The following is a 113965-nucleotide window of genomic DNA, read 5'->3' as shown; positions in this document are numbered from 1 at the left end:
ACCAGGTCGGCCTGCCCGGAGAGCACGGTGGCCGCGGCGAAGTGCAGGGCCTGCTGGCTGGAGCCGCACTGGCGGTCCAGAGTGGTACCGGGGACGGTCTCGGGCCAGCCGGCGGCGAGGACGCCGTTGCGGGCGATGTTCCAGGACTGCTCACCGACCTGCGACACGCAGCCCCAGAAGACGTCGTCGACGAGCGCCGGGTCGACGCCGGCGCGCTCGGCCAGGGCCCGCAGCACGTGGGCCGACAGGTCGACCGGGTGCACGCCGGCCAGGCTGCCCTTGCGCCGCCCGACTGGGGTACGTACCGCGCCGACGATGACCGCGTCACTCATGACTACTCCCCGGTAACTTGGCTGCCCCGATCCTACGTCCTCCACCGCCCCCACGTCCCGGGCCGGGTCGTCGGGTCCCGGCGCTCCGGCGGGGCGTACGGCCGGGCGCGCCGATCTCCGCGAGCGGGACGACGGGCGGTGCCACCGGCCGGGGCCCGCTGGCATGCTGGACGGGTGGAGGAGACATTCCCGGTACGACAGTGGCGGGTGCCGGCGAGCCTGCCCGCCGCGAAGGTGGCCGGCGCCGTCCTGTTGATCTCGCTCGGCCTGCTCTTCGCCGACGGCGACCCGGTACGCCTCGCACTGGCCGGGCTGGTCTCCGCCGCGCTGCTGGGGTGGGCGGCGCGCGACCTCGTGGCGCCGGTGCGGCTGGCGGTGGACGCCGCGGGGCTCACCGTGGTGCACGGGTTCGCGAGCCGTCGGGAGCTGCCGTGGGCGACGATCGAGGCGATCAGCGTGGACCGGCGACCCCGGCTGGGCCTGGCCACCGAGATCCTGGAGATCGACGCCGGGCAGGCGCTGCACCTCTTCGGCCGGTACGACCTCGGCGACTCTCCCGGCGACGTGGCCCGGGTGCTGCACACGGCCCGTACGGCCGCCGGCGCGTGACCCGACCGGACGCGCGGTCGCGGGACCGCGCGGGCCGGGCAGCGCCGAGCCGCCGGTCAGCCGGCCAGGAGTTGGGCGCTACGGATCAGGACCAGGCCGATCAGCGCCAGCACGATGATCGCGCCGCCGACGACCTGCACCAGCGTCCGACGCCCACGCGGGGCGTACGCCAGCACCAGCCCCATCAGCGCGCCGATGACCAGGCCGCCGAGGTGCCCGGCCTTGGAGATGCCCGGCACGGCGAACGTGAAGACCAGGTTGACCACGAGCACCGGCAGGATCGCCGAGGTGTCCCGGCCGAGCCGGCGCATGATCACGAAGATCGCCGCGAACAACCCGAAGATCGCCGTCGACGCGCCGGCGGTGGCCGAGTTCTGGGCGCTGAACAGGTACGCGGCGACGTTTCCGCCGAACCCGGCGATCAGGTAGAGCCCCAGGAAGCGCAGCGGGCCGAGGTTGGCCTCCAGCGAGCGGCCGAGCACCCAGAGCGCCCACATGTTCAGCAGCAGGTGGAGCAGGCCGTAGTGCAGGAACATCGCGGTGATCAGCCGGTACCACTCGCCGTCGGCGATGCCGCCGACGCTGCCGTCGGGGAAGACCGCCAGCCCCAGCACCGCGCCCCAGTCGGTGAGCGGCGTGTTGCCGCCGAGCAGCCCGGCGAAGCCGGAGCCGCCCACCGCCGCGTCGCCGCCCCGGTCGGAGGCGATGGAGAGCAGCATCAGCAGCACGTTGACCGCGATCAACGCCTTGGTGACGTAGCCGTGCCGGCCGGCGGCACCGCCGCCGAAGGCGGTACGCGCCGGCCGGACGCTACGACGCCCCTCACTGGTGCACTCCGGGCACTGGTGCCCGACCGACGCCTCGCGCATGCAGTCCGGGCAGATCGGCCGATCGCAGCGGGTGCAGCGGACATACGTCTCCCGGCCGGGGTGCCGGTAGCAGACCGGGGTGGTCGGCGGCGACTCGCTCACCGCTGCCACCCTCCGGAGCGCTCAGTCATGCGAGCAAAGGTACCTCGCGCGCGCCTCAGGCGGCGGAGCGCTCGATCTCGACCCGCTCGATGACGACGTCCTGGAGCGGACGGTCGCTCGGGCCGGTCGGGGTGTTGGCGATCGAGTCGACGACCTTCGCCGACTGCTCGTCCGCCACCTGACCGAAGATGGTGTGCCGGTTGTTCAGGTGCGGCGTCGCGCCGACGGTGATGAAGAACTGCGAGCCGTTGGTGCCCGGCCCGGCGTTCGCCATGGCGAGCAGGTAGGGCCGGTCGAAGCGCAGCTCCGGGTGGAACTCGTCGGCGAACTTGTAGCCCGGGCCACCACGCCCGGTGCCGGTCGGGTCACCCATCTGGATCATGAAGCCGGAGATGACCCGGTGCGAGATGGTGCCGTCGTAGTACGGCCCCTTGCCGGGCTGACCGGTGCGGGGGTCGACGTACTCGCGCGTCCCCTCCGCCAGCTCGATGAAGTTGTTGACGGTCTTCGGCGCGTGGTTCGGGAAGAGCTCCAGCCGGATCGGGCCGGCGTTGGTGTGCAAGGTGGCGTAGATGGCCTCGGCCACGGGTACTCCTCACTCGTTGGTCAGTTCCATGCGGATCCTCCCATGTGCCCGATCTGGCATCGCGGAGGCATCCGAAGGTGGAGGATGACGAAGGAACAACTCCCAGGAGGTGGGACCGTGTTTGGAAGGGGACGGCGTAAGTCCCAGGGGCAGCTGGCAAAGGCCGAGTTGAATCAGGGCATCGGTCACCTGCTGCAGGCAGCCACGTATGCCGCGAGGGGCGCGGGCGCGACGGTCGGTCCGCGTGTCCAGGCCGCTCGGGACCACGTAGGACCGACGGCGACGATGCTGCGCGATCGCGCCGCGACCGGCTGGGACACGACCCTCACCTCGCTCGCCCCGCTCGCTGCGGCCGCCCGCGACGGTGCCGCGCAGGCGGGTTCGATGACCAGGAAGGCGAAGTCGAGGAACATGCGGATCAGCGGGAAGAAGCAACAGCCGCGCCGTCGCCGCCGGATGATGACCGGCCTGCTGGCCGCGGGCGCGATCGCCGGCGTGGCCGGGATGATGGCCGTACGGCGTCGGCGGGAGCAGCAGGAGTGGGCCGAGTACGACCCCACCCGCACCCTGGAGCCGATGCACGACGAGATGGACACGATCGAGGTCCGGACCCGGTCGACGCCGGCCGGCGCGAAGATGGCCGAGGCGTCCACGCCCCGGACGTCCGGTGGCTCGACGGGCGCCGGCAGCTCGGCCGTGGCGGGCGGCGACAGCGCCACCACCATCCCGGCGAGCGGCGGGTCGAAGATCCAGCCGACCGACAAGGTCCCCTCGGTCGCCGAGGGCGCGACGGACGCGTCCGGCCGTCCGGCCGACGACGTGAGCAAGGCGACGAGCAAGGCCCGCACCAACGGGCGCCGCTGACCGACCGCTCATATCTCGCGGACAGCGCCGGCACGGCGGGAACCGACCCGCGTTCGCCGGCGCTTCCGCATGTCCACGGCCGGGCCCGAGCCGTGCGGCCGGCGGCAGCGGGCGGTGGCTCCGGTCATCGCGGCCGAGGCGACCGCCGCCGGTCACCCGGCCGAGGCGACCGCCGCCGCGGGATGCCGGTGGGCGTCAGAGCCAGCCGTTGCGGCGGAACCAGCGGTAGAGCAGCCACGAGCAGCCGAGCATCAGCGCCCAGATGACCGGGTAGCCGTACTTCCAGTCCAGCTCCGGCATGTATTTGAAGTTCATGCCGTAGATGCCGGCGATGGCCGTCCAGACCGCGGCGATCGCCGCCCACGCCGCGATCTTGCGCATGTCGTTGTTCTGGTCGACGGTGACCTGGGCGAGCCTCGCCTGGAGGATCGAGTTCAACAGGTCGTCGTACGAGTTCACCTGCTCGACGGTGCGGCTGAGGTGGTCCTGCACGTCGCGGAAGTAGCGCCGGATCTCCTTCGGCACCTCCCGGTTGACCTGCGAGGTCAGGTTCAGCAGCGGGCGTTGCAGCGGCACGACGGCCCGCTTGAACTCCACCAACTCCCGCTTCATCTGGTAGATCCGCTGGATCCGCCCGCTGCCGTTGCGGTCGAAGACCTGGGCCTCCAGGGTGTCCAGGTCGTCCTCGATCTTGTCGGCGACCTCCAGGTACAGGTCGACCACCCGGTCCGTGATCGAGTACGCGACCGCCCACGGGCCGTGCAGCAGCAGCTCCTGCTTGCTCTCCAGGTCGGCCCGGATCGGCGAGAGCCGGCCGGCGTCCCCGTGACGGACGCTGATCAGGAAGTTCGGCCCGATGAAGAGCATCACCTGCCCGGTCTCCACGACCTCGGAGTGCTCGGTCAGCTCCGCGTGCTCGCAGTAGCGGGCGGTACGCAGCACCAGGAAGCTGACGTCACCGAACCGCTCCAGCTTCGGGCGCTGCGCGGCCTTGACCGCGTCCTCCACGGCGAGTTCGTGCAGCCCGTAGGTGGCCGCGATGGCGCTCATCTGCTCCAGCCCCGGCTGGTGCAGCCCGAGCCAGACGAAGCCGTCCTCGTTCCGGGCGGCGGCCAGGGCATCGGCGTAGTTCCACTCCCCGGGCTGTCGTTTCCCGTCGACGTAGAGCGCGCAGTCGACGACCGCGTCGTGCCCCGCCTCGACCGGCTCCGGGGGGCGCTGCGCGCCGTCGGTGCTGAGGATCCGGGTCATCGCCCGTACCGGCGCCGCCCAGGATCGAGGCATCGGCAGCCGGCCGCCGTGCTGCGGGGTCGTCCGGCCCCGCTGGTCACGACCTGTCATCGCACACCCCCTCACCACGGTGAGCCGCGCTCGTCGCGCCGGCTCCGCACCCGCACGGCCCAGAGACGGTCGGGAAACCCCGGGGCCGGCGAGGCGGAGCCGCCGCCGCCGCAGGGTTTCCCGACCGTCTCGCGAGCCGGATTGCAGGGTACGCCGAACCGGACCGTCACGCCCTGTGACGAAGGAGTCTGGGCGGCGCCGGGCGGGCCGGGTCGCATCGGGGGGTGAGGGGGACGACACGGCCCACCCGGCGCCCTGTGGGGGCGAGGGTTCTGCTGGCCGCGTCACTCGTCACGGGTGCGACCTGGTCGATGCGAGCCCCCGGTGCCGGCTCGGCCGGGTCAGGAGGCGGGCCGACGGCCGCCACGCGACGTGAGTGACGCTCGCAGCATTGTGGGCCGCCGGCCGCCCGGGCGGGAGCCCCGGAGCGGCCGGTCGAAGCCTTCTGTCAGGAATCCGACAGAATTCACCCACGGACCGTCTTCACGGCCTCCGCCAGCCGGCGTACGCCCTCATCGATCTTGTCGACGGTGACCGCCGAGTACGCCAGCCGCAGCGCGTGCCGGCCGCCGTCGAGAACGAAGTCACTGCCCTTGACCACCGCCACGCCACGCTCCGCGGCGGCCGGGGCGACGCGCTCGACCAGGACGTCCTCGGGCAGCTCCACCCAGAGGAAGTAGCCGCCGTCCGGCTCCACGAACCGCGCCTCGGGCAGGTGGCGACGCAGCGACTCGGCGAGCACCCGGGCCCGCTCGCCCAGGGCGGCCCGGACCGTCTCGATCGAGCGGTCGATCTCGCCGGAGACGCAGAACTGGTAGACGATCGCCTCGGAGACCATGCCGGGCGAGATGTAGAGGCTGGTCGCCTTCTTCGCGATGTCCGCGATCAGGTCCGTCGGTCCGACCAGGTAGCCGACCCGGACGCCGGGGCAGACCGTCTTGGTGAAGCTCGACGCATGCACCACCACGTCGCGGGTGTCCAGCGAGAGCATCGACGGCAGCGCCTCGCCCCGGAACCGGATGTCCGCGTACGGGTCGTCCTCGAAGATCGTGAAGCCGTACTCGGCCGCCAGGTCGAGCAGCTCGTGCCGCTTCTCCAGGGAGAGCGTCACGCCGGCCGGGTTCTGGTAGTTCGGGATGATGTGCGCCAGTCGGGGACGCACCCCGGACTCCAGCAGCTTGCGCAGCTCGGCGGTGTCGACGCCGTCCGGCTGGATGGTGACGCCGTGCAGCTCGCCGCCCATCTGCTTCAGGTTGAGCAGCGTCCGGTCGTAGGTGGGCCGCTCGACCACCACCGCGTCACCCGGGCGGACCAGGTGGTCAAAGAGGAACGCGTCGGCCTGCAACGAGCCGTTGGTGATCAGCACCTGCTCCGGCGTCACCCCGTGCTTCTCGGCGATCCACCGGCGCAGGGGCGGGTACCCGACGGAGGTGCCGTACGCCGTGACCCCGGCGGGGTCGGCGTCGAACGCGCGGACGGCGGCGGCCTTGAGCCCCTCGACATCGACGATGTCCAGCGAGGGAGCTCCGCGGGCAAAGGAGATCAGCTGCTCGGCGGTCATGGCTGTTGAGCGTACGGGCGGCCACCACGGCCGCGCCGACGGCACGGCGATGTCCGTATCCTGAGCCACCGGGTCGGGTGACCTGGGCCGGACCGGCGGCGGAACAAGTCGGGCCGGAAGGGCGAGCGGGTCGTGCTGCACCAGACCGACCCGTTGTGCCCGCCCCGAGCTGATCTGCCCGGTTCGACTCAGCCCGTCGACACCATCCGACCGGCGGCCCAGACCCGCATGATGTCCCGTACCGAGATCACCCCGGCCACCTCGCGGCCGTCGAGCACCACCAGGTGCCGGAACCCGCCCCGGGCCATCGCCACCGCCGCCTCCTCCAGCGTCCACTCCGGTACGGCGTAGACCACCTCCCAGGTGAGGTGCGCGGCGGCGCGCTCCACGTCACAGTCGAGACCGGCGCCGATGGCGTTGAGCACGTCCCGTTCGGTCATGATCCCGATGCCCTCGGAGTCCGGGTCGATCACCACCGCCGAGCCGACCCCACGAGCCGACATCATCCGGGCCGCCTGCCGCAGCGTGTGCTCCGGACCGACCACGAGGACCTCGCTCGTCATCGCTTCCCGTACCTGCATCACGCATCACTCCTTTTCGGGACGGTGACCTCCGGTACGGACATAGTGGTTCGTCGATGTCGCCGGAACAAGACCTCGGCATCGCCGAGACGTCGGTCGGCTCGCTACTGTCGGGGCGTGTCCACCGAGCCCCTGCGCTGCGCCGGCGCCCTGATCGTCGACGACGACGGCCGGCTGTTCTTCCAGCGCCGATCCCCGCACCGGCGCCTCTTTCCCAACTGCTGGGACGTGGTCGGCGGCCACCTGGAGTCCGGCGAGGACGTCGAGACGGCGCTGCGCCGGGAGGTGACCGAGGAGACCGGCTGGACCGTCGCGCGGCTGATCCGCCCGGTCAGCGAGTACCGCTACGTCGGCGACGACGGGCTGGAACGGATCGAGAACGACTGGCTGGTCCAGGTCGAGGGGGACCTCGACCGGCCCCGGCTGGAGGCGGGCAAGCACACCGAGTACCGGTGGCTCACCGAGGAGGACCTCCCCCTGCTGGACGAGCACCGGGACGTCAACGACGGCCTGATCCGCCGGATCGCGGAGGAAGCCTTCGCCGCCCTGCGTGCCATGGGTCGGTGAGCCACGCCGTCGAGCTGGCGCCGCACCGGTACGCCGGGCTGGTCGCACCCGCGGTCGACCGGACCTTTCTCGCCGGGATGGCCGCCGGCCAGGAACGCGGCACCGAGCTGAGCCGTCGGTACGGCGGACCGGCCGCGACCGGCTTCCTGGTGGAGCTCCGCACCCGGCTGGCCGAGCCCGGCGGCGTGGTCGACGACCCCGGGTTCACCGCGGTGACCCGCTACCGGGACGCGGCCGAGTGCCGGCGGGCGCTGGACAAACAGGTCGCGTACGGGATGCTGCACCGCCGACCGGACGGCGGGCTGGCCGCCACCGAACGCGGGCTGGCGTTCCTCGCCGAACTCTGGCGGCTGCACGCCGACGTCACCGGCGAACTGTGGACCGGGCACGAGGAGCGGGTGGTCCGCCTGGTCGAGGCGCTCGGCCGGCTCCTGACGTACGCGCTGGTGCTCGCGGCCGAGGAGCCGGACCCGGCGGGCGCCGCATTCGCCGCGGTCGCCCCGCCCTACGAGCCGGACGGCACCCCGCCCGGCGTCCTGCTGCTCAACCGGCTCGGCACGCTGCGCCACCACCGCTCCGACGCGCACGCCGCCGCCTGGGCCGTCGCCGGGCACACCGCGCTCAGCGTGACCGCCCTGCCGGCGGGGCCCGAGCGGCTGGCGATCGAGCAGGAGACCGACCGCCGGGCCGCCGGCCCGTACGAGGCGCTGACGGCGCAGGAGCGGTTGAGCGTCCTCGCCGATCTGGCCGCGCTCCCCGGCTGAACAGCCGATCCGTCCGCGCTCCCCGGGTGAACAGCGGGCGAAGCCCGGTTGACGGGAGACGGTCTCGGACACGGCGCTATCCTCCAGCGGTGACCGGAGTCGTACGAGGGAGGTTGCCGGCATGATCGGGATGGTGCTCGCCGCCGGGGCGGGGCGCCGGCTGCGCCCCTACACCGACACACTGCCCAAGGCGCTCGTGCCGGTCGACGGGGAGATCACCATCCTCGACATCGCGCTGCGCAACCTCGCCGAGGTGGGGCTCACCGACATCGTGATCGTGGTCGGCTACGCGGCCGACGCGGTCCGGGAGCGGCAGGCCGACCTCGAGAAGCGGTACGGCGTCAACCTCACCCTCGTGCACAACGACAAGGCCGAGGAGTGGAACAACGCCTACTCGCTCTGGCTGGCCCGCGAGTACTTCCGGCAGGGTGTGCTGCTGGTCAACGGCGACACCGTGCACCCGGTGAGCGTCGAGAAGACGCTGCTGGCCGAGCGCGGGGCGGGGATCCTGCTCGCCGTGGACACCCTCAAGGCGCTCGCCGACGAGGAGATGAAGACCACCTTCGACGCCGCCGGCCAGCTCACCCGGATCACCAAGCTGATGGACCCGGGCGAGGCGTACGGGGAGTACATCGGCGCGACCCTCATCGAGCCGCAGGTCGCCGACGCCCTCGCCGACGCGCTGGAGGCGACCTGGCGGCGTGATCCGAACCTCTACTACGAGGACGGCTACCAGGAGTTCGCCGACCGGGGCGGCGAGGTTCGGGCGGCGCCGATCGGGGACGTCTCCTGGGTCGAGGTCGACAACCACGCCGACCTGTCCCGCGCCCGGGAGATCGCGTGCCTCTACTAGCCCGGTCCGTACTGACTCCACTGCACATCGACGTACGGCACGGGGCGGTGGCCGACCTGGCCACGATCCTGGCCGACGGACGGATCTCCGCCGGCGGTGACGTGGCGGTGGTGGTCGGCCCCGGCCAGGGCGAGCGGATCGCCGAGCTGATCCGGCCCACGCTCGGGTCGGCCGACGTGTTCACGGTGACGGGCGGCACCCTGCAGGCGGCCGACGACCTGGAGGGCAAGCTCCGCACCCGGTCGTACGACGCGGTGGTCGGCATCGGCGGCGGCAAGACCATCGACGTGGCCAAGTACGCGGCGACCCGGCGGGGCCTACCGATGGTCTCGGTCGCCACCAGCCTCGCCAACGACGGGATCGCCTCCCCGGTGGCGAGCCTCGTCACCGACGGGCTCAAGGGCTCCTACGGCGTGCACATCCCGATCGCGGTCGTCGTCGACCTGGACTTCGTGGAGAGCGGTCCGGAGCGGCACAACCGGGCCGGGATCGGCGACGTGGTGAGCAACATCAGCGCACTCGCCGACTGGGAGCTGGCGCGGGTGGTACGCGGCGAGCCGTTCGACGGGCTGGCCGCCTCGCTCTCCCGGGCCGGCGCCGAAGCGGTGATCAACCATCCGGGCGACATGGGCGACGACGCCTTCGTCACCGTCCTCGCCGAAGCGCTGATCTCCAGCGGCCTGGCGATGGCGATCGAGGGCACCAGCCGACCGTGCAGCGGCGGCTGCCACGAGATCATGCACGCGGTCGACGCGCTCTTCCCCGACACCGCCTCGCACGGCGAGCTGGCCGGGCTCGGCGCGCTCTTCTGCACCTGGCTGCGGGGGGACGCGCACCGCTTCGCCCAGATGGTCTCCTGCCTGGCCCGGCACAACCTCCCGGTCACCCCCGCCGAGGTGGGGTTGACCGACGACCAGTTCGTCGACGCGGTGATCTTCGCGCCGCGGACCCGGCCGGACCGGTACACCATCCTCGAACATCTGGCGCTGTCGCCTTCCGACGTCCGAGCCCGGCTGGCAGACTACGCCGGTGCAATCCACGACCACCTTGACTGAGCCGTTTCGTCCCACCGTCGCCGATTTCCACCGGACAAATCGGGGCGGGGGCCTCTTCAGTGAATCGATCAGTCAGTGGCTGGGCGCCACCTTCGCGCTCGCGGCGTACCGGCTGGGCCTGCGCCCGACCGCACTGACCGTCGCGAATCTGGTGCTCGGGCTGGCCACCTCGGTCACCGTGGTCGCGCTCGCCGGTCGGGTGGCGTCCGGCGAGGTGCCGGCCTGGGTGGTGGGGCTGCTGGCGCTGGTCGGCTGGCAGGTGGCGTACGCCCTGGACTGCGCGGACGGCCAGCTCGCGCGGGTCACCGGCACGGGCAGCCCGGCGGGTGCCCGGGTCGACGTGCTCTGTGACGTGGCGGCCCAGATCGCCCTGGTCGCGGCGCTCTCCGCGACCGCCGTGGCGCAGTACCCGTCGACCCCGACCTGGCTGGTCGCGGCGTTCGCCGGCACCTGGATGGTCAACCTGGTCACCTCGGTGATGCAGGCCGGTCCGAACGCGGCGAGCATGGTCACCTCGACCTCGCTGCCGGTACGCCTCGCGAAGCTCGTCCGCGACTACGGCGCGGTGATCTTCGTGGCCGCGCTGGTGCTGCTCCTCGCCCCCGCCGTGACGCTCTGGGTGATGGTGGCGTTCACCCTGGTCAACGGGGGCTTCCTGCTGGCCAGCATCGCCTTCTCCGCCCGCGCCTCCCTCCGCTGACCCACCCACCCCACCCCACCCCGCGCCCCGTCGCGCCGCCCCGCGCCCCGTCGCGCCGCCCGCCCCACCCCGCGAGCTCTTTCACGGAAAGAGTGCCCTCGGGCTCCCGGACAGCCACTCTCTCCGTGAAAGAGCGGCCTCGATGCGGGGTGGGGTGGCGTGGTGGCGTGGGAGGTCGGTGGGGGGGTCAGTGGGTGGGGGTGACGCTGGTGTAGACGTCGATGAGCTGGCCGGTGACCACATCGGGGTGGAAGGTGCGCTCGTAGCGCGAGCGGGCCGCCGACGCGAGCGAGGCGGCACCCGTCCGGGCCAGCGGCAGGGCCGCGGCCAGCGCGGCCGCCTCGGGCGGCACCGCCCAGCCGGCCTCGCCGGTGACGATGCCCGCCGGCACGGCGGACGTCCCGGAGACCGGGCCCGCGAGCGGCACCGAGGTGGCCGAACCGGTCGCGGCCGAGGCCTCCTGCGCCGAGCCGGTTCCGGCCGGTACGCGCGCGGTGTCCGCCCCGACCAGGTACGGGATGCCGCCCAGCGCGGTGCCGAGCACCGGCCGGCCACTCGCCAGCGCCTCGATGATCACGGTGGGCAGCACGTCGTGCCAGGTGGAGGTGGCGAGCACCACCGCGCTCGCCTCCAGCGCGGCGCGCACCCCGGCCCGGTCCAGCGTGCCGAGGTAGGTGACGTCCGACCGTTCGGCGGCCGCCGCCTCGACCAGCGTGCGCAGCTCGCCGTCCCCGGCGATGCGCAGCGGACCGAGCGCGCCGTCCGGGTGCCGGCGCCAGGCGTCGAGCAGCAGGTCCAGCCCCTTCTCCGGGGAGAGCCGGCCGAGGAAGAGGAAACCGTCGCCGAGCGGGGCGGGTTGCCCCGGGTCCGGGATTCCGTTCGGCTTGATCACGATCCGGTCCGCCGGGATGCCGTAGTCGCGCAGGTGCGCGGCGACCGCCGAGGTCAACGCGACGTACCGGTCGACCGACCGCCAGGTCGGCCGGTGCACTGCCAGCGTGGTGGCCATCAGGGCGCTCTGCGCGCGGGAGTTCCGGTAGCAGCGGTGCACGATCGCCGGTACGCCCAGCGCCCGGCCCCGGCAGTCCTGGCAGATCATCCCGTCCCGGAAGTAGAGCCCGGAGGAGCAGACCTGCCGGTAGTTGTGCACCGTCTGCACCACCGGCACCCCGTGCTTGTGAGCGGTGCGGACCACCCAGGGCGAGAGCAGCGGGTACGGGTTGTGCAGGTGCAGGACGTCCGGCCGGTGTTCGGTGAGCAACCGGCTCAGCTCCCGCTGCGCCTGCGGCGCGTAGATCGGTGAGACCGGCAGCAGCGCCTTGGCCGTACGCGGCATGGTGGGGATCTCATCGGAGCTGCGGATGAACGGCAGCACCTCGACGCCGGCCGCGGTGAGCTGGGCGATCTCCGCATCGACGATCGTGTTCTCGCCGGACGGCTGAGCCTGGCGGTACCGGTTGTGCGCCACCACGATCTTCACTGAGCTCGCCCTCTGTTCCCGGTTGCCGGACTCGCGAGCTCATTCCTCGCGCTCACGGGGCCCCCATTGTTCCCGACTGCGGGACTCGCAAGCTCATTCCTCGCGCTCACGGAAAAGAAGGCTACCGTTGTCTGATGCCCGAGCTACCGGAGGTGGAAGCGCTCGCGGGTTACCTGCGCCAGCGCGCCGTGGGGCGGCGGGTCGACCGGCTGGAGGTCGCCGCGATCAGCGCCCTCAAGACGTACGATCCGGCGCCGAGCGCCGTGACCGGCCGTGCCGTGGTCGACGCGCGCCGGCACGGCAAGTTCCTGGACGTGGTCTTCGAGGGCGACCTGCACCTGGTGATCCACCTGGCCCGGGCCGGGTGGCTGCAATACCGGGAGGCCTTCCCCAGCGCCGCCCCGCTGCGCCCCGGCAAGGGTCCGATCGCCCTGCGGGTACGCCTCGACGACGGCTCCGGCTTCGACCTGACCGAGGCCGGCACCCAGAAGAAGCTGGCCGCGTACCTGGTGACCGACCCGGCGACGGTGCCGGGGGTGGCGAAGCTCGGCCCGGACGCGCTCACCGCCGACCTGCCCGTCTTCACCGAGCGGCTGCGCAGCCGGCGGGGCCGGGTCAAGTTGGTGCTGACCGATCAGGCGGTGCTCGCCGGGGTGGGCAACGCGTACTCCGACGAGATCCTGCACGCGGCGAAGCTCTCCCCGTACGCGCTCACCGACCGGCTGACCGACGACCAGTTCGCCGCCCTGCACGCCGCCACCCGGCAGGTGCTCGGCGACGCGGTCGCCCGGTCGCTGGGGCAGCGGGCGGCGGAGTTGAAGGGCGAGAAGCGCTCCGGGTTGAAGGTGCACGCGCGCACCGGGCTGCCCTGCCCGGTCTGTGGCGACACCGTTCGGGAGGTCTCCTTCTCCGACTCGAGCCTCCAGTACTGCCCCACCTGTCAAACCGGCGGCAAGCCGCTCGCTGACCGTCGGCTGTCCCGGCTCGTACGGTGAGTAACGACACGCGGGAGCTACCGAGGGGAATCGTCCGGAGAACGCGGAAGGTCCTGCTCGGCAGTTCTACCAACCGCATCATCCATCGGTATAGTGGCCCGGTCCCCGGCTTCTGATATGGCGTGGAGCCGGCCAGATCCCGCCGGCACCAGCGGGGCGCGATGTCCTTCGGGTCCGGCGCCCGGTCCGGTCCGCCGTGGGAGACTGGGACGGTGGGCGACCCGGGTCCTCACGATGAGTGAGCGGCCCGCGTCATGCGGGAGGACATGGGTGAGGTGACGACAAGCCTCCAGCGCCCGGTAACCAACACAGGCCGGAGCAAACTCGTGCGGCACGTCGACAGCTTCGAGATCCAGCCGCCGACACCGCCGACACACAACGGCGTTCCCCGGTCGGCGTGGGCCCGGGCACGTCGGCGGGTCTCCCGTTGGCACCGTCCCTACATCGCCATTCTCCTGCTGCTCGACTTCGCGGCCGCCGCGTTCGCCAGCTTCACCGCGATCCACACCTTCGACCAGGCCGCCGCGGGTTTCTACAACGCCCAGGAGGACCCGACGTGGTTCTTCACGGTGGCGTTCGTGCTGCTGCCGCTGGGCTGGGTGATCATCCTCTGGGGCAACCGCGCGTACGACCGGCGCTATCTCGGTCTGGGCCCGGACGAGTTCAAGCGGGTGATCCGGGCCGGGGTGGCGGTCGCCGCCACCGTCTCCTTCCTCGCCTTCGCCACCAAGACCGACCTGTCCCGCTACACCGTCGGCACCGCCCTGCTCGGCGCGCTGCTGCTGATCCTGCTCGGCCGCAGCCTCACCCGGTTCGTGCTGCACGTGGTGCGGCGCAACATCGGCCAGGGCGGTCACCGGATGATCCTGGTCGGCACCCTGCCGGAGTGCCTCGAGGTGTACCGCGCGGTCACCCGGAACCCGGCGGCGGGTCTGGTGCCGGTCGCCATCCACCTCACGGACGGCTACGCGGCCGCCCGCGGTCTGGAGACCCCCGTTCCGGTCTACGCGGGCCGCGACGTGCTCGCCCTGGTCCGGGAGGTCGGCGGGGACACCATCGCCGTCTGCGGGTCGGCCAGCGCGGAGCCGGGCGAGCTGCGCCGCCTCGCCTGGCAGCTGGAGGGCTCCGGCGTCGACCTGGTGGTCGCCCCGCAGCTCACCGACATCGCCGGCCCCCGGGTGCACATCCGCCCGATCGAGGGGCTGCCGCTGCTGCACGTCGAGGAGCCGACCCTGTCGGGTCCGGCGCTGCTGGCCAAGAACCTGATGGACCGGGTCGCCGCCGGGCTGGGGCTGCTGGTGCTGATCCCGGTCTTCGTGGCCATCTCGATCGCGATCAAGATCTCCGACGCCGGGCCGGTCTTCTTCCGGCAGCCGCGGGTGGGTCACGAGGGGCGCACGTTCCGGGTGTGGAAGTTCCGCACCATGTACGTCGACGCGGAGGATCGGCTGGCCAGCCTGGTCGACCAGAACGAGACCGACGGCATGCTCTTCAAGATGAAGCAGGATCCCCGGGTCTTCCCGGTGGGCCGCTTCCTGCGCGGCTCCTCGCTGGACGAACTGCCGCAGCTGATCAACGTGCTCTGGGGGGAGATGTCGCTGGTCGGGCCGCGTCCGCTCCCGGCCGACGACGGCGACTTCCTGGGCGACGTCCGCCGGCGCCTGCTGGTGCGCCCCGGCATGACCGGCCTCTGGCAGGTCTCCGGCCGCTCCGACCTCTCCTGGGACGAGGCGGTCCGGCTGGACCTCTACTACGTCGACAACTGGTCGCTCGCATACGACCTGAGCATCCTCTGGCGCACCGTCGGCGTGGTGCTCGCCCGCAAGGGCGCGTACTGACCCCTTGGCTGCGGGGCCCGGAGCCGACAGGATCTGGGCGTGGGTGGCAACCTCTCGGCAGTTCTCGCCGTCGTCTTTCTGGTCAGCGCGCTCGCCGCTGCTCTCTTCGCGGTCGGCCGACTGCGGGCGCGCCGGGGCATCGCCACCGCCACCCAGCGGGCCACCTACGAGGTGCTGCACACCGCCGGGCTGGCCGCTGAGCCGCTGCGCGCGGGGTTGAGCGCGGCGGGCGCCGCGAAGTCCGTACGTCATCTGCGGGCCCTGGTGGGCGCGCCCGGGCTGGCCCTCACCGACCGGGAGAAGCTGCTCGCGCTGGACGGGCGGGGCGGGCACCACGGCGAGCAGCTGCTCGTCGCGGCGCGGCGGGCGGTGACGTCGGCACGGTCGACGGTGCTGGGCGAGGCCGAGCTGCAGTGCGACCGGGTGGACTGCCCGGTACGGGGCGTGGTGGTCGCCCCGCTCACCGTCGCGGACGGGGAGGCCGTGGGCGCCCTGCTGGCGATCTCCGACGGGCCGCCGGCGCCCGGCCTGGTGCAGGCGACCCTGGAGACCGCGCACTGGGCCGGCAACCAGCTCGCCCTCGCCGAGCTGGACTCCTCGCGGGAACGGCTGGCCCGGGCCGAGATCCGTGCGCTGCGGGCCCAGATCAGCCCGCACTTCATCTACAACGCGTTGACCGCTATCGGCTCGTTCGTGCGGACCGACCCGGAGCGGGCGCGCGAGCTGATTCTGGAGTTCGCCGAGTTCACCCGGTACTCGTTCCGGGCGCACGGCGAGTTCACCACGCTGGCCGAGGAGCTGCGCTCGATCGACCGCTACCTGACCATCGAACGCGCCCGGTTCGGCGACCGGCTCCAGGTGCGGTTGCAGATCGCCCCCGAGGTGCTGCCGGTGACCCTGCCGTTCCTCTGCCTGCAGCCGTTGGTCGAGAACGCGGTCCGGCACGGGTTGTCCCGCAAGCCCGGCACGGGCATGGTGAGCATCGAGGCCCGGGACGCCGGCGCCGAGTGCCACATCACGGTGGAGGACGACGGGGTGGGGATGGATCCGGCCACACTGACCACCGGCATCGCCGAGCTGGCCCTGAGCGTCGGCGACCCGGGGGAGGATTCCGGCCAGCACGTCGGCTTCTCCAATGTGGACGAGCGGCTCCGCTCGGTCTTTGGGGACGGCTTCGGGCTGGTCGTCGAGACCGGGCTGGGCTCGGGCACGAGGGTGAGCATGCGGATTCCGAAGTTCCATCCTGGGGTACGGGCGGGCTCGTGAGCGAGCAGGCCGGCCGGGTCGCCCCGGGGAACGCGTCCGGTTTTCTCCGGGTGCTGGCGGTGGACGACGAGCCGCCCGCCCTGGACGAGCTGGCGTACCACCTACGGGCCGACCCGCGGGTGGCTCGGCTGCACACCGCCGCGGACGCGACGGACGCGCTGCGGCTGCTCCGCGACGCAGATGTGGACGTGGTCTTCCTGGACATCCGGATGCCCGGGCTGGACGGGATGGAGCTGGCCCGGGTGCTGCGCCGGTTCGCCCGGCCGCCGGCGATCGTCTTCGTCACCGCGTACGACGACGGCGCGGTCGACGCGTTCGACCTGGGCGCCACGGACTACGTGCGCAAGCCGGTACGCGCCGAGCGGCTGGCCGAGTCGCTGCGCCGGGTGATCGGTTCCCGGGTGGTGCCGTCGCACCCGGCGGCGCTGGCCCGGGCCGAGGAGGATCCGACGATCCCGATCGAGCTGGCCGGCACCACCCGGATGCTGCCGAGGTCGGCGGTGCGCTGGGTGGAGGCGCAGGGGGACTACGCCCGGCTGCACACTGCGGACGGTTCGCACCTGGTCCGCGTCTCGCTGGCCACCCTCGCGGAGCGCTGGGCGGACGCCGGCTTCGTCCGCATCCACCGGTCGTACCTGGTGCAGTTGAAGCTGATCGCCGAGCTGCGGCTGGTGAACTCCGGCTACGTGGTGGTCATCGACGGCACGGAGCTGCCGGTCAGCCGCCGGCACACCCGGGAGCTGAAGGACAAGCTGGTCCGGGCGGCGAAGCAGGACTGGAGCCGCTGACCCCACCGCTGCCCTTGACGCCGGCCGAGCAGGCACGCGCCGCCGAGATCTTCTTCGGAAACCGGGAATGGCCGCCGCTCGTCGTACGCTGTACGGTGGGCTGTACGACTTCGAGGAGGCCGCAGTGACCGACGCCCCGTACGACGCCGCCGCCGAGTTCGACCGTCAGGTGGAGCGCCTGGTGCGGCTCGGCTATCCCGAGCTGGCCGCAACAGCCGAGAAGACCTTCCGGGACCTGGTCGCCCCGCTGCGCGCGGCCGCCGTCAGCGGCGCAGCCGGGCTGCCGGCCCCGACCGCGGCGCGAGTGCCGTTCCTGCTGGTCATCACCCGCGAACTGATTCCGGTGGAGGCGCGCCTGCCGCTCACCACGCTGGCCGGCAAGCGCAAGCCCGGCTTCCTCGACCAGCACTACGCCGACGGCGACCTGGCCCGGTTCGACCCGATCAAGGAGCTGGAGGTGCCGGCCGGGCCGGCGTACCTGCTCTTCGACGTCGACCGCGGCGAGGAGACGCTGAACCTGCCCCCCTCGTCCGCGCTGGAGGTCATCACCGGTCAGGACCGGCTGCCGCTCACCATCGACGAGGGGCTCGCCTTCGTCACCCTGCACCCCGCCGCGCTGGCGAAGAACAAGTGCTTCTCCCTGGTCGGATCGCGCTGCGGGGACAAGCGGGTCCCGGCGCTCTGGATCAGCCAGGGCGCGCCGAAGCTCGGGTGGTGCTGGTACGGCAACCCGCACACCTGGTTGGGCTCCGCCTCCGCCCGCCCGGAGCGCGTCGGCCTGCCCTGACCGCCCGGCTCGACGAGAACAGCCGGCACGACGCGTTCTCCACCGGGTTATCCACAGGAGTGACCCGTAATCCACAGGTTGTGCACAACCCCTTCCTGAGCTCCACGCCGGCGCCCGCACGCCGGCCCGCTGCTGGTCACGGCCGCGGACGACCACCGCGCCCTTGACAAACCGATCGATCGGACAAGACTGCCGGGGATGTCCGCCACCGACGATCACGCGCCGAGGTCCGGGGTCGAGGAGCGAGCAGGGGCACCGGACCAGGTGCGCCGGCCGGTTCCCCAGCCGCGGACCCGGATCGTGCTGGCCGAGGTGTCCCGCCGCGAGGACCGGCACGAACGGACCCGCGCCGAACTCGCCGAGCAGACCCGGGTCGGGGAGGCGCTCGTCCGAGGGCTCGTGCGGGCCCAGCTCGCGCTGGCGCTGCGGCTCTCCCTGGTCGTGCTGATCGGGCTCGGCGGCCTGCCCTGGCTCTTCGCCATCGCGCCCGCGGTGGGTCGGGTCACCGTGCTCGGCGTGAAGCTGCCCTGGCTGCTGCTCGGGGTCGCGAGCTTTCCGTTCCTGATCGGGGTGGGCTGGGCGTACGTGCGGCTCGCCGAACGCAACGAGCAGGACTTCACCGACCTGGTCCAGCGGCCGGAGCGCTGAGGTGGAGAACGGCCTCGTCATCCCGGCGATCGTCGCCGTCACCCTGCTCACCGTCGGCATCGGCTTCTGGGGGCTGCGGCTGGCCCGCACCACCTCCGACTTCCTCGTCGCCTCCCGGGCGGTCAGTCCGACGTGGAACGCGGCCGCGATCGGCGGCGAGTACCTCTCGGCCGCGTCTTTCCTGGGCGTCGCCGGGCTGATCCTCAAGTACGGCGTGGACGTGCTCTGGTACCCGGTCGGCTTCGCCGCCGGCTACCTGGCCCTGCTGCTCTTCGTGGCCGCCCCGCTGCGCCGCTCCGGAGCGTTCACCCTGCCCGACTTCTGCGAGCTGCGGCTGGGCTCCCGCCGACTGCGCATCCTCGCCACCGCCTTCGTGATCTTCATCGGCTGGCTCTACCTGGTGCCGCAGCTCCAGGGCGCGGGCCTCACCCTCGCCACGGTCACCGGCTCCGCGTATCCGGTGGGGGCCGTGCTGGTGGCCGTCGTGGTCACCGCGAACGTGGCGCTGGGCGGCATGCGGGCGATCACCTTCGTCCAGGCGTTCCAGTACTGGCTGAAGCTGACCGCGCTCGCGGTACCCGCGATCTTCCTGGCCCTGCAGTGGCAGGCCGACGCCCGGCCGGCCGTCACCCCGCCGGACGGTCCGACGTTCCGGACCGCGATCAGCGTCGTGGTCGAGCATCCCGCGACCCTCACGTTCCCCGACGGCGAGGTCCGGGGGGTACGCGCCGGCGAGACGGTCGTCTTCCAGGCCGGCGACCCGGTGCCGGAGGTCGCCGGCGTGACCATCGACGCCGCCGACTGGCTGCTGCCGAGCACGGCCGGGGCCGACGACCGGGGCCTGTTCGCCACGTACTCCCTGATCCTCGCCACCTTCCTCGGCACCATGGGGCTGCCGCACGTGCTGGTGCGCTTCTACACGAATCCGGACGGCGCCGCGGCCCGCCGGACGACCCTGGTCGTGCTGGCGCTGGTGGGCGTCTTCTACCTGCTCCCCACCATCTACGGGGTGCTCGGCCGCATCTACACCCCACAGCTGCTCGTCACCGGGCAGACCGACGCGGTGGTGGTGCTGCTGCCGGAGGCGGCCCTCGGCCACGGAACGACCGGCCGGCTGCTCGCGGCGCTCGTCGCGGCCGGCGCGTTCGCCGCCTTCCTCTCCACCTCCTCCGGCCTGCTCACCAGCGTGGCCGGGGTGATCTCGACGGACGTGCTCGGTCGCGGCTCGGTACGCGGCTTCCGACTGGCCACGGTGATCGCCGGCGTGGTGCCCGCGATCCTCGCCCTGAACGTCTCCGGGCTGGACGTCTCGCAGGTGGTGGGGCTCGCCTTCGCCGTCGCCGCGTCCAGCTTCTGCCCGCTGCTGGTGCTCGGCATCTGGTGGCGTGGGCTGACCGACCTCGGCGCCGCCGCCGGGGTGCTCGTCGGCGGCGGCGCCGCGATCGCCGCCGTACTGGTGACAGTGGTCGGTCCGCCGCTGCACGGCTGGCCGGCGACGCTCGTGGCGCAGCCGGCCGCGTGGACGGTACCGCTGGCGTTCGCCGTGACGGTGCTGGTGTCGGCGGCCTCCCGACGTCGGGTCCCCGCCGACGTCGGCGCCACGATGCTCCGGCTGCACGCCCCGGACACCCTGCGGCTGTGACGGTCAGCAGGCGTCGGTACCCGCGCAGAGCCGGTCGGCCACCGGTCGGACGAGCTGGGTGGCCTCCTGTGGCGTGGTGTCCTTGTCCACCCTGAGCTGCGCCACCAGGTCACCCTGCCGGACGAGGATCCACCGTGCCGGCCGCCCCTCCATCACGGAGCCCACCAGCATCGACTCGTCGCCGCCGAACCCCGCGGCCAGGACGGTCAGCGAGTCACCGGACCGGTGGGGGTCACACTCCTCGACCTGCTCGCGCATCGCGTCCAGGTGGGCCGCCGCGGCCTCGCCCGAGTAGCGGGTGACCCGCTGGATCAGCGAGTCCGTGGGCGAGTCGAAGACCCGGAACCGCTCGGCGACCTGGCCCCTAGCCAGTGACGCCGGCTGGTTGCGGCAGTTGGCGAAGACGGACTCCAGGGTCCAGTCCCCGTCCGGTTCGCCGTTCGTCATCGTGAAGCCCTTGGGCAGGTCGGCGAGTTGCATCATGGCTGCGGCCGGGATGCTCGTGTCGCGGCTCGGCGCGTTCGGTCCATCGTCGTTCGCCGGGCTCGACGGCGTCCCACCGGTGGGGCTGCCGCTGTCGTCCGGAGTCGGGTCGGCGCTGTGGCTGGGGCTCGTCGAGGGCGTCGGCGTCCGGTTCGGCGTCGGCGTCGGCGAGCCGGTGGCGGGCACCACCGGCGGCGCGGCATCCGGGTCGGCGCCCAGGGCGACAGCGCCGGCCGCGACCGCCACGACGGTCACCACGCCCGCCAGGCTCGCCGCGACACGGGTACGCCGGCTCCGCTGCCTCCCGCTACGGCGCACCTGCTCCACCGGCGCCCAGGCGAGGTTCTCGGTGTTCCGGTACAGATCGTCGAAGAGCTGGTCAGGCATGAGCGGCCTCCTCCGGCAGAGCGGTGTCGAGCATGGTTGCCAGGGCCTTGCGACCTCGGGCGAGACGGGCCTTCACGGTTCCGCTGGGCGCACCGGTCTGGGTGGCGATCTCGGCGACGGAGAGGTCGGCGAGGTGGTGCAGCACGACGGCCACCCGCTGCTCCTCGGGCAGGCGACGCAGCGCCATCACCAGAGCGACATTGTTCTCGTCGGGCGGCCCGGCGGACGGCTGGACGCCGTGCCTCCGGTAGGCGGTCAGCCCGTTACGGATCTTCCGCCACCGGTTGAGCAGCAGTCGCTGACCGACGGTACGGACCCACGCCTCGGCGTCCTCGTACTCGCTGATCCGGCGCCAGCGTTGCCAGGCGCGGACGTACGCCTCCTGCGCGGCGTCCTGCGCCTCGCCGAGGTCGCCGCTGAGCGCGTACAGCACGGTGACCACCCGATGTCTGGTGGTCCGGTAGAACTCCTCGAACCCCTCGTCCGTCTCCATGACCCTCCCGTCAGGTTCCTGCGTCCATCACCCGTGAGCGAGTGGACCGGTTGCAGGTGACCCGAATCCGTCCGGGGAATGACGGGCGGAGGTCCGGGTCGCCGGGCGGCGGCGTGCCATAGGAGGACCGGTACGTCGCGGGTATGACGGGAGGTCATCCCCCGGCGGGACTACCGGATCGCGGTCAAGGGATAGGTTCTGGTGCATGACCGATGAGCAGACGGCGCTGTGCCTTCGCGGCCTGGCCAAGCGGTTCGACGGCAAGGTGGCGGTGGCCGGCGTCGACCTGGACGTACCGGCCGGCTCCTTCTACGGCCTGCTCGGGCCGAACGGGGCCGGCAAGACCACCACGCTCTCGATGGCCGTCGGCCTGCTCCGGCCGGACGCGGGCCAGGCCCGGGTGCTCGGGCAGGACGTGTGGGCCGACCCGGTCCGCGCCAAGCAGCTGCTCGGCGTGATGCCCGACGGCGTACGCCTCTTCGACCGGCTCAGCGGCGCCGAGCTGCTGGCCTATCACGGTCTGCTGCGCGGAATGGACCCGGCGGTGGTCGACCAGCGGGCCGCGGAGCTGCTCGACGTGCTGGCGCTCACCGAGGCGGGCCGCACCCTGGTCGTCGACTACTCGGCCGGGATGAAGAAGAAGATCGGCCTGGCCTGCGCGCTGCTGCACGGGCCCCGTCTGCTCGTCCTGGACGAGCCGTTCGAGGCGGTCGACCCGGTCTCGGCGGCGCTGATCCGGGACATCCTGACCCGCTACGTCGGCAGCGGCGGGACGGTGGTCTTCTCCAGTCACGTCATGGAGGTCGTGGAGCGGCTCTGCTCACACGTGGCGATCCTCGCCGAGGGTGCGATCAAGCGGGTCGGCGCGATCGACGAGGTACGCGGGAAGCGCTCGCTCGAGGAGGTCTTCGTCGAGGTCGTCGGCGGCCGGACGGCGACCGGTGAGGAGCTGGCGTGGCTGTCGAACTGACCGCGCCGACCGGGCCGGTCCGCCGGGTTTCCGCCCGGCACTTCGTCCGGCTCAAGCTGCGGGTGATGGGCAACAACTTCCGTGGCCAGGGCTGGCGGGTCGCGCTCTTCCTGGGCGGCGCGCTGCTCGGGCTCTGGTTCGCCGGCAGCGGCTTCTTCCTGTTCGCGAGTCCCGGCCTGGCCGACACCGACCGGTACGCGACGATGGTCGCCGCCTTCGGTGGCGGCCTGGTGGTGCTCGGCTGGGTGCTGCTGCCCCTGATCTTCTTCGGCGTGGACGAGACGCTCGACCCGGCCCGCTTCGCGCTGCTGCCGCTGCCGCGCCGGACGCTGGTCACCGGCCTGCTCACGGCCGCCCTGGTCAGCGTGCCGGCGATTGCGGTGCTGCTGGCCCTCCTCGGGCTGGTCTTCACGGCCGGTGTGCTCGGCGGCTGGTCGGCCGCGCTCGTGGCGCTGGTCGGGGTGCTCCTCGGGGTGCTGCTCTGCGTGGCGGCCGCGCGGGCGGTCACCAGCGCCTTCGCCTCCATGCTCCGCTCGCGGCGGGTCCGTGACCTGGCCGCCGTGCTGCTCGCGGTCGCGGCCGCGCTGCTCGGCCCGCTGCAGCTGATCGGTGTCTCGGCGCTGCAGGATACGGAGTGGGAGCGCCTCGACGGGGTCTCGGAGGTGATCGGCTGGACTCCGCTCGGGGCGCCCTGGACGGCCGGTATCGACCTGGCCGAGGGGCGCGGCTGGGCCGCGCCGGTCAAGCTGCTGATCAGCGCGCTCACGGTGCTGGCGCTGCTCGCCTGGTGGTCCCGTTCGCTGGAGTCGGCGATGGTGGGTACGGCGAGCGGTGGGGGCACCCGGGCCAAGGGCGGCCCGGCCGGTGGTGCGGTGAGTCAGCTCTTCCCGCGCGCCGTCGGCTGGGCGCGGCGTGACCAGTTCGGCGCGCTCGTCGCCCGGGAGGCCCGCTACTGGTGGCGGGACGCTCGCCGGCGGGCCAACCTGATCACCATCGGGGTGGTCGGCATCTTCGTCCCGGTGCTGGTCAACCTCGGCGGCTCGGGCTTCGGCACGAACAGCGGGCAGGGCTTCGGCCAGGGCGCCGCGGAGCCGTCTCCGGTGCTGGTCAGCCTCTCGATGCTCTTCGTGGGTGTGGTCGCCGCGGTCACCCTCGCGAACCAGTTCGGCTTCGACGGCAGCGCGTACGCCGCGAACGTGGTGGCCGGGGTACGCGGTCAGCAGGAGCTGCGGGCCCGGATGACCGCGTTCTCGATCTACGTGGTGCCGATGCTCGGGGTGGTCTCGATCGTGATCGCCGTGGTGCTCGGCCGCCCGGGGTGGATCGGGCTGACCGCCGGCAGCCTCGTCGCCAGCTACGGCGCGGGGCTCGCGGTGAACTGCTTCGTCTCGATCCTCGGGGCGTACGCCCTGCCGGAGACGAGCAACCCGTTCGCCATGAACAGCGGCGGCGGAGTGGTCAAGAGCTTCCTCACCCTGCTCGCCATGCTGGTGACGGCGGTGGCGGCCGTGCCGATGGTGGTGGCCGCCGCGCTGCTCGGCGACGTCTGGCACTGGCTCGCGCTGCCGGTCGGCGTGGCGTACGGGCTGGGGGCCGCGCTGCTCGGCGCGTACCTGGCCGGGGACGTGCTGGACCGGCGGCAACCCGAACTGTTGGCCACCGTCACTCCGCGCCGCTGACGGCGACCGCCGACGGTGCCGCCGTGATCCGCACGGCGGCACCCGATCCGGCGGTGTGCCCGGGAATCCCGGCTCCGGTTCACAGCCGGTGGCTACGGTGCGGTGAGCCGTGACGAGGAGCCCCCATGAGCGAGCGCAGCGAGCGAATCATCCGGCACAGTGCACCGGTGCCTCATGACGGCACGCAGCGCAGCGGAGTGCCGGCATGAGCGAGCAGCCCCGCTACCGCACCGTGGTGGTCGACGGGCTCTCCGTCTTCTATCGGGAAGCGGGTCCGGCGGACGCGCCCGTCCTGCTCCTCCTGCACGGCTTCCCGTCCTCGTCCCGGATGTTCGAGCCGCTGTTGGGTCGGCTCGCCGACCGGTTCCGGCTGATCGCGCCGGACTATCCGGGGTTCGGGCACAGCGACGCTCCCGAGCCGGGCGGCTTCGCGTACACCTTCGACCGGATCGCCGAGGTGATGGCCCGGTTCGTGGCCACGATCGGGGTCGAGCGCCATCTGCTGTACGTCCAGGACTACGGCGGTCCGGTGGGCTTCCGGATGGCGCTGGCGGAACCGGGTCGGCTCACCGGCCTCGTGGTGCAGAACGCGGTCGCCCACGAGGTGGGGCTGGGGCCGCTCTGGGACGTCCGCCGGGAGTACTGGCGGGACCGGGCCGGCCATGAGGCGGCCGTGCGGGAGAATTTCCTCTCCCTCGCTGCGGCGCGTACCCGGCACGTGGGCGACGACCCGGATCCGCAGCGGTACGACCCGGACCTCTGGACCGACGAGCACGCCTTCCTCAGCCGCCCGGGTCAGGCCGCGATCCAGCTCGACCTCTTCTACGACTACCGGACGAACGTGGCGTCGTACCCCCGGTGGCAGGAGTGGCTGCGCCGTGAGCGGCCACGGCTGCTCGTCCTCTGGGGCCGCTACGACACCTCGTTCCAGGTGGCCGGGGCGGAGGCGTACCGCTCCGACGTGCCGGACGCCGAGGTGTACGTCCTGGACGGCGGCCACTTCCTGCTGGACACCCGGGCCGACGAGGTGGCCTCGCTGGTGCGGGGCTTCGCGTCCACCGGCCGCTGAACCCGGCCCGCGGGCACAATGTTTCACGTGAATCATGAGCCTGGCGCCGAGATCCACCACACCGATCCGTTCGCCGTACCGGCCGGCCAACGCTCGCCCGTACGCCGGCTGCGCGGCCGCCTGGCCTCACCGGTCACGCTCTGGACCGCGCCCGGGCCGGTCGGGCTGACGGTGTCGTCCACTCTGGTCGCCGAGGGCGAGCCGGATCGGCTGCTCGGACTGATCGACGCGGAGTCGGATCTGTGGGCGGCGGTCGAGTCGGCCGGCCGGTTCGCGGTGGCGCCGCTGGGCCCGGCCCACCGGCAGCTCGCGGACCGTTTCGCCGGCCTCTTCCCGGCCCCGGGCGGCCTCTTCGCCACCGGCGACTGGACCGAGACGCCGTACGGGCCGGTGCCGGCCGATGCCGGCGGATGGGCCGGGTGCCGGCTCGACGCCGCTCGCGAGTACGGCTGGTCACTGCTGGTCGAGGCGACCATCGAGGCGGTGGAGATGGTCGAGGAGGCGCAGCCGCTGCTGCACTACCGGGGCCGCTACCGGGAGCTGACGTGACGAGCACCGACCGCTCAACGGGGTGACCTGCGTCACTCGGCGCAGCCATCCCGCCGTTCGGCGCAGCCGCCGACCGAGGACGATCTCGGCCTTCCGCGCCGGGGAGCGCGCTTTCTAACGTGCGCGAAAATCCCCGACGCCTGTGAAGGTGGTGATCCACAAATGTCCACGGACACACCCGCGCCGGCCGCGTCCACGCCGGACCGGTACCTCGCCGTGCAGCGGTCGGACGAGTTCGCCGGGCTGCGGCGCGCCCTGCGCGGCTTCGTCTTCCCGATGACCGTCGCGTTCTTCCTGTGGTACGCGCTCTACGTCATCCTCTCCGCATACGCACGGGACTTCATGGGCACGAAGCTCTTCGGCAACATCAACGTCGCCCTGATCTTCGGGCTGCTCCAGTTCGTGTCCACGTTCCTGATCGCCTGGCTCTACTCCCGGCACGCCGACCGGAAGATCGATCCGGTCGCCGACCGGATCCGCGACGAGATCGGGGAGGTGACCCATGGATCAGATCCTCGCGGCTGAGGCGGGCAGCACCACCGCTCGCAACCTGACCATCACGCTCTTCCTGATCTTCGTGGCGGTGACCCTGGCGATCACCATCTGGGCCAGCCGGCAGACGAAGACCGCCACCGACTTCTACGCCGGCGGCCGGTCCTTCTCCGGCTTCCAGAACGGCATGGCGATCGGTGGCGACTACATGTCGGCCGCCTCGTTCCTCGGCATCGCCGGTCTCATCGCCCTCTACGGGTACGACGGCTTCCTCTACTCGATCGGGTTCCTGGTCGCCTGGCTGGTGGCGCTGCTGCTCGTCGCGGAACTGCTGCGCAACTCCGGCCGGTACACGATGGCCGACGTGCTGGCCTTCCGGATGCGCCAGCGTCCGGTGCGTACCGCCGCCGCGGTCTCCACCATCACCGTGTCGATCTTCTACCTGCTGGCCCAGATGGTGGGCGCGGGCGCGCTGGTCGCGCTCCTGCTCGGCATCAAGCCGGGCACCACGTTCCTCGGCATGGACGCGGACGCCGCCAAGATCGCCACCATCATCCTGGTCGGCGCCCTGATGATCATCTACGTCACGGTCGGGGGCATGAAGGGCACCACCTACGTGCAGATCGTCAAGGCGTTCCTGCTCATGGGCGGCGCCGTGATCATGACGCTGCTGGTGCTCGCCAAGTACAAGTTCAACCTCTCCTCGCTGCTCGGCGACGCCGCGGCGTCCTCCGGAAAGGGCGCCGCCTTCCTCGAACCCGGCCTGCGCTACGGGGTCGAGGTCGCCGGCAACTCGACGCAGACCTTCTACAACAAGATGGATCTGCTCTCGCTCGGCATCGCGCTGGTGCTCGGCACCGCCGGTCTTCCGCACATCCTGATCCGCTTCTACACCGTTCCGACGGCGAAGGCGGCCCGCAAGAGCGTGCTCTGGGCGATCGGCATCATCGGCACCTTCTACCTGCTCACCCTTGCCCTCGGCTTCGGCGCGGCGGCCCTCGTCGGTGGCGAGGCGATCACCGCCCAGGACCGGGCCGGCAACACGGCGGCCCCACAGCTCGCCCAGGTGCTCGGGGTGGACTTCCTCGGCGGCGACCTGGGCGGGGCGACGCTGCTCGCGATCATCGCCGCGGTCGCGTTCGCCACCATCCTCGCCGTGGTGGCCGGGTTGACCCTGGCCTCCTCGTCGAGCCTCGCGCACGACTTCTACGCCAACGTGCTGAAGAAGGGGGAGGCGTCGGAGCGGCAGGAGGTCCGGGTCGCCCGGATCTCCGCGCTGGTGATCGGCGCGGTGTCGATCGCCCTGTCGATCTTCGCGCAGAACCTGAACGTGGCGTTCCTCGTGGCGCTCGCGTTCGCGGTGGCCGCCTCCGGCAACCTGCCGGCCATCCTCTACAGCCTCTTCTGGAAGCGGTTCAACACCTCGGGCGCGGTCTGGGCCATCTACGGTGGCCTGCTCGCCGCAGTGGTGCTGGTCTTCTTCTCGCCGGTGGTCTCCGGAGCACCGACCGCGATGTTCCCGGACCACGACTGGCAGTGGTTCCCGCTCTCCAACCCGGGCCTGATCTCCATCCCGTTCGGCTTCCTCTGCGGGTGGATCGGCACGCTCATCTCCAAGGAGCGTGACGACGAGAAGTACGCGGAGCTGGAGGTGCGTGCCCTCACCGGGGCCGGCGCCCACTGACCGCGACGAACAGGAAAGGGCCTCCTCCCGAGGGGGCCCTTTCCCATGCCCGCACCGCGCCCGCGAGCGACGGTCGGGGCCGCCAGGCGGGACGCGAGCCGGGTCGACCCGCGTGGCCGGAGGCTGACGAACAGGCGACGCTAAGTAAGCTGGCGGGCATGAAGGTCGCTCCCCGCTTCGGCACCGGTCACCGCATCCTCGTCACCGGCGGCGCCGGCTTCGTGCCGTCACACCTGGTGGACGCCCTGATCGCGCGGGGTTGCACGGTGGTCGCGCTGGACAACTTCGTCACCGGGTCGAAGGAGAACGTCGCGCACCTGCTGGACACGCCGACGTTCACCCTGGTCGAGGCGGACATCTCCGACGGGCTGCCGGCCCACCCGGCCCTGGCCGAGCGGTTCGACGCGATCCTGCACATGGCGTCCCCGGCCAGCCCGACCGACTTCGAGAAGCTGCCCGTGGAGATCCTCCGGGTCGGTTCGGTGGCGACCCTGCACCTGCTGGACCGCGCGCTCGACGACGGCGCCCGGTTCCTGATGGCCTCCACCTCCGAGGCGTACGGGGACCCGAAGGAGCACCCGCAGCGCGAGTCGTACTGGGGCAACGTCAACCCGATCGGGCTCCGCAGCGTCTACGACGAGGCGAAGCGCTTCTCCGAGGCGGCGACGATGGCGTACCACCGCAGCCGGGGGCTCGACACGGCGATCGTGCGGATCTTCAACACGTACGGCCCACGGATGCGGCCGGACGACGGCCGGGCCATCCCCACCTTCATCTCCCAGGCCCTGCGCGGCGAGCCGATCACCGTGCACGGGACCGGCGACCAGACCCGGTCGATCTGCTACGTCGAGGACCTGGTCCGGGGCATCCTGCTGCTGCTCGACTCGACCGAGACCGGCCCGATCAACTGCGGGACCGAGCACGAGATGAGCATGCGGCAGCTCGCCGAGACCATCATCGGGCTCTGCGGCAGCAAGTCCGAGGTGACCTACATCACCCGCAGTGCGGACGACCCGGAGATGCGCCGGCCCGACCTGACCCTCGCCCGGAAGCTGCTCGGCTACGAGCCGACGGTGACGCCCGAGGACGGCCTCCGACGCACGATTGAGCACTTCCGCAGCCGTCTGGGCTGACTCCGGTCGGCACGCCCGAGGCGAACCTGGGCGTCGCCTGAGGGCGGCGGTGGCCGAACGTACGTACGCTGACTTACATGTCAGCCACCTCGTCCGCCGGCGTCCCGCACCCCTACCTGCACCGCAGCTCCGGGCGTGCGCCGGCGCCCGGCTCCGGGCGCGCGTCGGTGCCCGGCAACGCTCGCGGGGCCACCGCGCGCGTCCGGGCCTCCGACGGGTATCCGTCGTACGACGAGGTGCCGCAGGGCGGCGGGCCGGGCGGGCCCACCGGGCCGGGCGGACCGGGCGGACCGGGCGGCCCCGGCGGCGGTCGACCCGGCCGGCGCGGGCCGCGGCCGCGGTGGGGGCGCATCGCGCTCGTGGTCGGCGTGGCCGTGGTGGTGCTCGCGCTGCTCGGCGGCGTCGGCGCCTGGCTCTACGTGCGCAATCTCGACAAGGACCTCGCCCGGACCGACGCGTTCTCGGGGATCACCGAGGGGCGGCCGAGCAAGCAGGTGGAGGGGGCGCTCAACATCCTGCTGGTCGGCAGCGACTCCCGGGACCCGGACGCCCCGGTGGACCAGGCGGGCAAGTGGCGGGCCGACACGATCATCGTGATGCACATCCCCGCCAACCACCAGGAGGCCTACCTGGTCTCCATCCCCCGCGACCTGTACGTACCGATTCCGGAGAGCGCCAGCGCCAGCTGTGACTCCGGCCGGCGGGCGAAGATCAACGCAGCCTTCGCCTTCGGCGGTCTGCCGCTCGCGGTACGCACCGTCGAATGCTTCACCGACGTCCGGCTGGACCACGTCATGGCGATCGACTTCGCCGGCTTCAAGCAGGTCACCGACGCGCTCGGTGGGGTGGACCTGAACGTTGAGCGCACCGTCACCTCGATCCACAAGCCGTACCGGACGTTCACCAAGGGCATGAACCACATGGACGGCGCCGAGGCGCTGGACTGGATCCGGCAGCGCAAGCAGTTCCCGGACGGTGACTTCGCCCGGATGCGTCACCAGCAGGAGTTCCTCCGCGCCCTGATGGACAAGGCGGCGAGCAGCGGCACGCTGAGCAGCCCACGGAAGCTCAACGCCTTCCTCCAGTCGGTGACCGACGCCGTCACCGTCGACCAGGGCTTCTCGTTGGTCGACATGGGATTGCAGTTCCGCAGCCTGCGAGGTGAGAACCTGACCTTCGTGACCAACCCGAACTCCGGTAGCGAGACGATCAACGGAGAGTCGGTGGTGGTCTCCGACCGGGAGAAGGCCCTCGCGATGTACCGGGCCATGTCGGCCGACACGATGGCCGACTGGGTGAAGGCCAACCAGCAGAAGAAGAGCGACGGCGGCTGACCAGCCGCTCGCGCGGCGGCCGGCGGCCCGGTGTCGGCGGGAAAGTTCGCATTTCCTGAATACCAGCCACTGACCGGTCCCAATCTAACTGGCTGATCGGTCAGTATCCCTGGTGTCCCGCTGGGGTCGCGGAATTTGCGGCTGGACGAACTCGCCATGACCGCAAAGTGTCCGTACAGTGTTCTCGCCCCCTGATAACGCGAGCTGGAGCACGCATGCCGGTTCAGACCAGCCGTCGCCCTCCGTCGCTGGATCGCTCTCGTCCGCCTGCCGGCGGTTCCGCGGCCATCCCCTCCCAGGCCCGCGGTCGCCCGGGCGACCCGATCGCGCCCAAGAAGAAGCGCACCCGGCGCAAGGATCCGCTCTGGGCCCGCCTCACCGTCGTGTTCGGCGCGGTGCTGATGCTGACCAGCGGCGTCGCGATCGTCGGCAGCAAGGCCCTGATCAACCAGGCGACCGGCGAGATCGCTCAGCGCAACCTGCTCGGCGACGCCGGCAAGACCGACGCCGAGGGCGGCGCGAGCCTGGACGGTCCGATCGACATGCTGCTGCTCGGCGTGGACGCGCGGGAGCGCTGGGCGGCCGACGACGTCCGGTCGGACTCGATCATCATCCTGCACATCCCCGCCACGCACGACCAGGCCTACCTGATCTCGATCCCGCGGGACACCGAGGCGCACATCCCGGAGAACAAGAAGGCCGGCTGGAACGGCGGCACCGACAAGATCAACGCGGCCTTCCAGATCGGCGCCCGCAACGGCGGCGGCTGGGAGGGTGGCGCCCAGATGATGGCGAAGACCATCAAGGAGCTCACCGGGGTGAGCTTCGACGGTGGCGCGATCATCAACTTCGGCGGCTTCAAGAACGTGATCGACACGCTCGGCACGGTTCGAATCTGCGTGAAGCAGGAGGTCGAGTCGATCCACATGTCGTACGTGGACGGCAAGCCGATGTGGAACGCGGACGCCAAGAAGACCGGTAAGCAGATGAAGCCGGTGGTGCACAAGAAGGGCTGCCGGGAGATGGAGGGCTGGGCGGCGCTGGACTACGCCCGGCAGCGCAAGACCCTCACGAACGGCGACTACGACCGGCAGGCCAACCAGCAGCAGCTGATCAAGGCGATGGCCCGCAAGGCGACCGACAAGGGCATGCTGACCAACCCGCTCAAGCTCCAGCAGCTGATCAAGGCCGCCGGCAAGGCGTTCGTGCTCGACACCGGCGGCGCCAAGATCGAGAATTTCGTCTTCACCATGCGCGGCGTGACGGGGAACGAGCTGATCATGCTCAAGACGAACGCCGGCACCTTCAACGGCAACGACAGCGGCCGCGAGGAGCTGAGCGACGACTCGCTGGAGATGTTCAAGGCGGTCAAGGAGGACCGGCTCGCCCAGTACGTCTTCTACCACCCGGAAGTCATCTCGAACCGGAAGTGATCCGGGCGGGATCCGCGAAACGGACCGATCGGACGTGGCCCCACCCGTAGCCTGATCGTGAGGAGAACTCACGAATCGGCGACGGGGAGGGGCCACGTCCAGGTCGGGCGGGGACGGCGAGGAGCGGACCGAGGCGCACACGGCCATCCGGCCGCACCGCGCCCGCTGGCCTCGCATCCTGCTGGGGGTCGGCCTGACCCTCGTGGTGCTGGCCGGGGTCACCGTCTTCGGGCTCCAGGCGCTCACCGACCGGTACGACCGCACGGTGATCAAGGAGCAGCTGCTCGACGCCGGGTCCCGCAACGATCGTCCCGACCTGGACGGGCCGCTCAACTACCTGCTGATCGGCACCGATCGCCGACCGGGGGACAACACCACCGAACAACGCGCCGACACCATCCTCATCGTGCACGTGCCGACCGGACTGCGGGAGGCGTACCTGGTCTCCATCCCCAGGGACCTGCTCGTCGCGATCCCCGCCGGGAGCGGCTACGCCGGAGGCGAGGACAAGATCAACGCGGCGTACGAGCACGGTCGAGGTGGCGAGCCCGGCGCCCAACTGCTCTCGGCCACGCTGACCCGGCTCACCGGGATCCGCTTCGACGGCGCAGCCCTCGTCGACTTCTCCGGCATCCGGAAGGTGGTCGACCTGCTGGGCGGAGTCCGGATGTGCGTGGAACGCGAGGTTCGCTCGATCCATACGGACCGGGTGTTCAGCCCCGGCTGCCGGCAGATGAACGGCGCCGAGGCGCTGGACTACGTCCGGCAGCGCTACGACCTGCCGGGCGGCGACTACGACCGGCAGCGCCACCAGCAGCAGCTGCTCCGGGCGATGCTGGACCGGGCGGGCGAGACGCGGCTGCGCACCAACCCGATCAAGCTCGACCAGGTGATCCGGGCCGTCGGCAGCTCACTGACGGTGGACACCAACGGAGTCGCCCTGGAGGACCTGCTCCTCGCCCTGCGCGGGCTGCCCGCGAACGCGCTGCGCGGAGTGCAGGTGCCGTCGCACTCGCAGACCATCGACGAGGTCTCGTACGTGGTGCTGGAGAACGGCGGGAACGGCCTCTTCGACGCCGTCCGGGGCACCCGGATGCCGAACTGGACCCAGGCCAATCCGCGCTGGGTCGTACGGCTGTGACGATGCCGATGGCCCGGACCGCAGCGATCGACCCCGCGAGGTTCTAGGCTTGGTAGCCGTGTTCGGACCCCAGGTACCCACCGTGACCGTGCCCCAGATCGCCGACGACACCTACCTGCTCGACGTCCGCGAGGACGACGAGTGGGCCGCCGGCCACGCGCCCGGCGCCCACCACCTGCCGATGACGGAGCTGCCGGCCCGGATCTCCGAGGTGCCGACCGATCGGGACGTGGCCGTCATCTGCCGCTCCGGCGGCCGCTCCGCCCAGGTCGTCGCCTACCTCTCCCGCAACGGCTGGGACCAGGTGCGCAACGTGGCCGGCGGCATGGGCGAGTGGGCCGCCGCCGGGCGGCCGGTGGTCGGCGAGGACGGACAGCCGGGCCGGGTGCTCTAGAGGATGTTCGAGAAGACCATGCCCTACTGCGCCGGTCCGGCTCGCGATGGGCGAGCCTTCTCAAACACCCTCTAGGCGGCCGGGATGGGCGAACAACCCCTGGTCTTCGCGCACCGCGGTGCCTCGCACGACCTGCCCGAGCACACCCTCGCGGCGTACCTGCGCGCGCTGGCGGAGGGCGCCGACGGGCTGGAGTGCGACGTACGCCTGACCCGCGACGGGCACCTGGTCTGCGTGCACGACCGGCGGCTGGACCGCACCAGCAACGGCCACGGCCTGGTGAGCGCCCGCACCCTCGCCCAGTTGGAGGAGCTCGACTTCGGTTCCTGGCATCCGGGCTGCGTACCGGGCGAGGGGGACGAGCCGCCGGACGAGTCGCACACCCGGCTGCTCACTCTGGAGCGGCTGCTCGACGCGGTGCTGGCCGCCGGCCGGCCGGTCCGGCTGCTGGTCGAGACGAAACACCCGTCCCGCTACGGCCGCGACGTCGAACGGCGACTGGTCGCGCTACTGCGCCGCTACGGGCTGACCGAGCCGACGCCGGACGACCCGGTCCAGGTCACCGTGATGTCGTTCGCGCCGCTGGCCGTACGCCGGATCCGGGACCTCGCCCCCGCCCTGCCCACCGTGCTCCTGCTCGAGGTGCTGCCGCGCTGGCTGCGGCTCGGCCGCCTGCCGTTCGGCACCCGCATCGCCGGACCGGGCATCGCGCTGGTGCGGGAACGCCCCCAACTGCTGCGGGCGCTGCACGACGCCGGCAACCAGGTGTACGTCTGGACCGTCAACCAGCCGGAGGACCTGGACCTCGTCCTCACCGCCGGGGTGGACGGCATCATCACCGACCGGCCCGCCCAGACCCTGGCCCGTCTCGGACGCTGACCCCGCCCGGGCGAGGTGTTCGGACGGTTCGGCCGGGGGTACGCGGGGGTGCCCAAATCCGGGCCGGCGGGGCAGACTCGGGACATGCCGGAGCGCATCGATTTCGCCGCTCTCATCGCGGGGCACACCGTGGTGATCGAAATGATCAACTCCGGTGACGCCGGACTGCCCGTCCTCACCCAACTCCTCCGGGTGGCCCAGCCGGCGCTCGGCGCGGCCGGCATGGCGTTCGTCGAGTTCGGCCCGACCGGCGGGCGGGTGATCTCAGCGACCGGCGCCACCGAGTGGACCGTGGGCCGCCCGCTGCCCGCCGACGACCCGGTCACCGTCTGCCTGCTCTCCGGTCCCCGGGTGCAGCAGCTGCGGGCCGACCGGCTCGCCGGTGCGTTCCCCGGCGAGCTCGCCGACCGGGGCCTGCGCCGAATGGTCGTCTCCCGGGCGGAGATCGGCGGACACACGGTTGGCAGCCTGCACGCCGTCTACGCCGACGACGCCACCGAGCCGGACGACCAGCACCACGGCGTGATCGCGTACCTCGCCTCCTGCATCGCGCACATGTACGGCGACCAGACCGGGCTGCCGGTGCACGGCGACGGCCCGGTCGTGGCGGCGCTCGCCGACGGGCTCGCCGTGGTCGACCGCGACGGCCGGGTACGGCTCTGGAACCCGGCGGCGGCGCAGGTGACCGGCCAGGCCGCCGCCCAGGCGCTCAGCCGACCGCTCCCGTTCCCGATCCCCCCGTCCGGCCAGGTGCTCGACCACCGCCTGCCGGACGGTCGCTGGCTGCGGATCACCTCGGGCGACGTGCCCGGTCCCGGCGCCCTGCGGGTGGTCACGTTCCGCGACATCACCGACCAGCAGCGCCGCGACCACGAGCGCGACCTCTTCGTGGCGGTGACCAGCCATGAGCTGCGGACCCCGGTCACCGTGATCAAGGGGTACGCGGACACCCTGACCGACCACTGGGAGTCGCTGACCGACGCCGACCGACGGCAGGCCGCCCGGGTGATCGGTCAGCGGGCGAACGAGCTGGCCCGCCTGGTCGACCGGCTGCTCTCCTCCGCCGCCGAGGCGGGACCCGGCGACGAGCCCCCCGCCCCCTTCGACCTCGGCGACGCGCTGCGGGCCGCGGCCGGCGATCTCCCCGCGGAGCTGCGTTCCCGGCTCGCCCTCTATCTGCCGGTCGACCTGCCCAAGGCGCTCGGTCACCGGCCGAGCCTCGCCACCGTGTTGACCGAGCTGGCCACGAACGCCGGCAAGTACTCCGCGCCGGGCAGCCGCATCGAGATCAGCGCCAGGCCGGACGGTCAGATGGTCGCGTTCCGGGTCAGCGACCGGGGCATCGGCATCCGGCCGGAGCATGTCGAGCGGGCCTTCGACCGGTTCTGGCAGGGCGAGTCCGGGGACCGCCGCGGCTATCCGGGGGCGGGGCTCGGTCTCTATCTCGTCCGCCGGATCGTTGAACAGCAGAATGGATGGGTATCCCTCAGACCGAGGGCCGGTGGCGGTACGGTCGCAGAGGTGCGACTGCTGCGCGGATGACCGGCGACGGCACGGGGCACGAAGGGGCGACGGTGGCGACGGGAAAGGGCGAACGGGCCTGGTGCGTGGTGGTCCCCCACCACGCCAGCGGCGCGCGGCTGGCCCGGCACCGGCTCGCCGACGAGCTGACCGGCCTGGTGCAACCCACCCTCCTGGCGGATCTGGTCGCGGTACTCGCCGAACTGGTGGGCAACGCCGTCCGGCACGCCCGTCCGCTGCCCGGCGGGGTGGTGCGGGTCGCCTGGCGGCTGCGCGGCCCGGTCGACGCCCCGCACGTCCAGCTACGGGTCACCGACGGCGGTGCCGCCGAGGGCCCGCGGATGCGGGCGGCGAGCCCGGACGCCGCCGACGGGCGCGGGCTGCACATCGTCGCGGGCCTCTCCAGCCGGTGGGGGGTCGAGCAGGACGGGCTCGGGCAGAGCGTGTGGGCCGAGTTCGAGCCGGCGGTGGCCGATCTCGTCGTCGCCGGCTGAGCCCTCGTTCCGTCCCGGTGGTCCGCGGCCCCCGATCGAGCCGCGACCGGCCGCCCGCCGGCCCCCGCCCGGGGCGGGTCCTCCCCCCGGCGGTCCCGTCGGGCCTCTAGGCTGTCTCGCCGTGAGCAAGCGTCGAAAGAGCCAGCGGGCCGCCGAGACCACCCCGAAGCGCGAGAAGGTGCGCGACATCTTCGTACCGCGCCCCTTCGAGGGGCTCGTCGACGAGCCCGAGTGGATCGCGCTGCGCGAGCTGGTACCGGCCGCGTCCGCGCCGCTGCGGCTCGCCCCCGCCCTGGTCGAGGAGTTCGGTGAGCGTCAGGTGACCCTGGCCACGGTGCTGCCGCTGGCCGCGCCCGCCATGACGAAGCCCGACGGGCGGGTGCTCGTCGGGCTGCAGCGGCACGACCAGTCCGGCGACGTCTCGCGCGACCTAGCCGAGGCGCTGCTCTGCGCCCTGCGGGCGGAGCCGGGCGAGCCGGTGTCGGTGCCGCCGCTGCCCGGGCCCGGCGCCCGGCTGCAGGACCTCCTGGTCGACGGGCCGCTGGAGATCAGCATGCACGACGGGTTCGAGTTCTGGCTCGACCCGGGTGCGACCGAGGACGCGAACGTGCAGGCGTCCCTGGAGCGGGCCAACGCCGCGATCTACCCGACGGTGCGACTGAGCGCCGCGAAGGCGGCGTACTGGTGTCAGGTGCCGGAGAAGGCGCACGTGCGCTGGGTGCTGCCGGAGGACGAGGACACCGCTTTGAACGCGTTGGCCCGGCTCGGCGCGGCCGGCACGCTGCCGCTCGGCGACGACACCCGGTTCGCCGGCATGTTCCGGGCACACGGCCGGCTGGTGCCGGTCTGGGACCTGCCCGAGCGGACCCCCGCCGCCGAGTGGGAGGAGCCGGTGGCACAGTTCGCCAAGCGGTACGCCGAAGCGCTCGCCGACACCGCCCCGCTGGACGCCGCCGGCCGCCGCGCCCGGCAGGGCCTGCTCGGCCGACAGCTCACCCTGCGCTGACCCGCCGGTCCCCCGCACCGCCTCGTTCACGGAAAGAGTGGTCATTCCCGAAGGAATGACCACTCTTTCCGTGTTTTTGTGCGGGAGTGCGAGGCGCTGCGGTCAGCGTCGCAGCGGGTCGCGGACGATCGGACAGGACATGCAGCGCGGTCCGCCCCGGCCGGAGCCCAACTCCGAGCCGGCGATCGGGATCACCTCGATGCCGGACCGTTCCAGCTGCGCGTTGGTCTCCACATTGCGCTCGTAGCCGACGCAGAGCCGCGGCGCGAGGGCGAGGGTGTTGTTGCCGTCGTCCCACTGCTCGCGCTCGGCGGTGACCGGATCCAGCCCGGTGTCGATGACCCGGAGCTGGTCGATGTCCATGGCGTCCGCGGCGGCCCGCAGGAACGGCGCCGGGCCGTCCACCCGCGGGTCCTCGCCGTCGGCGCCGGCGATCACGGTGTACGCGGAGAGCGCGTCGGCGACGTTCGGGTACATCAGCACGGCGTCGACGTCGACCATCGTGCAGACGGTGTCCAGGTGCATGGTGGCGCGCTCCTGCGCGACCGGCACCACCAGGATGGTGTGCGCCAGCCCGGCGGCGAAGACCTGCCGGCCGAGCCGCTCCGCGCCGGCGGGCGTGGTCCGCTCGCCCACCCCGACGGCGAGCACACCGGGGGCGAGCAGCAGGACGTCGCCGCCCTCCAGGTGCTCCAGCCCGGGCCGGTAGACGAACTCCGTACCCGCGAAGCGGGGGTGGTGGCGGTAGATGGCGTTCGTCAGGGTGCTCTCCCGGCGGCGGGCCGGCATCGCGAGGCTGGTCACCCCGACCCGGTCCCTGATCCAGAGCGAGGAGTCCCGGGTGAAGAGCAGGTTGGGCAGCGGCTCGATGACGAAGTCGTGCCGGTCCATCAGCGTGTAGACGAGCCCGCCCGGCCGCTCCGGGCTGATCCGCAGCTCCTCGTGGGCGAGGCCGGCGATGAGCACGTCGGCGAGGGCCGCCGGGTCCAGGTACGCCAGATGGTCGGCGACGCGGGCACGCAGACTGTCGCCCAGCCGGGGCGAGTCGAGCACCTGATCGGTGAGTTCGGCGCGCGCGTCGGCCACCGCGAGCGTCTCGGCGAGCAGGGTCGCGAGGTAGAGCACCTCCACCCCGCGCTCGCGCAGCGCGGCCGCGAAGGCGTCGTGTTCCTCCTGGGCGCGCCCCACCCAGGGGATCGCGTCGAACAGCAACGAGTCGTTGTTGCGGGGGGTGAGGCGGGCGAGTTCCGGGCCGGGACGGTGCAGGAGCACGGTGCCCAGCCGACCGACCTCGCTGTCCACGTAGTGGGTCACCCTTGGCAGCGTAGGGCAGGGTTTGGCGGCATCCGGGAAAAGAACTGAGGGTGAATATGGCATTCATCCACAGTCACTCCGGCGCTCCACCTTGCCGAGCCCCCGGAGGGTCAACGTAGGGTAGTGGGGACATAACTTCGAGGGACCTTTTGCCGGAGGTCGCGATGACTGTCTTTCCCGCTCGCCGGGCCGCACCCACCACCCGGGCGCTGCCTGGCACGGTGCCGCATCCCCGAGTGGAGCCACCCGGGCTACTCGAACCGGTCCGCCCCACACCGTTCGAGTGGGCCCGCCGTCGGCGGGCGGAGCGTGGTGCCCGACGCCTGGAGGCGGCGGGAGCCCGCGCCGTCGGTCAACTCGACCATCTCGGGCCGGCGTGGCACGTCATCGACTGGCCCCGCACCGACGCCGCCGACGACCTGCTCGACCGGGGGCACGACGAGCGCGCCGGGTTCCTCGCCATCGGGCCTAGCGGTCTCTTCGCGGTCACCGTGGCCGACCACGGCCGAGCCCGGGTGCTGGTCGCCGGCGACGTGGTGCAGATCAACGGCAAGCGGCCGCCGTACGTGGCCGAGGCCCGGCGGGACGCCAGGCGGGCGGGCAAGGCGCTCTCCGACGCGGTGGGCCTGCAGATCCCGGTGACACCGGTGCTGACCTTCGTCGGCTCGGGCGTCATCAGCGTCTACGGCCTGCCCAAGGACTGCCTCATGGCCACCCACCGCGAGCTGGATCGGCTGCTCGTGGCCGGTGGCAACCGGATCAGCCCGGCCACCGCCGAGAAGCTCTCCCGCGTGGCGCAGCACCCGGCCACCTGGCTGAACGGCACGTACCGCCCGGTGGCCGACTACCGGTGGTACGAGGACGGCCGAATGGCCGCTGACAAGCCGGCGAACCGTCGGTAACGTCTTCGGCGACGTCTCGTGGGCCGGTAGTCACCGGCGCCGCGGGTCCGCGCCGCGGCCATCGATCACCAGCTCTGCTCGCGCAGCGGCGGTCGGTGGCCGGGGCGCGGTCGCCGACCGGCTAGCGTGGACAGTCCGTCGGTGTACATAGGAGGCTCGGTGGCCCACGTCGAACTCTCGCTCTCCGAAGTGTTCGTGCCGGCGGGACGGGCCTCGACAGAGCCGGAGCTCGACAATTTCGAGCGATGGTCCTCGACGGTCACCAACGCCGACGAGCCGTGCCTGCTGATCGACGCCGACACCAACGTGATGGCGATCTCCACCGCAACGTGCGAACTGCTCAGCCTCGGCGAGCCGGAGGCCGTGATCGGGCTGCCGATGCTCGACGGCGGGCTGCGTCTGCTCGACTTCACGGCGAACCGCGGCGAGCTCACCCAGCAGGAGATCGACAAGATCCCTCCGCTGCTGGCGCTCTCCTCCGGCCGGCTGGCGCGGGGCCTGCTCCGGGTGCAGGCGACCACTCCGAAGGCTCCGGTCTGCACGGTGGACGCCATCTCCACTCCGGTCTTCACCGACGGCGCGGTGGCCGGCTCGCTGACCTTCTTCTCGCCGGTCTGAGCTGCGACAACGTCTGGCTTTCGCCGCACGCGGCAAAGCCGGGTCCACCACCGGTCGAGGCCGTAAGGTGCCCTCATGCTCGATATCGCTCTGCTGCCGGGGGAGTACGCCGTGTGCCGGATGGCCGCCGGCTCCGCCCTGCCGCCCGCGCTGTCGGGTGGGCTCGGCGCCACGGACGTGGTGACGGTGAGCTGGACCGCTGACGGGATCTCGGTGATCTGCCCGATGGATCGCGCCCCCGCCCAGGCCGTGCTGGAGACCGCGTGGCGCTGCCTGCGGGTCGGCGCGCCGGAGGACGTGGCCGTCGGCGGCACGCTCGCCGCCCTGGTCGATCCGCTCGCCGGCGCCCGGGTGAGCGCGGTCGCCTTCTCCACCTTCGACACCGACTACCTGCTGGTCCCGGCGGTACGCCTCGGCGAGGCGACCGCCGCGCTGGAGCGGGCCGGGCACCGCCTGCTCGGTTGACTTCACCAACGCCGCCGATGCTCCTACGATGGGCTCGGCCACCCCGGCCGTAACGTCCCCGCAGCCCCCAGGATCGGCCCGTGCCGCCCACCCCGCCCCGTCACACCGCGCCTCCAACCGTCGACCCGACGCCTCCGGGCAGCAGTCCGGGCCTCCCGGTCCTCCGCCCGGTCCGGGCCGGCACGCGCGCGACCGTACCCACCGGACGGCCGGCCCGGCTCGGCGTGGCCGCGCATCTCAGCGCTCCCGCGACGGCACCGGGCCGGCGAGCCCGCGCCGTGGTGGCCGTGCTGACCGCCCTGGCGGTGGCCGGCTGCGGCGTGCCGCCCGAGCTGCACCAGTCGGAGTCGCCCAGCTCGCCGGGCGCACCGTCGGCGCCGACGTCGGTCCCCACCGCACCGGCACCGCCGGCCACCGGCCTGCCGTCGACCACGCCGGGCCTGTCGTCCCCGTCGGCCGATGCCGGGCTGGTGGCGACGCCGTGCCGCGGCGGGCCGACCGGCGAGCGGGTCATCAACGTGCTGCGGGGCGGCGCCGCAGTGCTCCCCGACGGCGTCCGGGTCAAGGTCGGCACCGAGCCGCTCTGCGCCGCCGACTGGCAGTACACGGTGCTCGAAGTGACCGGGCACGAGGAGCTCCAGGTCGTCACCCGGGGCCGGCCGGCCGCACCGCAGCTGGTGACCGCCGGCACGGACGTGTGCAACGCCGAGGTGCGGGTGGTCGCCCCGCCCGGCATCCGGACCTTGGCCTGCGACAACGGCACGGTGGGCATACCGGGTGCGTAGGCTGGTCGGCATGCCAGGAACTCCGCCGACCCGTTTCGTCTACCTCGGCCCCGAGGGCACCTTCGCCGAGCAGGCGCTGCGTACCATCCCGGCCGCCGAACGCGGCAGCCGTACGCCCGCCCGCAGCGTGGGAGAGGCGCTGGAGAACGTACGGGCCGGGGAGGCCGACTCGGCGCTGGTGCCGTTGGAGAACTCGATCGGTGGGGCGGTCGGGGTGACCCTCGACGAACTGGCCGAGGGGGAGCCCTTGGTGATCACCCGCGAGGTGATCCTGCCCGTGGAGTTCGTGCTCGGCGCGCGTCCCGGCACCGAACCGGACGCGATCGGCACGGTCGCCGCCCACCCACAGGCCTCCACCCAGTGCCGGAACTGGCTGCGCGCCAACCTGCCCGACGCGGTGGTGGTCGACGTGCTCTCCAACGGAGCCGCGGCCGCGGGCGCCGCCACCGGCGAGTACGACGCCGCGATCTGCGCCCCGATCGGCGCCACCCGCCACCGGCTGGCCGTACTGGCCGACAAGATCGCCGACCACCCTGACGCGGTGACCCGCTTCGCGCTCGTGTCCCGCCCCGGCCCACCCCCGCCGCCGACCGGGGACGACGTCACGTCGCTGGCGGTCTACATCGCACACGACCGGGTGGGCGCGCTGCTGTCGGTGCTGATGGAGCTGGCCGTACGCGGGGTCAACCTGACCCGCATCGAGTCCCGGCCGACCGGGGAGGCGCTCGGCCGCTACGTCTTCTTCCTCGACTGCACAGGGCACGTGGCGGACGTTCGGCTGGGCGAGGCGTTGCAGGGCCTGCGCCGGGTCTGCGCCGCCGTGCACTTCCTCGGCTCGTACCCCCGACACCGCTGGCTGGAGACGGGCGGTGAGCGCCCGGTGCCGCCGCCGCCCGGTCTCTCCGACGCCGACTACACCGACGCGAGCGCCTGGCTGGCCCGGTTGCGCACCGGCGAGCTGAGCTGAGCCGACACGGTGGCGCGCCGGTGAGCTGAGCTCGACCGGCGCGCCCCGGGTGCCGTCAGCTCAGCAGACCGCCGAGCAGACCGCCCTGCTGCTCCTGCGCGCCGCTGCCCATCACGGGCGGCTCCTCCGAGGGCTGCACCACGACGAAGCCCTGGCCGGCGAAGCTCATCGTGAACGCCTCACCCGTACGCCGGCCGAGCAGCGTGCCGAGGCCGAGCTGCTCGGCCCGGTGGTAGCCGGTCTGGAGGCTGGCCGACCAGCAGACCGCGGCCTGCGGGTCGACGTAGGTGGGCTGGTCGACGTTGAGGACCACCGGGGTGCCCCGGGTCGTGATCGCGATCCGGCCGTGGCCGCTGAAGACGCAGTTGAAGAGGCCGGAGGCGGCCATCCCGGTGCCGCCGACCATGCGGATGTCGTACTGGAGGGTGGAGTCGAAGGCCAGCACGCTCGATCCGTTGATGGAGAGCGCATCGCCGGGCTCCAGGTCGATGATGTGCACGTCCTTGGCCAGCTCGGCCAGGAAGACGTCACCCTGGCCGGTGACCTTCATGAGCGGCACGCCCTCGCCGGTGAGCTTCTGCTTGAGGAACTTGCCGAGCCCGCCGGAGCCGAGCGCCTGGAACTGCACGTTCCCCTGGTAGGCGACCATCGACCCGACCCGGGCCATCGCCTCCCCGTTGAGCTCGATCTTCAACAACTTGGAGTTCTGCAGCCGCATGCCGGGCTGCGCGGACTCCTGCTCCAGGTTCTCGGCGGAGAAGAGCGAGCTGCGCATGTAGTGCCTCCTGAGATCGCAACGCCTGCCACGACGGTAGGGGACCGTCGCAACGACGGGCCGGCGGACCGGTCGGCCTGTGATCGGCGGCTCGATCGCCTGTCGCGGAGCCGAACGGCCGGGTCAGGCCCAGCCCAGCGCGTGCAGTCGCTCGTCGTCGATGCCGAAGTGGTGGGCGATCTCGTGGACCACGGTGACCGCGACCTCGTCGACGACGTCCTCCTCGTCCTCGCAGATCCGCAGGATCGGGTGGCGGTAGATGAAGATGCGGTCGGGCAGGACCCCGGCGTAGTCCCAGCCCCGATCGGTGAGCGCGTGCCCCTCGTAGAGGCCGAGCAGGTCGTCCTCGCCCGGCGGCGGGTGGTCCTCGACCAGGATCACGACATTGCTCATGAGGCCGAGCAGCTCCTCGGGCACCTCGTCGAGCGCGTCGCCGACCAGCTCCTCGAAGCGCTCGCGGCTCATCTCCACCGGCACCCCGCCATTCTGCCCGACGCCGTGTCGCGCCCGGTCGGTCGAGATCGACGCACGTTCACGGAGAGGGTGGCCGCCCGTGGGCCGGCCGAGGGCTCTCTCCGTGAACGCGCGCTCAACGAGCTGTCAGGAGGAGAGGCGGGCGGTGAGGGTGATCTCGGCGCCCGGGGAGAGCAGGCGGGAGATCGGGCAGTTCGCCTTGGCGGCCTCGGCGAGCTTCTGGAACTCCGCCTCGTCGATGCCGGGCACCTCGCCGACGGTCTCCAGCTCGATCCGGGTCACGGTCATGCCGGCGTCGGTCTTGTCCAGGTGCACCTTGGCGGTGGTCTCGACCGAGGTGGCCGTCGAGCCGGCGTCGGCGAGCGCCTTGGAGAAGGCCATCGAGAAGCAGCCGGCGTGCGCGGCGCCGATCAGCTCCTCGGGGTTGGTGCCCTCCCCCTCCTCGAAGCGCGACTTGAACGAGTAGTTCCCCTGGAAGCCGCCCTTGCCGGTGCGGATCGTGCCGGACCCCTCGGTGAGGTTGCCCTGCCAACGTGCGGAAGCGGTACGGATAGGCATGGTCCGACGCTATCGGAAAGCCGATCCGCCTGCGACGGGCTCCGCCGACGGCCAGCGTGCGATCCCCGTCACCGGTCGTCCCCTGTGCCATTATTCGACCAGTCGCGCGACCGCGGGAAGGATGGCGGATGTCCCGAGAGCTTCCCATCCAACGACAGGACGACCGGGACGGCATGGCCGTCATCGAGTGGGGCACGGCCGAGCCCGAGGCGCCGGAGCGGCCCCGACGCTCGCTCGCCGGCTTGGGGCGGGATCGCCGACTTCCGCCGCTGGTCGCCGGGCTGGGTGCGGTGGCCGCCGTCGGCTCGCTGGTCGGCGAGTGGGTCGTCATGACCCTGCCGGAGGGCGGGCGCGACGGTCCACTCGAGGTTCCCGCCGGAGTGGCCGACGTCAACGGTTTCGGGGTCGGCTACCTGGTCGGCCTGCTCGTGCTGGTCGGCACGGTGGCGCTGGCGCTGCGCGGCACCCCGGCCGTCCGGCCGAACGCCCGAGTGCTGGGACTCGCCCTCGCCGGGGCGCTGCTGGTCCTGGTGGCCGCCGCCGCGTTCGAGCTGGACGAGTCGACCCGGCGTCTCTTCTACAGCCCGGACGCGGGCCTACGGATCGAGTACGGCCGGGGCCTCAGCATGGCCTTCGTCGCCTGCGTACTGCTCGGCGTGGCGCTGCACCTCTCCCCGAACGCCGCAGCGCTGGACGACGACGCCGCACCCCCGCCGGTGTTCGGGCGACGCCGCCGGCCCGATCGGGACGAACCGGACGAGGCTCCGCCGCCGACCGATCTGACAGTGCAGCCGACAGTTCCGTTCGCCCGCCCGGAATCGCCGAGCTGAGGCCGGGTCGGAGCGGCCGTCAGGGCGTGGCCCAGCGCAGCTCGCCGTCGACCAGCACACCGGTGGCGTGCATGCCGAGCCGCTCGGCGACCCGCGCCGAGGCGCGATGGTCGGGGTGGACGTGGGCGATCAGCCTCCGCACCGCCTGCCGGTCGAGCCAGCCCGCCATGCCCAGGGCGGCCTCGACGGCGTACCCGCGGCCCTGCTCGGGCACGGCGACGACCCAGGCCAGCTCGGCGATCCGGTCGTCGCCGTCCAGCCGAACGGTCGCCTGCACGGTGCCCACGGCACGACCGCTGCGGCGATGCCGGACGATCCAGTTCAGCCAGCCCAGCACCCCGTCCGGCGAGTGCCCGACCACCTGCCGCGCGTACCGGGTGCGCAGCCGCGCCAGGTCGACCGGTTCACCGCCGATGAACTCGTGCAGCCGCTCGTCGTGCAGGAGGGGGGCCATCTCCTCGGCGTGCTCGACCCGCAGCGGTTCCAGCACGAGCCGGTCCGTCTCGATCGGTTCGGCCGCCGGCCAGTCGGGTGCCACCACCGGCCAACCGTACGGCGGTACGGGTTCCGGCGGGGAGCGGGCGCCACCGGGGGTGTGCCGGGGATTGGCATCCGATTCGCCTGGAAGCCATGGTTGCGCCCCGTTCCGCGAGGTACGGTTGCTGCCCGCCGTCACTCCGGGTCGACGATCGACCACTGAAACGGCTGGTTGCGGCGGCGGCGGGCGAAGGAGGAACGATGACCCGCCCGGGACTGCCCAAGCTGATCGCGACCGATCTCGACGGCACACTCGTCCGCAGCGACGACACCGTCTCCGCGTACACCCACGGGGTGCTCGACCGGGTGCGCGCCGCCGGGATCCCGGTGGTCGGGGCCACCGGCCGCGGTCCGCGGCTGACCGAACTGACCCGCAACGACATCCGCGCCGCCGATTTCCTGGTGATGGCCGGCGGCGGTCGCGTGGTCGACCAGAGCGACCCGGCCGGCCCGGTGGTGCTGCGTGACGAGCGGCTCCCCGCCGAGGTGCTCGCCCGGCTCCTGGCCGACCTGGAGGCCGAGGTCGGCCCGCTGACCGTGATGGTCGAGGCGTCCGACGAGCACGAGGCCCCGCTCTGGGGCGACTACCACCCGAGCTGGCCGTATCAGGACCGGTTCGAGGCGCGTACCCGCGCGGAGTGCCTCGCCACCGACGTGATCAAGGCGTTCGCCCGGACCGCCGACCACCACGTGGACGAGCTGCTCGACGTCGCCCGCCGGATCGTCCCCGCGGAGGTGGCCACGCTCACTCAGGCCGGGCTCGGTTTCGTGGAGATCTGCCCGCCCGGGGTGGACAAGGCGACCGGGCTCGCCGTGGTGGCGCAGACCCTCGGCGTCGACCCGGGCGACGTACTGGTCTTCGGCGACCAGCCGAACGACCTGCCGATGTTCGAGTGGGCCGGCTGGTCCCGGGTGGCCGTCTCCAACGCCCACCCGGCGGTCCGCTCCGCCGCCGACGAGGTCACCCTGCGCAACGACGACGACGGGGTCGCGGTCTACCTGGACCGACTACTGTCCCGGTGATGGAAGAGACCCCTCGGCTCGTCGCCACCGACATCGACGGCACCCTGCTCCGGGAGGACCGGACGGTGAGCCCGCGTACCCGTTCCGTACTGGCCCGGATCGCCGCGTCGGGCACGCCCGTGGTGCTGGTCACCGGCCGGCCGGTCCGCTGGCTCAAGCTGGTGTACGAACAGCTGGCGGAGCCGCTGCCGGCGATCTGCGCGAACGGCGCGGTGGTGTACGACCCGGCCGGCGACGAGGTGCTGCGGGCCGACCCCCTGGCACCGGAGCTGCTGGCCGAGGTGGCCCGGCGGCTGCGGGCCGAGGTGCCCGGGGTGACCTTCGCCGTGGAGGTCACCGACAGCCGGCAGATGCGGCACGAGACGCACTACCCGTTGCGCTGGGACGCCGACCACGACGCGATCCGCGCCGTGGAGTCTCCGGAGGAGCTGCTGGCGGCACCGGCGGTGAAGCTGCTCGCCAGAGCCGGCGAGCAGGACCCGGACGCGTTCGTCGAGCTGGTGGCCGCGGCCCTGCAGGGGCTGGCCGAGGCCACCCACTCGTCGTACTCGGGGCTGGTGGAGATCTCCGCTGCCGGCGTGACCAAGGCGGCGGGCCTGGCCTGGTACTGCGCCCGGCTCGGCATCGACGCCCGGGACGTGGTGGCCTTCGGCGACATGCCGAACGACGTACCGATGCTCACCTGGGCCGGTCGGGCGGTCGCGGTCGCCAACGGGCACCCCGCCGTGCTGCGGATCGCGCACGAGGTGACCGCCCCGAACACCGAGGACGGCGTCGCGGCGTACCTGGAGAAGGTCTTCGACCTGGGCTGACGGGTCGGGCCGTGACTTCGCGTCACGGCCCGACCCGTTCCGTCCCGCCGGCGCGCGCCGGGCGCGGCCCGTCGGCTCAGAGGTACTGGCCGGTGCTGTGTCCCTCGCCGCCCTGCCCCATGCCCGGCATGCCCGGCGCCACCGCACCGGGACCGCTCGGCAGCGCGCGGCCGGACCGCATCTGCTCCAGCTGCACCCGGGCCGCCATCTGCTGCGCGACCAGCGCCGCCTGGATGCCGTGGAAGAGACCCTCCAGCCAGCCGACCAGCTGCGCGTGCGCGACACGGAGTTCGCTCTCGCTCGGCGCGCCCTCCTCGGTGAAGGGGAGCGAGAGCCGCTCCAGCTCCTCGCGCAGCTCAGGGGCGAGCCCCTCCTTGAGCTCGACGATCGAACGTTCGTGGACCTCGCGCAGCCGGTGCCGGCTGGCGTCGTCGAGCGGGGCGGCCTTGACCTCCTCCAGCAGCTGCTTGATCATGCTGCCGATCCGCATCACCTTGGCGGGCTGCTCGACCAGGCGGGTCGGATCCTCCCCCTGCCCCTCGTCGGTCTGCACGGTGCCGACCGGCCGGCCGTCGGGGCCGACCACCACCACGGTGCCGGGGTGGGGGGCGTCCTCGTGGCCCGGCTCGTCGTTCTGTCCAGCGGCGCTCGCTTCGGTCATGGGGTCCATCTTGGCCCAGCGCACAAGGTCCACGCTCGCCGGGACCGACTCCTCGGACGCGGATCACCCGCAGGGCGCGCTACCGTCGCGCCATGCCCGCCGACCCGCGCGCCGTCCTGACCCGACCCGCTCCGGATCCCGACCACACCGTGGCGTACGGGGAGCACCCGGACCAGATCGCGGACCTCCGGGAGCCGGCGGGCGGCGGGCCCGCGCGACGGTTGGTCGTGGTGGTGCACGGCGGCTTCTGGCGGGCCGAGTACGACCGGCGGCACACCGGGCCACTGGCCGCCGCCCTGGCCGCGTCGGGCCGTCCGGTGGCGCAGCTCGAGTACCGGCGCACGGGTCAGCCGGGCGGCGGCTGGCCGAACACCCTCACCGACGTGCTGGTCGGCGTGGCGGAGCTGCGCCGGCTGGCCGCCGCGGCGATGCCGGGCCGGGTGAGCACCGCCCCGCCGGTGATCGTCGGCCACTCGGCCGGGGGGCACCTGGCCCTCTACGTCGCCGCCACGGCACCGGAGACGGTGGGTGGGGTGCTGGCGCTGGCCCCGGTGGCGGACCTCGTCGAGGCGCACCGGCTGGACCTCGACGGCGGCGCGGTGGCCGAGCTGCTCGGTGGCGGGCCCGACGAGGTGCCCGACCGGTACGCGACGACCGATCCACGATCATTGGTGCCTGTCAGGTCACGCACAGTAGTTGTCCATGGTGAGATGGATCAACAAGTGCCGGTGCGCATGAGTCGCGACTTCGTGGCGGCCGCCCGGCTGGCGGGCTCCGGAATCGCCTACTTTGAGCTGAGTGAGTGCGAGCATTTCGGGCTTATCGACCCCGAGTCTGCAGCCTGGCCAACGGTGGCCGCCGCACTGCGATCACTCGAAGAAGATCAGCGGCCGATTGACGCAGCGTCGCCGACCAGGTAGAACGCCGGAGGGGCGACGCGCCCTCCAACCCTGCTGGAAGGATTCGGTGCCGCAGATGAACCGCCGACGGGCGCTCCAACTCCTGGCCGCGCTCGGCACCACCGGGCTAGTCGCGGCGTGCGGCAACGACCCCGACGGAGGCGAATCGGGTAGCACCGGGGAGCCGATCAAGATCGGTCTCATCGCCCCCAAGGCCGGCGGCCTCAAGGCGATCGGCGACGAGATCGTCAACGGTTTCCAGCTCTTCCTCGACCTGAACGAGCAGCGGCTCGGCGGGCACCCCGTCACGCTGATCACCGCCGACGAGGGGGACGACGCCAGGTCCGGCAAGGCCGCCGTCGACGAGCTGCTGCACCAGGGCGTGCTCGCGCTGACCGGCGTGGTCAACTCCGCCGTGATGCTGGGCATCCGGGACACCGTCGAGAAGGCCCGGGTGCCGCTCATCGGCTCGAACGCCTCGCCGAGCACGCTGCAGAGCGTGGTCTACATCTGGCGGACCTCGTACGTGCTGGACGAGGCGGGACGGGCGCTCGGCGGCTACCTGAAGAGCCGACTGCGGCCCGGCTCCCGGCTGGCGATCATCATGCCGGACAGCGTCAGCGGGGAGGACGTCGAGCGCGGTTTCCGGGAGGAGTTCGGCTCCACCGACCCGCGCATCGCCGGCCGGGCCATCTGGACCACCGCCGCCGCCAACCCCAGCAAGACCGCGTACACCCAGGACATCGGCAAGGCGCTCGACGAGAACCCCGACGCGATCCTCTGCTTCTTCACCGGTGAGGCCGGGGTCGAGTTCATCAAGCAGCTGCGCCAGGCGGGCTACAAGGGCCCCGTCTACGCCCCGGGCTTCCTCACCGAGGGAACCGCCCTGGAGAACATGAAGAACGACGCGCTGAACATCCAGACCGCGCTGAACTACTCGGCCGACCTCAGCAACACGGCCAACCGGGTCTTCGCCTCCGAGTACCGCAAGAAGCTCCACGTCTCGCCGACCACCTACGCCATGGCCTCGTACGACGCCGCCCAGGTGCTGCACCAGGCCATCCAGCTGGCCGGTGCCAACCCGAGCTCGCAGGAAGTCAACCTGGCGCTCGGCAAGCTCGGGCAGATCGACAGTCCGCGCGGGATCTGGCAGTTCAACCAGCCGCGTACGCCGCAGCAGAAGTGGTACCTGCGTCAGGTGCAGCGCGACGGTCAGGTGCTGTCGAACGTCCTGATCAGCGAGCTGGCCACGCTCGGCTGAGCCGCCGCGCCGACTCGTACGCCGAGGGGCCGGTCTCCGTGCGGAGACCGGCCCCTCGCTCGTGCGCGGGCACGCGGCCCGAGGCGATCGGCGCACCCGTGGGCGGGGGCACCGGCGCCGTTCAGTGCCGCAGCTCGGCGATGCAGCACTTCACGCTGCCGCCGCCCTTCTTCAGCTCGGCCAGCTCTACCGGCACCGGGTGGTAGCCGGCGGCCTTCAGCTTCTCGGCGAGCCCGGTGGCCTCGCTGTTCAGCACCACGTTCAGGCCGTCACTGACCAGGTTGAGCCCGAAGGCCATCACATCGGCGTCGTCGGCGATCACCGCGTCGGGAAAGAGCTGGGCCAGCACCTTCTGGCTGGCCGCCGAGAAGGCGCCCGGGAAGTAGACGACGTTGCCGTCGTCGATGGCGGCGAGCGCCACGTCCAGGTGGTAGAAGCGCGGATCGACCAGGCGCAGTGAGATCACGGGGCGGCCGAGCGCCTCCTGCGCCTCGGCGTGCGCCGGAAGTTCGGTGCGGAACCCGTGCCCGGCGAGGACGAGCCCGCCGTGCGCGTCCGGGACGTACGCGAAGTCGCCCTCGCCCTCATTGGTCTCGCTCGGTGCGATGAACCGCCAGCCCTGCGACTCGTAGAAGGCCCGGTGGGCCGCGGCCTCGGCGGCCCGCTGCTCGTGCTTGAACTGCGCGCCGTAGACGACGCCGTCCACCACGAAGGCGCCGTTGGCCGCGTAGACCATGTCCGGCAGGCCCCGCTCGGGCGTCAGCAGGTGCACCTCGTGGCCGAGCTGCACCAGGGTCTCCCGCAGCCGGTCCCACTGCTTCACGGCCAGCTCGGGGTCGACCGGGGCGGTCACGTCCATCCACGGGTTGATGGCGTACTCGACCGCGAAGTGCTCCGGAGAGCACATGAGGTATGTCCGCTTTCGCGGCACTCGCTGGTGGTTCACGGTCACCAAGAGTAGGTATCGTAGAAGTTTGGTAACAGCCACAAATATTGCTTCCCAGGGGCGGAACGTTGCAGATAGACGCCGTAGACCAGCGGATCATTGCGTTGCTCGTCGCCGACGCCCGAGCCTCGTACGCCGACATCGGAACCCGGGTGTCACTCTCCGCCCCCGCCGTGAAGCGACGGGTCGATCGGCTCCGGGCCACCGGGGTGATCCGGGGATTCACGGCCGTCGTCGACCCGGCCGCCGTGGGCTGGACCACCGAGGCGTTCGTGGAGCTCTTCTGCGCCGGACGGACCACCCCGGCGCAGATCGGCGCGGCGGCCCGCCGGCACCCCGAGGTGGTGGGCGCGTACACCGTCTCGGGCGAGGCCGACGCGCTGGTGCACCTGCGCGCCGCAGACATCGCCCACCTGGAGGCCGCCCTGGAGCGGCTGCGCGCCGAGTCGTTCGTGACCTCGACCCGCAGCACCATCGTGCTGTCCCGGCTGGTCGAGTCCCCCGGCGTCGGGCCGTCCACCGGCTGACCCGGGCTCCGCGGCCGCCGCCCTCGTCACCGGGCGGCGGGGCGGGCGACGACGACATGATTCGCCGGTGCGGGTGGGAACCGGCACGAACGACGGCCCGTCGAACGGCCATGACACGGGGAACCCACCTCGCCGCCGCCGGTGCCCTGGCCGCGCTCGCCCTGCTCGCCGGCAGCGGCCCGCCCGCCGCCGCGCCCACCGCCCCCGACGCACCAGCCGCGCCCGCGCCCCCCGAAACCCGGCTGGTGGGGTACGAGTCGTGCGGCGAGGCCCTTGCCGGGCTGCGCGCCGCCGCCGGCGCCGCCGTCGGGCCGTGGGGCCTGAACGACCGGGACGTCGCCTGGGTCGCGAAGGCAGGCACCGGAGAGGCTCGGCTCGACGTGGCAGCGGCGCCCGCGCCCGAGCACTCCACCACCAACGTCCACGAGGTCGGGGCGGACGAGCCGGACCTGGTCAAGACCGACGGCCGGCGGATCGTGACGATCAGCCAGGGCGTGCTCCGGGTGACCGACCCGGCGACCCGGCGGACCACCGGCCGGCTCGACCTCGCCGACGACACCCTGGTGGACCAGCACCGGGAGCGCAGCCTGCTGCTGCACCGCGACCGGGCGCTGGTGCTGAGCGGGCCCGGCGGGATGCGGTTCCGCACGGCCGATGAACAGGCCACGGGCGAGGGCACCCGGCTGACCCTCGTGGACCTCACCACGACCCCCGCCGTACTCGGCACCTACTCGATCGACGGCGCCCTGATCGACGCGCGGCAGAGCGGCGCCACGGCCCGGGTCGCGGTCCGCTCCGACCCCCGACTCGACTTCCGTCTCGACCCGCGCGCCGGCGACGCCGAGCGGATCGCCGCGAACCGCTCGGTGATCGCGTCGGCCCCCATCGACGCGTGGCTGCCGGCGTACGAGTGGAGCGCCGGCCAGGAGCGACACCACGGGCGGGTCGGCTGCGAGCGGCTGAGCCGACCGGCCGACGCCACCGGCACCTCGCTGGTGACGGTGCTCAGCTTCGACCTCGCCGCCGAGCGGATCGGCGACGGTGACCCGGTCAGCGTCGCCGCCGACGCCGCCACGCTCTACGGCACCGCGAACAGCCTCTGGCTCGCCGGTGAGCGCCGCCCCGTCCACCGACCCCGGCCCAACTTCTGGGGTGGGCGACCGGCGGAGGTGAGCACGGTGATCCACCAGTTCGACACCGCGAACCCGGGCCCGCCCCGATACCTGGCCAGCGGCAGCGTCCCCGGCTGGCTCGTCAACCAGTACGCGCTCTCAGAGTGGCAGGGCGATCTGCGGGTCGCCACCACCGTCGACGGCGCCCGCGGCCGCTCGACCTCCGAGTCCGCCGTGTACGTGCTGCGCCGGCAGGGCGGCACGCTGCAGCAGGTCGGCGCCGTCAGCGGCCTGGGCCCCGGCGAGCGGATCCACTCGGTGCGCTTCCTCGGCGGCATCGGCTACGTGGTGACGTTCCGGCAGACCGACCCGCTCTACGCGCTGGACCTGACCGACCCGACGAAGCCTCGGGTCACCGGCGAACTGAAGATCACCGGATACTCCGCGTACCTGCATCCGCTGCCGGACGGTCGGCTGCTCGGCGTCGGGCAGGAGGCCGACCGGCGGGGTCGTACGCAGGGGCTGCAGGTCTCGCTCTTCGACGTCCGGGATCCGGCCCGACCGCTACGGCTCGACCGGTACCACGTGCCCCGCGCCTGGTCGGCCGTGGAGTTCGACCCGCACGCGTTCCTGTACCACTCGGAGACCGGCCTGGTCGCGCTGCCGGTCGACCGGGGCGTACGGCTGCTACGGGTGACCGCCACCGGCATCGGCGAGCTCGGGCAGGTGACCCACCCGGGCGTCGGCGAGGGAACCCTCAACCGGGCGGTGCTGGTCGACGGCACGCTCTGGACCGTCTCCGCCGCCGGCCTGCGGGCCAGCGACCCCACCAACGGACGGAGCCTCGCCTGGCTCCCGGCGACCTGATTCTCCCTCCCCAGCGGGTGGGGCCCGGCAAGCCGGGGCTTCCGGGCCCCACCCGCCTCGACCCGAGGGTCCGGCCCGCACGGGGCCGGGACGCCGGTCAGAGGTACATGCCGGTGCGGTGCTCGCCGTCGCCGGCGCGGGTCGCCTTGTCACCGTCGCCGAAGAACCGCTTCCCGCCGAACTCGCCGTGCAGCCGGTCGTCCAGCTCGTCGGCGAGCCCGGTCATCACCTGCACGGCCAGCATGAGATGGGTGGGCTGGAAGTTGCGGCCGAAGACGGGGATGGAGGCCCAAACCGTGTCGTCGGCGCAGTAGAGGCGGCCGATCGGCATCCGGTTGGTCAGTTCGGAGAGCTTGACGTAGAGCCGCTCGGTCGGCTCGACCTGGGTGAGCACCGGGGAGAAGACGTCGACCAGCGGCGGGTTGTCCCGGACCCGGACGAAGACCATCGCCGAACCGGCCCGGATGTTGATGTCGCCGTCCGAGTCCACCTGCAACCGTTCGGAGTCGGACTTCAGCATGGTGGAGACGACGGTGCGGACGCGCTCCTCCAACGCCAGCACGTCGTTCTGCTCGCTCTGGGCCGCGACGGCCTCGACCAACGCCTCGTCCAGCTCCTCCTCGGAGACCCGGCCAGGACCGAACTCGCTGCGCGCGGTGCCCAGCGGCACGTCGGGCAGCGGCTCCCCCTCCGCGTCGTGGATCAGGTAGACGAGGAAAGCCGGGTGCGGCGCGCCGTAGACGTCGCGCAGGGTGCGGGCGAGCAGCGCCGAGATCCGGCCCGACTGAGCCATGCTCGCGTCCAGCCCGAAGTACTCCCCGGATCGGTCGAGAACGCCGGGCGGGGCCCAGCCGAGCGCGACCATGTCCGCCACGGCCGCCCGGTCCAGCCGGTAGCCGTCCGGCAGGCCGGCGTTCCCGACGGCCCGCGCGGAGAGCCGCCCCTCCTCGGCCACGTCGATCCCGATGGAGTAGACCGCGTCACCGGTGCCGGACGCGGTCGGGTCCAGAGTCAGCTCGACGTGGGTGCCCGACGGGAGCGTGGGCAGCCGCTCGGCGAGCGCCCGAGCGAACTCCTGCCACGCCTGGGTCACCTTGGCCCGCAGGTCCGCGGTGCTCGGCTCGTCGAGCAGGATCGACTCCGGATGCTCCGGCTGGGTCGTGGCACCGGCCGCCTGGGCCGTGGTGACCTCCGTCCGCCGGGCCGAGGCGGCGCCGGCTGGTTCACCGGGCGGCGCCGAGGGGTGGTCTGCCGTCATGATCGCCTCCGTCCGTCACGGCCACCCTACCCACGCGGTCCGGAGGACGAATCAGCGCCGACAGCGATCGGACATACCGCCCGAGACTGGTCAGGCAGACGTCTCGGTACCCAGTTCGACAGGCCAGGACGCGGCGAGGGCGCTGAGCCGTTCGGCCGTCTCCGTCGGGTCGGCGCCGCGTCCCACGGCCAGCCCGAGGAGGAACGCGGAGACCGGCGCACCGGGCCGGAGCACCTGATGGGCGACGTCCTTCGCCAGGTTCAGCACGGCCGGCACCGGCACCTGCGCCGGGTCCAGGCCCAGCTCGGCGCAGGCCGCCGTGACCCAGTCGTCCATCACCGTCATCGCACCCACTCCTCCGCCCGGCGTACGTCCTGGTCAGTGTCGCAGTCGAACCACGGCGGCGGGCCGGCACCGACCCAGGCCACCTCACGCACGGTCAGCCCGCCGAGCAGAGCGCGTACGGGGGCACCGGCCAACCCACCCGCACGACCGCTCGCGAGCCCGGCCAGTGCGCCCCGAAGCGCGGGAACCCGCCACACCCCGCAGAGCGTCTGCCGCCGCCCTTCCTCGTCGACGTAACAGGCACCGTCGGCACCGGTCGAGGTCAGCTCGTGCAGCAGGACGGCGACCGCCTCCCGGGTGAGCAGCGGCAGGTCCGCCGCGAGCAGGGCGACGAGGGCGGTGTCGGGGTCGAGCAGAGCGAGACCGGCCGCCGTGGCGGCCACCGGCCCGGCCCCGGCCGGCTCCTCCCGGGTGACCCGTACGCCGGGCGGAGCCGGGTCGGCCGGCCCGACCAGGACGCGCGGGGCGGCGTCGGCGACGGCGGCCAGCACCCGATCCCGCATGGACCGGCCGCGGACCCGCCGGGCGGGCTTGTCCACACCGCCCATCCGTCGGGCCGCGCCCCCGGCGAGCACCACCGCCGCGTACGTCTCCATCGGGTCCGTCCCGACCTGAGCGGCACGGCCGTCCGAGCTCGCGTGCCCCGGAACGGCGGCGGGAGATCGGAACGGGCCCATCCGGTCACGGTAGCCGTGCGGACGCCCCGGCGTCGGGTGCAGGATGTCGGGGTGGGACGGGCGACAGAGCGACGTGGCGTGATCCGGATCGACCTCGACGCGGTGCAGGGCCGCACCTCGGTCCGGCGGCCGGACAACCTCTCGGTGGAGGAACCGCTCGAGATCCGGGTGGGCCCCGCCGGCCCCGGCCGACGCCGGCCGCTCGCGGTGACCATGCGTACCCCCGGCGACGACCTCGACCTGGCGATCGGCTTCCTGCTGACCGAGGGTCTGATCCGCTCGGCCGACGACGTGCACACCGCCCAGCTCTGCGCCGGGGCGGAGACCCCCAACACGTACAACGTGGTGGACGTGGTGCTCGCGCCCGGCGTGCCGGAGCCGGCGACCGACCCGGCCCGGAACTTCTACACCACCAGCTCGTGCGGCGTCTGCGGCAAGGCCAGCATCGACGCGGTCCGGACCCGATCGCTCTTCCCCGTCCACGACGACCCGGTGACGGTGCCGGCCGCGCTCCTCGCCGAGCTGCCGGAGCGGCTGCGCGCGGCGCAGCGCGGCTTCGAGCGCACCGGCGGTCTGCACGCGGCCGGCCTCTTCACGTCGGACGGGGAGCTGGTGGTGCTCCGCGAGGACGTGGGCCGGCACAACGCCGTGGACAAGGTGATCGGCTGGGCGGTACGCGAGCGACGGCTCCCGCTCGCCGGGCACCTGTTGATGGTCTCCGGGCGGGCGAGCTTCGAGCTGACGCAGAAGGCGTGGATGGCGGGTCTGCCGTTGCTCGCGGCGGTCTCCGCGCCGAGCAGCCTCGCCGTCGACCTCGCCGAGGAGGCCGGGATGACGCTGGTCGGCTTCCTCCGGGGCCGGACGATGAACGTCTACGCGCGCCCCGAACGGGTGGTCGTGAGCTAGGGCGTGTGTCGCCGGCCGACCGAGCGGCGGGCGGGCAGCCGCCGGACCCTCGCCGCCCGGTCGCCTCGCGGGGCCCGCGGCCTTCCGTCAGCCGAACAGCTCGAGCCGGGCGAGGGCGTCGCGGGCCAGCAGGAAGCCGGCGATGCCGAGGACCCAGCCGAGCATGCTGCCCGACTTCTCGGTGATCCAGGTGTTGAGCCGGTTGAGCAGCGGCTCGACCCGCGCCGGGAACGCCACCCGGACGCCGAGCAGCAGCACCGCGGGCACCACCATGATCAGGCAGTAGCCGGCCAGTACGGCTACCACTGCGGGACCGCCCACGTCGGCCGATGCCAGCAGGCTCACCGCGCCCAGGTACGGCAGCATGGTCGCCACTTCGGCCAGCGCGGCGAGCAGCGCCAACCCGACCAGCCACCGGGGGGAGGAGTCGCCGGAGGTGGCCCGGTCCCGCCAGCGCAGCACCCCGCCGGAGCGGCGTCGCCGCTTGCCGTCGTAGCGGAAGCTGATCGCGAACAGCCCGACCCCGAGCGCGAGCTGCGCCCAGAGCACCGGCCGCTGATCGAGCGCGCCGCCCAGCGCCTCGGCGAGCCGGGTGCCACCCCAGACCAGCAGCAGCCCGACCAGCAGGTAGAAGCCGGCGATCGTCCCGAGGTACGTGAGGATGCGCGCGACGTTTACCCGGCCCGGGGCGAGCAGCAACCAGACCGGAATGAAGAGCGTGCCGATGCTGGTGCTGTCGATCAGCGCCAGCCCGGCGAGCGCCAGCAGCAGGCCGACGCTCATCGGGGTGTCGAGGGGAGTCTGATCACGTATCGATTCTCGGGCGGGCCCACCCCTGTCGAGTCGGCCCGGGGAACGAAGACGGCGTACATCGTTCGGGGGACGGCGTCGCGCTCCGCGGAGACTCGGGCGGAGCGGATCTGCGCCTCGGCCACGGCTTCCTCCGGCGGCGACGGAGGCGCGTTCCGCCTCACCGGGCCGGGCGACGCCTTCTCCGCCGGCTGGCGACCACCCCCGGCGGCCCGACCACCGGCCAGCCGTCCAGCTCCGAGGGGGGTACGCCGCGACGGAGCAGGTCGTCGAGGAGCAGCGCGAGCGAGTAGTCGGGGTGCTCGGCCAGCGCCCGTTCCAGGGCGACCGCCGCCAAGGCCCCCTGGCCCGCGCGCCAGGCGGCGAAGGCCAGCAGACTCGCCGGGGCGGCGATCAGCTCCGGTTCGGCCCGGCGCAGCACATCGGTCCAGAGCCGGATGTCCCGGTCCCGCCCGTCGGTGCGTTCCCAGGCGTGGTCGCGTACCGACACCCGGGTCAGCAGCAGGCTGAGCCAGGCCACCTCGTCGTCGCCGAGGCGCTCACCCCGACGCTGCCGGCGCAGCGCCTCCCGAACGGCGGCCACCCCGGCCGCCCGCACCGGGCCCCCGCCGAGCGGGTCGTCGGCGGGGGCCTCCCCGAGCAGGCGCGCCAGCCGCTGCTCCGCCTCGGCGGTGGCCCGCCGCATCGCCTCGCGCGCCGCCCCGTCCACCGGCGCCACCTGCGCCACCAACGCGTCGCGGTCGGGGAGGGCCACCTGGCCGGCGTAGACGGCCGAGGCGGTGATCTCACTGGCGCCCGGGTCGTACCGCCGGCCCTCGGGTGGGCAGCAGCCCGCCTCGTCGCAGAGGTAGGACCACCACCGGCCGTCGGTCACGCGCAGCGCGTCGAGCAGGACCAGCCCGGCCTCGGCGAGCGCGTCGCGGGCCGCATCGACGGCGGGAGTGACCCGGTGGGCCGGCCCGTAGCCGACCACGGTGGCGGCGTCGGCGCGTTGCCGCCCGACGACGTGGGCGAGGTGCCGCAGCGGAGCGCCCGGATCCTCGGCCGGGTCGGGCAGGTCAGCCCGGGCGGCGAAGACGACCCGTCGGCCGCGCATCGCCACCACGACCACGCTCTCGGCGGGGTGGAAGCCGAGCAGGTACGGCACGGCGGCGATCAGGTCGGCGGGCGAGCGTACGGCGAGGCGGGGAAGTTCGGTCGAGGCCATGTCGGCAGCCTGCGACCGGGCGGGTACGCTCCGCAGCCCCCTGTGGACGACACGCCCGTCGTCCACAGTCACGCAGCGTGTTTTCCCAGCTCAGTCCCGATCACGACCACTCATCCGGGTGCGCCTGCCGCACCCGGGTACGAGGGCGCGCGGAGCCGGGCGGGCGGCTCTGCGCAGCGGCAGCGGACCGGCCGGTGGCGGGCGGAAGGTCGGTCGGACAAGTTACGGTGCGGTAATGGACCTCGCGTATCTGCGGGCGCACCCGGCCCAGCTGCCGACCTTCCTCACCCACCAGCGGATCCGCGAGACCCCGGTCTCCGGCGGTGACATCTGCGCCGCGTCCCGGCTGACGCTCGACGACGGTCACTCGATCTTCACCAAGACCTGGCCGGAGCGGACCGACCGCCCCGCCCCGGACGGCTTCTTCACCGCTGAGGCCGCCGGGCTGCAGTGGCTGCGGGACGCCGCCGCGGTCCCGGTGCCGGAGGTGATCGTGGCGCTGCCGGAGCTGCTCGCGCTCGCTTGGGTAGAGCCCGGTGAGCCGACCCCGGAGGCGGCCGAACGCCTCGGGCGGGACCTGGCCGCCCTGCACCGGGCCGGCGCGCAGAGCTTCGGAGCGCCCTGGAACGGCTTCATCGGGGCGTTGCCGCAGGACAACACCCCCGACCACGGCCCCTGGTCGCAGTGGTTCGCGAACCGGCGGCTCACCCCGTACCTGCGCCGCTCGGTGGAGAACGGCGCACTGACCGCCGCCGAGATCTCCGTGGTGGAGAAGGTCGTCGAGCGGATCGGCGAGTTCGGCGGCGACGAGCCGCCGGCGCGGATCCACGGTGACCTGTGGCCGGGCAACGTGCTCTGGGCCGCCGACGAGCGGGCCTGGCTGGTGGACCCGGCCGCGCACGGCGGGCACCGGGAGACCGACCTCGCCCAGCTGGCGCTCTTCGGCGGGGCACCCTACCTGGACCGCATCCTCGACGCCTACCAGCAGGCCTGGCCGCTGGCCGACGGATGGCGGGAACGCGTGCCGCTGCACCAGCTGCACCTGCTGCTCGTGCACAGCGCCCTCTTCGGCGCCACCTACCGCGATGCGGTCAACCGCACCGCCCGTTCCGCCCTCACCGGGCTCAACCACGCTACGGTCGACCGGTGAAGGCCGCCCACCCGCGCGACGGCGTCCTCGTCGACCGGTACGACCGAGTCGCCCGGGACCTGCGCGTTTCGTTGACCGACAAGTGCAACCTGCGCTGTACCTACTGCATGCCGGCCGAGGGGCTGCCCTGGCTGGCCGGGCCGGAGCTGCTCACCGACGACGAGATCGTGCGGCTGGTCGGCGTGGCCGTGCGGCGGCTGGGCGTGACCGAGGTGCGGTTCACCGGCGGCGAGCCGCTGATCCGCCCCGGGCTGGTCGGCATCGTGGCCGCGGTGGCCGCGCTCGACCCGCGTCCGAGGATCTCGCTGACCACCAACGGCATCGGCCTGGACCGGCTCGCCCCGGCGCTGCGCGCCGCCGGTCTCGACCGGGTGAACGTGTCGCTGGACACCCTGGACCCCGACCGGTTCACCGAGCTGACCCGCCGTCCGCGTCTCGACGCCGTACTGGCCGGCATGGCCGGGGCGGCGGCCGCCGGCCTCACCCCCGTGAAGATCAACAGCGTGCTGATGCGCGGGGTCAACGACGACGAGGCGCCCGCGCTGCTCCGCTTCGCCCTCGCCCACGGCTACGAGCTGCGGTTCATCGAGCAGATGCCGCTGGACGCGCAGCACGGCTGGGACCGGGCCGCCATGGTCACCGCCGACGAGATCCTCGCGTCGCTGCGGCGCGAGTTCGACCTGCGTACCGATCCCGCCGAGCGGGGGTCGGCACCGGCCGAGACCTGGCTGGTCGACGGCGGCCCGGCTCGGGTCGGAGTGATCGCCAGCGTCACCCGCCCGTTCTGCGGCGACTGCGACCGCACCCGGCTCACCGCCGACGGACAGGTCCGCGCCTGCCTCTTCGCCACCGAGGAGTCCGACCTGCGTGGCGCGCTGCGTGCCGGGGCGGACGACGAGGACCTGGCCGACCGCTGGCGCCGGGCGATGTGGGGAAAGCGGGCCGGTCACGGCATCGACGACCCGACCTTCCTGCAACCTGCCCGGCCCATGTCGGCGATCGGAGGGTGACCGTGACCGACCGGATGTCGCCGACCACCACCGCGACGCTCACCGTCCGCTACTTCGCCGGGGCACGGGCCGCCGCCGGCCGGAGCGAGGAGCTCGTCCCAGCCGGGGAGTCGCTCGACGGCATCGCCGCTGAGCTGGCCTTACGTCACGGTGAGCGGCTCGCGGCCGTACTGCGGGTGGCGAGTTTCCTCGTCGACGGACTGGTCTGTCATGATCGACGCACACCGCTGCCGGCCGGGGCGACGATCGACGTCCTGCCCCCTTTCGCGGGCGGCTGAGGGAGGACGTGTGCTGTCGGCTCTGGGGTTCGTGGGCACCCTCGCCCTGATCACCGGCCTGCTCCATCTCTACCTGTGGAAGCGCCTGGTCCGGGACACCACCCGGCCGGGGCGCTGGCGACGCATCGGCGGCATCGTCGCCGTGGTGCTCGCCGTGCTCGTGCCGGCCACGATGGCGGGTACCCGGGCCGAGCTCTACTGGCTGGCCTGGCCCGGCTACCTCTGGCTCGCGCTGATGTTCTACCTGCTGGTGCTGCTGCTGGCGCTCGAGGTGCCGATGCTGGCGGCCCGGCTGGCGCTGCGCCGCCGGGTGGTCACCGCCGAGCCCACGACCGCCGCTCCTGAGCCGGTGCTGGTGGGCGGCGCCGGGCCCGCCGACCCGCCGGCCGCCGCGGCGGTCGACCAGCCCGACCACGACCCGTCGCGCCGGTTGCTGCTGTCCCGTGGGGCCGCCATCTTCGCCGGGCTCACGGCCGCCGGGATCACCGGGTACGGCGTCCGCACCGCCCTCGGCCCGCCCGAGCTGGACCGGGTACGCATCCCGCTGGCCAAGCTCCCCCGCAGCATGGACGGCCTGCGCATCGCCACGGTCTCCGACATCCACCTGGGACCGCTGCTCGGCCGGGCGCACACCGAACGCATCGTGGCCACGATCAACCGGATCGACGCGGACCTCGTGGCGGTCGTCGGTGACCTCGTCGACGGCACGGTCGCCGAGCTCGGCGAGGCGGCGGCGCCGCTGCGCGATCTGCGTTCCCGCTACGGCAGCTACTTCGTGACCGGCAACCACGAGTACTACTCCGGGGTGGAGGAGTGGGTGCAGGAGCTGGACCGGCTCGGGCTGCGGGTGCTGCAGAACCGGCGGGTGGAGGTCCCCGCCCAGGGCGGCGTACTGGATCTGGCCGGCGTCAACGACGTCTCCGGCAGCGGTACCGGCCTCGCCGCCGGTCCCGACTACGGGGCGGCGCTCGGCGACCGGGACCCGTCCCGCCCGGTGGTGCTCCTCGCACACCAGCCGGTCGCGGCGGTGGAGGCGGCGAAGTACGGCGTGGACCTGCAACTGTCCGGGCACACCCACGGTGGACAGATCGTGCCGTTCAACCTGGCGGTCGGGCTGGAGCAGCCGATCGTCTCCGGCCTGGGCGAGGTAGACGGCACGAAGGTGTACGTCACCAACGGCGCCGGCTTCTGGGGCCCGCCGGTCCGCGTCGGCGCGCCACCCCAGATCACCCTGGTGGAGCTGCGCACCCCCTGACCCCGCGCCCCTCCCCGCTCCCGCCTGTTGATCATGAAGTTGTTGCTCCGACACGCCGATGCAGCCGGCAACAACTTCATGATCAACTCGTTGAGGGGCGGGGTGGGGTGGGTCCCGGGTGAATTGCGCTTGTCACGTGTGTGCGTGGCGGCGGGCGGGCTCCGGGCCGGACGTGACAGGATGCGGCGTGCCTCCGTTCAGCGCCGTACCCTCCGGTGGCCGCCCGCCGTTCGTCGCGGACCTGCACATCCACTCGAAGTACTCCCGCGCCTGCAGCCGCGACCTCACCCTGCCGAACCTCGGCTGGTGGGCCCGGCGCAAGGGCATCGGACTGCTCGGCACCGGCGACTTCACCCACCCCGCCTGGTACGACCACCTGCGTGAGACCCTGCACCCGGCCGAGCCCGGTCTCTACCGGCTCAGCCCGGAGGCGGAGCAGGACATCGCCCGGCGGCTGCCACCCCGGCTGGCCGGTGCGGCCGAGAGCGACCCGGTCCGCTTCATGCTCAGCGTGGAGATCTCCACGATCTACAAGCGGGACGACCGCACCCGCAAGGTGCACCACCTGATCTACCTGCCGGACCTGGACTCGGTGGCCCGGTTCAACACCGCGCTCGGCCGGATCGGCAACCTCGGCTCCGACGGCCGGCCGATCCTCGGCCTCGACTCCCGGGACCTGCTGGAGATCACCCTGGAGGCGAGCGCCGACGGCTACCTGGTGCCGGCGCACATCTGGACGCCGTGGTTCTCCGCCCTCGGCTCGAAGTCCGGCTTCGACGCCATCGCGGACTGCTACGCAGACCTGGCCGACCACATCTTCGCCGTGGAGACCGGCCTCTCCTCCGACCCCGAGATGAACTGGCGGGTCGGCAGCCTGGACGCGTACCGGCTGGTGTCCAACTCGGACGCGCACTCGCCGCCGGCGCTGGGCCGGGAGGCGACGCTCTTCGCCACCGACCGCGACTACTTCGCGGTACGCGACGCGCTGCGCACCGGCGACGGCCTCGCCGGGACCGTGGAGTTCTTTCCCGAGGAGGGGAAGTACCACGCCGACGGCCACCGGCTCTGCGGGGTCAACTGGGCTCCGGAGCAGACCCGCGCGGCCGACGGACGCTGCCCCGAGTGCGGCAAGCCGCTCACCGTCGGTGTGCTCAGCCGGATCGAGGAGCTGGCCGACCGCCCGGCGGGGCACCGGGCGGAGCAGGCCCGCCCGGTGACCCACCTGGTGCCGCTCGCCGAGATCCTCGGCGAGTTGAACGGGGTGGGCGCCCGCTCGAAGAGGGTCGACGGGAAGCTCAACGAGCTGATCGCCGCCCTCGGACCGGAGCTGGAGATCCTGACCGGCACGCCCCTCGACGAGATCGCCCGGGTCGGCGGCGAGTTGCTCGCCGAGGGGATCGGCCGGCTGCGCCGGGGCGAGGTCCGCCGGGTGCCCGGCTACGACGGCGAGTACGGCGTCATCACACTCTTCGATCCGGCGGAGCTGCGCGGACGGGCCGGCGGAGCGCAGGCGGAGACGCTCTTCGACGTACCGGTGCCGGTGCAGCGGCGGCCCGCGGAGCCGGCCGCGAAGGCACGGGCCAAGCGCCCGGCGGCGGCCAAGGCCGAGCCGAAGCGGAAGGCCGCGCCGCCGCCCCCACCGCCGATCGCCCCGCCGCCCTCACCACACGAGCCGTTCGAGCCGATGCTCGCCGGGATGGAGGAGGTCGGCACCGGGCTGCTGGACCGGCTCGACGCGATGCAGCGGGTGGCCGCCTCCGCGCCGGGCGGGCCGCTGCTCATCGTGGCGGGGCCGGGGACCGGCAAGACGCGGACGCTGACCCACCGGATCGCGTACCTCTGCGCCGAACTGAACGTCTTCCCCGAGCGCTGCCTGGCGATCACGTTCACCCGGCGCGCCGCCGAGGAGCTGCGGCACCGCCTCGACGGCCTGCTCGGGCCGGTCGCCGAGGACATCACGGTCGGCACGTTCCACTCGCTCGGGTTGACCATCCTGCGGGAGAACACCGCCGCCGCCGAGCTGCCGCCGGACTTCCGGATCGCCGACGACGCCGACCGCGCGGCGGCCCGGGTCGAGGCGGGTGACGACGCGGCCGCGTACACCGCGTTGCTGCGCAAGCAGGGTCTGGTCGACCTGGACGAGCTGCTCACCCTGCCGGTGGCGCTGCTGCGGGCGGACCGGACGCTCGTCGAGCGCTACCGGGACCGCTGGCAGTGGATCTTCGTCGACGAGTACCAGGACGTCGACGCGGTGCAGTACGAGCTGCTGCGGCTGCTCAGCCCGCCGGACGGCAACCTCTGCGCGATCGGCGACCCGGACCAGGCCATCTACTCGTTCCGGGGCGCCGACGTCGGCTACTTCCTGCGCTTCTCCCAGGACTTCACCGATGCGCGGCTGGTCCGGCTGAACCGCAACTACCGCTCCTCGGCGCCGATCCTCGCCGCCGCCGTGCAGGCGATCGCGCCGTCGTCGCTGGTGCGTGGCCGCCGGCTGGACCCGGCCCGCCTCGACCCGGAGGCCCCGCTGGTCGGACGCTACGCGGCGGCCTCCGCCGCCGACGAGGCGGACTTCGTCGCCCGTACGACCGACGAGCTGGTCGGCGGGCTCTCCCACCGGTCGCTGGACTCCGGCCGGATCGACGGCCGGTCCACCTCGCTCTCGTTCGGCGACATCGCGGTGCTCTACCGCACCGACTCCCAGGCAGCGCCGATCGTGGACGCGCTCACCCGGGCGAACATCCCGGTCCAGAAGCGCTCGCACGACCGGCTCCGGGACCGGCCGGGCGTGGCGGCGATCGCCCGCGAGCTGCGGCACGCGTCCGGGCTCGGCGGCGGCCTCGCCGCCCGGGTACGGCTGGCCGGCCAGGTCGTGGCGGAGCGCTTCGCAACCCCGACGCTGGACGGCGCGGGCACCGTACGCCCCGAGGACGTCCGGACGGCGGTCGACCTGCTCACCCCGCTCGCCCGCCGCTGCGGCGACGACCTGGAGCTCTTCCTCTCGCAGTTGGCGACCGGCGCCGAGGTCGACGCGCTCGACCCGCGCGCCGAGGCGGTCACGCTGCTCACCCTGCACGCCGCCAAGGGGCTGGAGTTCCCGGTGGTCTTCCTGGTCGGCGCCGAGGACGGGCTGCTGCCGCTGCGCTGGCCGGGCTCGACGCCGGACGAGGAGGCCGTCGCCGAGGAGCGCCGGCTCTTCTTCGTGGGCCTGACCCGGGCGCAGGATCGGCTCTACGTGAGTTCCGCCGCGCGCCGCATCCGGCAGGGCACGGAACGGGATTGCGCACCGTCGCCCTTCCTGGACTCGATCGACCCCGGCCTCTTCGAACGCTTCGGTGACGCCGAGCCCCGCCGCCCCAAGGACCGCCAGCTCCGCCTGCTCTGAAGCATCCGGCCGCCCGGGCCGGCCGCGTCGCCGTCGATCCGGGCGGCGGGCACGACGGGCGGCAGGAGGGGCGGGCGGTCGCTCAGGCGAGGAGCGCCGCGAGCCAGGCTCCGGTCAGGATGGCCGGACCGAACGGCCACCCGGTGTCCCGGCGGATCCGCCCGGCGAGCAGTTGCGCCAACGCCCAGAGCCCGCCCAGCACATGCGGCAGGGCCAGCCCCCAGGCGAGGGCCGGCCAGCCCAACCAGCCGAGCGGCAGGCCGAGCGCGGCGGCGAGCTTGACGTCGCCGAAGCCGAGCCGCGAGCCCGGGAGCAGCGCCAGGAGCACGTACCCGGCGAGCGAGATCGCGGCGCCGGCCAGGGCGGTCGAGAGCCGGGCCGCCTCGCCGCCGGCCGCTGCCACCGCGCCCAACCCGAGCGCACCGGACGCCGCCGCCGTGGCGACCAGTGGGTCGGGCAGCCTGAGGCAGTCCAGGTCGACCGCGGCGAGCACCAGGCCGACGGCCGCGATCACCAGGAGGACGGGCAGCGCCGGGTCGTCGCCGCGGGCGGCGACGAGCCCACCGAAGGCCACCCCACCGGCGACCGCGAGGCCCAGGCGAGGCCGCCTCGGACGCGCCACCCGCGGGTTCGGGACGACGTAGCGGCCCCCGAGCGTGGGGGCGACCGATCCGGCGAGCACCCCGAGGAGCACCGCGACGGTCAGCGGGCCGGCGGACACCGGCCGGACGCTACCGGCGGGATGTCTCCGGGGTCGCCCCGGCCGCCGAAGGCGCGGTATCCGGTCTGCTCGTCGCGCCTCGACCCGGACGCTCGGTGCTCACCACCAGGGCCACCCCGGCCACGATCACCGCGCCGCCGAGCAGCACCTGCGCGGTTACCGGCTCGGCGGCCAGCACCGCGCCGAGGGCCACCGCCACCGCCGGGTTGACGTAGGCGTACGTCGAGACGAGCGAGAGCGGCGCGTTGTGCAGCAGCCAGACGTACGCGGTGAAGGCGACCAGCGAGCCGGCCACCATCAGGTAGCCGAGCGCGAGCCAGGAGCGGCCGCTCACCTCGGCCGGGTCGAAGCCGCGCAGCTCGCCCCGGCCCACCGAGAGGACGATGAGCGCCACCGCACCGGCCGCCATCTCGTAGACGGTGGCGACGAACGGATCGGCGGGCATCCGGAGGCGGCCGGAGAGGAAGGAGCCGATCGACCAGCTGGCCGCCCCGGCGACCACGGTGAGCGCCCCGCCCAGGGGCACCGCGTCCGCGCCTCCGCTGGGCAGCACGAGCAGGACCAGCCCGACGAATCCGAGGCTGACTCCGGCGAAGGTCCAGATCCGGGGGCGGTCGCCGGTGGCCGAGCGGAGCAGCACCACCAGCAGTGGCACCGTGGCGACCAACAGTGCGGCGATGCCGGAGGGCAGCGCGACCCCGGGCGGCCCGGACTCGGCGAGCACCACGAGCCCGTTGCCGCCGGCGAGCAGGAGCAGCCCGACCAGCCCCGCCGAGGCGAGCTGCCGCCGGTCGACCCGGAGGGCGCCCGCGCCGCGGCGGATCCGCAGGACGAGCGCGAGCACCAGAGCGGCGGCGGCGAACCGGGCCGCCGCCGAGGCGAGCGGCGGCATGGTCTCCACCGCGATCCGGATACCCAGGTACGTGGAGCCCCAGAGCAGGTAGACCAGGAGGAGCGCGGTCCAGACCAGGGTGGGGGTCGCGGTCACGGCCCGGCCGGACGGATCGGCGGCAGGGGACGGACGAGAGGGAGTCGAGGCCATCGTCGGTCCACGCTACGGTGACCTCGGTGTCGGCGTCCCGCCTTGGTGGCCGGCCTCTCACCACTGTCCAGGAGGGCGTTCATGGCGAACTACGGATCACCGGGTGGCGAACCCCCGGACCCGTGGCGCGGGCAGCGACCTTATCCGGGGTACCACGGTCAGGAGGCGCAGCGGCCAGCCGGACCCGAGCCGCACCACGACGAGCCGCAGTACCCCGAGCCGCCGTACGGCGAGCCGCGCCGCGACGGCCGCTACGACGCCGAGCCGCGCCACGGCCGCTATGACGCCGAGCCGCACCGCGACGGCCGCTACGAGGAGCAGCCCTACCCGAACGGCGGGCACGCCACGGCGGGACCGCAGCGGGCGTACGAGCCCGCGCCCGAGTGGGACCCGGTCGGCGGCCCGGTGCCGTACGCCGGGGCGCCGGCTCCGGCGCGGCGTCGTCGCGGGCCGCTGATCGTGGTCTCGGTGGTCGTGGTGCTGCTGGTGCTGGCCGCCGGTTCAGCGCTCTACCTCCTGGCCGACGGGGACGAGCCGCCGCCGGTGGCCGCGCCGACCAGCGCGGTCCCGTCCCGGGCAGCGGATCCGGACGTACCCGCCCCGACGGCCCCGGCGACCGCGGCGGCACCCGAGTCGTCGGCGGACCCCCGCTTCGCGAAGGTGGGGCAGTGCGTCCGCCACGACGGCACCGCGAACGGGAAGCCGAAGCTGCTGATCGCCGGCTGCGCCGCGAACACGTACGAGGTGCTGCGCCGCTTCGACGGCACCACGAGCGGGGAGAAGGACGCCGAGACGAAGTGTGCCCAGGTCCGGGGCTACACCAACTGGTACTTCTACGACAGCGAGCTGGACACCCTCGACTTCGTCCTCTGCCTGAAGCAGCGGTAGGGCACCGTCGCAAGGCGCGGGGTCGCCACCGGTAGCCGAAACTAGGGCTTTCTAGCATGGACGCTAGAGAGCCCTAGTTTTATGTCGAGAGTTCTCGACACGCCGGTAGCCCCATCTATCCATGTCTAGCCTCGCAGCTAGACAGCCCGATACTCTGCGATGCGTGGATCCGGTCCGCAACCCGTACGCCCCGGGCGCCGGTCAGCGTCCGCCCGAGCTCGCCGGGCGGGGGCGAGAGCTGGACGTCTTCGACATCGTGCTGGAGCGCATCGCCCGAGGACGGCCGGAGCGGAGCCTGATGCTCACCGGCCTGCGCGGCGTCGGCAAGACGGTGCTGCTCAACACCCTGCGCTCGCAGGCCATCAACCACCTCTGGGGCAGCGGCAAGATCGAGGCCCGACCCGATCAGTCGCTACGCCGCCCGATCGCCGCCGCGCTGCACATGGCGGTCCGGGAGCTCGCACCCCGGCACCGCGCCCCGGACCGGATCGACGACTTCCTCGGCGTACTCAAGGCGTTCGCGATGCGCGCCGCACCGACCGCCCGCGGTGGCGCCGCGCCGAAGTTGCGCGACCGCTGGCAGCCCGGCATCGACGTGCCCGCGAGCAGCGGCCGGGCGGACTCCGGCGACATCGAGATCGACCTCGTCGAGTTGCTGACCGATGCCGCAGCGGTCGCCAGCGACGTGGGCACCGGTGTCGCCATCTTCATCGACGAGATGCAGGATCTCGGCCCCGAGGACGTCTCGGCGCTCTGCGCCGCCTGCCACGAGCTCTCCCAGCTCGGCGCACCGCTGATCGTGGTCGGTGCCGGTCTGCCCCACCTGCCGGCCGTGCTCAGCGCCGCGAAGTCGTACTCCGAACGCCTCTTCCGCTACCAGCGGATCGACCGGCTCGACCGGATCGCCGCCGACCAGGCGTTCTGCGCCCCGGCCGAGCGCGAAGAGGTCGAGTACGAGCCGAAGGCGCTCGACCTGCTCTACGAGAAGTCCGGCGGCTACCCGTACTTCGTGCAGGCGTACGGGAAAGCCACCTGGGACCATGCGCCGCGCTCCCCCGTCACCGCGGCCGACGTCCGGGTCGCCGCCCCCGAGGCCGAGGCCGAGTTGGCGGTCGGCTTCTTCGGGTCCCGCTTCGAACGGGCCACCCCGGCCGAGCGCGAGTACATGCGGGCCATGGCCACCCTCTCGCTGGTGGAGGCCGAGTCGGGGGGCGAGGTCCGGGACGACATGGACGCCGCCGTGCCGACGGCGGAGATCGCCCGCGCGCTCGGCCGCAAGCCGGCCAGCCTCTCCCCGGCCCGGGACGCCCTGATCAAGAAGGGGCTCATCTACTCCGGCGAGCGGGGCACCGTCGCGTTCACCGTGCCGCACTTCGGCCGCTACCTGCGCACCCAGCCGGCCTGAGGCCCACCCCATCGGCCAGGCGGCGAGTCAGACCTTCGCCCAGGGCGGCGGAAAGACCACCTCACCCTGGGGCGGTGCGGCCGCGTCACTGGTCGCCGGCGGCAGCACCAGCGCCTGCCACGGCTCGCCCAGCCCGGACCAGGGGCTGGTCAGGCCCATCCGATCGGCCCGGCTGAAGCCGAAGCGGCGGTAGTAGGCCGGGCTGCCGAGCACCACCACGAGCCGCTCACCCAGTTCGGTCGCGGCGTCGAGGGCCGCCTGCACCACGGCCGTGCCGTGACCGACCTTCTGCCGGTGCGGCGCCACCGCCACCGGGCCGAGGGTCAACGCCGGCGCGGAACCCCGATCGGATTTCACCCGTACGCGGGTGAGCAGCGCGTAGCCGACCACCTCACCGCCGTACTCGGCGACCATGGCGAGTTCGGGCATCCACGCGTCGCTGTCACGCAGCTCGTTGACGAGCCCGACCTCCGGCGGCGCGGCCACGTCCGGGCGCGCGAACGCGGTAGCCAGCACCCGGCGGACCGGGCCGGTGTCGGCCGGGCCCTCGGGTCGAAGCCGCAGCGTGGTCACCCGCGCGAGGTTACCCGTCGGGAGCGGTCCATCAGCGACGGTCGCTCGAATCGGCGTGGCGCGACGTGCACGTACGCCGATCCGGATCGGCCGTTGCCGGGGTGGCCAGGGCCGCGACGGGGTATGACTGAGCCATGAAACCCGTACGCTCCCTCGCCCGCGCCATGTTGAGCGGCATCTTCGTGGCCAGCGGGTATAGCAACTTGACGAATCCCGGCCGGTTGGTGCCCGCCGCCAAGCCGATCACCGACCGTGTGGAGCCACTGCTCGAGCAGGTCAACCCCCGCATCCCGACCGACACCGCGACGTTGATCCGGGCCAACGGCGCGGTGCAGATCGGCGCCGGGCTGCTCTTCGCCACCGGAAGGCTCACCCGACCGATGGCGCTGGTGCTGGCCGGCACGCTGGTGCCGGTGACGCTCGCCGGGCACCGGTTCTGGGAGAACGAGGACGCCGCCGCGCGGGCCAACAACCGGGTGCACTTCCTGAAGAACCTCGGGCTCTTCGGTGGGCTGCTGCTCGCCGCCGCCGACACGCAGGGCAAGCCGGGGCTCCGCTGGCGTACGGGCCACCGGATCGGCCACTCCCGTAGCTCGATGCGGAGAGCCGTCCGCACCGCGCGGCGGGAGGCCCGGGTGGTGACCGCCCGGGCCGCGAGCACGGCCCGTCGACTGCCGGGCTGACCTGCGTCGATGCCTCCCCTCGACACCACCGCACCCCACCCAACACCACGAATCACCTGAACCGCCCGCTAGGCGTTAACGCGGTGGAAATGTCAAAAACATGTGTGGGATCGGACACGGTCGCATAACGCGGGAGGCACTAACGTGAGTCGCCGTTCTAGGCTCCGTGCGGGACCTGGACGGGTAGGACGAGCTTGGTACGGGGGTGGCCACGCCATGCCGGCGACCGTCGGGAGACGGGCGGACCGCCTCGCCACAGTCCGACGCGTGACGAGCCGCGTCGATCGCGGAATCGTCGTACGGGTCAGCATCGTGGCCGCCGTCGCCTACGCCGCCTGGCTGGCGATCGGCGCCTTCGGACGGCCGTACAACTTCTTCGACATGAAGATCTACCACGGCGCGGTGGTGTGGTGGGCGACCGGACACGAGCTCTATGAGTTCGTCGCGCCCGAGACCACCCTCGGTTTCACCTACCCGCCCTTCGCCGGCCTGGTCATGCTCCCCATGGCGCACCTGCCGATCGAGGCCGCCGGGATGGTGAACGCGCTGGCCAGCCTCGCCGCCCTGGCGGTGGTGCTCGCCGGCCTGCTGCGCCCGATCGTGGACCGGCTCGGCTGGTCACTGTGGTACACGGTGGCCCTGGCCGTACCGCTCGCCGCCGCCATCGAGCCGTCCCGGGAGACCCTCGGCTACGGCCAGGTCAATCTGCTGCTCTTCGCCCTCGTCATCGCCGACCTGATCGGCCTGCGGTGGCGCTCCCGCCGGGGCACGCACGTCGCCCCCGAGGACGGCCCGTTGCTGCGCTTCGTCTACAGCGGGGCGTGGGCCGGTGTCGGCATCGGACTGGCCACCGCGGTGAAGCTCACCCCGGCCCTCTTCATCGTCTATCTGATGATCACCCGGCAGTGGCGGGTGGCGACGACCGCGATCGCGACGACGATCGGGGTGACGGTCGGCAGCTTCGCCATCGTCGGCGTCGAGTCCCGCGCGTACTTCGGCGGCGTCCTCTGGCAGACCGAGCGGGTCGGCGCCGCCGACATGACGCCGAACCAGTCCCTCGCCGGCCTGCTCGCCCGCCTCTACGACTCGATCGAGACCCCGGGGCTGCTCTGGTTCTCGTTCTCGGTGCTGATCCTGGCGCTGGGGCTCTCCCGGGCCGCGCACTCGCACGCCGACGGTGACGAGCTGACCGCGTTCACCCTGGTCGGGCTCACCGCCAACGTGATCAGCCCGATCTCCTGGACGCACCACCTGGTCTGGGTCATCCCGGCCATCATCGTGCTGGCCGACGCCGCCGTACGACGACGCGACGCGAGCCGGGGGCTCGCCCACCGCTCCGGGGCGGGCGGGCCGTACTCCGGGCTACCCGGGGTCAACGGCCTCCGCCCGCCGATCTGGTATCCCACGTTGACCGGGCTCCGCCACGGTGTCGCCGCGATCGCGCTCTACCTGCTCGTGCTGATCTCGCCGATCTGGCCGTACGAGCACCAACTGCCGGAGGAGTCGCACTACCAGGACGGTCTCTTCGGCGCGCTCATGGAGAACTCGCTGGCGTTGGCCCTCATCGTGCTGGTCGCCGCGATGCCCTGGCGGCCGGGGGCCGAGCCGGTCTTCTACGCCGACCGGTTGGGCCGGCAGCCCGCCGCCGCCCGCCGCTGACCTACCCGCGCCGCTGCCGGTGGCCGGCGTACCGCCCGGCGGATCCGCCGACAGACCGCGGGGCGGCTCGGTGGCGACCCGTCAGGGGCAGTTCACCCACTCCTCGCTGCCGTCGGCGAAGACCTGGTGCTTCCAGATCGGCAGGCGGGCCTTCACCTCGTCGACCAGCCGTGCGCAGGCGGCGAAGGCGGCGGCCCGGTGCGCCGTGCTGACCGCCGCGACCAGGGCCGCGTCACCGATGGCCAGGGCACCGATGCGGTGCGAGACGGCCACCGCGTACACCTCGGGGTCCGCGGCGATCTCGGCGGCAACCTCGCGCAGGATCCGTTCGGCGCTCGGGTGCCCCTCGTACTCCAGGCTGGTCACCGCCCGGCCGTGGTCGTGGTCGCGGACCACGCCCTGAAAGGAGACCACCGCGCCGGCGCGCGGATCGGCGACCGCCGCCTCGTGCGCGGCCAGGTCGAGCGGCTGGTCGGTGACCGTGCCGTGGGCGAGCGTCGGCGCGGTCATGCGGCACGCTCCCCGCTGCGCAGCGGCAACGGCACCACGGGGACCCGACTCCCCACCTCGCCGCTGCCGCCCGGCCCGATCACGGCGAAGCCGTCGGCCCCGGCGAGCCCCCGCAGCATCGCCGAGCCGACGTGCCGAACCGGATGGGCGGTGCCGGCGACCCGGTCCAGGCGGACCAGGGCGAGGTGGGTGTAGTCGCCCCGCCCGGGCACCGGCTCGGCCAGCGTGGCGTGCGGCAGCTCCGGCAGCTGCCGGCCCTGGAGGCCGGCAAGCAGCGGGGCGACCAGGGAGACCAGCGCGACGATCGCCGACTGCGGGTTGCCCGGCAGACCGGCCACGAAGCGGACCCGCCCGTCCGGCCCGGTCAGCCGGGCCAGCAGCATCGGGAACCCGGGCCGGACGGCCACGGTGTTGACGACGTACTCGGCGCCCAGCTCCTCGAGCGCCGGGTGCAGGTGGTCGACGGGGCCGTGCATGGTGCCGCCGGTCGTGCAGACCAGGTCGGCGTCGGCGAGCGCCGCACGCAGCGCCGCGACGTGCGCGGGGAGGGTGTCCTCGACCGGGCCGATCACGTCGGCGGGGCGGATCTCGCAGCCGTACCGGCGCAGCCAGGCCGGCAGCGACGGCCCCAGCGCGTCGCGGACCTGCCCGGCCGCGGGCGGGCCGGCGGTCAACAGCTCGTCGCCGAAGACCAACAGCGCGGCGCGTGGCGCGCGCCGCACCGGCAGCGTGTCGTATCCACAGGAGGCGGCGAGGCCGATCACCGCCGGGTCCACCGACGTGCCGGCGGGCAGGAGCTCTTCCCCGGCGTACGCCTCCTCACCCGGCTGCCGCCACTCCGGGGCGCTGCGGGGGGTGCCGACGACGCGGGCGTCCGACGTCCGTTCGGACTCCTCGATGCGCAGCAGCGCCGTGGTGCCCTCCGGCACCATCGCGCCGGTGGCGATCTCCACGGTGGTGCCGTCCTCGGTCAGCGCCGGCGGAGTGCTGCCGGCCAGCACCCGACCGACGACCCGCCACGGCCCGGATCCCCGTACCGCCCAGCCGTCCACGCTGGCGGTGGGGAAGGCCGGAAGGTCGGTACGCGCGGTCAACGGCTCGGCGAGGGTCAGTCCGTCGGTCTCGGCGAGCGGCCGGGCGACGACGGGAAGCGCGGCGGCGAGCCCGACCGCGTGCACCCGGGTACGCGCCTGTGCCCACTCGGCCGGCGGCGAGGCGACGGCGTGCTCCGCCGTCGCTGCGGTTTCCGTGCTCACCGGCCGAGCCTATCCGGGTGGGGGCCGCTGCGCCGGGGCAGTCGACGCGCCGGGCCGCTCGGTGGCCGCCACCGCGCGGCTTGTCGACGGCGCGCGCTCGACCCTTCGCCGCCACGCAGCCGGCCGCGGCACGCGCTCACTGGTCGCCGCGCGCAGCCGGCCGACGGCGTGTGGTCGGAGGCCGCGGCCGATCCACGGCGTGCGCTCAGTGGTCGCCGCCGCGCAGCTGGTCGACGGCGTGGGCGAGGATCGGGCCGAGCACGGCCAGGCCGTCGCGGGCGCCGCCGGTCGAACCGGGCAGGTTGACCACCAGCATGCGGCCGGCCACCCCGGCCAGCCCCCGGGAGAGCGCCGAGGTGGGGACCCGGTCCCGGCTGTGGGCGCGGATCGCCTCGGCGATTCCGGGAATCTCGTAGTCGAGCAGCGCGCGGGTCACATCGGGGGTCCGGTCGGAGGGCGTGATGCCGGTGCCGCCGCTGGTCAGCACCACGTCGATGTCGTCGGCGAGCGCGGCGCGCAGCGCCTCGCCGACCGGCTCGCCGTCGGGCACCACCACGGGATCGTCGACCTCGCAGCCCAGTTCGCGCAGGCCGGCGACGAGCAGTGGACCGCTGGTGTCGGCGTAGACGCCGGCGGCGGCCCGGTTCGAGGCCACGATCACCCGGCCCCGGATCACGGCCGCTCCTCGGGGCGGACCCACTCGCCGGTCTTGCCACCCTCCTTGCGCAGGACGCGGACACTCTCGACGGACGCCGCCGGGTCCACCGCCTTGACCATGTCGATGAGGGCGAGGCCGGCGACGGCCACCGCGGTCAACGCCTCCATCTCGACGCCCGTCCGGTCGGCGGTGCGCGCGGTGGCGGTGATCTCGACGGTGTCGGTGGTGGGCTCCAGCTCGACGGTCACGGCGTGCAGCGCGATCGGATGGCAGAGCGGGATCAGGTCGGGGGTGCGCTTGGCGCCCATGATGCCGGCGAGGCGCCCCACGGCCAGCGCGTCGCCCTTCGGCAGGCCGTCGCGCCGCAGCAGGTCGATCACCTCGGGCGTCGTTCGCAACCGGCCGGCGGCGACCGCCGAGCGCCCGGTCACCGCCTTGGCGGAGACGTCGACCATGCGCGCCGCACCGGCGGCGTCGACGTGAGTGAGCTGCGCGGATTCGGTCACGGCCGCGAGCCTATCTTCCGGGTACGACCGCTCGGGGCGCGCGTCGCCGTCCTGTCGGCTGGAGAATCGCGCTGCCCGCTTCGGGCCGGGCCGCAAACAGCAAGTGATCGACGCCGGGAGGTGGCCGACGGTAACGGATGGGCGACAGTTCATCCGCCGGTTTCTCGACCGTAACCGAGGACCCGTACCGAATTGCCGGTCAGCACGGGCCCGGCCCGCTGCTCAGGCCCCGCCGCGCCGGTGCACCGTGCGCCGAGAAAGTTGCGCCACCGGACGCATCCGCGTGGCGGGTGCCGCCGGTCGCGGAATCCGAATCCGATGGGCGTTCATCTGAGCCGATCGAATCCGGATACTTTCCGGGTCACGATTGCGGCCGGGGCGGAGAGGACGTAAATGTGGTTCAGGCCGACTGCGGCGCAGGTCAGCCGCGGGGGCGTGCGGGATGTCCGAACTCGCGGTGATTCGGCGAGCCCATCTCACCACAGTTGGGACAAGACGTCCGCACCTCACCGACCAGCACCGGCAGCGTTGCGCGACAAAGCAATCGCATAGCGAAAAGGGTCGACAGCGCTCCGCACAGGCGCGATGGACAGACCGTCACAAACCCTCTTCCTCTTGGCTAATGTTGCGCATACCGACATTTATTTCTTCTAATCATCTCTAGTTGCTCCTAAGCTGCCGTTTCAGAGGGACGAGGACCTCCACGGGAAAGGTCCCGGAATGGCATCGGTACGAAAGGAGCAACGCGATGCGCGGCAGCGACTGGAACTGAGGCTGGGACGGGACTTACCGGCGCCCCGGGAGTAGGCTGCGAACGGCTGAGGCAGTCACCTGGAGTGGTATGACGCTTCCCCCACGACGCGAGAATGAGACCGATCGGCGGCTGATGCTGCTCGTCGGTCTCGTCGTCGTTCTGGCATCCGTCATCGTCGTCACCACACTGCGGCCCGCCCTGACGAGCGCCGCACCGAGATCGCTGAACGACGCCGCCACCCTCGTGATGCTCGCCTTCATGATCGCCGTCGGCACCCTGGTCAAGGCGCGGGTACGCATCAGGTCGACCACGCACTCGATCAGCTGGAACGAGACGGCGATAGTCATCGGCGTCGCCATCGCCCCGCTGCCGTGGGTGGTGCTCTGCACCGTGGTCGGCATCGCCCTGGCGTCACTGCGCCTCTCGCCGATCAAGGTGGCCTTCGGCGTCGGCAAGAACGTCATCGTCGCCTGGGGCGCCGGCACGACCCTGACGGCGCTGGGCTGGCCGTCACCGTCCGGCGACTGGCGGTGGGTGCTGCCGCTGGCCGGCGCCTACCTGGTCGCGGCGCTGCTGGACGACCTCCTGGCGATCCCCGTCATCGCGCTCGCCTCGGGCACGAAGATCGCCCGCAACTTCCGCAGCAACCTCGACCTACGGCTCGGCGGCTTCGCCGTACGCTTCCTGGTCGCCGTCTGCACCCTGCTCATCCTGCAAGCCTCCCCCCGGTTCCTGCTCGCCGTGCCGCCGTTGGTGCTCAGCCTGCACCTCACCTACTCCGCCCGGATCCGCGCCCGGACCGAACAGCAGGCCTGGCAACGCCTCGCCCGGGCCACCGACGCCCTCAACGTGGTCGACCTCGACAACGTCCTCACCACCGCGGTCACCCAGGCCGCCGAACTCTTCTCCGCGGACGAGGTGGAGATCGAACTGCGCGAGGGTGACCGGACGGTACGCGGCGGCGCCGACGGCGTCATCGCCTACGACGGGCGGGCCGGCGAGCCCACCCCGGTCGACGGGACGGTGGTGCCGGCCGCGCTGGAGGGGCACGATCGCACCGCCGACGTCGGCGTGCTCCGGCTGCGGTTCCGCGGGCCGGTGCAGCTCTCCGAACGGGAGCAGTACACCCTCCGCACCTTCGCGTCGGCGCTCTGCACCGCCGTACGCAACGCCCAGGCGTACGCGCAGCTCGCCCGCGTCGCCGACGAGCACGCGTACGCCGCCAGCCACGACGCACTGACCGGGCTGGCCAACCGGCGGCAGCTTCTCGAACAGGGCACCGAGCAGCTCAGCACGAAGCACGCCGACGGCGTGACCGCCCTGATGCTGATCGACCTCAACCACTTCAAGGAGATCAACGACACCCTGGGGCACGCCGCCGGCGACCAGGTGCTCGTCCAGGTGGCCGAGCGGCTGCGCGGCGCCGCCCAGGGCGACGAGCTGGTGGCGCGGCTCGGCGGCGACGAGTTCGCCGTGCTGCTGCGCGGCCTGCCGGCGCCGGCGATCGCCGCGCACCGGGCGGAGACACTGCTCGCCGCCCTGCACGAACCGATCGACCTGGACGGCATGCGGATCAGCGTCGAGGCGAGCGGGGGCATCGCCGCCGCGCCGACCGCCGGTGGGATGCCCGAACTGCTCCGCCGCGCCGACGTCGCCATGTACCAGGCCAAGCGGGCCGGCCAACGGATCTCCACCTACGCGCCGACCCGGGACACCGCCGACCTCAACCGGCTCACCCTCGGCGGAGAGTTGCCCCGTGCGGTCGCCGACCACGAGTTCACCGTCAACTTCCAGCCCATCGTCGACCTGGCCTCCGGCGAGATCACCAGCGCCGAGGCGCTCGCCCGCTGGCACCACCCCACGCACGGGCTGATCGACCCGCTGCGCTTCCTGGAGGCCGTCGAGCGCTCCGGGCTGCTGCCGGCCTTCGCCGAGGCGATCCTCGACCAGGCCCTCATCGCCGCGAAGACCTGGCGGGAGGCCGGCTTCGACGTACCGATCGCGGTGAACGTCTCCCCGCGCAGCCTGCTCGACGCGCGTTTCCCCGGCTCGGTGCTGGCCCGACTGCGCGCCCACGACCTCCCCCCGGACCAGCTGGTGCTGGAGCTGACCGAGACCCTCACCCTCAGCCAGCTCGACGTGGTCGACCGGGTGCTCAGCCGGCTCCGCGACGAGGGCGTACGACTTGCTCTGGACGACTTCGGCACCGGCTACTCCTCGCTGAGCCTGCTCTCCCGAATCCCCGTGCACGAGCTGAAGATCGACAAGAGCTTCGTGACCGCCATGGAGAACTCGGCCGAGGCCGCCGCGGTCATCCGCTCCACCCTGGATCTCGGCCGCAGCCTCGACCTGACCGTGGTGGCCGAGGGAGTGGAGAGCGAACCGCAACGCCGGGCCCTCTGGCAGCTCGGCTGTGCTGCGGGCCAGGGTCACCTCTTCGCCCGGCCGATGCCCGCCGGCATGCTCCTGGCCGCGCTGCAGCGCGGCGCCGGCGGCGGCCCCGGCCTGCTGGCACCGCCGCTGCACGACGCCGGCGCGGTGATCCGCCTCAGCCGCCGCACCGGTGGACGCGGCCGGGACCGGCTCCCGCACCAGCCCGCCTGACCAACCGGTGGCCCAACCCCCGGCCACCTCGACGCGCGACCCGAGCCGGTACGTCGACCGTCTGCCACACTTGCCCGCGTGACCGCCGCAGCCCCGACTCCCCGCCCCCGTGGCTGGCACGCCCTCAGCTCCGCCGGAGGCGGGCTCCCGCTCGACCTCGCGCTCTACGCCGTGTCGGCCGTCTTCGCCGCGATCACCGCGGTCACCTCGACGCTGCTGCCGCACCGCGCCTGGGGTGGCACCGCGGCCGTCGGCTACCTCGTCGCAGCGCTGGCCGTCACCGTCCAGCTGCTGCTCCGGCACCGCCGACCCGACTCCGCACTGACCGGCCTGTCGGCCCGCTGGGCGATCACCGCCTTCGCGTGGGCGACGACCACCCTGCTACCGCTGGCCCGGCAGAGCGCCGAACGTGCCGCCGGACGCACCGACCGGGCGCAGGAGGAGGTCCTCGTCGTCGAGCAGGCCGGCGCCCGGCTCGTCGAGCACGGCACCCCGTACCTCGGCCACGACGCCATAGCCGCCCTGCCCGCCGACGAACGACTGCTCGGCTACACCCCCTACCAACCGGGCATGGCACTCTTCGGACTGCCCCGAGCGGCCGCCGCCGGCTGGTGGACCGACGCCCGGGTCTGGTTCGCGGTCGGCACCGCGGTCGCCCTCGTCCTCGCCGTCGCAGTCCTGCGCCGTGCCGGCACCGGCCCCGCCGGTCGCCCGGCCATCGGTCACGCCGCCGATCTGCTCCGCGGCGTGCAGGCCGCCACCGTGCTGCCGATCTGCGCCCTGACCCTGGCCACCGGCGGCGACGACCTTCCCGTCCTCGCCCTCTGTCTGCTCGCCCTCTCGCTCGCCGCCACCGGGCGGGCCGGATGGTCCGGCCTCGCCGTCGGCCTGGCCGGTGCGCTCAAGCTCTTCGCCTGGCCGGTCGCCCTCGTCCTCATCATCTGGGGCGCGACCCGCCGGGCCGGCCTCCGGGTGGCCGCCGGGGCGATCGGGCTGCCCGTCGCGGCTCTGCTGCCCGCCCTGCTGGTCGACCGGGACGCCCTCGTCGAGAACGTGCTCCGCTTCCCCCTCGGGCACGGCCTGGTCACCAGCCCCGCACAGTCGCCCTTCCCCGGTCACCTGATCGCGAGCGGGCTGCCCGGCGGCCGGCTGATCGCCGCCGGCCTGCTCGTCGCCGCCGGGGCGGCGATCGCCGGGTGGCTCTTCCGCCGGCCGCCGCGCACCGCCTTCGCCGCCGCGCTCGTCTGCGGGTACGGGCTGCTCGCCGCGATCGCGCTCATGCCGTCGACCCGGTTCGGGTACCTGCTCTACCCGATCGCACTGCTCGCCTGGGCGGCCGCCGTGCGGGACCCGGACCGCGCGGACGCGAACCCGGCTCTTTCCGTCAACTGGCAGGCGATGGAGCGCGGCAGGGCGTAGACCTGAGTCATGACGACCTACCGCGACCGCGCCGAGGCGGGTCGGACGCTCGCCGACGAACTCACCGGGCTGGCCGGCGAATCGGGCGTCATCGTCCTCGGCCTCGTACGCGGCGGAGTGCCGGTGGCGCAGGTGGTCGCCGAGCGGATCGGCGCGCCCCTGGACGTGCTGGTCATCCGGAAACTCGGCATGCCCTGGGCCCGCGAGGTCGCATTCGGAGCGCTCGGTCCGGGCGGCGTGCAGGTGCTCAACGAGCATGTGGCCAACCAGCTCAGCGAAGACGACATCGCCGACACCAACCGTCGCGAACAGGCCGAGCTGGAGCGCCGCGACGAGCTCTACCGCGCCGGGCGGTCACCGTTGGACCTCACCGGCCGCACGGCCGTGATCGTCGACGACGGCCTGGCCACCGGCGCCACGGCCCGCGCGGCCGTCGAGGTGGCCCGCCGGCTCGGTGCCCGGCGGGTGGTGGTCGCGATACCCGTCGGCTCACGGGAGGCGAAGGAGACGCTCTCGGCCGAGGCGGACCAGGTCGTCTGCGTACAGTGCCCGCCGGAGTTCATCGCGGTCAGCGCCTACTACGAGGACTTCCACGAGGTGGACGACGACGAAGTCGTGCAGGCGTTGACGGCAACTGCGTGACCCGACCGGGTACCTTCGGGTGATGAGTCTCACCTGTCCCAAGTGCCACGGAGAAATGCGCCAGTACGAACGCAGCGGCGTCGTCATCGACCAGTGCGGCGAGTGTCGAGGAATCTTCCTCGACCGCGGCGAGCTGGAAAACCTGTTCGCGGCGGAGGCGAACTGGAGCAACCAGCAGGCCGGCTCGGCTGCCCACGGCCAGCCGGCCCATCAACCGGCCCACCAGCCGGCCGGTTACCCGCCGCCCCCGGCCCCCGCCCCGCACCAGCCCGGCTACGGCGCAGTGCCGCCGCCACCGCCGGCGCACGGCTACCCGCCGGCCCCGGCGTACGGCCACGGGCAGCAGCACCACGGCTACCACGGCCACTACCGGAAGAAGAAGCACAAGAGCTTCCTCGACGACTTCTTCGGCTGAGGTCGCCACACGAGCGGACGGCCGGCCCGGCGAGTGCCGAGGGCCGGCCGTCCGGTCGTGACCAGCGGATTAGCGGCCTCCGTGCGAGGCCGACCCGATGAGCAGTGGTGCCCTGGTACGCCTCCGCCAACGCCTCGTGTTGCGCCGCGATGCTCTCCGCTGCTCGGCTGAGGTCGACGGAGCCGGCTCTCAGACGATCGCCATGTCGACGAAGCGGGACAGGTGCAGCTGGGCCGCGACGGTCACCGTGTCAGTCGGCCCGTTTCGATGCTTGGCGACGATGAAGTCCGCCTCACCGGCCCGAGGCGACTCCTTGTCGTAGTAGTCGTCGCGGTGCAGCAGGATGACGACGTCAGCATCCTGCTCGATCGAGCCCGATTCACGAAGATCGGACAGCTGGGGCCGCTTGTCCGTACGCTGCTCCGGGCCACGGTTCAGCTGGCTGACCGCGATCACCGGGCACTCGACCTCCTTGGCCAGCAGCTTCAGGCCACGGGAGAGGTCCGCGACCTCCTGCTGGCGGCTCTCGGTGCGCTTCGGTGAGGTCATCAGCTGGAGATAGTCGACGACGATCAGCTTGAGGTCGTGCCGCTGCTTGAGCCGGCGCGCCTTGGCTCGGATCTCCATGAGGTTCATGCTCGGCGTGTCGTCGACGAAGAGCGGGGCCTCGCTGATCTCACCCATGCAGCGGGCCAGCTTGGTCCAGTCGTCGTCGGAGAGCTGGCCACTGCGCAGTACGTGCAGCGGGACGCGCGCCTCGGCCGAGAGCAGCCGCATGACGATCTCGACCTTGCTCATCTCCAGCGAGAAGATGGCGGACGCCTGGTTGGCGCGGATCGCCGCATTCCGGGCAAAATCCATGCTGGCCGTGCTGTTGTGGGTGGGAATCATTGCTCTGCTGGCGAGGTAGAGATGCTCGGGATTGTCAACGGTGACGCACCGGACCGGCACGCTCGGAACCGGCCTGACGTCGACGATGAACCGCGATGTCGTGCGGACGTCGGAGACCGTTCGCCGGCGCGCTTCGTGTGCCGCCCGCTTCCGCGCCAAACGGAAGATCGGATCTGGGGTGGAGAAGTTCAGGGTGTATGCCGTGGAGGAGGCCTCAGTGCGTCCACGCACGGACTTCGTGTTGACCGTGCAGCGGTAGCCGAGACCGACCACCAGTTCGCGTACGTCCTCGGCAAGCCGCTTCGAGGTGGAGGTGTACTGAAGGTTCCCGGCAGGAGCGACCGTTCCGTCGGTGTCCATCAGCCCGGCGAGCAGCGCTCGTCGTTGTGCCTCCGAGGCGCGCAGGTACGTACTGGGAATGTGCTTGTCATCCGTGACACCGGCCTGTCGAAGCAGGCCGAGGAACGATCCGTTCCGCTTGTGACAGCCGGCGCACCGCCGCGTCGTCGCGTTCTCACGCAAAGCTCGGGTGGACTGGCCGCAGTCAACGCAGATTCCGGCCCTCAGCGAGGTGGGCGGGTTGGGCAGCAGGATGGTGTAGACCATCGGGCCACTGGGGCGGATGACATACCCGTCCGCCTCCACGTGCGCGAGCATCTCGGCATCGGCGGTAGTGAAACGGCTCGCGTCGGCGTGTCCGTCGCCGAGCCAGACCCCCAGCGTGTACGGCGATATCGGCAGGTCGCGCTCCGGCAGGCGTAGCGGCCCGCAGTTGCTCACGGCGTGATTGAGCCGTCGGTCTGCGGTAGCGGTACGCAGCGTCGCAGCGATCTCAGCGGTGGTGACCACGCTCTCGTGGCGGGCTCGGTTGCCCGCGTTGACCGGGCGCTGGACGCGTTCCAGCAGCGCGGTCAGCAGCGGCCGGGCCGGGTATCCCGGCGCTGTCCAGTTGCGCTGCTGGCCCGCCCTGACAACGGGACGGCTGATCCGTGCCGTCGAGCCGACCTCGCGGGCGACGGTGTGCAGGGTGTGCCGAAACTCCGGACCGACGTGCTCAAGCACCCGGGCCAGGGTGATCGGCTCGTTCCCGTCGCCGACGAGTGTGGCCTGCGCCGTCCGTACCTTGGTCAACGAGGACTCGGCCCAGTGCCGGCTCGGATGCTCCGGGCCCTGCCGGCGGCTCGCCCGGGTCGTGGTCTTCCACAGGTGTTCCGCGTCCGCCACGATCACCGTGCCGTCGCTGAACTCGACCTCGTAGCAGGGGCGGTCGTACATGACGTCGAAGGCGTGTGTGACCGTGGTAGGGCTGCCGTCCGCCGCCAGTAGTTCGTCGCCTGCCTTCACCTCGCCCATGGTGGTCCAGCCCTCGGGGGTTGGAAGCGGGGTGTCGAGTGCGAGGGCCTTCCCCAGACCAGGTCGCCCGGCCACGATGATCAATTGCCCGCCGTGCAGGCCGTTGAGCAGTCGGTCCAGATCGGTGAAGCCGGTCGGCACGCCGGTCATCACGCCGCCCTGCGCGCCGACCGCCTCGATCTCGTCCAGGGTCGGCTGGAGCATGTCGGCCAGGACGGCGAAGTCCTCGGTGACCCGGCGCTCGGTGACGTCGTAGACCGCCTGCTGGGCGAGGTCGACGATGTCGTCGACCTCGCGGCTCCCGCCCTGGGCGGTGCCGTAGCCGAGCTGCACGATCTTGGTGCCGGCCTCGACCAGCCGGCGCAGCACCGCCCGCTCGCTCACGATGCGGGCGTAGTAGGCGGCGTTCGCCGCGGTCGGGACGGCCGCCATGCAGGTGTGCAGGTACGGGGCACCGCCGATACGGGCGAGATCACCCGAGTCGGCCAGCGCGGCGGCCACGGTGATCCCGTCGGCCGGCTCGCCCCGGCCGTAGATGTCGAGGATGGCGTCGAAGATGGTGGCGTGCACCGGCCGGTAGAAGTCGTTGGTCTTGAGGATCTCGACGACGTCGGCGATGGCGTCCTTGGAGAGCAGCATGCCGCCGATGACGCACTGCTCGGCCGCTATGTCCTGGGGCGGGGTGCGTTCGAACTGACCGCTCTGCTGGGCAGGCACCTGAGGTTGCCCTCCGGCGCGCGACTCCGCCCGCATGTCGTCGGTGACCGACACGGTCCCCCCTCCGCTGCGTCGGATCCTCGCCCCGGCTTTTCCCTCCGGGTGCGACACTCCTGTCGACCGGACCCGGCGCGATCGGGGGTCATCGCGCGGACGGTCGGGGGCCAACCATACGGAACCCGAGGTCAGCGACTCAACACCGGCGGTGGACGAGCCTCGGGACAACCTGTGGACGCCGGTGGGCGGACATGTGCGCAGGGTGTGCACAGGCTGTGGACAACCGTTGGGGAATTCGCCATGACACCCGCGTTGAGCTGGGATTACGCGATCCCCAGCCTGTGGATGACAAGTTTTCGGTCAGATCGGGCCGTCCTCCGTCCCGTACTATCTCCACCGGATGGCTACACCTGCGCAGCGCATTGCGCCAACGGTTGAGAAGGGTCACGCTCCGGCCGTGAGTTACCGGGACTGGGGACGCGGGGAGAGCCGCCCGCGCGCGCGTGAACCGATCGCCTCATGGGACGAGAGCGTGGCGCCCGACCCGGTCGCCCCCTACCGCTCCGACGCGCGCGGGCAGACGCCGAGTCGTCGCCGGCCACGCGACCGGGGGCAGGACGAGCCCGTCGACGCCTACCTGCCGGGCTGGGCTGTCGATTCCGGGATTCGCCGGGCCGACGGCGGTGGACGGCACGCCGCGCCCGACGACGATGACGAGGCCGTTCGGCCGAACTCCGGAAGGGGTCGGCGCGCCGTCGACAGCACCGGCAGCCGGCGGGAGAGGTCATCGACCCCCACCGGCTCGGTCTCCGACCACACCGCGGAGTGGACGCTCGACCGCCCCCAGGACCAGGGGTATGTGGGTAGCCGGCGAGCCGACCCGGCGCAGGACGGGCCGACCTCCGGCCCGATCGCGTCGCGCCGACCTCGACGGTCGTCCGCCGGGCGGCCTCAGGTGATCTGGTCGGGAGGTGGGGAGTCGGAGGAGCCGGCCGCTCCCGCGGAGCGGGCGCGGCCCACCCGGCGGGCCAGGCGGGCGGCGGAGGAGGAGCCTCGGCCCGCCGTCGACCCGTGGGAGCCGACGACGGCGCGGCGGGCCGACCAGACCGAACCGACGTATCCACCGGCGGTGGATCCGTGGGACGCGTCCGGGCCGCAGCCGACGCCGAAGACGGTCGAGACGAAGCCGTGGGACGCCTCGGGGGTGCACGTCTGGCCGACGGTGGGCGGCGTCGACCGGTGGGACGACACCGGCCAGTGGGAGCGGTCGGAGCTCACCGGCCGCTGGGCGGAGCCGGACCACACCGGCGAGTGGGACCGGCACGGGGCCGGGTGGGACCGGGAGGCGGGCGGGTGGGACCGCACGGAGCCGCCGCGCTCCCGACGGGTCGCCGCCGAGGAGGGTCCGGGCGGGTCCGGCGAGGACGAGGGTTTCTGGGCGGGTACCCGACTGGCGGGTGACGACCCGCGCTGGATGGATCCGGCGGCGTCCGCGCCGCGCTCACCCGTGGTGGCGTATTCGACGCCGCGGCCGCGAAGCGCGCCGGGTGCGTACGGGCCGAGTCGGCGGCGCACCGACCCCATCGGGGCGCCCCGGGGCACGGGCCGCACGCCGCCGCGCCGGCAAGTCGACCCGGTCGGGTCGTCGCGCACCTGGACGCGGCGTCTCGAGGACGATCTGCTCGACCCGGATCCGGGTGGAACGCTCCGCTCGCTGCTCTACACCGCGGCGTGTTACCTGATTCCGGCCGTTCTGGTCCTCGCGTGGTTGCTGACCCTCGACGCGCGGCCACCGGCGGGCTGCGTCACCGACATCACCGGTGGAGGCTGCGATTCGGACCGGGCTCACGCGCTCGGCTCGCTACTCGCCGGCGCGCCCCGCTTCGGGGTGGCGCTGGCCAGCAGCCTCGTGGTCGCGGCCCTGCTGCGCAAGGTCGGAACGACGTGGCGCTCCACGATGATCGCGCTCGCCTCGGCGGTGGTCGGCGGCGGCCTGTCGACGGTGTTGATCAGCGTCGTGACGGGTCAGCCGATCGGCTGACCGGCCGGGCTCGACCCGCCGCCGCGCGCCCTACCGGAGTCGCGCTGCGATCTGCTCGGAAAAGGCCGGAGCCCGCACCGAGCGATCGGTGCGGGCTCCGGGTGGTGCGTGATGCTTCAGGACGCGACGACGTTCAGGTTGAACGAGGCCGTGACCTCCGGGTGCAGCTTGATCCGCACCGGGTAGGCGCCGGTCGACTTGATGTGACCGGGCACCTCCAGGCGACGCCGGTCGAGAGCCGGGCCGCCGGCGGCCTTGACCGCATCGACGATCTCGGCCGGGGTGACCGAGCCGAAGAGCCGTCCGCCGTCGCCGGCACGGGCCTTGAGGCTCACCTTCAGGCCTTCGAGCTGGCCCTTGACCTCGTTGGCGTGGCCGAGGTCGCGGATCTCGCGGGCCGAACGGGCCCGCTTGATCAGGCTGACCTGCTTCTCCGCGCCCTTGGTCCAGGCGATCGCGAAGCCCTGCGGCAGCAGGTAGTTACGGCCGAAGCCGTTCTTCACCTCGACGATGTCGCCAGGGGCACCGAGGCCGGAAACCTCCTGGGTAAGGATGATCTTCATTTCGGCGCCTCCTCTCAGCGGGTGGTGGCCGTGTACGGCAGGAGCGCCATCTCACGGGCGTTCTTGACCGCACGGGCGATCTGCCGCTGCTGCTGCGAGGTCACGCCGGTCACCCGCCGAGCGCGGATCTTGCCGCGGTCGGAGATGAACTTCCGCAGCAGCGCGGTGTCCTTGTAGTCGATGTAGGTGATCCCGTCCTTGTCGAGCGGGTTCACCTTCTTCTTCGGCTTGCGAAGTGCCGCAGCCTTGGCCATTGCTCTTGCTCCTGGTTTGCGATCACGGGCGCTCGGCGCCATTAGAACGGGGGCTCCTCGTCAAAAGATCCGCCGCCCGAACCGGAACGCGAGGGGGCGGGCGCGGCCGAAGCCCAGGGGTCGTCGAAGTTGCCTCCGCCGCCACCCTGGCCGCCACCACCGCCACCACCGAAGCCGCCGCCGCTGCCGCCGGAGCGGGCCATCTTCTGCACCTTCGCCGTGGCGTAGCGCAGCGACGGGCCGATCTCGTCGACCTCGAGCTCGATGACGGTGCGCTTCTCGCCCTCGCGGGTCTCGTAGGACCGCTGCCGCAACCGGCCCGACACGATCACCCGGGCGCCCCGCTGGAGCGACTCGGCGACGTGCTCGGCGGCCTGGCGCCAGACGGTGCATGCGAGGAACAGCGGCTCGCCGTCCTTCCACTCGCCGGACGCCCGATCCATGAACCGGGGCGTCGAGGCGACGCGGAACTTGGCGACCGCAGCCCCGGAGGGGGTGAACCGCAACTCGGGGTCATCGGTCAGATTGCCGATGACCGTGATGGTGGTGTCTCCTGCCATGACCATCTCCTCGCGCACTCATCGTCTCGCCGTACAGGCTCCCAGAGCCGTACGACAGCGTGGATGAGGCTGATCCGGGCGAACCGGGTTGGATACGCTCAGCGCATTTCCGGCCGAATGACCTTGGTACGCAGCACGGACTCGTTGAGTCGCAGCTGACGGTCCAGCTCAGCCACCGCCGCAGGCGTCGCCTGCAGGTCGATGACGGCGTAGATGCCCTCGGCCTTCTTGTTGATCTCGTACGCGAGGCGCCGGCGGCCCCACACGTCGGTCTTCTCCACCGAGCCACCCGCGGTCCGGATCACGTTCAGGTACGTGTCGAGCGACGGGGCGACGGTGCGCTCCTCGAGGCTGGAGTCGAGGATCACCATGATCTCGTAATGACGCAAGACGTGCTCACCTCCTGTGGGCTAAGCGGCCACGGTCCTTCCGTGGCAGGAGGTCGTGCGTCGTGGACCGCGCCGGAGTCGGGGGAACCCGCCCGGACGCGGACAACCGGACCAGGATACCCGGTCTGGACGATCATGCCCGGGCGGCCGTCCGCTGGGCTGGGCGCGGGTCGCCGCCGGCCCACAGCCCCGGCTCGACGACGGAGTGCGCCGGTCGGGGCAGACGGCGGCGGGGCAGACGCCGACGGGCAGACGGCGACAGGCAGACGGCGACGGGGGCCCGCGCCGAGCACCAGGCTGGCAGCGGACCCCCGTCGAAGAGGCCGCGGGGCGTCCCGTCCGCATTCCTTGGGTGGGACCTGGGGAGGAACGACCACACCGATGAGGTTGGACCGGAGACGCCCCGCGGAGCTTTATCGTGTTGTTACCTGACGATACAACGGCTCTCGTCACTTGTTGGGGGGATTGGCGTAATTTCTCGCGAAAATTCCGGTGCTTCCCGGCCTGGCCGGGCAGACCCTCGCCACGCCGGGCCGCGCGACGAGGGAGCCCCGCATCAGGGAAGGCGGACTGCCGTGGTCCCGATGTACGACAGCGGCGACGCCGACGAGTCAGGGCAGCGGATCACGAACTTCCCTCCCACCTCATCAACGACCGCCGGGTCCGCGGGTGACGACGTCCGGCAGCGACTCGGTCCCGCCGTGATTCCCCGCGTCGAAGCCTCGACGTAGGCTCGCCTTCATGCGTATCGGAGCCCACGTCGATTCGACAGACCCGCTCGCGGAGGCGTCCGCCCGAGAAGCCGACGCCGTGCAGTTCTTCCTCTCGGACCCCCAGGGATGGAAGGCCCCCATGCCCCGAGAGGACGCCGCACAGCTACGCGACGCCGAGGTCGACGTCTACGTGCACGCGCCGTACGTCATCAACGTCGCGACCCTCAACAACCGGATCCGGATCCCCAGCCGCAAGCTGCTGCTCGCCCACGCCGGCGCCGCCGCCACGGTCGGCGCGAAGGGGCTCGTCGTGCACGGCGGGCACGTCAACGCCGGCGACGACCTGGCGGTCGGCTTCGACAACTGGCGCAAGACCTTCGCGTACGCCGCGGACTCGGGCGGATTCGAGGTGCCGGTGCTGATCGAGAACACGGCCGGCGGTGAGAACGCCTGCGCGCGGCGGCTCGACGCGCTCGCCCGGCTCTGGGACGCCGTCGGTGAGTACGAAGTGGGCTTCTGCCTGGACACCTGCCACGCCCACGCCGGCGGCGAGGAGCTGCTGGGCCTGGTCGACCGGGTCAAGGCGATCACCGGGCGGATCGACCTGGTGCACGCCAACAACTCCAAGGGGGGCTTCGGCTCCGGGCAGGACCGGCACGACAACCTCGGGGGCGGCACCATCGACCCCGACCTCGTGGTGGCGGTGATCCGGGCGGCCGGGGCGCCGGTGGTCGTCGAGACCCCCGGCGGCGTCGACGGCCAGGCCGACGACATCGCCTTCCTTCGTGAGCAGCTCGGGACGGAGCGCCCTGCGGCATGACGACCGGACAGTCGGAGACCGGTGGCGCCCCCGCGCCGGCCGGCGACAGCCAGCGACCCACCAGCGGACCGGCACCGCACCCGACGGTCGAGGACGGGGGGAGCAAGGGCCGCGCGGGCACATCCGGTAGCGATGACCGGACCGCCGACGGCGCCGGCCGGACCCACCCGACGACCACCGCTCACCCGGAGCCCGCCGCCGACGGCAACGGCGCGGAGCGCGGAACCGGCGGAGCCAGCACGGCGGCCGACGCCAAGAGCAGCGCGAGCGGCACCGCAGCCGAGAAGAAGAGCGGCGCGAACGGCACGGCGGCCGACGCCAAGAGCAGCGCGAGCGGCACCGCAGCCGAGAAGAAGAGCGGCGCGAACGGCACGGCGGCCGACGCCAAGAGCAGCGCGAGCGGCACCGCGGCCGACGCCAAAACCGGCGCGAACGGTACGGCCGGCAACGGGAAGAGCGGCAGCTCCGGCGGGGCCGGCGACGGTGAGCAGACGAAAACGGAGCTCGACCCCGGTGCCAGGGGCAGCTCGGGCGACCGGCCGTCCGGAAAGGACGCCGCCGCGGACGCGGAGCAGAAGGCGGGCGAGAAGAAGACGGGCGACACGGCCGTGGAGGCCAAGGACCCGTGGACCGCCTTCGGCCCGGCTCCCGAGGCGACCCCCGGCCGTCCCCGCCGGATGGCCCGCGCGGTCGGTCGGTCTCTGATTCACGAGTGGACCCTGGCGACGCTCGGGTCGCTCGCCCTCGCGGTGCTGATGACCTGGCCGACGCTGCGCTATCCGCTCTACACGATGCCGCAGGACACCTGGGATCCGAGCCTGCAGGCCTGGCAGATGGCCTGGTCCGGGCACATCCTGCTGGCCAACCCGGCCCAGCTGTGGCAGTCGAACAGCTTCTTCCCTGAGCTGTGGAGCTTCGCGTTCTCCGACACCCTGCTCGGCTACGCCCCGGCAGGCATGATCGGTACGGGCCCCGAGGCCGCCGTCCTCCGCTACAACATCATGTTCGTGCTGGCGCACGCGCTCGCCACGTTCGGGGCGTACGCGCTGGCGCGGCAGCTCGGCTCGGGGCGCATGGGCGCGGCGGTGGCCGGTGTGGCCTTCGCGTACGCCCCGTGGCTGCTCTCCCAGGCCGGGCACCTGCACGTGCTCTCCAACGGAGGTATCCCGCTGGCGCTCGCCATGCTGGCCCGGGGCCACGGCTGGTCGCTGCGGCACGGCTACCGGCCCGAGCTACGGCACGACGGCTGGGTCTACGCCGGCTGGCTGGTGGCCGCCTGGCAACTGAGCCTCGGCTTCGGCATCGGCCTGCCGTTCGCGTACTTCCTCGGCGGTGCGGTGCTCGTCGCGGTCGTCACCTGGTACGTCCGGCGGACCTGGTTCTGGGCGGTACGGCGGCCGTTCGGGATCCGGCTGCTCGTGGCCAACCTGGTCGGCGGGGCGCTCTTCGCCGGTGTCGGCCTGCTGATGGCAATCCCGTACTTCAAGGTGACCGAGCTGCACCCGAACGCCGAGCGTTCGGTCGGCGACATCGGCCTCTTCTCCCCGCCCGCCTCCGGGTTCGTCACCGCACCGGCGGAGTCGCGGATCTGGGGTGGGTTGCACGAGGGCGCGCGAGCGGCGCTGCCCTGGCATCCGGAGATGACGCTGCTGCCCGGGTTCGTGCTCTACGCCCTGGCCGCCGGTGGCCTCCTCTTCTCGGTCTGGAAGCTGCGGCAGCGCCTGCTGCTGCTCGCCGGGGTGGTGGGCACGATGGTGCTCGCCATGGGCACCCGCTTCTTCGGCGGCACCTGGACCTACGTGCCGCTCTTCGAGCACCTGCCCGGCTGGAACGGCCTGCGTACGCCGGGTCGGCTGATGCTCTGGGTCACGCTGCTGCTCTGCCTGCTGGCGGCGGGCGCGGTCACGGCCTTCACCGACCGGGTGTACGAGCTGGCCCGGCAGCGGATCCCGTCCTGGCCGGGCCCGTGGCTGCGGCTGGCCGCCGTGCTGCCGCTGCTGTTGGTGGCGGTCGAGGGGCTGAACACCACGCCGCACCCGGTGGCCCCGGCCCAGCCGACCGCCCTGCGCCTGGTCGACGGTCCGATGCTGGTCCTGCCGAGCAACCAGAGCCTCGACCAGCACGTGATGCTCTGGTCCACCTCGCACTTCCAGGACGTCGTGAACGGCGGCAGCGGCTTCACCCCTCGCCAGCTGGACGACGTCCGGCGGGTGACCCAGTCGTTCCCCGACCAGACCAGCGTCGACTACCTGCGCACGCTGGGCGTACGCAACGTGGTGCTGCTGCGGGACCAGCTCGCCGGCACCCCGTGGGAGATCTCCGTCGACCTGCCCGTGGACTCCCTCGGCATCACCCGGGAGGAGATGGGCGACGCGGTGGTCTACCGGCTCTCACCGGGGGAGCCGGGGTCCGCACCTCAGCCGCAGCCGACGCAGTCGGACCAGCCGGGGCTGCCCACTAACCTGCCCACGGGGCTACCGACGAACCTGCCCAGCGGGCTACCCACCAACCTGCCCACCGGGCTACCCACGAACCTGCCCAGCGGGCTGCCGACGAGCCTGCCGACCGGGCTGCCCACGCGGTGACGGTGCGGTGATCCGGCCGTGGTGACGCGGTGCCGGGTGGTGTGAGGCTTCCCGCGACGAACGGGCCGGCAGCAGGACGGGCCCGCGGAGCAGGAGGAACCACGCAATGAGAGCACGTATCCGAACCATCGTCGCCGGGCTGGCCACGCTGGCCGCCCTGGCCGTCGCCATCCCGGCACAGGCGGCGACCGCCGCTGCCCTCGGCACCGCCGCGAACCCCTTCACCATCGCGGCCAACTCGGGCTGCGGCTCGAGCTGCGACGGCAAGGACCCCTCCGTCTACGCGATCTACTACTCGGGCCGGATCACCACCTGCTCGGCGGACGCGATCACCGCGCGGGTCAACACCAGCGCCGGCATCACGTTGGAGCTGCGCTACAGCCCGATCTGCCGTACGGCCTGGACGCGGGTCCCCAGCGACTACTACTACCCGTACATCCGGAGCTACTACCCCGACGGCCGGCTCCGCGTCGAGTACAACGGCTTCAAGGGCGCCTACTACTCGCAGATGGTCAACGACGCGAACCTGCTCGCCGAGGCGCGGGCCTCGGCCGGCCCCACGGTCTGGACGACCGGCCGGTACTGAGCCGGTAGCCGGAACACGGGACCGGGCGGCGCGACTCTGCGCCGCCCGGTCCGTCGTCGTACCCCCCGGGCGATCGGCTGCGCGACAGTGGTCCGGCGATGTGCCGACCGTGATTCCGCGGTGAGCGCCCCGGTGATGCTGCCCCTCACTGGTAGCGCCGTCGGCACCTCCCGTCGCGGCGCGACCGATCTCGACCAGAGGGGATCAGTTGAAGCAGCGGATAGGAACAAGACGATGGTTGACGGCGGCGTGCCTCGCCGCCACCATCCTCGCCGTCCAGCCGGCGTCGGTACACGCCGAGCAGCGGCACGCGGCCGCCCCGCCACCGTCCGCGCCGACGACCACGGCGGCGTCGGGCTCCGGCGAGCACTCCGTCACGCCCGCCCAACGGGCGCGGATGGCCAGCGAGGAGCCGCTGGTGAAGGCGGCGCTACGGATTCGTACGGCGGCCAAGGCCGCCAAGGCGCCCGGCTTCGCCGGGGTGGCGTTGCGCGACGGCACGGTGACCGTCTACTGGAAGGGTCCGGTGCCGCCGTCCAGCCGCAAGACGATCGACCAGGAGTCGGCCAAGGTGCCGGTCGTGGTACGCCCCGCCGCGCACTCCGCCGAGGAGCTGGGCCGGGCCGCCGACGAGATCCGCCGGAAGCTCGCCGCCTCCGGCGACCGCTCGGTCGTCTCGATCGGCTACCCGGTGACCGGCAGCGGCATCACCGCCACGGTGACCGGCGCGAAGACACCGGCCGCCCTCGCGAATACCCCGGTGCCCGTGACACTGGCCCGGACCACGCCGAAGGCCACCAAGCCCGCCACGTCGGCCTCCGGGTCGGGCCGGACGGACGCACCGGCCGCTCCGGGTACCGCCCGCACGAGCGGCACCGGCGGCTCGATGGGTGCGCTGGCCTTCGGTGACTGGCCGAACCCGAGCCGGCAGGACGACGCCGTCCCGGCGTGGGGCGGGGCGCACCTCATCAACTCCGAGGCGACCGGGGGCAACGAGGGCTGGCAGGTCCGCGACGACGAGACCGGCAAGGTGGTGCGAGCCGACGACAAGTGGCACTGCACCTCCGGCTTCCCGGCGATCTTCAAGGGCACCGGCCAGGAACTCATGGTTCAGCCGCTGAGCTGCGGTGGGCCGCAGCGGCAGTTCGTCGACGCGAGCGGCGACCCGGTCAACGTGAAGAGCACCAGCATCGGGGTGGTGGCGTCGTCCGGCGTCTCGCTGACCGTTCCGGTCGGCGGCGCCGAGCCGTTCCTCTACGACGGGGATCCCTGGACGCAGGTCGGCTGGCAGATCAGCGACTGGGCGGAGCCGGTGGCGGGGCAGAGCGTATGCGTCTCCGCGGCCGAGTTGGGATCCTTCTGCGACGCCACGATCGGCGACGAGGTCGGCACGGAGAGCGCGCTCATCCAGACCTCGCAGGGTGACTCCAACCTGACGCAGAACATGACCAACCTCGGCACCCACTACGAGGACGGGCCGGTGCACCCCGCCCGCCGGCCCTACGTGCTGGCGGACGGCAGCGTCTGCAACACGTTCGACTTCATGGACAACACGGACTGCTCACAGTTCGCGTTCGCACCGGGAGACATGGGCGCCGCCGTCTACACGGTGCCGGCCGACGGTGACGACACCGGCGTGACCATCAGGGGCCTCCTCGTCCACCAGCACGACGGCTACCTGCAGAACCCGACCAACTTCCACATCATCGGGGCCGACCAGATCTTCGCCGCGTACCCGGACATCACTTTGCTGACCTCAAGGAACGACCGGCCGTGAAGAACGGGGGAACGATGAGTTTGATCGGCAGGAGCGGGGCCCGCACCGGCAGACCGGTGGCGTTGGCCGCGGCCGGCGCGGTCGGCCTCGCGCTGTTGTGGGTCCCACCGGCGCAGGCGAAGCCACAGCCGACCCGTGAGCCGGCCGGCGTCGCGGCGGTCGCGGAGGCGGAGCGGGACCGGGTGATGGGTACCGGGTGGCAGTCGTCGCCGGACCGGGCCTGGACCACGGCCGGGGACGCGGAGGGTTTCCACGTCCTGGTCGCCGACGCGGCCGAGGGCTACGCCTGGCGCACCGTCGCCACCCTCAGCGAGAGCGGGTTCGACACCGACCGCTGGATCGGCAACGCGTGCGTCACCGGCTCGGGGCGGCGGGCCGTGGTCGTGTACGCGCCGCGGACCTTCACCAACAAGGCCGAGCTCAGTGCGCGGGGCGGTTTCACCGCCGTCGTCGATCTGGAGACCGGCGGGGTGACGAAGCTGCCGGTGACGACCAGCCTCGCCTACTTCAATCCCGGCTGCGGCACCGGAGAGGCGGTGGCGCTGACGCAGGAGGGCGACGAGCAGCGGCCCGGCACGCGGCTGCTGCGGCTGGATGCCGAGCGGGCGAAGCTGGGGCCGAAGATCACGGTGAAGGGCCAGCTCACGTCGACCGTTCCGGTCGGGAACGGTTTCGTCGGCGCGCGCGGGGCCTATCTCACGAAGGTCGACGGCAAGGGCGGTACGACGGACCTCGCCGAGGCGAGCAACGTGCCGTTCGCGATCCGGCCGGACGGTTCGGGTGGGGTCAACTACCTCGAACTCGACGGCGCCTCGATGCGGGCTCGCCGGCTGACCGGTGGCCGGCAGGTCACGTTGGCCGAGGGCGGGGTGGGTGCCTTCGGGCTGGAACGCGGTGCCGGCGGGCGCGTCTTCCTGACCGGTAAGCCGTCCACCGTCGCGGCGCTGCCGGCGACCGTGCAGCGGCTCGACGTGCCGGCCACGGCGGAGGTCTCCACGACCGGCCGGCTCGCCTTCGAACGGACGATGACCGCCGAGGAGACGCTTCCGGGCGGCACCGCTTCGGCAGTCGCGGCCCCGGTCCGGTTGACGGCGGTGGTGCCGCAGACCCGTAAGGCGGTCTCCTTCCAGGTGGCGCCGACGCACACCGCCACGGCGGGGGCGGCAGAGGGCAGCCCCGCGTTGGGCCGTCCGGGCGCGACCGCGGCGGGTACGACCAGCCGGGCGAAGGTCGCCCCGGCCGCCGCGGACGACGACCTGATGACGCGCTTCGACCCGGAGGACCCGGATCCGTGGTGCGCGGTGCCGCGCAACGACATGAAGACGATGGCGTACCACCCGCGCCCCCGGCAGATCGAGTGGGCTGTCGACTACGCGATCTTCGGGGCGCTCACCCAGTCCCGACCGGCGAACTTCAAGAACTTCGGGTTGCCGGCGTACTCCCCGCAGGGGATGTTCCCGCCGCGCACGCTGGCCGGCGGCGGCCACGTCTCGGCGCAGATCATGCTCGGCATCCTGGCGCAGGAGTCCAACCTGTGGCAGGCCTCGCAGACCGAGTCCGGCGAGTACGGCAACCCGTTGATCGGCAACTACTACGGGCGTAACTACTACGACGAGGACACCAGCGACGACTGGCGGATCCACTGGGACGAGGCGGACTGCGGTTACGGCGTCGGTCAGGTGACCGACGGGATGCGTAAGGCCGGCAAGGAGAAGCCGGGCGAGGTGGCCCGGCCGGCCGTCCAGCAGCGGGCCATCGCGCTGGACTACGCGGCCAACATCGCCGCCTCGCTGCAGATCCTGCAGGACAAGTGGAACCAGACCCACTCCAACGGTCTCGTCATCAACAACGGCGACCCGACCATGGTCGAGAACTGGTACTTCGCGGCGTGGGCCTACAACAGCGGCTTCTACCCGTCCAAGGGAGACGGCGGGCCGTGGGGGGTGGGTTGGAGCAACAACCCGATCAACCCCCGGTACGACCCGGCGCGGCACCCGTTCCTGGACGTGCGGAACCCGTTCGACCTCGATGACAACGTCCCGGTCTTCAGCGACGCGGCGCACCCGCAGGACTGGCCGTACCAGGAGAAGGTCATCGGCTGGGCGGCGCAGTCGATCGACACGGGCGACGACGGGGTCGGCTTCCGCACCGCGTTCTGGATCGGGGAGCCGCTGGACGCACGGATCCGACGGACCCAGCAGAAGCCGGACATGCGGCTCTTCTGCGACAGCTCGAACAACTGCGACCCGCTGGCCCGGGTGCAGCCGAACGAGCCCGGTCTCGAGCAGGAGCCGCCGGGTCCGTGCCTGCACAAGAACGGCTCGGGTCAGTACGACCTGAAGTGCTGGTATCACGCGCCGGTCACCTGGAAGGGCGACTGCGAGGAGAGCTGCGGCTTCGAGGGAATCCGGTACGACGTGCCCGACAACTACGCCGAGCCCGTCGACGGCACGCACAACCCGCCGCAGTGCACCGCGGCGACGCTGCCGGCGAACGCCCTCATCGTCGACAGCATCTCCTCCGGCACCTCCATGCCGCGCTGCGGCAACGCGCCGCGCAACGACGGAACCTTCGTCATGGAGTTCGCGGAGGGCTGGCCCGGCGAGTACACGTCGAAGATCGACACGCATCAGCTGGACAACGGATTCGGCGGCCACCACTGGTTCACCCGGGCTCGCGGGTCGGCCAAGTTCCGGGTGGTGGCCACCTGGGCGCCACCGTCCAGCCATACCGGCCGCAGCGGCGTCTTCGTCTACGTCCCGCCGACCGGCGGTCGGGTCAACGACGCGTACTACGAGGTCAACACCGGTGACGGCCGGATCCGGATGCTGAAGGTGGACCAGGAGGCGTACCACGGCAGGTGGGCGTTCCTGGGCAACTACCAGCTCCGCTCCGGCGCCTACGTCCGGCTGGACACCAGCCGCTCGGCGGCGTCGGAGAAGACGATCAGCATGGACGCCGTGGCGTTCGTGCCGGGCGGCATCTGACCGGACGACCCGCCGGGGGTATGCGAGCCGCGTACCCCCGGCGGCGTTCCGGCGCAGGTCAGCCGGCCACCGGCAACGGTTCGGCCGGCAGCTGGTCGCGCCGCCGCCACCGGTCCAGCCATGGGGCGTCGGGGGCGCCGTCGAGCACCCCGCCGTCCGGGTCGTCGGCGTAGGTGGCCCGGACCGCGTCGCGCTCGGGGCGCAGGATGTCGCGCACGATGAGCCCGCAGAGCACCACGACGGTGACCAGCCGCAGCGTGGCGGCGAAGACGAAGACGCCCTCCGGGAAGACGGCCCGGCCCGTCGAGGCGCCGAGCAGTTCGCCGTAGAACGCCGCGAAGTAGCAGACCTCGGCGAACTGCCAGGCGAGGAAGGCCCCCCAGCGCGGCCGGGCGAGCACGGCGAGCGGCAGCAGCCAGAGCACGAACTGCTGGGACCACACCTTGCTGAAGATCAGGAAGGCGGCGACCACCAGGAACGCGAGCGCAGCCAGCCGCGGGCGGCGGGGCGCCAGCAGGGCCAACGCGGCCACCCCGAGGCAGGCAAGCCCGAAGAGGGCGTACGAGAGCAGGTTGAGCGTGGGGATGTTGCCGTTCAACCAGTCGAACGGGCCCTCACCACCGACCTTGCCGTCGAGGTAGCGGCCGATGTACCAGAGCGTCCCCCAGTCGATGGCGCGCGTGCTGTTCAGCTCGAAGAAGCGGTCCCAGTTCTCCCAGTACGGCACGGCGGCCGGCAGGTTCACCACGATCGCCGCCACGACGGCGGCGCCGACGGCGCTGAGCGCGGCACGGAGCCGGTTGGCGCGGGCGGCGAGCACCAGGATCGGGCCGAGCAGGAAGAGCGGCCAGAGCTTGGCGGCGCCGGCCAGCCCGAGCAGCGCGCCGGCCAGCACCGGCCTTCGTCTCGCCCAGGCGAGCAGACCGAACGCGGCGATACCGATGGCGAGCAGGTCCCAGTTGACGGTGGCGGTGAGCACCAGCGCCGGCGCCAGCGCGAAGAGCGCGGCGTCCCAGGGTCGTCGGCGGCGCAGGGCCAGGATCACCGCAACCGTGGCGACGGCGAGCGCGCCGAGCACGAGCGCGTTGAGGTTGTAGAACCACTGGCCCTGGTTGATGCCGGGGTCGTCCTGACCGAGGGCGTGCACCGGCAGGCCGAGCGCGCCCATGAAATACCCGGTCAGCACCGGGTACTCGACGGGGTGGTCCCGGTAGGGCACCTTGCCCTCGTTCAGCCCCTCGGCGTAGTAGAGGGCGAGCACGTCGGTGTAGCAGAACCGGGTGTACTGCACGTTGTTCTGCCAGGCGCCGTCCTGGCACGGGGACTTCTGCACCCAGTGCAGCGCCAGGGCGAGGCAGGCGAGGGCCAGCACGATCCGGGCCGCCGTCCAGAAGCGCCGTTCCCGGCCGGCGGGGCGGTCGAGGGTCACGGCGTGATCGCCCAGCGGGCCGCCGATGAGCCCGGAGACCCCACGGACGAACCCGTCGGAGCGGGACGGGTGGTCGCTGCTGCCGGCATCGCCGTGGCCGGGTGTCGACTGGGTGCTCATGACAAGGCATCCTGCCGCATGCCCCACCTGCGCTGAAGTTCATCCAGGTCGGGACGCGTCCGCCCGCGCGTCCTCCGTTCACGGCGAGACCGCACCCGAGCGGCACGTCGCGTCCGGGCGGATCACACAAGTGGCGATAACCGAAATCGGGGGCGTACGTCCTGAAAGGGTAAGAGAGCCCAAACCGGTTCTCTTGACAAGGATCGAAACCCGGCTATTCTGTGCAAGCGCAATTAGCAGCACTCGGGGGAAGAAAATGGAGTTCGGCATCCTCGGCCCCCTGTCGATCAGATCCGGGCCGTCCGCTATCCATCTTTCCGGAGACCGCAACCGGAAACTACTCGCCGCACTCATCCTGAATGTCAATCGGGCGGTCCCCATCGATCGACTGATCGATGTCGTCTGGGACGAGCAACCGCCGGTGACCGCCCGTCAACAGGTACAGAATCGGCTGGGTCAACTCCGCTCGATGCTGGCGCTCGACGACGCCGGACAGCGGATCATCCGGCACGGCACCAGTTACGTGCTGGAAGCGGCCGAGGAACGGGTGGACGCATTCAGGTTCCGCGCAATCTGCGCGGAGGCGAATTCGACGAGTCACGGCGGTGAATTCGAACGGGCCATCGGGCTCCTGCGGGACGCCCTTTCCCTCTGGCGTGGCCCCGCCATTCAGGACATCACCTCCCCCACCTTGAACGCGGAGAAGTCCGCCTGGGAGGAGGCCAAACTGCGGGCCGTCGAGCGCCTCGTCACGCTTGAATTCGCCCGCGGTCACCACAGTGTGCTGATTCCCGACCTCCATGCCTGGGCGAGGCAATATCCGTATCACGAGAAATTGCACTGCCACCTGGCGGAGGCGCTGCACACCGGTTCCCGGACCGCCGAGTCGCTGCAGGTCCTGGCCCGACTCCGAGCGACGCTGCGCGACGAGTTGGGCATCGACGCCGGGCAGGAGGTGCACGAGTTGGAGAGCCGGCTCACCGGGCGACCGGGGGAGTTCCCAGCACCTGTCGACGTGCCGGTGAACCTCCAGGCGGTCGAGGCCCTGCAGCGAGCCCTGACGGAGACCACCCGAGCCCTGCAACTGCTTCAGATCCTTACCGGCTGAAGCCGCACGTCAACTGCCGGGCGTCGTCGACTCCCCTTGATCGTCCCCCGAGCGACCCGTCGCGCTCGCCTCCCCAGCACGTGAAACGCCGCCGGCGGCCGGAGAGAGGTCCGGCCGCCGGCGGCGTCAGGTCGGGTCAGTAGCGATCCGGGGGTGTGCTGGGTAGCAGTCCGCCCCCACGGCCACCACCGCCGGGGAAGAGCGGATTCCCGCCGGGATCACCGCCCCCGGGGTTACCCCCACCAGGGTTACCGCCGCCGGGGTTGCCGCCACCGGGGTTACCGCCCCCGTTGGGCGGGCAGAGCACGCCGAACGGATCACTGCACGGCTGGTCGGGCGGGGTCGGCGGCGGCTTCGGCATCTCGCCGTTGCCGGACTCCTTGTCACCGATGTTCGCCGCCGGCGGGAAGTCCAGCTTGTCCATCCCCTTCACCGCCTTGTTCATGAACCGTTCCCAGATCTCACCGGGCAGGCCACCACCGCTGATCCGGGTCCCGTCCTTCGTCTTCAGCGCCTTGCGGTCCTTCACGTTGCCGACCCAGACGGCCGTGGCGACCTGCGGGGTGTAGCCGACGATCCACGCGTCGCCGTTCTCCGGGCTGTCCGCCTTCTGCTCCCACGTTCCGGTCTTCTGGGCCGCCTTCCGGCCGTCGGCGAGCTCGTGGTGCGTCCGGGCCGGGTAGTCCTCCAGGACGGAGGTCACGTCGGCCACGATGTCCTTGTCGATCCGCTGCTTCGGATCGAGCTTCTCGCCGCCGACCGTCTTCCACTTCCCGGCGTCGTCCTGCTGCTGCACCGAGACGAGGAAGTGCGCCTTGTTGTAGACGCCGCCGTTGGCGAAGGTGGCGACGCCGTTGGCGTGGTCCAGCACGGTGATCGGGTACTGGCCGTAGCCGAGCACGTTGAAGAACGGACCGTTCGGGTGCGCGATGTCCTTCGGGTCGGACTTGACCAGGTCGTACGGCTTCTGCGGGCTGGTGTCGGTCCGCCACATCGTGGTGACGCCCGCGTCCCGGGCCATCTCGATGACCTTGCTCGGATTGAGCTCCTCGGTGACGTAGTAGAACGGCACGTTCAGCGACATCAGCGTGGATTCCCGCAGCGTGCAGGAGTTGTGGCAGCTCGGGTCGTCGTTGCCCGCGTTGCTGACCTTGAACTTCACGCCGTCGGGCGTGAAGCCCTTGCCCTTCCAGCGCGACTGGAGGGACTTGCCCGCCTTGAGCGCCGCCGCCAGCGTGTAGATCTTGAAGCTGGAGCCGGGCGAGTGGCCGCCCGTCACGTTGCCCATGGTGTCGGTGTTCTTGCCGGCGTAGTCGGTGCCGACGCCGGTGTCACCGCCGTAGTAGGCGAGCACCCGACCGTTCTTGGGGTTGACGGCCACGACCGCGGCCATCAGGTTGGACGGCTGGCCGGCGAGCTCCGAGCCCTTGGTCTTCCGCTGGGCGACCTCGAGCGCCGCCTGCTGCATCTTGGTGTCGATCGAGGTGCGGATCCGGTAACCGCCCGACATCAGCGCCTGCGAGCAGAGCGGCTTGGCCTCAGTGGCGGACGCCTCGTCCTCGACGCAGATGCCCTTCTCCCGCATCTCCTGCCGGACATAGTTGATCACGTTGCCGTACGGGGTGTTGACGCCGAAGTCGATTCCGACGCCACCCTTCTTCGGCGGCTTGAGGGTCTTCGTCGGGTACTCGGTCGGCGCCGGCTCCTTGCCCGGGGCGTTGAGCCAGCCCTCCTCGACCATGCCCTTGATGACGTAGTCCCAGCGGCCCTTGGCGTCGACCTCGTTGATCGCCGGGTCGTAACCCTGGTGCGTGGAGCTCGGCTCCGGCTGCTTGATCAGCGCCGCCAGCACGGCGCCCTCGGCCGGGGTGACCTTGCTGATCGACTTGCCGAAGTAGGTCTGCGCCGCCGCCTCGATGCCGTACGCGCCCCGCCCGAAGTAGATCACATTGAGGTAGTGCTCCATGATCTTCTCTTTCGAGAACTGATCGTTGAGCTTGGAGGCGAAAATCGCCTCCTTCACCTTCCGGGCGTACGTGTCGTCCTTCAGGTTGTCGTACGCGTTGCGCGCGTACTGCTGGGTGATCGTCGACGCGCCCTGCTTGTCGCCGCCGGTGAAGTTGTTCCAGGCGGCGCGGGCGATGCCCTTGTAGTCCACACCGGAGTGCCGGTAGAAGTTCCGGTCCTCGGCCGCGGCCACCGCGTCCTGCACGTACTTCGGGATCTGGTCGATGGTGACCAGGGTGCGGTTCTCCTGGCCCACCTTCGCGATGATCGTCTTGTTGTCGGCGGCGTAGAGCGTGGTCGCCTGCGGCGGGTTGAGCGCCTCGGGCAGCACCACGTTGGTGGAGTAGTAGGTGAAGCCCACGACGCCGATGCCGGCGAGCATGATGAGCACCGCGAAGCCGGCGATGACGATGTTCATCCGCTTGCGCTTCTTCGCCCGCGCCGCGGCGGCGGAGTCACCCGCACCCCGGCTGCGACGCGGTCCGGTGGGCCCACCGGGGCCGCCCGGGCCACCCGCGCCCGGCGGGACACTCGCCCGGGCCACCGAGGCCCGACCGCCGACCGACGCCGATCCCACGCTCGCTCGCCCGGCGGAGGCCGCGCCCACGGCAGCGGCACCGACGGTGGCCCGACCCGCCGGTCCGGCCGGGGAGACCGGAACCGAGGCCCGGCCGGCGCCTCCGCGACCGAACGCGCCACCCGGCGCCGGTGAGACCGGGACGGACGCCCGGCCGGAGCGACCTGTCGAGGCCGAACCGACCGAGGCCGAGCCGACGGACGCCGCGCCCGAGGCACCGCCCCGGGGCGAGACGGAGGCCCGCCCGCCCGAGCTCGTGCCGCGTGGTGTCACCGAGGCGCGTCCGGGGGAGGCGGATGCCTCCGGGGCCGACCAGCCGTCACCGCGCGCGTCCTCACGCCGGTAGCCGTCGTCCGCGCCCCGCCCGGGGCCTCCGCTCGGATTCGGGATCTGTGCCCGCCCGCGCGAACTGGGATCGCCGTACGAGTTCATTCCTCACACCCTGCCGGTCGCGGTGGGGCACCGCTGCGCCACCACCGGGTTGCCGTGAGCTGATTCACGCATTTCCACGACACGAACGTGCCGGACGCGTGACGTCGTTTCCCGATCAATCGGGCCTATCGGACCAATCACCGTCGTCCACCCTGGCGATCCTGCGTGACGCCGGGAACGGGCGACCGGTGTGGACTCACCGTTGGGCCTCTCGCCTTCGGTGCACCGGGCCGGAGGCATCGCCACCCACCGCTTCGGCCTCCGATCCGGCCTCGGCCAGACCGTCCCGGCCGAGCAGGTACTGCTCGACGAGATGGTTCCAGTCACAGCCGAGGCACACCTCCACCACAAACACCTGGAACTCACGTAGCGTCATCGCCAGCACGGGCAGCTCCGCCAGTGTGCGGGCTTGGCCGGCCGACTGCTTGAGTTCGTCGCCGTAAATGTAGTGGACGTGGATGAGGTTCTCGCTCCGGCAGATCGGGCAGCGCTCGTCGGTCGGCTCGCCGTGGAACCGAGCCGCGTTCTTCAGGTACGGCGAGGCGTCGCAGACGTCGTACGTGCCGACCCGGCCGGCCAGGAGCTCACGCAGCACCGCTCGCTTCCGGAGCGAGTAGTCGACGACCTGGCGCTGCGTACGCATGCGGAGAAGGGTACGCGCTCCGGCCGACCGAGGCGACCGGGGTCACTATCCGTAGTTGAGGGACCCCGAATTCGGGATTTGCCCTGATCGGAGTCAACGACTAACGTGCGATGTATCGGTCCGATACATCGCGGCGGTTGTCAATCCGCGCAGGGGGTAAGAGAGGGTGGCCCGTGCTCGAGCTCGCCATCCTCGGCCTCCTGCAGGAGTCTCCGATGCACGGCTACGAGCTGCGCAAGGAGTTGGCTGCCAAGCTCGGCGCGATCCGAGCGGCGATCAGCTACGGCTCGCTCTACCCGACCCTGCGCCGGCTGCAGGCGGCGGGCTGGATCACCGAAGCTGCCGAGTCACCCGCCACCACCGAGGAGATCCCCGCGCTGACCAGCCGACGTGGTCGGGTGGTCTACAAAATCACCGCGGAGGGCAAGGAACGCTTCGCCCAGCTCATCGCACAGACGGGGCCCGAGACGTACGACGACACGGGCTTCGGCGTGCACTTCGCGTTCTTCGCCCGGACCGACCAGGCGACCCGCCTCCGCATCCTGGAGGGTCGCCGCCGCAAGATCGAGGAGCGTCGCGAGGGACTTCGCGACGTGCTGGCACGGGCTGCCGAGCGCCTCGACGCATACACCTTGGAACTGCAGCGCCACGGACTTGATGCCTGTGAGCGCGAGGTCCGCTGGCTGGAGGAGCTCATCGCCAACGAGCGCTCCGGCCGTGCCCCGACGGTCCCGCGAACCGGGACGGCCGGCGGCCGACGAGAAGAGATCAGCCCGCCCCCGCCTGGAGAGTCCAGGAAAGAGCGGCCGTGATGAAAAAGAAGGAGGCAGACGCTATGGGCTCCGTCCGCGTCGCCATCGTCGGTGTGGGTAACTGCGCCTCGTCCCTCGTGCAGGGCGTCGAGTACTACCGGAACGCCGACCCGAACGACCGCGTCCCGGGTCTCATGCACGTCACCTTCGGCGACTACCACGTCTCCGACGTGGAGTTCGTCGCGGCGTTCGACGTGGACGCCAAGAAGGTGGGCATGGACCTCGCGGAGGCGATCGTCGCCAGCGAGAACAACACCATCAAGCTCTGCGACGTGCCGCCGACCGGCGTCACCGTGCAGCGCGGCCCGACGTTCGACGGTCTCGGCCTGTACTACCGCGAGATCGTCCAGGAGTCGGACGCCACCCCGGTCGACGTGGCGCAGGCGCTGCGCGACGCGCAGGTCGACGTCGTGGTCTCCTACCTGCCGGTCGGCTCCGAGCAGGCCGACAAGTTCTACGCCCAGGCCGCGATCGACGCCGGCTGCGCGTTCGTGAACGCCCTGCCGGTCTTCATCGCCTCCGACCCGGAGTGGGCGCAGAAGTTCACCGACGCCGGTCTGCCGATCGTCGGTGACGACATCAAGAGCCAGGTGGGTGCCACCATCGTGCACCGCGCGCTCGCGAAGCTCTTCGAGGACCGCGGTGTCGAGCTGCTGCGCACGTACCAGCTCAACTTCGGCGGCAACATGGACTTCATGAACATGCTGGAGCGCAACCGCCTGGTCTCGAAGAAGATCTCGAAGACCCAGTCGGTGACCTCGCAGATCCCGCACGAGATGCAGAAGAGCGACGTGCACATCGGCCCGTCGGACCACGTGCCGTGGCTGGACGACCGCAAGTGGGCGTACATCCGCCTGGAGGGCCGCTCCTTCGGCGACACCCCGCTGAACGCCGAGCTCAAGCTCGAGGTGTGGGACTCCCCGAACTCGGCCGGCGTCATCATCGACGCGGTCCGCGCCGCGAAGATCGCCCTGGACCGGAAGATCGCCGGCCCGATCCTCTCGGCCTCCTCGTACTTCATGAAGTCCCCGCCGGTGCAGTACGCCGACCACGACGCGCACGCCGCCGTCGAGGCGTTCATCGCCGGTGAGATCGAGCGCTGACGCGCTGACCTCAGCAACGCAGCGAGGGCCGGGTCCGTGCGGACCCGGCCCTCGCTGCGTCCGGCCCGCCCCGCGATGACCGGGCACTAGGAGTCACGCCGTCGAGCCGGGCCGTTCGACTCGCCGAGAGTGGGTGAAAGCGGGGCACCGAGGCAGTGGCGCTCCTCGCGGTGGTCAGGACCAGGCGCGTTGCAGCGCGAACCGGGCCTCCAGCTCCAGCAGGTGCACCTTGCGGTCGAGCCCGCCGCCGAAGCCGACCAGCTTCCCACCGGCACCGACGATGCGGTGGCACGGCACGATCACCGGGATCGGGTTGCGGTTGCAGGCGACCCCGACGGCCCGGGCGGCACCGGGGTCGCCGACCCGATGGGCCACCTCGCCGTAGGTCAGCGTCTCGCCGTAGGGGATGCCCACCATCTCCCGCCACACCGCCCGCTCGAAGTCGGAACCGCGCGGGATCCTGACCGGCACCGCGAAGTCGGTGAGCTCGCCGGCGAAGTACGCCCGCAGCTCGGCGACCGCCTGCCGGGCCAGCTCGTGGTCGGGCTCGTCGACGGCCCCCTCGACCCGGGCGAAGGCCGTCCCGCAGACGCCTGTCGCGTCGGTGGCCACGGAGAACTCCCCGATCGGTGAGTCGAGCACGGTCCAGCGCATCCGTCCATTCTCCGTGGCGGTACGACAACCTCGCCGCGCGGGACCGCCGGCCGTCCCGCCACGTCGGGTCAGAGCAGGTTGATCCCGAGCAGCAGCGAACCGGCGACCAGGCTCGCGCCACCGGCGACGGTCAGCCAGATCAGTTTGTTGGGGCGGGTGTCCTGCGGGCGTACGACCGAGAGGAAGAAGCCCAGCGGCATCAGGATCGGCGGCGCGACCAGCAGTGCCCGGATCAGGGTGCGGGTGCCGTCGGAGGCGTCGGCCTGGTCGACGTAGGGCAGGACGGCGAGCGCGAAGAGGACCAGCACGCCGGCGTGGGCGTGGCCGGCCGTCCAGAGGCCGCGGCGCACCGGGTTGTCGAGGTATCCGGTCTTGCGGCGGGCGACGTGCATGAGCAGCGTCAGCCCGCCGTAGGACACGGCCACGACGGTGATCAGCAGGATTCCGGCGGTGGTCAGGGTTGCCGAGGACATGGGCACCTCCATCTTGTCGCCGCAAAGATTGCCTCGCCGACCCCTATCTTGTCAATGGCTAGATTGCTGCGGGCATCCCGTCCGCCCAGCCTTCACCGACGCGCGGCTCCCCCGACCGGCACGTTGCGGAACGTCGATACCGTGCCGAACGTGGCCACGGGGACGTTCATCTTTCTGATCATCGGAGGCGCGGGCCTCGGTGTGCTGGCGCTCGCCCTGCTCGGCACGGAACTGCTCCACTTCGGCGGCGTCGACGTCGACGGGCCGATCTCGATCGAGAGCGTCGCCGGATTCGCGGGCGCGTTCGGCTTCGGCGCCGCGATCGTCAACGAGCTGGTCGGAGGCCGGACCACCGGCGCGGTCGCCGCCGCGGCGGCCGGCGGGGCCCTCGCCGCGCTCCCCTTCGCCTGGGTCGCGACCCGGCTGGGCCGCGCCGCCCGACGGATGCCGACCGACGCCACCCCGACCCGGAGCGACCTCGTCGGCTCGGTCGGGCTGGTCGTCTCCCCGGTGCCGCTGAACGGCTACGGCGAGGTCCGGGTACGCCTGGCCGGTCAGCCGGTCAAGCTCAACGCCCGCGCCGACCAGCCCATCCCCGTCGGCGCGCGAATCTTCGTGGTCCAGACGCTCAGCGAGACGAGCGTGCACGTCGAGACGTACTGACCGAACCCCCTCGCAGACAGGACACCTGCATGCCCCTGCTCATCGCCATCGGAGGCGCCGTCCTCCTCGTCATCGTCCTCGTGCTCTTCGTGCTCTCGCGGATCAAGGTCGCCGGGCCGAACGAGGCGTTCATCGTCACCGGTCGCAAGGGCCGCACCACGCAGACCGCCGACGGCAGCCGGTCGACGGACATGTCCGGACAGAAGGTGGTGCTCGGGGCGTCGGTCTTCGTCCTGCCGGTGGTGCAGAAGCTCCAGTCGCTCGACCTCTCCAGCCGGCGGATCGACGTCGGCATCAAGGGCGCGGTGAGCAAGCAGGGCATCCGTACCGACCTGCACGGCGTCGCCATCGTCAAGGTCGGCGGCACCGAGGACGCGATCCGCGCCGCCGCCCAGCGCTTCCTGCACCAGCAGGACGAGATCGAGGACTTCACCCGGGAGGTGCTCGCCGGCGCGCTGCGCTCCATCGTCGGCCGGCTCACCGTCGAGGAGGTCATCCGCGACCGCGCCGCGTTCGCCAGCGCGGTGGCCGAGGAGGCCGAGCACTCGATGACCAACCAGGGCCTGGTGCTGGACACCTTCCAGCTCCAGGACATCCTGGCCGAGGGGACCTACCTGCAGGACCTCGGCCGACCGGAGGCCGCCCGGGTGCTCAAGGACGCGGCCATCGCCGAGGCCCGGGCCCGCCAGCAGGCGGAGCAGGAGCGGCTGCTCGCCGAGGGGGCGATCGCCGAGGCCAACCGGAACCTCGCCCTCAAGCAGGCCGGCATCCAGGCCGAGATCGACGCGGCGAAGGCGAAGTCCGCCGCCGCCGGGCCGCTCGCCCAGGCGGAACGCGACCAGGCGATCCTCTCCGAGCAGCAGAAGGTGGCCGAGCGCAACGCCGAGCTCAAGCAGCGCCAGCTCGACACGGAGGTGCGCAAGCCGGCCGACGCCGCCCGCTACAAGGTGGAGCAGGAGGCCGAGGCGGCCCGCAACGCGGCGGTGCTGCAGGCCGACGCCCAGCGGCAGTCGGTCATCGCCGCCGCCCAGGCCGCCGCCGAGCAGTCCCGGCTCACCGGTGAGGGTGAGCGCGCGCGGCGGGCCGCGCTGGCCGAGGCGAATGCGATCGAGGGCGCCAAGGAGGGTGAGGCGGAGCAGCGGCGGCGCTCGGCGATCGCCGAGGCGGTCGAGCGGGAGGGGCAGGCCGAGGCCGCGGCCATCCTCGCCAGGGGTCAGGCGGAGGCGGACGCGATGGCCCGCAAGGCCGAGGCGTTCGCGGCGTACGGCGAGGCCGCCGTGCTCGACCTGCTGGTCAAGGTGCTGCCCCAGGTGGTCGAGGCGGCCAGCGCACCGATCAGCGCCATCGACAAGATGACGGTCATCTCCACCGACGGCGCGTCGTCGCTGACCAAGTCGGTGGCCGGCAACGTGGCCCAGGGACTGCAGCTCGGCAGCGACCTCACCGGCATCGACCTGGCCGGGCTCCTCGCCCGGCTCGGCGCGGCCGCCGACAACGGCAAGGCGAAGCCCGCCGTCGAAGCCTGAGCACGAGGAAGGGCCCCGAGTCGACGCGTCGCGTCCCCTCGGGGCCCTTCGTCAACTCCGTCAGGAGACGATGCCCTCGTCGCGGGCCCAGCGGAGCAGCTCCGCCTCCGCGGCGTCCCGGTCCAGCGGACCGCGCTCCAGCCGCAGGTCCTTCAGGTACTTCCAGGCCCGACCCACCACCGGCCCCGGCGGTACGCCGAGCAACTCCATGATCGCGTTGCCGTCCAGGTCGGGGCGTACCCGGGCCAGGTCCTCCTCCGCCGCGAGCCGGGCGATCCGCTCCTCCAGCGCGTCGTAGTCGGCGGCCAGCTGGGCGGCCTTACGACGGTTGCGGGTGGTGCAGTCCGAACGGGTCAGCTTGTGCAGCCGGGGCAGCAGGTCGCCGGCGTCGGTGACGTAGCGGCGCACCGCGGAGTCGGTCCACTCGCCCCGGCCGTACCCGTAGAAGCGCAGGTGCAGCGAGACCAGGGCGGTCACCTTGGCGGTGACCTCCTTCGGGTAACGCATCGCCTTCATTCGCGCCTTGGTCATCCGGGCACCGACCACCTCGTGGTGGTGGAAGCTCACCCGGCTGTCCGGCCCGACCGACTTCGTGGCCGGCTTGCCCACGTCGTGCATCAACGCGGCCATGCGGAGGATGAAGTCGCAGCCCTCCTCCTCGAAGCCGATGGCGTTGCCGACCACGGTCAGTGTGTGCTCGTAGACGTCCTTGTGCTGGGCGTGCTCGTCGATCTCCAGCTTCAACCCGGTCAGCTCGGGCAGGAAACGCTCGGCCAGCCCGGTGTCGACCAGCAGCCGCAGCCCGGTGATCGCGTCGGCGCCGCAGAGCAGCTTCGTGAACTCGTCCCGGATCCGCTCGGCGGTGATCCGGTCCAGGTCGGCGGCCATCGCGGTCATCGCGGCGCGTACGTCGGGGTGGACCGCGAAGCGCAGCTGCGCGGCGAACCGGGCGGCGCGCAGCATCCGCAGCGGGTCGTCGCGGAACGACTCCTGGGGTGAGGCCGGGGTACGGATCACCTTGGCGGCGAGGTCGTCGAGGCCGCCGTGCGGGTCGGTGAACCGGTGCTCGGGCAGGCTCACCGCCATCGCGTTGATGGTGAAGTCGCGCCGCTTCAGGTCCTCGACGAGGCTGGTGCCGTACTCGACCACCGGGTTCCGGCTGACCTGGTCGTACGCCTCGGCGCGGAAGGTGGTGATCTCCAGCCGGAGGCCGTCGCGTTGCGCGCCGATGGTGCCGAACTCGCGACCGGTCTCCCAGATCGCCTCCGCCCAGCCCTTGACGATGCGCAGTGTCTCGTCCGGGTGGGCGTCGGTGCAGAAGTCGAGGTCCTCGCCGAGTCGACCGAGCAGGGCATCCCGTACGGATCCGCCCACGAGGTGCAGTTCATGACCGGCCTGGGCGAAGCGGCGGCCGAGCTCGTCGGCGACCGGGGAGACGCGGAGGAGTTCGGCGACGGCGTTGCGCTGCGCGGCGGTGAGGTCGCGGCGGTCGGCGGCGTGCGGTGCGGAGGCTTCGGACATGGGATCGCCAGACTATCGGGCCGGGTCTGGATCTCCTGCGGCGGGCGCGGGTAACGACTTCGCGTTGACTAAGGTCTGTGACGTGCGGGCGGGCGCCCGGCGCGAGGTATCCGGGGAGGCTGAAGATGAGCGGCGGGCTCTACCGCAGCGCGAACGCCATGCCGGACGGTGCCATGCCCCCGCCCGACGGCGCGACCTTCATCTCCGCGGAGCCGCTGAACCAGCCGGGAGCGGAGGCCGTCGCGCCTCCGCAGGAGATCGTCGCGGAGACGAGCGCCGCCGCGAACAGCGCCGTGATGGCGATCGGCAGCCTCGTGAGCCGGGGCACCGGTTTCCTGCGCACGCTCGTGCTGACCGCCGCGCTCGGCGGCGCGCTCGTCGGTGACGCGTACACCACCGCGCAGATCCTGCCCGGGATGGTCTACGAGTTCCTGCTCGGCGGCATCCTCACCAGCGTCCTGATCCCGGTGCTGGTACGCCGACGCAAGGCGGACGCGGACGGCGGTCAGGCCTACTCCCAGCGGTTGCTCACCCTCGCGGTGGTCACTCTCGCCGCGGCCGCGCTGATCGCAGTGGCTGCCGCGTCGCTCCTGACCAGGCTGTACACCAGCGACAACCGTGGCACGGACTACCAGGACCTGGTCACCAACCTGTCCTACCTGATGCTGCCGATGATCTTCTTCACCGGCCTCAGCGCGCTGGTCAGCGCGGTGCTCAACACCCGGGGGCACTTCGCCGCACCGATGTGGGCGCCGATCCTGAACAACATCGTGGTGATCGCCACCGCCGGGATCTACATCGCGATCTACGGCGCGGAGATCGTCCAGCCGGCGGAGATGACCACTGGTCGGATCGTCCTGATCAGCGGCGGCACGCTGCTCGGCGTCGCGATCCAGGCCGCCGGCCTGCTTCCGGCGCTGCGCAAGGTCGGTTTCCGGTGGAAGCCACGGTTCGACTTCCGCGCTCTCGGCCTCCGCGAGCTGGGCCGACTCGGCGCCTGGATGTTCTGCTACGTCGCGGTCAGCCAGGTCGGTCTGATCGTGCTGTTCAACCTGTTGAACCGCGCGGGCGACGGGGACGCGGGCGCGCTGATCTACAACAACGTCTTCCTGCTGCTGATGATGGCGCACGGCATCATCGCCGTATCGATCATCACGGCGCTGATGCCCCGGATGAGCGCCGCCGCCGCCGATGGCCGCTACGGCGACGTCGCCGCCGACCTCTCCCGAGGCACCCGAACGGTCTCGGCCGTGCTCGCGCCGATCGCCGTCTGCTACGCGGTGCTCGCCACACCGCTGGCGGTGGTGCTGTTCCGCTACGGCGCCTTCAGCGAGGAGAGCGCCTCCGACACCGCGCTGGTGCTGCTGCTCGCCGCGCTCGCTCTGGTGCCGTTCGCCATCAGCCAACTCTTCACGTTCGCGTTCTACGCCCTGCCGGACACCCGCACCCCGGCGCTGATCAACATTCCGGTGGTGGCGCTGCGGATCGGTGTGCAGATCGTGCTCTTCGTTGCCTTCGCCGCGCACTTCGCCGCCGCCGGAATGATGATCGGCAACGCCGTCTCCTACCTGGCGGCCGCGATCGGCTCCGCCTGGCTGCTCCGCCCCCGGGTCGGCCGGATCGGGCTCGGCGAGATTCTGCGTACCCTCGGCCGGGTCCTCGTCGCCGCTCTCGGCGCGGCACTGGTCGGGCTGCTGGTCGTCAAACTGCTCCCCGGCGACGGCGTCCCGAGCCGGGGCGAGGCGATCCTGCAACTGGTGATCGGCGGTGGCGTGATCGGCGTGACCTACCTGGGCCTCGCCATGGCGCTGCGGATCGGTGAGATCACCGAGGTGGTGGGGATGGTCCGCCGCCGGCTGGGCCGCTGACCGCAGCTTCGCACCCCGCCCGCCCCGCACAGTCCGTGACGGTGGATCACCAGCCTGGGGATGCGGCTGTGGATAACTCCGCGATTCACTAGCCAGCCACCGGATCGGCCTGTGGATAACCAGCCGTACGGCTGAGCTTGGCCACCCGTACGGTGGGAATGACCGAGCTGGGCGCGAACCGCCACCCGGTCGAGCCCCTCCGTCGGCCTCTTGCGGTGAACCCGTAGATTGGCCAGTACATGTGCCAGCAACGTGGCTGACAACGGTCGTAACCGGACGAAGCGTTCAACCCCCGGCGCCCCGCAGGGTACGGCGGGAAGATGACATGTCGGGGAGGCGGGCAACCCGGGTAAGGTCGCTCTCGACGGGTACGGCAGGCGGCGGCGCTCGCGCCGACACCGGTCGGCCGGTTCCTTCGAAGGCAGAGCGGGAAGCCACATGCCCAGCAGCGCGGGTCCATCGATCGACACGATCACCGAGGGAGGACGGGTGACTCAGGTCGGCGAGGGTCAGGACGCGGACGAGAGCGCTCCGCCGGTCATGACCTTCGGTGCTCCCACGACCGGTGAGATCCTCGCCGAGCGTTACGAGCTGGTCGAGCACATCAACAACGACAGCGCCGGGCGGTTGGTCTGGCGAGGTGTCGACGTCGTGCTGCGCCGCCCCGTCGCGGTCGTGCTGCGCTACCCGGGCGGCGACTCCGCCACCGAGATGCTTCAGGCCGCCGTCGCGGCCAGCCGGGTCATTCACCCCAACCTCGTCGGCGTCTACGACGCGATCGACGAGGACGAGCGGGCGTACGTCGTGCGCGAGTGGGTGGACGGCCAGTCCCTGCGCGAGATGGTCGCCGACGAGCCGCTGGACCCGGCTCGCGCGACCGCGATCGGTGCCGCCGTCGCCAGCGCCCTCGCGGCCGTCCACGCCACCGGAATGGTGCACGGGAACGTGCACCCGGGCACCGTCATGATCTCCGACGACGGCCGGGTGGTCCTGGCCGACGCGCGTACCGATGGCGACGACAGCCAGGAGAACGACGTCCGCGCGGTCGGCGGCCTCCTCTACTTCGCGCTGACGGGGCACT

At 72.3% G+C, this 113965-nt stretch carries 106 protein-coding genes and 1 pseudogene (2 of these 107 cut by a window edge); 68 read left to right on the top strand and 39 right to left on the bottom strand.

Annotated elements, in window-relative coordinates; all coding sequences use genetic code 11:
• A protein-coding gene (locus D7044_RS22665) for a thiolase family protein (RefSeq protein ID WP_120690121.1) crosses the window boundary here: on the bottom strand, positions 1-332 show its 5' portion. The gene continues 841 nt to the left of window position 1, outside the view; only the first 332 of its 1173 coding nucleotides appear in the window; the start codon lies at positions 330-332; the stop codon falls past the left edge of the window.
• Positions 333-506: 174 nt separating this feature from the next.
• Between D7044_RS22665 and D7044_RS22660 the strand changes: the two genes are divergently transcribed.
• Entirely contained in the window at positions 507-941 is a 435-nt protein-coding gene (locus D7044_RS22660) for a PH domain-containing protein (RefSeq protein WP_120682898.1), read from the top strand.
• A gap of 56 nt (positions 942-997) precedes the next feature.
• Here the strand turns inward: D7044_RS22660 and D7044_RS22655 are convergent, their stop codons facing one another.
• Both D7044_RS22655 and D7044_RS22650 read right to left on the bottom strand, forming a co-directional pair.
• On the bottom strand, positions 998-1912 hold the full coding sequence (locus tag D7044_RS22655) for a rhomboid family intramembrane serine protease (RefSeq protein ID WP_120682900.1): 915 nt from the start codon (positions 1910-1912) through the stop codon (positions 998-1000).
• Between the two features lie 55 nt (positions 1913-1967).
• Complete coding sequence (locus D7044_RS22650; RefSeq protein ID WP_120682902.1) at positions 1968-2498, bottom strand: peptidylprolyl isomerase; 531 nt, start codon at positions 2496-2498, stop codon at positions 1968-1970.
• Between the two features lie 84 nt (positions 2499-2582).
• Between D7044_RS22650 and D7044_RS22645 the strand changes: the two genes are divergently transcribed.
• Positions 2583-3362: a hypothetical protein gene (locus D7044_RS22645; protein WP_120682904.1), complete on the top strand. Its 780-nt coding sequence runs from the start codon at positions 2583-2585 to the stop codon at positions 3360-3362.
• 195 nt (positions 3363-3557) lie between these two features.
• Here the strand turns inward: D7044_RS22645 and corA are convergent, their stop codons facing one another.
• The 3 genes from corA to D7044_RS22630 form a co-directional block, all read right to left on the bottom strand.
• Positions 3558-4703, bottom strand: coding sequence for a magnesium/cobalt transporter CorA (gene corA / locus D7044_RS22640; RefSeq protein ID WP_120690120.1), 1146 nt, complete (start codon positions 4701-4703; stop codon positions 3558-3560).
• A 466-nt stretch (positions 4704-5169) separates the two neighbouring features.
• A complete protein-coding gene (locus tag D7044_RS22635) occupies positions 5170-6264 on the bottom strand; it encodes an aminotransferase-like domain-containing protein (protein ID WP_120682910.1) in 1095 nt (364 codons plus the stop codon).
• A gap of 188 nt (positions 6265-6452) precedes the next feature.
• Positions 6453-6845 carry a CBS domain-containing protein gene (locus tag D7044_RS22630; protein ID WP_120683164.1) on the bottom strand — a complete coding sequence of 131 codons (393 nt, stop codon included), beginning with the start codon at positions 6843-6845 and terminating at the stop codon, positions 6453-6455.
• 117 nt (positions 6846-6962) lie between these two features.
• Between D7044_RS22630 and D7044_RS22625 the strand changes: the two genes are divergently transcribed.
• The 5 genes from D7044_RS22625 to D7044_RS22605 all read left to right on the top strand — a co-directional run bounded on the left by D7044_RS22625 (position 6963) and on the right by D7044_RS22605 (position 10784).
• A complete protein-coding gene (locus D7044_RS22625; RefSeq protein ID WP_120690119.1) occupies positions 6963-7412 on the top strand; it encodes an NUDIX domain-containing protein in 450 nt (149 codons plus the stop codon).
• A complete protein-coding gene (locus tag D7044_RS22620) occupies positions 7409-8176 on the top strand; it encodes a hypothetical protein (protein WP_120682914.1) in 768 nt (255 codons plus the stop codon). The genes D7044_RS22625 and D7044_RS22620 overlap by 4 nt, the downstream gene beginning before the upstream one ends.
• A gap of 121 nt (positions 8177-8297) precedes the next feature.
• Entirely contained in the window at positions 8298-9029 is a 732-nt protein-coding gene (locus tag D7044_RS22615; protein WP_120682916.1) for a phosphocholine cytidylyltransferase family protein, read from the top strand.
• Positions 9017-10084, top strand: coding sequence for an iron-containing alcohol dehydrogenase family protein (locus D7044_RS22610; protein WP_120682918.1), 1068 nt, complete (start codon positions 9017-9019; stop codon positions 10082-10084). Before D7044_RS22615 ends, D7044_RS22610 begins: the two co-directional genes overlap by 13 nt.
• A complete protein-coding gene (locus D7044_RS22605; protein WP_120690118.1) occupies positions 10059-10784 on the top strand; it encodes a CDP-alcohol phosphatidyltransferase family protein in 726 nt (241 codons plus the stop codon). The genes D7044_RS22610 and D7044_RS22605 overlap by 26 nt, the downstream gene beginning before the upstream one ends.
• A 187-nt stretch (positions 10785-10971) precedes the next feature.
• Here the strand turns inward: D7044_RS22605 and D7044_RS22600 are convergent, their stop codons facing one another.
• Positions 10972-12264 (bottom strand): glycosyltransferase family 4 protein, encoded by a 1293-nt coding sequence (locus D7044_RS22600; protein ID WP_120682920.1) that lies wholly within the window; start codon positions 12262-12264, stop codon positions 10972-10974.
• Between the two features lie 134 nt (positions 12265-12398).
• Here D7044_RS22600 and D7044_RS22595 point away from each other — a divergent pair, with 134 nt between their 5' ends.
• From D7044_RS22595 to D7044_RS22565, 7 genes are all read left to right on the top strand, one after another.
• Entirely contained in the window at positions 12399-13259 is an 861-nt protein-coding gene (locus D7044_RS22595) for an Fpg/Nei family DNA glycosylase (protein WP_120682922.1), read from the top strand.
• A gap of 266 nt (positions 13260-13525) precedes the next feature.
• Positions 13526-15097, top strand: coding sequence for a sugar transferase (locus D7044_RS22590; protein WP_120690157.1), 1572 nt, complete (start codon positions 13526-13528; stop codon positions 15095-15097).
• Positions 15098-15136: 39 nt separating this feature from the next.
• Positions 15137-16363 carry a sensor histidine kinase gene (locus tag D7044_RS22585; RefSeq protein ID WP_120682924.1) on the top strand — a complete coding sequence of 409 codons (1227 nt, stop codon included), beginning with the start codon at positions 15137-15139 and terminating at the stop codon, positions 16361-16363.
• Positions 16360-17151: a LytR/AlgR family response regulator transcription factor gene (locus tag D7044_RS22580; RefSeq protein ID WP_120682926.1), complete on the top strand. Its 792-nt coding sequence runs from the start codon at positions 16360-16362 to the stop codon at positions 17149-17151. The genes D7044_RS22585 and D7044_RS22580 overlap by 4 nt, the downstream gene beginning before the upstream one ends.
• Positions 17152-17218: 67 nt before the next feature.
• On the top strand, positions 17219-17938 hold the full coding sequence (locus D7044_RS22575; protein ID WP_120690117.1) for a DUF5701 family protein: 720 nt from the start codon (positions 17219-17221) through the stop codon (positions 17936-17938).
• A 198-nt stretch (positions 17939-18136) separates the two neighbouring features.
• Positions 18137-18586, top strand: coding sequence for a DUF485 domain-containing protein (locus tag D7044_RS22570; protein ID WP_233563526.1), 450 nt, complete (start codon positions 18137-18139; stop codon positions 18584-18586).
• 1 nt (position 18587) lies between these two features.
• Positions 18588-20228: a sodium/solute symporter gene (locus D7044_RS22565; protein ID WP_120682930.1), complete on the top strand. Its 1641-nt coding sequence runs from the start codon at positions 18588-18590 to the stop codon at positions 20226-20228.
• 3 nt (positions 20229-20231) lie between these two features.
• Here D7044_RS22565 and D7044_RS22560 read toward each other — a convergent pair whose 3' ends face one another.
• Together D7044_RS22560 and D7044_RS22555 are read right to left on the bottom strand one after the other, a co-directional pair.
• Positions 20232-21098 (bottom strand): hypothetical protein, encoded by an 867-nt coding sequence (locus D7044_RS22560; RefSeq protein ID WP_120690116.1) that lies wholly within the window; start codon positions 21096-21098, stop codon positions 20232-20234.
• Positions 21091-21591, bottom strand: a complete 501-nt coding sequence (locus D7044_RS22555; RefSeq protein WP_120682934.1) for a SigE family RNA polymerase sigma factor — start codon at positions 21589-21591, stop codon at positions 21091-21093. Before D7044_RS22555 ends, D7044_RS22560 begins: the two co-directional genes overlap by 8 nt.
• Before the next feature lie 205 nt (positions 21592-21796).
• Here D7044_RS22555 and D7044_RS22550 point away from each other — a divergent pair, with 205 nt between their 5' ends.
• The 15 genes and pseudogenes from D7044_RS22550 (at position 21797) to D7044_RS22480 (ending at position 37369) form a co-directional block, all read left to right on the top strand.
• Positions 21797-22561: an ABC transporter ATP-binding protein gene (locus tag D7044_RS22550; RefSeq protein ID WP_120682936.1), complete on the top strand. Its 765-nt coding sequence runs from the start codon at positions 21797-21799 to the stop codon at positions 22559-22561.
• On the top strand, positions 22546-24240 hold the full coding sequence (locus D7044_RS22545; protein ID WP_120690115.1) for an ABC transporter permease: 1695 nt from the start codon (positions 22546-22548) through the stop codon (positions 24238-24240). Before D7044_RS22550 ends, D7044_RS22545 begins: the two co-directional genes overlap by 16 nt.
• A 205-nt stretch (positions 24241-24445) precedes the next feature.
• The gene (locus D7044_RS22540) at positions 24446-25309 is read left to right on the top strand and encodes an alpha/beta fold hydrolase (protein ID WP_120690114.1); all 864 of its coding nucleotides are present in this window, start codon (positions 24446-24448) and stop codon (positions 25307-25309) included.
• A gap of 12 nt (positions 25310-25321) precedes the next feature.
• A pseudogene (locus tag D7044_RS22535) lies at positions 25322-25858 on the top strand (flavin reductase family protein); the annotation flags it as partial.
• A 162-nt stretch (positions 25859-26020) separates the two neighbouring features.
• Positions 26021-26383 carry a DUF485 domain-containing protein gene (locus tag D7044_RS22530; RefSeq protein WP_120682942.1) on the top strand — a complete coding sequence of 121 codons (363 nt, stop codon included), beginning with the start codon at positions 26021-26023 and terminating at the stop codon, positions 26381-26383.
• Complete coding sequence (locus D7044_RS22525; RefSeq protein ID WP_120682945.1) at positions 26361-28034, top strand: solute symporter family protein; 1674 nt, start codon at positions 26361-26363, stop codon at positions 28032-28034. Before D7044_RS22530 ends, D7044_RS22525 begins: the two co-directional genes overlap by 23 nt.
• Positions 28035-28192: 158 nt before the next feature.
• Positions 28193-29167, top strand: a complete 975-nt coding sequence (locus D7044_RS22520) for an NAD-dependent epimerase/dehydratase family protein (protein WP_120690113.1) — start codon at positions 28193-28195, stop codon at positions 29165-29167.
• 77 nt (positions 29168-29244) lie between these two features.
• Positions 29245-30501 carry an LCP family protein gene (locus D7044_RS22515; protein WP_120690112.1) on the top strand — a complete coding sequence of 419 codons (1257 nt, stop codon included), beginning with the start codon at positions 29245-29247 and terminating at the stop codon, positions 30499-30501.
• A 215-nt stretch (positions 30502-30716) separates the two neighbouring features.
• Positions 30717-31934 carry an LCP family protein gene (locus D7044_RS22510; RefSeq protein WP_120682951.1) on the top strand — a complete coding sequence of 406 codons (1218 nt, stop codon included), beginning with the start codon at positions 30717-30719 and terminating at the stop codon, positions 31932-31934.
• 202 nt (positions 31935-32136) lie between these two features.
• Complete coding sequence (locus tag D7044_RS22505) at positions 32137-33075, top strand: LCP family protein (protein WP_120682953.1); 939 nt, start codon at positions 32137-32139, stop codon at positions 33073-33075.
• A 58-nt stretch (positions 33076-33133) separates the two neighbouring features.
• Positions 33134-33469, top strand: a complete 336-nt coding sequence (locus D7044_RS22500) for a rhodanese-like domain-containing protein (protein ID WP_120682955.1) — start codon at positions 33134-33136, stop codon at positions 33467-33469.
• A gap of 84 nt (positions 33470-33553) precedes the next feature.
• Complete coding sequence (locus D7044_RS22495) at positions 33554-34348, top strand: glycerophosphodiester phosphodiesterase (protein ID WP_120682957.1); 795 nt, start codon at positions 33554-33556, stop codon at positions 34346-34348.
• 84 nt (positions 34349-34432) lie between these two features.
• Positions 34433-35890, top strand: a complete 1458-nt coding sequence (locus D7044_RS22490) for a PAS domain-containing sensor histidine kinase (protein WP_120690156.1) — start codon at positions 34433-34435, stop codon at positions 35888-35890.
• Positions 35887-36363 carry an ATP-binding protein gene (locus D7044_RS22485; protein WP_120682959.1) on the top strand — a complete coding sequence of 159 codons (477 nt, stop codon included), beginning with the start codon at positions 35887-35889 and terminating at the stop codon, positions 36361-36363. Before D7044_RS22490 ends, D7044_RS22485 begins: the two co-directional genes overlap by 4 nt.
• Positions 36364-36484: 121 nt before the next feature.
• A complete protein-coding gene (locus D7044_RS22480) occupies positions 36485-37369 on the top strand; it encodes a DUF5926 family protein (protein WP_120690111.1) in 885 nt (294 codons plus the stop codon).
• Positions 37370-37471: 102 nt separating this feature from the next.
• Here D7044_RS22480 and D7044_RS22475 read toward each other — a convergent pair whose 3' ends face one another.
• The gene (locus D7044_RS22475; protein WP_120690110.1) at positions 37472-38683 is read right to left on the bottom strand and encodes an arginine deiminase; all 1212 of its coding nucleotides are present in this window, start codon (positions 38681-38683) and stop codon (positions 37472-37474) included.
• A gap of 164 nt (positions 38684-38847) precedes the next feature.
• On the opposite strand from D7044_RS22475, the gene D7044_RS22470 reads away from it, so the two are divergent.
• The 5 genes from D7044_RS22470 (at position 38848) to pheA (ending at position 42420) form a co-directional block, all read left to right on the top strand.
• Positions 38848-39585 (top strand): hypothetical protein, encoded by a 738-nt coding sequence (locus D7044_RS22470; RefSeq protein ID WP_120683174.1) that lies wholly within the window; start codon positions 38848-38850, stop codon positions 39583-39585.
• A gap of 159 nt (positions 39586-39744) precedes the next feature.
• Positions 39745-40203 carry a PAS domain-containing protein gene (locus D7044_RS22465; protein WP_120682965.1) on the top strand — a complete coding sequence of 153 codons (459 nt, stop codon included), beginning with the start codon at positions 39745-39747 and terminating at the stop codon, positions 40201-40203.
• A gap of 75 nt (positions 40204-40278) precedes the next feature.
• Positions 40279-40668 carry an ACT domain-containing protein gene (locus D7044_RS22460; RefSeq protein ID WP_120682967.1) on the top strand — a complete coding sequence of 130 codons (390 nt, stop codon included), beginning with the start codon at positions 40279-40281 and terminating at the stop codon, positions 40666-40668.
• A 278-nt stretch (positions 40669-40946) separates the two neighbouring features.
• On the top strand, positions 40947-41453 hold the full coding sequence (locus D7044_RS22455; RefSeq protein WP_199716728.1) for a hypothetical protein: 507 nt from the start codon (positions 40947-40949) through the stop codon (positions 41451-41453).
• A 10-nt stretch (positions 41454-41463) separates the two neighbouring features.
• Complete coding sequence (pheA, locus tag D7044_RS22450) at positions 41464-42420, top strand: prephenate dehydratase (RefSeq protein ID WP_120682969.1); 957 nt, start codon at positions 41464-41466, stop codon at positions 42418-42420.
• 55 nt (positions 42421-42475) lie between these two features.
• Here pheA and D7044_RS22445 read toward each other — a convergent pair whose 3' ends face one another.
• From D7044_RS22445 to D7044_RS22435, 3 genes are all read right to left on the bottom strand, one after another.
• Entirely contained in the window at positions 42476-43195 is a 720-nt protein-coding gene (locus D7044_RS22445; protein WP_120682971.1) for an AIM24 family protein, read from the bottom strand.
• Between the two features lie 123 nt (positions 43196-43318).
• Positions 43319-43666, bottom strand: a complete 348-nt coding sequence (locus D7044_RS22440) for a metallopeptidase family protein (RefSeq protein WP_199716735.1) — start codon at positions 43664-43666, stop codon at positions 43319-43321.
• 129 nt (positions 43667-43795) lie between these two features.
• On the bottom strand, positions 43796-44227 hold the full coding sequence (locus tag D7044_RS22435; protein ID WP_120682973.1) for an OsmC family protein: 432 nt from the start codon (positions 44225-44227) through the stop codon (positions 43796-43798).
• Positions 44228-44355: 128 nt separating this feature from the next.
• On the opposite strand from D7044_RS22435, the gene D7044_RS22430 reads away from it, so the two are divergent.
• Positions 44356-45057 carry a hypothetical protein gene (locus D7044_RS22430; RefSeq protein WP_120682975.1) on the top strand — a complete coding sequence of 234 codons (702 nt, stop codon included), beginning with the start codon at positions 44356-44358 and terminating at the stop codon, positions 45055-45057.
• A gap of 19 nt (positions 45058-45076) precedes the next feature.
• On the opposite strand, the gene D7044_RS22425 is transcribed toward D7044_RS22430, so the two are convergent.
• Entirely contained in the window at positions 45077-45598 is a 522-nt protein-coding gene (locus tag D7044_RS22425) for a GNAT family N-acetyltransferase (RefSeq protein WP_233565086.1), read from the bottom strand.
• 197 nt (positions 45599-45795) lie between these two features.
• On the opposite strand from D7044_RS22425, the gene D7044_RS22420 reads away from it, so the two are divergent.
• Together D7044_RS22420 and D7044_RS22415 are read left to right on the top strand one after the other, a co-directional pair.
• A complete protein-coding gene (locus tag D7044_RS22420; protein WP_120690109.1) occupies positions 45796-46617 on the top strand; it encodes an HAD family hydrolase in 822 nt (273 codons plus the stop codon).
• Positions 46617-47429 (top strand): HAD family hydrolase, encoded by an 813-nt coding sequence (locus D7044_RS22415; RefSeq protein WP_120682979.1) that lies wholly within the window; start codon positions 46617-46619, stop codon positions 47427-47429. The genes D7044_RS22420 and D7044_RS22415 overlap by 1 nt, the downstream gene beginning before the upstream one ends.
• A gap of 76 nt (positions 47430-47505) precedes the next feature.
• Here D7044_RS22415 and D7044_RS22410 read toward each other — a convergent pair whose 3' ends face one another.
• Positions 47506-48099 carry a bacterial proteasome activator family protein gene (locus tag D7044_RS22410; RefSeq protein ID WP_120683182.1) on the bottom strand — a complete coding sequence of 198 codons (594 nt, stop codon included), beginning with the start codon at positions 48097-48099 and terminating at the stop codon, positions 47506-47508.
• An 83-nt stretch (positions 48100-48182) separates the two neighbouring features.
• Between D7044_RS22410 and D7044_RS22405 the strand changes: the two genes are divergently transcribed.
• Positions 48183-49010, top strand: a complete 828-nt coding sequence (locus tag D7044_RS22405) for an alpha/beta hydrolase family protein (RefSeq protein ID WP_120690108.1) — start codon at positions 48183-48185, stop codon at positions 49008-49010.
• Positions 49011-49056: 46 nt separating this feature from the next.
• A complete protein-coding gene (locus D7044_RS22400; RefSeq protein WP_120690107.1) occupies positions 49057-50250 on the top strand; it encodes an ABC transporter substrate-binding protein in 1194 nt (397 codons plus the stop codon).
• A 121-nt stretch (positions 50251-50371) separates the two neighbouring features.
• On the opposite strand, the gene ddaH is transcribed toward D7044_RS22400, so the two are convergent.
• The gene (ddaH, locus tag D7044_RS22395; protein WP_407663394.1) at positions 50372-51205 is read right to left on the bottom strand and encodes a dimethylargininase; all 834 of its coding nucleotides are present in this window, start codon (positions 51203-51205) and stop codon (positions 50372-50374) included.
• Positions 51206-51264: 59 nt separating this feature from the next.
• Between ddaH and D7044_RS22390 the strand changes: the two genes are divergently transcribed.
• The gene (locus D7044_RS22390; RefSeq protein ID WP_120682986.1) at positions 51265-51723 is read left to right on the top strand and encodes an Lrp/AsnC family transcriptional regulator; all 459 of its coding nucleotides are present in this window, start codon (positions 51265-51267) and stop codon (positions 51721-51723) included.
• Positions 51724-51833: 110 nt separating this feature from the next.
• On the top strand, positions 51834-53702 hold the full coding sequence (locus D7044_RS22385) for a beta-propeller domain-containing protein (RefSeq protein ID WP_120690106.1): 1869 nt from the start codon (positions 51834-51836) through the stop codon (positions 53700-53702).
• 97 nt (positions 53703-53799) lie between these two features.
• Here D7044_RS22385 and D7044_RS22380 read toward each other — a convergent pair whose 3' ends face one another.
• From D7044_RS22380 to mobA, 3 genes are all read right to left on the bottom strand, one after another.
• Positions 53800-54960: a T3SS (YopN, CesT) and YbjN peptide-binding chaperone 1 gene (locus D7044_RS22380; RefSeq protein ID WP_120682990.1), complete on the bottom strand. Its 1161-nt coding sequence runs from the start codon at positions 54958-54960 to the stop codon at positions 53800-53802.
• Between the two features lie 90 nt (positions 54961-55050).
• The gene (locus D7044_RS22375) at positions 55051-55305 is read right to left on the bottom strand and encodes a DUF6457 domain-containing protein (protein WP_120682992.1); all 255 of its coding nucleotides are present in this window, start codon (positions 55303-55305) and stop codon (positions 55051-55053) included.
• The gene (gene mobA / locus D7044_RS22370; RefSeq protein WP_120682994.1) at positions 55302-55901 is read right to left on the bottom strand and encodes a molybdenum cofactor guanylyltransferase; all 600 of its coding nucleotides are present in this window, start codon (positions 55899-55901) and stop codon (positions 55302-55304) included. The genes D7044_RS22375 and mobA overlap by 4 nt, the downstream gene beginning before the upstream one ends.
• 132 nt (positions 55902-56033) lie before the next feature.
• On the opposite strand from mobA, the gene fdhD reads away from it, so the two are divergent.
• Positions 56034-56888, top strand: coding sequence for a formate dehydrogenase accessory sulfurtransferase FdhD (gene fdhD, locus D7044_RS22365; protein WP_120682996.1), 855 nt, complete (start codon positions 56034-56036; stop codon positions 56886-56888).
• 87 nt (positions 56889-56975) lie between these two features.
• Here fdhD and D7044_RS22360 read toward each other — a convergent pair whose 3' ends face one another.
• A complete protein-coding gene (locus D7044_RS22360) occupies positions 56976-57671 on the bottom strand; it encodes a GAP family protein (RefSeq protein ID WP_120690105.1) in 696 nt (231 codons plus the stop codon).
• Positions 57672-57858: 187 nt separating this feature from the next.
• Positions 57859-58905, bottom strand: a complete 1047-nt coding sequence (locus D7044_RS22355) for a DUF4192 domain-containing protein (protein ID WP_120690104.1) — start codon at positions 58903-58905, stop codon at positions 57859-57861.
• 235 nt (positions 58906-59140) lie between these two features.
• Between D7044_RS22355 and D7044_RS22350 the strand changes: the two genes are divergently transcribed.
• From D7044_RS22350 to D7044_RS22330, 5 genes are all read left to right on the top strand, one after another.
• Positions 59141-60055 (top strand): fructosamine kinase family protein, encoded by a 915-nt coding sequence (locus D7044_RS22350; RefSeq protein WP_120690103.1) that lies wholly within the window; start codon positions 59141-59143, stop codon positions 60053-60055.
• Positions 60052-61065 carry a GTP 3',8-cyclase MoaA gene (moaA, locus tag D7044_RS22345; protein WP_120690102.1) on the top strand — a complete coding sequence of 338 codons (1014 nt, stop codon included), beginning with the start codon at positions 60052-60054 and terminating at the stop codon, positions 61063-61065. Before D7044_RS22350 ends, moaA begins: the two co-directional genes overlap by 4 nt.
• A gap of 14 nt (positions 61066-61079) precedes the next feature.
• Positions 61080-61343 (top strand): MoaD/ThiS family protein, encoded by a 264-nt coding sequence (locus D7044_RS22340; RefSeq protein WP_120683184.1) that lies wholly within the window; start codon positions 61080-61082, stop codon positions 61341-61343.
• A 10-nt stretch (positions 61344-61353) separates the two neighbouring features.
• Positions 61354-62598, top strand: a complete 1245-nt coding sequence (locus D7044_RS22335; RefSeq protein ID WP_120690101.1) for a metallophosphoesterase — start codon at positions 61354-61356, stop codon at positions 62596-62598.
• Positions 62599-62785: 187 nt separating this feature from the next.
• Positions 62786-65980 (top strand): UvrD-helicase domain-containing protein, encoded by a 3195-nt coding sequence (locus D7044_RS22330; protein WP_120690100.1) that lies wholly within the window; start codon positions 62786-62788, stop codon positions 65978-65980.
• An 82-nt stretch (positions 65981-66062) separates the two neighbouring features.
• On the opposite strand, the gene D7044_RS22325 is transcribed toward D7044_RS22330, so the two are convergent.
• Together D7044_RS22325 and D7044_RS22320 are read right to left on the bottom strand one after the other, a co-directional pair.
• Positions 66063-66701 carry a prepilin peptidase gene (locus tag D7044_RS22325; protein WP_120690099.1) on the bottom strand — a complete coding sequence of 213 codons (639 nt, stop codon included), beginning with the start codon at positions 66699-66701 and terminating at the stop codon, positions 66063-66065.
• 10 nt (positions 66702-66711) lie between these two features.
• Positions 66712-67689 (bottom strand): EamA family transporter, encoded by a 978-nt coding sequence (locus tag D7044_RS22320; protein ID WP_233563530.1) that lies wholly within the window; start codon positions 67687-67689, stop codon positions 66712-66714.
• Between the two features lie 459 nt (positions 67690-68148).
• Here D7044_RS22320 and D7044_RS22315 point away from each other — a divergent pair, with 459 nt between their 5' ends.
• Positions 68149-68631 carry an LppU/SCO3897 family protein gene (locus tag D7044_RS22315; RefSeq protein WP_120690153.1) on the top strand — a complete coding sequence of 161 codons (483 nt, stop codon included), beginning with the start codon at positions 68149-68151 and terminating at the stop codon, positions 68629-68631.
• Between the two features lie 163 nt (positions 68632-68794).
• Positions 68795-70036: an ATP-binding protein gene (locus D7044_RS22310; RefSeq protein WP_120683015.1), complete on the top strand. Its 1242-nt coding sequence runs from the start codon at positions 68795-68797 to the stop codon at positions 70034-70036.
• Between the two features lie 27 nt (positions 70037-70063).
• Here D7044_RS22310 and D7044_RS22305 read toward each other — a convergent pair whose 3' ends face one another.
• Entirely contained in the window at positions 70064-70609 is a 546-nt protein-coding gene (locus tag D7044_RS22305; RefSeq protein WP_120683017.1) for a GNAT family N-acetyltransferase, read from the bottom strand.
• A 134-nt stretch (positions 70610-70743) separates the two neighbouring features.
• On the opposite strand from D7044_RS22305, the gene D7044_RS22300 reads away from it, so the two are divergent.
• A complete protein-coding gene (locus tag D7044_RS22300; RefSeq protein WP_120683019.1) occupies positions 70744-71292 on the top strand; it encodes a DoxX family protein in 549 nt (182 codons plus the stop codon).
• A gap of 216 nt (positions 71293-71508) precedes the next feature.
• On the top strand, positions 71509-72951 hold the full coding sequence (locus D7044_RS22295) for a glycosyltransferase 87 family protein (RefSeq protein ID WP_120683022.1): 1443 nt from the start codon (positions 71509-71511) through the stop codon (positions 72949-72951).
• 81 nt (positions 72952-73032) lie between these two features.
• On the opposite strand, the gene D7044_RS22290 is transcribed toward D7044_RS22295, so the two are convergent.
• From D7044_RS22290 to moaC, 4 genes are all read right to left on the bottom strand, one after another.
• A complete protein-coding gene (locus D7044_RS22290; RefSeq protein ID WP_120690098.1) occupies positions 73033-73461 on the bottom strand; it encodes a molybdenum cofactor biosynthesis protein MoaE in 429 nt (142 codons plus the stop codon).
• A complete protein-coding gene (locus D7044_RS22285; protein WP_120690097.1) occupies positions 73458-74717 on the bottom strand; it encodes a molybdopterin molybdotransferase MoeA in 1260 nt (419 codons plus the stop codon). Before D7044_RS22285 ends, D7044_RS22290 begins: the two co-directional genes overlap by 4 nt.
• A 205-nt stretch (positions 74718-74922) precedes the next feature.
• A complete protein-coding gene (locus D7044_RS22280; RefSeq protein WP_120690096.1) occupies positions 74923-75393 on the bottom strand; it encodes a MogA/MoaB family molybdenum cofactor biosynthesis protein in 471 nt (156 codons plus the stop codon).
• Positions 75390-75881: a cyclic pyranopterin monophosphate synthase MoaC gene (moaC, locus tag D7044_RS22275; protein WP_120690095.1), complete on the bottom strand. Its 492-nt coding sequence runs from the start codon at positions 75879-75881 to the stop codon at positions 75390-75392. The genes D7044_RS22280 and moaC overlap by 4 nt, the downstream gene beginning before the upstream one ends.
• An 841-nt stretch (positions 75882-76722) precedes the next feature.
• On the opposite strand from moaC, the gene D7044_RS22270 reads away from it, so the two are divergent.
• The 4 genes from D7044_RS22270 to D7044_RS22255 all read left to right on the top strand — a co-directional run bounded on the left by D7044_RS22270 (position 76723) and on the right by D7044_RS22255 (position 81715).
• Positions 76723-79239, top strand: coding sequence for a putative bifunctional diguanylate cyclase/phosphodiesterase (locus tag D7044_RS22270; RefSeq protein WP_120690094.1), 2517 nt, complete (start codon positions 76723-76725; stop codon positions 79237-79239).
• A gap of 78 nt (positions 79240-79317) precedes the next feature.
• Entirely contained in the window at positions 79318-80658 is a 1341-nt protein-coding gene (locus D7044_RS22265) for a glycosyltransferase 87 family protein (RefSeq protein WP_120683034.1), read from the top strand.
• 9 nt (positions 80659-80667) lie between these two features.
• Positions 80668-81300 carry a phosphoribosyltransferase gene (locus D7044_RS22260; protein ID WP_120690093.1) on the top strand — a complete coding sequence of 211 codons (633 nt, stop codon included), beginning with the start codon at positions 80668-80670 and terminating at the stop codon, positions 81298-81300.
• A 19-nt stretch (positions 81301-81319) separates the two neighbouring features.
• Complete coding sequence (locus tag D7044_RS22255) at positions 81320-81715, top strand: TFIIB-type zinc ribbon-containing protein (protein WP_120683038.1); 396 nt, start codon at positions 81320-81322, stop codon at positions 81713-81715.
• A 189-nt stretch (positions 81716-81904) separates the two neighbouring features.
• Here the strand turns inward: D7044_RS22255 and dnaB are convergent, their stop codons facing one another.
• Entirely contained in the window at positions 81905-84730 is a 2826-nt protein-coding gene (gene dnaB / locus D7044_RS22250; protein WP_120690092.1) for a replicative DNA helicase, read from the bottom strand.
• 400 nt (positions 84731-85130) lie between these two features.
• On the opposite strand from dnaB, the gene D7044_RS22245 reads away from it, so the two are divergent.
• Positions 85131-86714, top strand: coding sequence for a hypothetical protein (locus tag D7044_RS22245; RefSeq protein ID WP_120690091.1), 1584 nt, complete (start codon positions 85131-85133; stop codon positions 86712-86714).
• 116 nt (positions 86715-86830) lie between these two features.
• Here the strand turns inward: D7044_RS22245 and rplI are convergent, their stop codons facing one another.
• From rplI to rpsF, 4 genes are all read right to left on the bottom strand, one after another.
• On the bottom strand, positions 86831-87277 hold the full coding sequence (gene rplI, locus D7044_RS22240) for a 50S ribosomal protein L9 (RefSeq protein ID WP_120683043.1): 447 nt from the start codon (positions 87275-87277) through the stop codon (positions 86831-86833).
• Between the two features lie 14 nt (positions 87278-87291).
• Complete coding sequence (rpsR, locus tag D7044_RS22235; RefSeq protein ID WP_013289355.1) at positions 87292-87531, bottom strand: 30S ribosomal protein S18; 240 nt, start codon at positions 87529-87531, stop codon at positions 87292-87294.
• Between the two features lie 41 nt (positions 87532-87572).
• Positions 87573-88109, bottom strand: a complete 537-nt coding sequence (locus D7044_RS22230) for a single-stranded DNA-binding protein (RefSeq protein ID WP_187398745.1) — start codon at positions 88107-88109, stop codon at positions 87573-87575.
• Between the two features lie 80 nt (positions 88110-88189).
• Positions 88190-88480, bottom strand: a complete 291-nt coding sequence (gene rpsF / locus D7044_RS22225; RefSeq protein ID WP_120683045.1) for a 30S ribosomal protein S6 — start codon at positions 88478-88480, stop codon at positions 88190-88192.
• 741 nt (positions 88481-89221) lie between these two features.
• Between rpsF and D7044_RS22220 the strand changes: the two genes are divergently transcribed.
• From D7044_RS22220 to D7044_RS22200, 5 genes are all read left to right on the top strand, one after another.
• On the top strand, positions 89222-90013 hold the full coding sequence (locus D7044_RS22220; protein ID WP_120683047.1) for a deoxyribonuclease IV: 792 nt from the start codon (positions 89222-89224) through the stop codon (positions 90011-90013).
• Complete coding sequence (locus D7044_RS22215; protein ID WP_233565085.1) at positions 90010-92598, top strand: hypothetical protein; 2589 nt, start codon at positions 90010-90012, stop codon at positions 92596-92598. Before D7044_RS22220 ends, D7044_RS22215 begins: the two co-directional genes overlap by 4 nt.
• A 106-nt stretch (positions 92599-92704) precedes the next feature.
• Positions 92705-93184, top strand: coding sequence for a DUF2690 domain-containing protein (locus tag D7044_RS22210; RefSeq protein WP_120690090.1), 480 nt, complete (start codon positions 92705-92707; stop codon positions 93182-93184).
• A 238-nt stretch (positions 93185-93422) separates the two neighbouring features.
• Positions 93423-94961, top strand: coding sequence for a chymotrypsin family serine protease (locus D7044_RS22205; RefSeq protein WP_120683051.1), 1539 nt, complete (start codon positions 93423-93425; stop codon positions 94959-94961).
• Between the two features lie 14 nt (positions 94962-94975).
• Complete coding sequence (locus tag D7044_RS22200) at positions 94976-97948, top strand: golvesin C-terminal-like domain-containing protein (protein WP_147434703.1); 2973 nt, start codon at positions 94976-94978, stop codon at positions 97946-97948.
• A gap of 58 nt (positions 97949-98006) precedes the next feature.
• Here D7044_RS22200 and D7044_RS22195 read toward each other — a convergent pair whose 3' ends face one another.
• A complete protein-coding gene (locus D7044_RS22195; RefSeq protein ID WP_120683055.1) occupies positions 98007-99497 on the bottom strand; it encodes a glycosyltransferase family 87 protein in 1491 nt (496 codons plus the stop codon).
• A gap of 256 nt (positions 99498-99753) precedes the next feature.
• Between D7044_RS22195 and D7044_RS32170 the strand changes: the two genes are divergently transcribed.
• On the top strand, positions 99754-100605 hold the full coding sequence (locus D7044_RS32170; protein WP_158610024.1) for an AfsR/SARP family transcriptional regulator: 852 nt from the start codon (positions 99754-99756) through the stop codon (positions 100603-100605).
• A 136-nt stretch (positions 100606-100741) separates the two neighbouring features.
• On the opposite strand, the gene D7044_RS22185 is transcribed toward D7044_RS32170, so the two are convergent.
• Both D7044_RS22185 and D7044_RS22180 read right to left on the bottom strand, forming a co-directional pair.
• Positions 100742-103621, bottom strand: coding sequence for a transglycosylase domain-containing protein (locus D7044_RS22185; RefSeq protein ID WP_120690088.1), 2880 nt, complete (start codon positions 103619-103621; stop codon positions 100742-100744).
• A 196-nt stretch (positions 103622-103817) separates the two neighbouring features.
• The gene (locus tag D7044_RS22180; protein WP_120683059.1) at positions 103818-104264 is read right to left on the bottom strand and encodes a DUF5318 domain-containing protein; all 447 of its coding nucleotides are present in this window, start codon (positions 104262-104264) and stop codon (positions 103818-103820) included.
• 173 nt (positions 104265-104437) lie between these two features.
• On the opposite strand from D7044_RS22180, the gene D7044_RS22175 reads away from it, so the two are divergent.
• The gene (locus D7044_RS22175) at positions 104438-105076 is read left to right on the top strand and encodes a PadR family transcriptional regulator (RefSeq protein ID WP_120683061.1); all 639 of its coding nucleotides are present in this window, start codon (positions 104438-104440) and stop codon (positions 105074-105076) included.
• A gap of 23 nt (positions 105077-105099) precedes the next feature.
• Positions 105100-106179, top strand: a complete 1080-nt coding sequence (locus D7044_RS22170; protein ID WP_120683063.1) for an inositol-3-phosphate synthase — start codon at positions 105100-105102, stop codon at positions 106177-106179.
• 174 nt (positions 106180-106353) lie between these two features.
• On the opposite strand, the gene D7044_RS22165 is transcribed toward D7044_RS22170, so the two are convergent.
• Entirely contained in the window at positions 106354-106833 is a 480-nt protein-coding gene (locus D7044_RS22165; RefSeq protein WP_120683065.1) for a methylated-DNA--[protein]-cysteine S-methyltransferase, read from the bottom strand.
• Between the two features lie 68 nt (positions 106834-106901).
• Positions 106902-107306 carry a hypothetical protein gene (locus D7044_RS22160; RefSeq protein ID WP_120683067.1) on the bottom strand — a complete coding sequence of 135 codons (405 nt, stop codon included), beginning with the start codon at positions 107304-107306 and terminating at the stop codon, positions 106902-106904.
• A gap of 150 nt (positions 107307-107456) precedes the next feature.
• Here D7044_RS22160 and D7044_RS22155 point away from each other — a divergent pair, with 150 nt between their 5' ends.
• On the top strand, positions 107457-107969 hold the full coding sequence (locus D7044_RS22155) for a hypothetical protein (RefSeq protein ID WP_407663396.1): 513 nt from the start codon (positions 107457-107459) through the stop codon (positions 107967-107969).
• Between the two features lie 29 nt (positions 107970-107998).
• Positions 107999-109495 carry a flotillin family protein gene (locus D7044_RS22150; RefSeq protein WP_120683071.1) on the top strand — a complete coding sequence of 499 codons (1497 nt, stop codon included), beginning with the start codon at positions 107999-108001 and terminating at the stop codon, positions 109493-109495.
• 60 nt (positions 109496-109555) lie between these two features.
• Here the strand turns inward: D7044_RS22150 and D7044_RS22145 are convergent, their stop codons facing one another.
• A complete protein-coding gene (locus tag D7044_RS22145) occupies positions 109556-111016 on the bottom strand; it encodes a CCA tRNA nucleotidyltransferase (RefSeq protein ID WP_120683073.1) in 1461 nt (486 codons plus the stop codon).
• Positions 111017-111141: 125 nt separating this feature from the next.
• Here D7044_RS22145 and murJ point away from each other — a divergent pair, with 125 nt between their 5' ends.
• Positions 111142-112884: a murein biosynthesis integral membrane protein MurJ gene (gene murJ / locus D7044_RS22140; protein ID WP_120683075.1), complete on the top strand. Its 1743-nt coding sequence runs from the start codon at positions 111142-111144 to the stop codon at positions 112882-112884.
• A gap of 438 nt (positions 112885-113322) precedes the next feature.
• Positions 113323-113965: the start of a protein kinase family protein gene (locus D7044_RS22135; protein ID WP_120683077.1), read on the top strand. 959 nt of this gene lie beyond the right edge of the window; only the first 643 of its 1602 coding nucleotides appear in the window; the start codon lies at positions 113323-113325; its stop codon lies beyond the right edge, outside the window.

Origin of the sequence: Micromonospora musae (assembly GCF_003626635.1) — a bacterium.
GTDB lineage: Bacteria > Actinomycetota > Actinomycetes > Mycobacteriales > Micromonosporaceae > Micromonospora > Micromonospora musae.
This window is presented reverse-complemented; position numbering and strand designations above follow the sequence as displayed.

Excerpts from the sequence above, each read along its gene's own strand:
- D7044_RS22270 (WP_120690094.1), top strand. The coding sequence starts at position 76,723 with ATGACGCTTCCCCCACGACGCGAGAATGAGACCGATCGGCGGCTGATG.
- D7044_RS22635 (WP_120682910.1), bottom strand. The coding sequence starts at position 6,264 with ATGACCGCCGAGCAGCTGATCTCCTTTGCCCGCGGAGCTCCCTCGCTG.
- D7044_RS22570 (WP_233563526.1), top strand. The coding sequence starts at position 18,137 with ATGTCCGCCACCGACGATCACGCGCCGAGGTCCGGGGTCGAGGAGCGA.
- D7044_RS22550 (WP_120682936.1), top strand. The coding sequence starts at position 21,797 with ATGACCGATGAGCAGACGGCGCTGTGCCTTCGCGGCCTGGCCAAGCGG.
- D7044_RS22615 (WP_120682916.1), top strand. The coding sequence starts at position 8,298 with ATGATCGGGATGGTGCTCGCCGCCGGGGCGGGGCGCCGGCTGCGCCCC.
- rpsR (WP_013289355.1), bottom strand. The coding sequence starts at position 87,531 with ATGGCCAAGGCTGCGGCACTTCGCAAGCCGAAGAAGAAGGTGAACCCG.
- rplI (WP_120683043.1), bottom strand. The coding sequence starts at position 87,277 with ATGAAGATCATCCTTACCCAGGAGGTTTCCGGCCTCGGTGCCCCTGGC.
- D7044_RS22300 (WP_120683019.1), top strand. The coding sequence starts at position 70,744 with ATGAAACCCGTACGCTCCCTCGCCCGCGCCATGTTGAGCGGCATCTTC.
- D7044_RS22445 (WP_120682971.1), bottom strand. The coding sequence starts at position 43,195 with ATGCGCAGCTCGCTCTTCTCCGCCGAGAACCTGGAGCAGGAGTCCGCG.
- mobA (WP_120682994.1), bottom strand. The coding sequence starts at position 55,901 with ATGGAGACGTACGCGGCGGTGGTGCTCGCCGGGGGCGCGGCCCGACGG.
- D7044_RS22630 (WP_120683164.1), bottom strand. The coding sequence starts at position 6,845 with ATGCAGGTACGGGAAGCGATGACGAGCGAGGTCCTCGTGGTCGGTCCG.
- D7044_RS22355 (WP_120690104.1), bottom strand. The coding sequence starts at position 58,905 with ATGGCCTCGACCGAACTTCCCCGCCTCGCCGTACGCTCGCCCGCCGAC.
- D7044_RS22540 (WP_120690114.1), top strand. The coding sequence starts at position 24,446 with ATGAGCGAGCAGCCCCGCTACCGCACCGTGGTGGTCGACGGGCTCTCC.
- D7044_RS22150 (WP_120683071.1), top strand. The coding sequence starts at position 107,999 with ATGCCCCTGCTCATCGCCATCGGAGGCGCCGTCCTCCTCGTCATCGTC.
- corA (WP_120690120.1), bottom strand. The coding sequence starts at position 4,703 with ATGACAGGTCGTGACCAGCGGGGCCGGACGACCCCGCAGCACGGCGGC.
- D7044_RS22215 (WP_233565085.1), top strand. The coding sequence starts at position 90,010 with ATGACGACCGGACAGTCGGAGACCGGTGGCGCCCCCGCGCCGGCCGGC.
- D7044_RS22525 (WP_120682945.1), top strand. The coding sequence starts at position 26,361 with ATGGATCAGATCCTCGCGGCTGAGGCGGGCAGCACCACCGCTCGCAAC.
- D7044_RS22260 (WP_120690093.1), top strand. The coding sequence starts at position 80,668 with ATGACGACCTACCGCGACCGCGCCGAGGCGGGTCGGACGCTCGCCGAC.
- D7044_RS22145 (WP_120683073.1), bottom strand. The coding sequence starts at position 111,016 with ATGTCCGAAGCCTCCGCACCGCACGCCGCCGACCGCCGCGACCTCACC.
- pheA (WP_120682969.1), top strand. The coding sequence starts at position 41,464 with ATGCCAGGAACTCCGCCGACCCGTTTCGTCTACCTCGGCCCCGAGGGC.
- D7044_RS22460 (WP_120682967.1), top strand. The coding sequence starts at position 40,279 with ATGCTCGATATCGCTCTGCTGCCGGGGGAGTACGCCGTGTGCCGGATG.
- D7044_RS22405 (WP_120690108.1), top strand. The coding sequence starts at position 48,183 with ATGCCCGCCGACCCGCGCGCCGTCCTGACCCGACCCGCTCCGGATCCC.
- D7044_RS22575 (WP_120690117.1), top strand. The coding sequence starts at position 17,219 with ATGGCCGCCGCTCGTCGTACGCTGTACGGTGGGCTGTACGACTTCGAG.
- D7044_RS22530 (WP_120682942.1), top strand. The coding sequence starts at position 26,021 with ATGTCCACGGACACACCCGCGCCGGCCGCGTCCACGCCGGACCGGTAC.
- D7044_RS22210 (WP_120690090.1), top strand. The coding sequence starts at position 92,705 with ATGAGAGCACGTATCCGAACCATCGTCGCCGGGCTGGCCACGCTGGCC.
- D7044_RS22470 (WP_120683174.1), top strand. The coding sequence starts at position 38,848 with ATGACTGTCTTTCCCGCTCGCCGGGCCGCACCCACCACCCGGGCGCTG.
- D7044_RS22165 (WP_120683065.1), bottom strand. The coding sequence starts at position 106,833 with ATGCGCTGGACCGTGCTCGACTCACCGATCGGGGAGTTCTCCGTGGCC.
- D7044_RS22560 (WP_120690116.1), bottom strand. The coding sequence starts at position 21,098 with ATGCCTGACCAGCTCTTCGACGATCTGTACCGGAACACCGAGAACCTC.
- D7044_RS22410 (WP_120683182.1), bottom strand. The coding sequence starts at position 48,099 with ATGGACCCCATGACCGAAGCGAGCGCCGCTGGACAGAACGACGAGCCG.
- D7044_RS22595 (WP_120682922.1), top strand. The coding sequence starts at position 12,399 with ATGCCCGAGCTACCGGAGGTGGAAGCGCTCGCGGGTTACCTGCGCCAG.
- D7044_RS22340 (WP_120683184.1), top strand. The coding sequence starts at position 61,080 with ATGTCGCCGACCACCACCGCGACGCTCACCGTCCGCTACTTCGCCGGG.
- D7044_RS22295 (WP_120683022.1), top strand. The coding sequence starts at position 71,509 with ATGCCGGCGACCGTCGGGAGACGGGCGGACCGCCTCGCCACAGTCCGA.
- murJ (WP_120683075.1), top strand. The coding sequence starts at position 111,142 with ATGAGCGGCGGGCTCTACCGCAGCGCGAACGCCATGCCGGACGGTGCC.
- D7044_RS22170 (WP_120683063.1), top strand. The coding sequence starts at position 105,100 with ATGGGCTCCGTCCGCGTCGCCATCGTCGGTGTGGGTAACTGCGCCTCG.
- D7044_RS22510 (WP_120682951.1), top strand. The coding sequence starts at position 30,717 with ATGCCGGTTCAGACCAGCCGTCGCCCTCCGTCGCTGGATCGCTCTCGT.
- D7044_RS22380 (WP_120682990.1), bottom strand. The coding sequence starts at position 54,960 with ATGACGGCAGACCACCCCTCGGCGCCGCCCGGTGAACCAGCCGGCGCC.
- D7044_RS22420 (WP_120690109.1), top strand. The coding sequence starts at position 45,796 with ATGACCCGCCCGGGACTGCCCAAGCTGATCGCGACCGATCTCGACGGC.
- D7044_RS22350 (WP_120690103.1), top strand. The coding sequence starts at position 59,141 with ATGGACCTCGCGTATCTGCGGGCGCACCCGGCCCAGCTGCCGACCTTC.
- D7044_RS22495 (WP_120682957.1), top strand. The coding sequence starts at position 33,554 with ATGGGCGAACAACCCCTGGTCTTCGCGCACCGCGGTGCCTCGCACGAC.
- D7044_RS22185 (WP_120690088.1), bottom strand. The coding sequence starts at position 103,621 with ATGAACTCGTACGGCGATCCCAGTTCGCGCGGGCGGGCACAGATCCCG.
- D7044_RS22180 (WP_120683059.1), bottom strand. The coding sequence starts at position 104,264 with ATGCGTACGCAGCGCCAGGTCGTCGACTACTCGCTCCGGAAGCGAGCG.
- D7044_RS22385 (WP_120690106.1), top strand. The coding sequence starts at position 51,834 with ATGACACGGGGAACCCACCTCGCCGCCGCCGGTGCCCTGGCCGCGCTC.
- D7044_RS22485 (WP_120682959.1), top strand. The coding sequence starts at position 35,887 with ATGACCGGCGACGGCACGGGGCACGAAGGGGCGACGGTGGCGACGGGA.
- D7044_RS22290 (WP_120690098.1), bottom strand. The coding sequence starts at position 73,461 with ATGACCGCGCCGACGCTCGCCCACGGCACGGTCACCGACCAGCCGCTC.
- D7044_RS22435 (WP_120682973.1), bottom strand. The coding sequence starts at position 44,227 with ATGCCTATCCGTACCGCTTCCGCACGTTGGCAGGGCAACCTCACCGAG.
- D7044_RS22520 (WP_120690113.1), top strand. The coding sequence starts at position 28,193 with ATGAAGGTCGCTCCCCGCTTCGGCACCGGTCACCGCATCCTCGTCACC.
- D7044_RS22360 (WP_120690105.1), bottom strand. The coding sequence starts at position 57,671 with ATGAGCGTCGGCCTGCTGCTGGCGCTCGCCGGGCTGGCGCTGATCGAC.
- D7044_RS22590 (WP_120690157.1), top strand. The coding sequence starts at position 13,526 with ATGGGTGAGGTGACGACAAGCCTCCAGCGCCCGGTAACCAACACAGGC.
- D7044_RS22195 (WP_120683055.1), bottom strand. The coding sequence starts at position 99,497 with ATGAGCACCCAGTCGACACCCGGCCACGGCGATGCCGGCAGCAGCGAC.
- D7044_RS22200 (WP_147434703.1), top strand. The coding sequence starts at position 94,976 with ATGAGTTTGATCGGCAGGAGCGGGGCCCGCACCGGCAGACCGGTGGCG.
- D7044_RS22220 (WP_120683047.1), top strand. The coding sequence starts at position 89,222 with ATGCGTATCGGAGCCCACGTCGATTCGACAGACCCGCTCGCGGAGGCG.
- D7044_RS22415 (WP_120682979.1), top strand. The coding sequence starts at position 46,617 with ATGGAAGAGACCCCTCGGCTCGTCGCCACCGACATCGACGGCACCCTG.
- D7044_RS22490 (WP_120690156.1), top strand. The coding sequence starts at position 34,433 with ATGCCGGAGCGCATCGATTTCGCCGCTCTCATCGCGGGGCACACCGTG.
- D7044_RS22515 (WP_120690112.1), top strand. The coding sequence starts at position 29,245 with ATGTCAGCCACCTCGTCCGCCGGCGTCCCGCACCCCTACCTGCACCGC.
- D7044_RS32170 (WP_158610024.1), top strand. The coding sequence starts at position 99,754 with ATGGAGTTCGGCATCCTCGGCCCCCTGTCGATCAGATCCGGGCCGTCC.
- D7044_RS22375 (WP_120682992.1), bottom strand. The coding sequence starts at position 55,305 with ATGACGGTGATGGACGACTGGGTCACGGCGGCCTGCGCCGAGCTGGGC.
- D7044_RS22430 (WP_120682975.1), top strand. The coding sequence starts at position 44,356 with ATGTCCCGAGAGCTTCCCATCCAACGACAGGACGACCGGGACGGCATG.
- D7044_RS22555 (WP_120682934.1), bottom strand. The coding sequence starts at position 21,591 with ATGGAGACGGACGAGGGGTTCGAGGAGTTCTACCGGACCACCAGACAT.
- D7044_RS22160 (WP_120683067.1), bottom strand. The coding sequence starts at position 107,306 with ATGTCCTCGGCAACCCTGACCACCGCCGGAATCCTGCTGATCACCGTC.
- D7044_RS22645 (WP_120682904.1), top strand. The coding sequence starts at position 2,583 with ATGACGAAGGAACAACTCCCAGGAGGTGGGACCGTGTTTGGAAGGGGA.